This window comes from Nocardia sp. GCM10030253, from assembly GCF_042675075.1.
Taxonomy (GTDB): Bacteria; Actinomycetota; Actinomycetes; order Mycobacteriales; family Mycobacteriaceae; genus Nocardia.
Genome location: NZ_JBHTDL010000005.1, coordinates 1 through 115,343 on the forward strand (window position 1 = coordinate 1; position 115,343 = coordinate 115,343).

General features: G+C 66.5%; 67 protein-coding genes, 1 tRNA gene and 3 pseudogenes (1 of these 71 running past the window's edge). 33 read left to right on the forward strand and 38 right to left on the reverse strand.

Features of this window, described 5'->3' with window-relative positions; translation table 11 throughout:
- The 7 genes and pseudogenes from ACFQZZ_RS08505 to ACFQZZ_RS08535 form a co-directional block, all read right to left on the reverse strand.
- Window positions 1-4,099: pseudogene (locus tag ACFQZZ_RS08505) on the reverse strand (amino acid adenylation domain-containing protein); the annotation flags it as partial.
- A 252-nt stretch (window positions 4,100-4,351) separates the two neighbouring features.
- Entirely contained in the window at window positions 4,352-11,776 is a 7,425-nt protein-coding gene (locus tag ACFQZZ_RS08510; RefSeq protein WP_378676509.1) for an amino acid adenylation domain-containing protein, read from the reverse strand.
- A 252-nt stretch (window positions 11,777-12,028) separates the two neighbouring features.
- Window positions 12,029-20,977 (reverse strand): annotated as a pseudogene (locus tag ACFQZZ_RS08515) (amino acid adenylation domain-containing protein); the annotation flags it as partial.
- Between the two features lie 380 nt (window positions 20,978-21,357).
- Window positions 21,358-35,799: pseudogene (locus ACFQZZ_RS08520) on the reverse strand (amino acid adenylation domain-containing protein); the annotation flags it as partial.
- Between the two features lie 164 nt (window positions 35,800-35,963).
- Window positions 35,964-43,289: an amino acid adenylation domain-containing protein gene (locus ACFQZZ_RS08525; protein ID WP_378676512.1), complete on the reverse strand. Its 7,326-nt coding sequence runs from the start codon at window positions 43,287-43,289 to the stop codon at window positions 35,964-35,966.
- A 237-nt stretch (window positions 43,290-43,526) separates the two neighbouring features.
- Window positions 43,527-44,510, reverse strand: a complete 984-nt coding sequence (locus tag ACFQZZ_RS08530; RefSeq protein WP_378676515.1) for a DNA-binding response regulator — start codon at window positions 44,508-44,510, stop codon at window positions 43,527-43,529.
- Between the two features lie 74 nt (window positions 44,511-44,584).
- Window positions 44,585-45,403, reverse strand: a complete 819-nt coding sequence (locus ACFQZZ_RS08535) for a M23 family metallopeptidase (protein ID WP_378676518.1) — start codon at window positions 45,401-45,403, stop codon at window positions 44,585-44,587.
- Between the two features lie 231 nt (window positions 45,404-45,634).
- Here ACFQZZ_RS08535 and ACFQZZ_RS08540 point away from each other — a divergent pair, with 231 nt between their 5' ends.
- Together ACFQZZ_RS08540 and ACFQZZ_RS08545 are read left to right on the forward strand one after the other, a co-directional pair.
- Window positions 45,635-46,699: a nitronate monooxygenase gene (locus tag ACFQZZ_RS08540; RefSeq protein ID WP_378676520.1), complete on the forward strand. Its 1,065-nt coding sequence runs from the start codon at window positions 45,635-45,637 to the stop codon at window positions 46,697-46,699.
- A gap of 68 nt (window positions 46,700-46,767) precedes the next feature.
- Window positions 46,768-47,160 (forward strand): SCO5389 family protein, encoded by a 393-nt coding sequence (locus ACFQZZ_RS08545; protein ID WP_378676523.1) that lies wholly within the window; start codon window positions 46,768-46,770, stop codon window positions 47,158-47,160.
- A gap of 82 nt (window positions 47,161-47,242) precedes the next feature.
- Here the strand turns inward: ACFQZZ_RS08545 and ACFQZZ_RS08550 are convergent, their stop codons facing one another.
- The 3 genes from ACFQZZ_RS08550 to ACFQZZ_RS08560 form a co-directional block, all read right to left on the reverse strand.
- Window positions 47,243-48,880, reverse strand: a complete 1,638-nt coding sequence (locus ACFQZZ_RS08550) for a long-chain fatty acid--CoA ligase (RefSeq protein WP_378676526.1) — start codon at window positions 48,878-48,880, stop codon at window positions 47,243-47,245.
- A gap of 155 nt (window positions 48,881-49,035) precedes the next feature.
- Entirely contained in the window at window positions 49,036-50,172 is a 1,137-nt protein-coding gene (locus ACFQZZ_RS08555) for a cation diffusion facilitator family transporter (protein WP_378676528.1), read from the reverse strand.
- Entirely contained in the window at window positions 50,169-50,564 is a 396-nt protein-coding gene (locus ACFQZZ_RS08560; RefSeq protein WP_378676531.1) for an ArsR/SmtB family transcription factor, read from the reverse strand. Before ACFQZZ_RS08560 ends, ACFQZZ_RS08555 begins: the two co-directional genes overlap by 4 nt.
- Before the next feature lie 298 nt (window positions 50,565-50,862).
- Here ACFQZZ_RS08560 and ACFQZZ_RS08565 point away from each other — a divergent pair, with 298 nt between their 5' ends.
- The 4 genes from ACFQZZ_RS08565 to ACFQZZ_RS08580 all read left to right on the forward strand — a co-directional run bounded on the left by ACFQZZ_RS08565 (window position 50,863) and on the right by ACFQZZ_RS08580 (window position 54,694).
- On the forward strand, window positions 50,863-52,005 hold the full coding sequence (locus ACFQZZ_RS08565; RefSeq protein WP_378676533.1) for an acyl-CoA dehydrogenase family protein: 1,143 nt from the start codon (window positions 50,863-50,865) through the stop codon (window positions 52,003-52,005).
- A 79-nt stretch (window positions 52,006-52,084) separates the two neighbouring features.
- Entirely contained in the window at window positions 52,085-53,566 is a 1,482-nt protein-coding gene (locus ACFQZZ_RS08570) for a flavin-containing monooxygenase (protein WP_378676536.1), read from the forward strand.
- A 103-nt stretch (window positions 53,567-53,669) separates the two neighbouring features.
- Window positions 53,670-54,458, forward strand: coding sequence for a DUF1542 domain-containing protein (locus ACFQZZ_RS08575; RefSeq protein WP_378676539.1), 789 nt, complete (start codon window positions 53,670-53,672; stop codon window positions 54,456-54,458).
- Window positions 54,459-54,621: 163 nt separating this feature from the next.
- Window positions 54,622-54,694: transfer RNA gene (locus ACFQZZ_RS08580), tRNA-Arg, on the forward strand.
- A 510-nt stretch (window positions 54,695-55,204) separates the two neighbouring features.
- Here the strand turns inward: ACFQZZ_RS08580 and ACFQZZ_RS08585 are convergent.
- Both ACFQZZ_RS08585 and ACFQZZ_RS08590 read right to left on the reverse strand, forming a co-directional pair.
- Window positions 55,205-55,456, reverse strand: coding sequence for a hypothetical protein (locus ACFQZZ_RS08585; protein WP_378676542.1), 252 nt, complete (start codon window positions 55,454-55,456; stop codon window positions 55,205-55,207).
- Window positions 55,457-55,566: 110 nt separating this feature from the next.
- On the reverse strand, window positions 55,567-55,929 hold the full coding sequence (locus ACFQZZ_RS08590; RefSeq protein WP_378676545.1) for a hypothetical protein: 363 nt from the start codon (window positions 55,927-55,929) through the stop codon (window positions 55,567-55,569).
- Between the two features lie 172 nt (window positions 55,930-56,101).
- Here ACFQZZ_RS08590 and ACFQZZ_RS08595 point away from each other — a divergent pair, with 172 nt between their 5' ends.
- Window positions 56,102-57,253 (forward strand): helix-turn-helix domain-containing protein, encoded by a 1,152-nt coding sequence (locus ACFQZZ_RS08595; RefSeq protein ID WP_378676548.1) that lies wholly within the window; start codon window positions 56,102-56,104, stop codon window positions 57,251-57,253.
- 678 nt (window positions 57,254-57,931) lie between these two features.
- On the opposite strand, the gene ACFQZZ_RS08600 is transcribed toward ACFQZZ_RS08595, so the two are convergent.
- The 4 genes from ACFQZZ_RS08600 to ACFQZZ_RS08615 form a co-directional block, all read right to left on the reverse strand.
- A complete protein-coding gene (locus ACFQZZ_RS08600) occupies window positions 57,932-58,951 on the reverse strand; it encodes a C40 family peptidase (protein WP_378676551.1) in 1,020 nt (339 codons plus the stop codon).
- Window positions 58,952-59,222: 271 nt separating this feature from the next.
- On the reverse strand, window positions 59,223-60,017 hold the full coding sequence (locus ACFQZZ_RS08605) for a hypothetical protein (protein WP_378676554.1): 795 nt from the start codon (window positions 60,015-60,017) through the stop codon (window positions 59,223-59,225).
- Window positions 60,017-60,742 carry a ParA family protein gene (locus ACFQZZ_RS08610; protein WP_378676557.1) on the reverse strand — a complete coding sequence of 242 codons (726 nt, stop codon included), beginning with the start codon at window positions 60,740-60,742 and terminating at the stop codon, window positions 60,017-60,019. Before ACFQZZ_RS08610 ends, ACFQZZ_RS08605 begins: the two co-directional genes overlap by 1 nt.
- Window positions 60,743-61,005: 263 nt before the next feature.
- Window positions 61,006-61,476 carry a hypothetical protein gene (locus tag ACFQZZ_RS08615; protein ID WP_378676559.1) on the reverse strand — a complete coding sequence of 157 codons (471 nt, stop codon included), beginning with the start codon at window positions 61,474-61,476 and terminating at the stop codon, window positions 61,006-61,008.
- A 115-nt stretch (window positions 61,477-61,591) separates the two neighbouring features.
- Here ACFQZZ_RS08615 and ACFQZZ_RS08620 point away from each other — a divergent pair, with 115 nt between their 5' ends.
- From ACFQZZ_RS08620 to ACFQZZ_RS08630, 3 genes are all read left to right on the forward strand, one after another.
- Entirely contained in the window at window positions 61,592-62,212 is a 621-nt protein-coding gene (locus ACFQZZ_RS08620) for a PadR family transcriptional regulator (protein ID WP_378676562.1), read from the forward strand.
- A 149-nt stretch (window positions 62,213-62,361) separates the two neighbouring features.
- Complete coding sequence (locus tag ACFQZZ_RS08625) at window positions 62,362-63,030, forward strand: hypothetical protein (protein ID WP_378676565.1); 669 nt, start codon at window positions 62,362-62,364, stop codon at window positions 63,028-63,030.
- A gap of 166 nt (window positions 63,031-63,196) precedes the next feature.
- Window positions 63,197-64,618 (forward strand): RNA-guided endonuclease InsQ/TnpB family protein, encoded by a 1,422-nt coding sequence (locus ACFQZZ_RS08630; RefSeq protein WP_378676568.1) that lies wholly within the window; start codon window positions 63,197-63,199, stop codon window positions 64,616-64,618.
- 226 nt (window positions 64,619-64,844) lie between these two features.
- Here ACFQZZ_RS08630 and ACFQZZ_RS08635 read toward each other — a convergent pair whose 3' ends face one another.
- Window positions 64,845-66,941, reverse strand: a complete 2,097-nt coding sequence (locus tag ACFQZZ_RS08635) for a hypothetical protein (protein WP_378676570.1) — start codon at window positions 66,939-66,941, stop codon at window positions 64,845-64,847.
- Window positions 66,942-67,749: 808 nt separating this feature from the next.
- Here ACFQZZ_RS08635 and ACFQZZ_RS08640 point away from each other — a divergent pair.
- The gene (locus ACFQZZ_RS08640; RefSeq protein ID WP_378676573.1) at window positions 67,750-68,553 is read left to right on the forward strand and encodes a GNAT family N-acetyltransferase; all 804 of its coding nucleotides are present in this window, start codon (window positions 67,750-67,752) and stop codon (window positions 68,551-68,553) included.
- Window positions 68,554-68,742: 189 nt separating this feature from the next.
- Window positions 68,743-68,982, forward strand: coding sequence for a hypothetical protein (locus ACFQZZ_RS08645; RefSeq protein ID WP_378678281.1), 240 nt, complete (start codon window positions 68,743-68,745; stop codon window positions 68,980-68,982).
- 126 nt (window positions 68,983-69,108) lie between these two features.
- Here the strand turns inward: ACFQZZ_RS08645 and ACFQZZ_RS08650 are convergent, their stop codons facing one another.
- Window positions 69,109-69,573: a hypothetical protein gene (locus ACFQZZ_RS08650; RefSeq protein ID WP_378676576.1), complete on the reverse strand. Its 465-nt coding sequence runs from the start codon at window positions 69,571-69,573 to the stop codon at window positions 69,109-69,111.
- Between the two features lie 117 nt (window positions 69,574-69,690).
- Between ACFQZZ_RS08650 and ACFQZZ_RS08655 the strand changes: the two genes are divergently transcribed.
- The 4 genes from ACFQZZ_RS08655 (at window position 69,691) to ACFQZZ_RS08670 (ending at window position 74,747) form a co-directional block, all read left to right on the forward strand.
- A complete protein-coding gene (locus tag ACFQZZ_RS08655) occupies window positions 69,691-70,311 on the forward strand; it encodes a PadR family transcriptional regulator (RefSeq protein ID WP_378676579.1) in 621 nt (206 codons plus the stop codon).
- 147 nt (window positions 70,312-70,458) lie between these two features.
- Window positions 70,459-72,792 carry a galactose oxidase-like domain-containing protein gene (locus ACFQZZ_RS08660; protein WP_378676582.1) on the forward strand — a complete coding sequence of 778 codons (2,334 nt, stop codon included), beginning with the start codon at window positions 70,459-70,461 and terminating at the stop codon, window positions 72,790-72,792.
- A 155-nt stretch (window positions 72,793-72,947) separates the two neighbouring features.
- A complete protein-coding gene (locus ACFQZZ_RS08665) occupies window positions 72,948-73,955 on the forward strand; it encodes an adenylate/guanylate cyclase domain-containing protein (protein ID WP_378676585.1) in 1,008 nt (335 codons plus the stop codon).
- A 21-nt stretch (window positions 73,956-73,976) separates the two neighbouring features.
- Entirely contained in the window at window positions 73,977-74,747 is a 771-nt protein-coding gene (locus tag ACFQZZ_RS08670; protein ID WP_378676588.1) for an RluA family pseudouridine synthase, read from the forward strand.
- A gap of 28 nt (window positions 74,748-74,775) precedes the next feature.
- On the opposite strand, the gene ACFQZZ_RS08675 is transcribed toward ACFQZZ_RS08670, so the two are convergent.
- Window positions 74,776-75,420, reverse strand: coding sequence for a TIGR03086 family metal-binding protein (locus ACFQZZ_RS08675; RefSeq protein ID WP_378676591.1), 645 nt, complete (start codon window positions 75,418-75,420; stop codon window positions 74,776-74,778).
- A gap of 80 nt (window positions 75,421-75,500) precedes the next feature.
- Between ACFQZZ_RS08675 and ACFQZZ_RS08680 the strand changes: the two genes are divergently transcribed.
- A complete protein-coding gene (locus tag ACFQZZ_RS08680) occupies window positions 75,501-75,932 on the forward strand; it encodes a MarR family winged helix-turn-helix transcriptional regulator (RefSeq protein ID WP_378676594.1) in 432 nt (143 codons plus the stop codon).
- A gap of 196 nt (window positions 75,933-76,128) precedes the next feature.
- Complete coding sequence (locus ACFQZZ_RS08685; RefSeq protein WP_378676597.1) at window positions 76,129-76,908, forward strand: metallophosphoesterase; 780 nt, start codon at window positions 76,129-76,131, stop codon at window positions 76,906-76,908.
- Window positions 76,909-76,911: 3 nt separating this feature from the next.
- Here ACFQZZ_RS08685 and ACFQZZ_RS08690 read toward each other — a convergent pair whose 3' ends face one another.
- Window positions 76,912-77,970: an AraC family transcriptional regulator gene (locus ACFQZZ_RS08690; protein ID WP_378676600.1), complete on the reverse strand. Its 1,059-nt coding sequence runs from the start codon at window positions 77,968-77,970 to the stop codon at window positions 76,912-76,914.
- 83 nt (window positions 77,971-78,053) lie between these two features.
- Here ACFQZZ_RS08690 and ACFQZZ_RS08695 point away from each other — a divergent pair, with 83 nt between their 5' ends.
- The 5 genes from ACFQZZ_RS08695 (at window position 78,054) to ACFQZZ_RS08715 (ending at window position 84,107) form a co-directional block, all read left to right on the forward strand.
- Window positions 78,054-79,520, forward strand: a complete 1,467-nt coding sequence (locus ACFQZZ_RS08695) for a flavin-containing monooxygenase (RefSeq protein WP_378676603.1) — start codon at window positions 78,054-78,056, stop codon at window positions 79,518-79,520.
- 105 nt (window positions 79,521-79,625) lie between these two features.
- Window positions 79,626-81,731 carry an ATP-binding cassette domain-containing protein gene (locus tag ACFQZZ_RS08700; RefSeq protein ID WP_378676606.1) on the forward strand — a complete coding sequence of 702 codons (2,106 nt, stop codon included), beginning with the start codon at window positions 79,626-79,628 and terminating at the stop codon, window positions 81,729-81,731.
- Window positions 81,731-82,468, forward strand: a complete 738-nt coding sequence (locus ACFQZZ_RS08705; protein ID WP_378678284.1) for an energy-coupling factor transporter transmembrane component T family protein — start codon at window positions 81,731-81,733, stop codon at window positions 82,466-82,468. The genes ACFQZZ_RS08700 and ACFQZZ_RS08705 overlap by 1 nt, the downstream gene beginning before the upstream one ends.
- A 39-nt stretch (window positions 82,469-82,507) precedes the next feature.
- Window positions 82,508-83,227, forward strand: coding sequence for a hypothetical protein (locus ACFQZZ_RS08710; RefSeq protein ID WP_378676609.1), 720 nt, complete (start codon window positions 82,508-82,510; stop codon window positions 83,225-83,227).
- Window positions 83,228-83,462: 235 nt separating this feature from the next.
- On the forward strand, window positions 83,463-84,107 hold the full coding sequence (locus ACFQZZ_RS08715; RefSeq protein WP_378676612.1) for an ammonium transporter: 645 nt from the start codon (window positions 83,463-83,465) through the stop codon (window positions 84,105-84,107).
- 76 nt (window positions 84,108-84,183) lie between these two features.
- On the opposite strand, the gene ACFQZZ_RS08720 is transcribed toward ACFQZZ_RS08715, so the two are convergent.
- Window positions 84,184-85,425 (reverse strand): lipase family protein, encoded by a 1,242-nt coding sequence (locus ACFQZZ_RS08720; RefSeq protein WP_378676615.1) that lies wholly within the window; start codon window positions 85,423-85,425, stop codon window positions 84,184-84,186.
- A gap of 276 nt (window positions 85,426-85,701) precedes the next feature.
- On the opposite strand from ACFQZZ_RS08720, the gene ACFQZZ_RS08725 reads away from it, so the two are divergent.
- Window positions 85,702-86,349 carry a cysteine hydrolase family protein gene (locus ACFQZZ_RS08725; protein ID WP_378676618.1) on the forward strand — a complete coding sequence of 216 codons (648 nt, stop codon included), beginning with the start codon at window positions 85,702-85,704 and terminating at the stop codon, window positions 86,347-86,349.
- A 69-nt stretch (window positions 86,350-86,418) separates the two neighbouring features.
- Here the strand turns inward: ACFQZZ_RS08725 and ACFQZZ_RS08730 are convergent, their stop codons facing one another.
- The 3 genes from ACFQZZ_RS08730 to ACFQZZ_RS08740 form a co-directional block, all read right to left on the reverse strand.
- The gene (locus ACFQZZ_RS08730) at window positions 86,419-86,598 is read right to left on the reverse strand and encodes an antitoxin (RefSeq protein WP_378676621.1); all 180 of its coding nucleotides are present in this window, start codon (window positions 86,596-86,598) and stop codon (window positions 86,419-86,421) included.
- A gap of 173 nt (window positions 86,599-86,771) precedes the next feature.
- Complete coding sequence (locus ACFQZZ_RS08735) at window positions 86,772-87,002, reverse strand: hypothetical protein (RefSeq protein ID WP_378676624.1); 231 nt, start codon at window positions 87,000-87,002, stop codon at window positions 86,772-86,774.
- Window positions 87,003-87,063: 61 nt separating this feature from the next.
- Entirely contained in the window at window positions 87,064-88,482 is a 1,419-nt protein-coding gene (locus tag ACFQZZ_RS08740; RefSeq protein WP_378676627.1) for a LysR family transcriptional regulator, read from the reverse strand.
- 609 nt (window positions 88,483-89,091) lie between these two features.
- Here ACFQZZ_RS08740 and ACFQZZ_RS08745 point away from each other — a divergent pair.
- Both ACFQZZ_RS08745 and ACFQZZ_RS08750 read left to right on the forward strand, forming a co-directional pair.
- A complete protein-coding gene (locus ACFQZZ_RS08745) occupies window positions 89,092-89,763 on the forward strand; it encodes an RNA polymerase sigma factor (protein WP_378676630.1) in 672 nt (223 codons plus the stop codon).
- The gene (locus ACFQZZ_RS08750) at window positions 89,763-90,548 is read left to right on the forward strand and encodes a hypothetical protein (protein WP_378676633.1); all 786 of its coding nucleotides are present in this window, start codon (window positions 89,763-89,765) and stop codon (window positions 90,546-90,548) included. The genes ACFQZZ_RS08745 and ACFQZZ_RS08750 overlap by 1 nt, the downstream gene beginning before the upstream one ends.
- A 102-nt stretch (window positions 90,549-90,650) precedes the next feature.
- Here ACFQZZ_RS08750 and ACFQZZ_RS08755 read toward each other — a convergent pair whose 3' ends face one another.
- Genes ACFQZZ_RS08755 through ACFQZZ_RS08770 form a run of 4 tightly spaced genes read right to left on the reverse strand, consistent with a single transcriptional unit; the run spans window position 90,651 to window position 95,135 of the window.
- Window positions 90,651-92,966, reverse strand: coding sequence for an ATP-dependent DNA ligase (locus ACFQZZ_RS08755; protein ID WP_378676636.1), 2,316 nt, complete (start codon window positions 92,964-92,966; stop codon window positions 90,651-90,653).
- A gap of 49 nt (window positions 92,967-93,015) precedes the next feature.
- On the reverse strand, window positions 93,016-93,231 hold the full coding sequence (locus tag ACFQZZ_RS08760) for an antitoxin (protein WP_378676639.1): 216 nt from the start codon (window positions 93,229-93,231) through the stop codon (window positions 93,016-93,018).
- 34 nt (window positions 93,232-93,265) lie between these two features.
- The gene (locus tag ACFQZZ_RS08765) at window positions 93,266-94,402 is read right to left on the reverse strand and encodes an MBL fold metallo-hydrolase (protein ID WP_378676642.1); all 1,137 of its coding nucleotides are present in this window, start codon (window positions 94,400-94,402) and stop codon (window positions 93,266-93,268) included.
- 7 nt (window positions 94,403-94,409) lie between these two features.
- Window positions 94,410-95,135: an enoyl-CoA hydratase gene (locus ACFQZZ_RS08770; RefSeq protein WP_378676645.1), complete on the reverse strand. Its 726-nt coding sequence runs from the start codon at window positions 95,133-95,135 to the stop codon at window positions 94,410-94,412.
- A 283-nt stretch (window positions 95,136-95,418) separates the two neighbouring features.
- On the opposite strand from ACFQZZ_RS08770, the gene ACFQZZ_RS08775 reads away from it, so the two are divergent.
- Entirely contained in the window at window positions 95,419-96,513 is a 1,095-nt protein-coding gene (locus ACFQZZ_RS08775) for an NAD(P)-binding domain-containing protein (RefSeq protein ID WP_378676648.1), read from the forward strand.
- 102 nt (window positions 96,514-96,615) lie between these two features.
- Here ACFQZZ_RS08775 and ACFQZZ_RS08780 read toward each other — a convergent pair whose 3' ends face one another.
- From ACFQZZ_RS08780 to ACFQZZ_RS08805, 6 genes are all read right to left on the reverse strand, one after another.
- A complete protein-coding gene (locus ACFQZZ_RS08780; protein WP_378676651.1) occupies window positions 96,616-97,470 on the reverse strand; it encodes an aldo/keto reductase in 855 nt (284 codons plus the stop codon).
- A gap of 116 nt (window positions 97,471-97,586) precedes the next feature.
- Entirely contained in the window at window positions 97,587-99,137 is a 1,551-nt protein-coding gene (locus ACFQZZ_RS08785; RefSeq protein WP_378676653.1) for a carboxyl transferase domain-containing protein, read from the reverse strand.
- A gap of 51 nt (window positions 99,138-99,188) precedes the next feature.
- The gene (locus ACFQZZ_RS08790; protein ID WP_328408996.1) at window positions 99,189-99,791 is read right to left on the reverse strand and encodes an ATP/GTP-binding protein; all 603 of its coding nucleotides are present in this window, start codon (window positions 99,789-99,791) and stop codon (window positions 99,189-99,191) included.
- The gene (locus ACFQZZ_RS08795) at window positions 99,772-100,146 is read right to left on the reverse strand and encodes a DUF742 domain-containing protein (protein WP_040686485.1); all 375 of its coding nucleotides are present in this window, start codon (window positions 100,144-100,146) and stop codon (window positions 99,772-99,774) included. Before ACFQZZ_RS08795 ends, ACFQZZ_RS08790 begins: the two co-directional genes overlap by 20 nt.
- 7 nt (window positions 100,147-100,153) lie before the next feature.
- Entirely contained in the window at window positions 100,154-100,567 is a 414-nt protein-coding gene (locus ACFQZZ_RS08800) for a roadblock/LC7 domain-containing protein (RefSeq protein ID WP_011207200.1), read from the reverse strand.
- On the reverse strand, window positions 100,564-104,127 hold the full coding sequence (locus ACFQZZ_RS08805; protein WP_378676657.1) for an ATP-binding protein: 3,564 nt from the start codon (window positions 104,125-104,127) through the stop codon (window positions 100,564-100,566). The genes ACFQZZ_RS08800 and ACFQZZ_RS08805 overlap by 4 nt, the downstream gene beginning before the upstream one ends.
- 319 nt (window positions 104,128-104,446) lie before the next feature.
- On the opposite strand from ACFQZZ_RS08805, the gene ACFQZZ_RS08810 reads away from it, so the two are divergent.
- From ACFQZZ_RS08810 to ACFQZZ_RS08835, 6 genes are all read left to right on the forward strand, one after another.
- The gene (locus ACFQZZ_RS08810; RefSeq protein WP_378676660.1) at window positions 104,447-106,486 is read left to right on the forward strand and encodes an AMP-binding protein; all 2,040 of its coding nucleotides are present in this window, start codon (window positions 104,447-104,449) and stop codon (window positions 106,484-106,486) included.
- Window positions 106,487-106,621: 135 nt separating this feature from the next.
- Window positions 106,622-107,008 carry a hemophore-related protein gene (locus tag ACFQZZ_RS08815; RefSeq protein ID WP_378676662.1) on the forward strand — a complete coding sequence of 129 codons (387 nt, stop codon included), beginning with the start codon at window positions 106,622-106,624 and terminating at the stop codon, window positions 107,006-107,008.
- A 49-nt stretch (window positions 107,009-107,057) separates the two neighbouring features.
- Window positions 107,058-107,774 carry a response regulator transcription factor gene (locus ACFQZZ_RS08820; protein ID WP_378676665.1) on the forward strand — a complete coding sequence of 239 codons (717 nt, stop codon included), beginning with the start codon at window positions 107,058-107,060 and terminating at the stop codon, window positions 107,772-107,774.
- 130 nt (window positions 107,775-107,904) lie between these two features.
- Window positions 107,905-109,215, forward strand: coding sequence for a sensor histidine kinase (locus ACFQZZ_RS08825; protein WP_378676668.1), 1,311 nt, complete (start codon window positions 107,905-107,907; stop codon window positions 109,213-109,215).
- A 168-nt stretch (window positions 109,216-109,383) separates the two neighbouring features.
- Window positions 109,384-110,553, forward strand: coding sequence for a hypothetical protein (locus ACFQZZ_RS08830; RefSeq protein WP_378676670.1), 1,170 nt, complete (start codon window positions 109,384-109,386; stop codon window positions 110,551-110,553).
- A gap of 224 nt (window positions 110,554-110,777) precedes the next feature.
- On the forward strand, window positions 110,778-111,644 hold the full coding sequence (locus tag ACFQZZ_RS08835) for an alpha/beta fold hydrolase (RefSeq protein WP_378676673.1): 867 nt from the start codon (window positions 110,778-110,780) through the stop codon (window positions 111,642-111,644).
- A 714-nt stretch (window positions 111,645-112,358) separates the two neighbouring features.
- On the opposite strand, the gene ACFQZZ_RS08840 is transcribed toward ACFQZZ_RS08835, so the two are convergent.
- From ACFQZZ_RS08840 to ACFQZZ_RS08855, 4 genes are all read right to left on the reverse strand, one after another.
- Window positions 112,359-112,829: a DIP1984 family protein gene (locus ACFQZZ_RS08840; RefSeq protein WP_378676676.1), complete on the reverse strand. Its 471-nt coding sequence runs from the start codon at window positions 112,827-112,829 to the stop codon at window positions 112,359-112,361.
- A 461-nt stretch (window positions 112,830-113,290) separates the two neighbouring features.
- Window positions 113,291-113,650 (reverse strand): FKBP-type peptidyl-prolyl cis-trans isomerase, encoded by a 360-nt coding sequence (locus ACFQZZ_RS08845; RefSeq protein WP_378676679.1) that lies wholly within the window; start codon window positions 113,648-113,650, stop codon window positions 113,291-113,293.
- 52 nt (window positions 113,651-113,702) lie between these two features.
- Complete coding sequence (locus ACFQZZ_RS08850) at window positions 113,703-115,007, reverse strand: citrate synthase (protein ID WP_378676682.1); 1,305 nt, start codon at window positions 115,005-115,007, stop codon at window positions 113,703-113,705.
- A 170-nt stretch (window positions 115,008-115,177) separates the two neighbouring features.
- Window positions 115,178-115,343, reverse strand: the 3' portion of a protein-coding gene (locus ACFQZZ_RS08855; RefSeq protein ID WP_378676684.1) for an MFS transporter. It continues 1,127 nt past the right edge of the window; 166 of the gene's 1,293 nt are visible here — the last part of the coding sequence; its start codon lies off the right edge, out of view; it ends in the stop codon at window positions 115,178-115,180.

Genomic DNA, 115,343 nt, shown 5'->3' on the forward strand with positions numbered 1-115,343 from the left:
GCAACCGCTGCGCAGTCGCCGCAGGCAACGCCTCACCGATCGCCAACACCCGACGCAACGACCCGGACAGCAGCCCATCCGATTCGGTCAGCAGGGCGTCCAGCATCGACGGCACCACATGCAGCGTGGTAACGGCCGTGGTGCGCATCAGCTCGTTGAGGTAGCCGGGATCGCGATGCCCGTCGGCCGCGGCAATGACCAAGCGGCCACCGGATGCCGCCGCCGACCAGAACTCCCACACCGACAGGTCGAACGTCGCGGCCGTCTTCAACAGCACCGCGTCTTGCGCGCCGAGGCCGAATTCGTCCGTCTTCCACTGCAACTGGTTGGCGATCGCGCCGTGCGGAACTGCCACACCCTTGGGCTGACCGGTCGAACCCGAGGTGAAGATGACATACGCCGTGTTCGCGGCTGTCAGGCTGCTGCGACGCTCGTCCACCGATATAGGCGCATCGGAGTACCCCGACACGTCGACCTCGTCGATCACCACCGAATCGACCGCCGCAGCCACGAATCCATCACGACCCGTCGTCAACACACACACCGGCCCCGCAGTCGCGAGAACATACTCGACCCGCTCCACAGGCTGATCCGGATCCACCGGCACATACGCCGCACCCGACTTCGCCACCGCATACATCGCAACAACCACATCGACCGACCGGCGAATCGCCAACGCCACCCGATCCTCCGGACCCACACCACGCCCGATCAGATACCGCGCCAAACGATTCACCCGAGAATCGAGCTCGCCATAGGTCAACTCGCGACGGCCCTCCGGCCCATCGGCAACCAACGCCACCGCATCCGGCGTCGCCGCAACCGTCGCATCCAACAACGACACCAGCGTCGCGGTCGTATCGACCACGCGCGCCGTATCGTTCCAGCCCGCGAGAATCCGAGTGGACTCCTCCGGCGCCAGCAACTCGATCTCGCCCACCAACACCTCGGCATCGGCGATCACGGCATCGAGCACCCGGACGAACCGATCCGCGAAACCACGCACCGTCGCCTCGTCGAACAGGTCGACGGCGTAACCGAACTCGGCGACGATCTCGGCGGGGGTGCCGTCCTCGGCATACCGGTCGTTGAACGAAATATGCAGATCGGTCTTGGCGAGCTGCAGATCGAATTCCACACCGCTGACCGACAACCCGGGGAGCTCGAACGTGGTCTCGGCCAGGTTCTGGAACGACAGACCCACTTGGAACAGCGGATTGCGCGACATCGAACGCACCGGGTTCAGCGCCTCGACAATGCGCTCGAACGGCACATCCGCGTTCGCGAATGCCTCCAGATCCCGCTCCCGCACCTCGACGAGCAGGTCCGAGAACCGGTCGCCCGCCGCGACACCCGTACGGAATACCAACGTGTTGACGAACATGCCGATCAGGTCATCGAGTTCGCGTTCGCCGCGACCCGCGATCGGGGTGCCGACCGCGATATCGTCGCCACCCGAAAGCCGCGCGAGCAGCACCGCCAACGCCGCGTGCACGACCATGAACAGTGACGCATGGCTTGCTCGCGCCAATTCGTGCAGACGCGCGTGTCGGTCCGGCGAGATCTCGAAGCGAACCGCCTTACCGCGGAACGACTGCGCGGCCGGACGCGGCCGATCGGTAGGCAACTCCAGTTGATCCGGCAGTCCGGCCAATGCCGACTGCCAGTACGCGATCTGCCGCGCGGCCAGCGATTCCGGATCGTCCTCCGAGCCGAGCACCGCTCGTTCCCACACCGCGTAATCGGCGTACTGCACCGGCAGCGGAACCCATTGCGGCGCGTCCCCGGCCACGCGCGCGGTGTAGGCCAGCATCAGGTCGCGCGCCAGCGGCGCCATGGACGCACCGTCCGCGGCCACGTGGTGCACCACGAACGCCACCACGTGTTCGTCAGGGGCCAACCGGAACAGCGCCATCGCGAGCGGCACCTCGACCGTGACATCGAAGGTGGTCAACGCGAATTCGATCAGCTCGGGCACCAGATCGGCTTCGTCCGCGTCGAACGGAAGCAACGCGAAGGGGGTGGCGGGCACCGGATGGATCACCTGATGCGGGCGGTCGCCGGAACTCGGATAGGTCGTCCGCAGCACCTCGTGGCGGATCAGCACATCGCCGATCGCCGCGCCGAGCGCGACCACGTCCAGCGCACCCGACAGCCGAACCGCGAGTGGAATGTTGTCCACCGCCGAGGTTGCCGTGTCGAACTGGTTGAGGAACCAATACCGTTGCTGCGCCAGCGACAGCGGAATCTGCTCCGGCCGCTCGCCCGCGACCAGCCGCGGCCTGCTCTGCCCCGAACCCGCGTTGCGCTCGACCAGCACCGCCAGTGCGCCGACCGTCGACGCGTCGAACAGGTCGCGGACCGCGAGCCGAGTGTCCAGCGCGGCGTCCAGGCGCGCGGTCACCTGGGTGGCGAGCAGGGAATTGCCACCGAGCTCGAAGAAATCGTCGTCCAGGCCGACCCGGGCGACCCCGAGCACGTCACCGAATGTGCCTGCGACGATCTCCTCGACCGGTGTAGACGGTGCGCGGAACGCCTTCGCCGCGAACACCGGCGCGGGCAATGCCGCCCGATCCAGCTTGCCCGTCGGAGTCAGCGGTATCGCACGCAGGACCGTGATGGCGGCGGGCACCATGTGGGTGGGCAGGGCCTGTTCGGCCAGCGCCGTCAAGGCCACCGTGTCGACCGGCGACCCATTCACCGCGTGCACGTACGACGCGAGAACCGTGGCCCCGCTATCGAGCTGGTGACCGACCGTGACGGCGAGGTCGACGTCCGGATGCGATGCCAGCACCGCATCGATCTCGCCGAGTTCGATGCGGAACCCGCGGATCTTCACCTGGGAGTCGTTGCGACCCAGGTACTCCAGCTCCCCGGTGGGAGTACGCCGCACCAGATCGCCGGTGCGGTAAAGCCTGCCGCCGCCGGAACCGAACGGATCGGCCACGAAGCGCGCGGCAGTGAGCGCGGGCTGGTCGTGGTAGCCGCGAGCCAGTTGCGCTCCCGCGACATACAGCTCACCGATCACCCGGTCGGGCACCGGCCGCAACCGGTCGTTGAGCACATACGCGGTGATGCCACGGATCGATGTACCGAGGGTCACCGGCGCACCCGGCACCAGCGGCTCGCTGATATTGGTCGCCACGGTGGCTTCGGTGGGACCGTAGGCGTCGAAGAACTCCCGCACCGCACCGGTGCCGATCGGAACCACCCAGCGCCGCACCAGCTCCGGCGGACACACGTCGCCGCCGACGATCACCACGGCCACATCGTCGAGACCGGCCGGATCCACCGAGGCCAACGCCGCGGGCGTGACGAACGCGTGTGTCACCGCTTCCCTGCGCAGTACGGTGGCGAGTTCCGCACCGCCGTACACCGTCGGCGCCACCACCACCATGGTCGCGGCGCCGCCGAGCGCGAGCAGCAGCTCGAGCACCGACGCGTCGAACGACGGGGACGCGAAATGCAGGGTGCGTGCGGCCCGCGTGACCCGATAGCGGGCCCGCTGCTCATCGCACAGGCGCGCGAGCCCGGCGTGCGTGACGATCACACCCTTCGGCTTGCCGGTGGAGCCTGAGGTATAGATGACGTACGCGGGATGTTCGGCGTACAACGGCCGCACCCGGTCCAGATAGGTGATCCGGTCCGCCGGATACTGCTCCAGTAGCTGTGCCGTCTCCTGGGTATCGATCATCAGCCATTCGGCCAGGTCGGGCAGATCGTCACGGACCCCGGCGACGGTCAGCCCGAAGCTCACCCCGGAATCGCCGACCATGTGCGCGACCCGCTCCGCCGGATAGTTCGGGTCCACCGGGACGAATCCGGCGCCGGTCTTGGCGACCGCCCACACGGCGAGCACCGAATGCAGCGATCGCGGCATGGCCACCGCGACCAGGGCTTCGGGGCCGACGCCCCGCTCGATGAGCAACCGCGCAAGCCGGGTCGACCGTTCGTCGAGCTCGGCATAGCTCAGCGCGACGGATCTGCTGGTCGCATCGGCACAGACGATGGCGGTTCCCGCCGGATTCGCTTCCACGGCAGCCGCTATCAACTGCGGCAAGGTGGTGGCGCGCGCCCTGCTGATCCTGGCGGGACGGACCCGGGCCGTGCGTGTCATGCGTGCACCGCTTTCGATGTCTCGTGCCGACGTTGTCCGACCACGCGAAACATGAAGCAGCTCACCTTACCTATTCACCCGAACTTGCTCCCCTCCACAGCGCCTACCGAGAGCATCGCCGGGGTGCACGGCAATCGTTACCGCATCTACCTCGCCTGAGCTCGCGACGGAGACGGCAACCGCTGCCGTAGGGGACCGCTACATTATGGGGTCGCGGACGAAAATTGGGGCCGACTACCGGAGCAGATCGGGCAAAGCGACGACCTCGACGGTGTTCTCCGTGATGAGCATCGATCGGGCAGCACCATCGTCGAGCACCACAACCTGCAGCTCAGCCGGTTCGCCGAGATCGAAGGCAGCGAGTCCGGCGGCGTCGGTGAACAAGTGTGTGACCCATTCGTCGGCAAGCACCGCGGGCAATTCGAGCTCCCCCGTTTCCGGTGCGACCACCACCGTGGCGCCGACCGAGCCGGTGGCAACCACTTCGAGGACCGCGGCCATCGCATCGGGGCGACCCAGCCGGAAAGTACGGGATTCGAACGTGAGCCCGGTGCGGGCGACCAACCGCTCGGCCGCAGTCGACAGTTCGTCGTAGGTCACCGTCGCGCCGGTCTCGGCGAGCACGATCGCGGGATCGTCACCGCGCAGCGTCCTTGTCCGATTCGCGTATGTCACGGGTTTGGACGATTGCACGTCGATTTCGGCGGTTACCGCGGGATCGTCGAGCTCCAGCCAGTCGATGCCGCCGGTCGGCGCCGCACTGCCGCGCGCGACATCGCCTGCCGCGGTGATACCTATCACGAGCGCGGGCTCGCCCGGCAGCGCCGAGTCCGTCGTCCGCACCGGAACCAGGGTGGCGCCGGCCTTCAGCACTGCCCAGACGGTGGTCGCCGCGTCGGCACCACGGTCGAGTCGCACCGCGACGCCCGTGCCCGGCCCGCAGCCGTGCCCGATCAATACTCGGGCCAGTCGCGACGATCGGGCGTCGAGGTCCTGGTAGGACAGTTCGGCTTCGCCGGACACCACCGCTTGTCCGGACGGATCGGATTCCACCGCGACGGCCAGCAATTGGGTAGGCGCGATCCGCGCGGTCGACGCGGAATTCTCGGCGCCTGCCGCCACGGTCGTGGCCGATCCGGCCTGCACCCGATGACGCTCCTGTGCGTCGAGAATGTCGATGTCGCCGACGCACACCTGGGGGTCGGCCACGACGGCGGCGAGGATGCGCTCGAAGCGCCGCCCGAATGCCTGCACCGTGGCGTGGTCGAAAATATCCGTCGCATAGGCGAACACCGCGACCATCTCCTCGGGCGATCCGTCGCCGCCATGCCGCGGCTCGACGATCAGCTGGAGATCGAACTTCGCGGTCACGGTGCCCGCGTCCAGACCCGTCACCGTCAAACCCGGCAGTTCCAGCGACGGCGGCTCGGTGTCCTCGAACGACAGCGCCACCTGGAACAGCGGATGATGCCCCGCGGGGCGTGCGAGGACGGTCTCCTCCACCACCCGCTCGAACGGGATGTCCGCATTGGCGAATGCCGAAAGGTCGGTCTCCCTGACCTGGTCGACGAGTGCGGCGAAGCCGATACCGGACGGCACCGCGGTACGCAGCGTCAGTGAATTGACGAACATGCCGACCAGATCGTCGAGTGCGCGCTCGGCACGCCCCGCGAAAGGCGTGCCGACCGCGATATCGGAGCTGCCCGACAGCCGCGCGAGGAGCACGGCCAGTGCCGCGTGCACGACCATGAACAGCGTCGAATGATGTTCCCGCGCAATGCGCACGAGACCTTCGTGCACTGCGGCGGGCACCCGGATCGCGGTCGACGCGCCCCGCATGGACGGCGTGGCGGGCCGCGGCCGGTCGAGCGGGAGTTCCAAGGTGCCCGACAATCCGTCGAGCTGTTCGCGCCAGTACGCCAATTGCCTTGCCGCGATGGAGCTCTCGTCGTCATCGTCGCCGATGACCGCGCGCTGCCAGATGGCGAAGTCCGCGTAGTGCACCTCCAGCGGCAGCCAGCCTGGCGAATTGCCGTGGATGCGTGCGAGATAGGCGGTCATCAGGTCCCGCGACAGCGGCGCCACCGAGGCGCCGTCCGCGGTGATGTGGTGCAGTACCAAGACGAGCAGATGTACCTCCGCGGAACCAGCGTGGCGGACCGCCGCGGTGACGTTCAGCAGCAGCGCCCGCACCGGAACCTGCTCTGTCACATCGAATCCGGTGGACATCATGTCGGTGAGCCTGGCAACCGGGTCGGCGGTGACCTCGACCTCGAGGCCGCCGGGGAGCACCCGGTCGACCGGCAGGATCTCCTGATACGCCGACCCGCCCGGCCCGTCCGTCGGATAGCGGGTGCGCAGCGACTCGTGCCGGTCCAGCACGTCGGCGACGGCATAGCGCAGCGCGGAGACATCCAGCGCCCCGGTCAGCCGGATCGCCATCGGGATGTTGTAGGCGAGCGAGTCCGGATCGACCCGGTTCAGAACCCACATCCGCTGCTGGGCCAGCGACAGCGGGATCCGGTCGGGCCGTGTCGCGCGCACCAGTGGCGTCCTGGCTTCGGCGGCTGCCTCGGCGCCGGGCACGATGCGGGCGGCGAGCGTCCCGACGGTGCTCGCCTCGAACAACTCGCGCACCACGATGTTGGCGTGCAGCGCCCCATTGATCCTGGCGACGGCCTTGGTCGCGAGCAGCGAGTTGCCGCCGAGCAGGAAGAAGTCGTCATCCAGTCCCACCTCGGTGACGCCGAGCAGTCCGGCGAACACCTCTGCGACGGCTTGTTCGATCGGCGAGCCCGGCGCGCGGAACGCGACGGCGCTGACGAATTCCGGTGCGGGCAGCGCCTTTCGATCGAGCTTGCCGTTGGGTGTGAGCGGCAGCGTCTCGATGATCTGGAACGCATCGGGAACCATATAGCCGGTGAGGAATTCGGCAACCTGAGTGCGCAGTTCGATCGGATCGAGCCGGACGGCGCCGTCGTCGGACGACGCGGGCACGACATACCCGATGAGCCGATCGCCCGCGTGCTCGTCCGCGTGGACGAGCACCGCGGCCTGGCTCACCCCGGTACAGCGCAGCAGCGCGGACTCGATCTCGCCGAGCTCGATGCGGAACCCGCGCAACTGCACCTGCTGATCGCTGCGCCCCGCGTACTCCAGGCTCGCCTCACCGCCGAAGCCGACCCAGCGACCGACATCGCCGCTGCGGTACATCCGAGATCCCGGCGCGCCGAACGGATTCGCGACGAATCGCGTCGCCGCCAGTCCCGGTCTACCGAGATACCCACGCGACAGCTGACCGCCCGCGACATAGATTTCTCCGGCGACTCCGACCGGCGCGGGATGCAGCCGATTGTCGAGGACGTAGGCGTCCAGGCCGGGCAGGGCGCGGCCGATCACACTCGCGGCATTGTCGACGAGTTGCTCGTCGAGCGAAAGGAACGACACATGCACCGTGGTTTCGGTGATGCCGTACATGTTCACCAGCCACGGCTCGTTCATCGCATGCCGCTCGTACCAGGGCCGCAGCTGGCGCAGATCCAGTGCCTCGCCGCCGAATACCACGTACCGCAGCGCCAGCTTGCCCTCATCGGCGGAGTGCGCCGCGCGATCGGCCTCGGCCAGCTGATAGAACGCCGATGGCGTCTGATTGAGCACGGTGACTCGTTCGCGAATCAGCAACTCGCGGAACTGTTCCGGAGCCCGCGAGGTGAAGTGGTCGACCACCACCACGGAACCGCCGTTGGCCAGCGCACACCACAACTCCCACACCGAGAAGTCGAAGGCGAAGGAGTGGAACAGCGTCCACACATCCGTCTCGTCGAACTCGAAAAGCAGCTGAGTATTGGCGAACAGTTCCAAGACATTGCGGTGCGTGACACCGACGCCCTTGGGCTCGCCCGTCGATCCGGAGGTGTAGATGACGTAGGCCAGATTGTCCGGGCGCAGCCGCGCGATCCGATCGGCATCGGTGATTCTGGCATCGGAGAGTTCGGCCGCCTCGTCCAACAGCACGACAGGAATGTCACCGGGGGGCAAGGTATCCCGTTCGCTCGCGGTGCTGAGCACACATACCGGCGCCGCGTCCGCGAGCATGAATTCCAGCCGCTGCACCGGATACGCGGTGTCGATGGGCAGGTACCCCGCGCCGGTCGTGAGCACGGCAAGCAGGGCGACCGGCAGGTCCTCGGTCCGCGCAACCGCTACGGCCACCAGCGATTCCGGCCTGGCGCCGTGGGCGATCAATGCCCGCGCCACCCGGTTCGCACGGCGCTGCAACTCACCGAAGGTCAGCGTGGTGTCACCGAAACGCACCGCGACAGCGTCGGGGCGCTGCCGTACCTGCGCGGCGATGAGGTCGACCAGCGTAACCTCTGGCACCCGTACACCGGGGGTATTCCATTCGTGCAGCACCAGTTCGTGTTCACCCGGTGCGTACACGTCGATATCGCCCACCACGGCGGCGGAATCGGCGGTCACCGCGTTGAGGATCTTGCGGAAGCGATCGGCGAAGTCGTGCACAGTCGCCGCGTCGAACAGATCCGTCGCATAGGTGAACAGCGCCGAAATGCCCTGCGCGGCACCTTCGGCGGTGAGGTCTTCGACCACTTCCAGCTGCAGGTCGAACTTCGCGAGCGGTAGCGCCATCTCGATGCCCGACACCGCGAGACCGGGAAGTTCCAGCTCGGTCTGCGTCATGTTCTGGAAGGTCAGCATCACCTGGAACAGCGGGTGCCTGGCAGTAGAACGGACCGGATCGAGCAGCTCCACCAGCCGCTCGAACGGCACGTCGGCATGCCCGAAGGCATTCACATCGGTGCGACGCACTTCGCGCAACAGCTGGTCGAAGCTGCTGTCCGGGTCGACATCGGTACGCAGCACCAGGGTATTGACGAACATACCGATCAAGTCGTCGAGAGCAGCCTCACCACGACCCGCGACCGGAGTACCGATCGCGATATCCCTGGTACCGGACAACCGCGCGAGCAACACCGCGAGCGCGGCGTGCACCACCATGAACAGCGTCGAATTGTGCTGTTGCGCAATACCCCGCAACGCCTGGTGCACCTCGGCATCGATATCGAAGGCGAGAACGGCGCCGCTGTTGGTCGCGACTACCGGACGCGGTCGGTCCACCGGCAATTCCAGCTGGCCGGGCAGCGCTGCCAATTCGTGCTGCCAGTAGGCGATCTGCTGGGCCAAAAGGGAATTCGCGTCGTCCTCGTTGCCGAGAGTCGCTCGCTGCCAGATCGTGTAATCGGCGTACTGCGCGGTCAGTACCGGCCAGTCCGGCTGTCCGCCCCGCGTCCGAATCGCGTACGCGGCCATCAGGTCCCGGGCCAGCGGCTCCATCGAGAAACCGTCGCCCGCGATGTGGTGGACCACGCACACCAGCACGTGCTCGGATTCACTGCTCTGGAACAGCTGTAGCCGAACCGGCGGCGCGGTGGTCACATCGAATCCGCCGACGATGGCCGCGGTGACGAAGCGGGGCAGATCGGCCGCGGCGGCCTGCTGGACCTCGAATTCCGGAATCGCCAGCGCATCCTCGACCGGCAGCACGACCTGAAAGCCCTCGCCGTCGACATCGGGATAGATCGTGCGCAACGACTCGTGCCGCTCGACCACATCGCGCACCGCGGCGCGCAGCGCGTCGACATCGAGCCGACCCGATAGCCGGACCGCGACGGGAATGTTGTTGACCGCACCGGCCGGGTCGAAGCGGTTCAAGAACCACATCCGCTGCTGTGCGTACGACAACGGAATCCGATCAGGACGCGGCAGCGTACCCAGCGCAGGGCCGGTGGCCGCGCCGGCCAGCCGCTCCACCCGATCGGCAAGCGCCGCAACGGTAGACGCCTCGAAGAGCACCTGCACCGGCACTCGCGTCTCTAGCGCGTTGCCGATGCGGGCCACAGCCTGCGCGGCGAGCAGCGAGTTTCCGCCGAGCTCGAAGAAATCGTCATCCGCACCGACCCGGCCACCGGTATCGGTCGCACCCGCGACGAGCAGCGCCGCGAAGACGTCGGCGACGATCTGCTCCGCACGGGTGGCCGGGGCGCGGAATTGCTTGGTCGCGAACGCCGGCTCCGGCAGTGCGGCCCGGTCCAGCTTGCCGACCGGGGTGAGCGGAATTTCGTCGAGCACCACGATGGCGCTGGGAACCATATAGGCGGGCAGTGATTTTCCGGCGAATGCGGCGAGCTCGCCGGTGTCGACAAGGACGCCGGGTTGTGGCAGCACATAGCCGACAAGCGCCATCGATCCCGACGGGAGCGTGGTGCCGGTGGTAGCGGCGAAGTCGATACCGGGGTAGCTGGTCAGCACATTGTCGATCTCACCGAGTTCGACGCGCAGACCGCGGATCTTCACCTGGAAGTCGGAGCGGCCGAGATATTCGAAGGCGCCGTCGGTTTCGCGCCGCCGGACCAGATCACCGGTGCGATAGAGCCGGCCGCCCGCGCAGCCGGTATCCGCACCGAACGGGCTGGCGACGAACCGTTCCGCTGTCAGCCCGGGCCGCCCAAGATAGCCCTGCGCCAACGCCGCCCCGGAGAGGTACAGCTCGCCGATCACTCCGGCGGGCACCGGACGCAACCGAGAATCCAGGACGAACGCGCCTACTCCCGGAATGGCCGCGCCGATGGTGACGTCCGCTCGGGGCCGCATCGGCGCGGTGGTAGTGACCATGACTGTGGCCTCGGTCGGACCGTAGGCGTTGAACATTTCGCGGCCGCCGGTGGCCCAGCGGCCGACGAGTTCGGGATTGACCCGGTCGCCGCCCACCACGACAACGCGCAGTTCCCCGAGGCCGGTCGGCTCGACGGACTCCAGCGCGCCCGGTGTGATCAGCAGATGGGTGATCTGCTCACGGCGCACCAGTTCGGCCAGATCGGCGCCGCCGAACACCTTCGGCGGCACGATGACGAGCGTGGCGCCCGAGGAGAACGTGAACAGCATCTCCATCAGCGAGAAGTCGAAGCTCGGTGAGCTCAGCTGCGTGACCCGGGACGCTCCGGTCACCGTGTAGCGCTCACACTGCGCGGCAACCAGGCCGGACAGACCGGTGTGGGTGACAACGACACCCTTCGGCAGTCCCGTCGATCCCGAGGTGTAGATGACGTAGGCGGGATGCGTTTCGACGAGCGGCCGGACCCGATCGGTATAAGAGATCGGATGCTCGGGCCGGGCGGCGAACCGTTCGGCGACCACCGGATCGTCGAGTTCGATCCAGTAGACCGAGCGCCCGAGGCCCGCGCGATGCGCCTGGGTCGTGAGTCCGAACAGGACCTGCGAGTCGGACAGGATGTGCGCGATCCGGTCCGGCGGATACGCCGGATCGACCGGCACATAGGCCGCGCCGGTCTTCGCGACGGCCCACACCGCGAGCACCGATTCCACTGAACGGGTGATCGCGATCGCCACCAGGTCCCCCGGCCCGGCACCGCGATCGATCAACTCACGCGCCAGCCGTGAGGATGCCTCGTCCAGCTCACGGTAGGTGAGCTCGCGCTGATCGACAGGATCACCGGTCGGATTGAATCGGATTGCCACCGAGTCCGCCGCCGACTCGACCGCAGCCGTCAGCAGCTGCCCGAAAAGCGGCGCCCCCGACCGTCGACGGCGGTTAACACGAACAGAACGCCGAGCAGTATCCATTCGAGTGCATTCACCTCTCGCGTCAAGCCGGGCCACGCGGCCGAACTATCTCCAAAGCCCCACTTCGAGGTCGTCGTGCTGGGCGAATGCGCCCGTACAACGAGATAAGTGTAGGCGTGCGCCGGTGACCGCCTTGGTTATCCCATGCATCGAGTAGGTGGGCTCACAGTGTTACGCCCCGGTAAGTTTCATTCTTACCCGGGAGTCGATCTGACGCGAGCCGTTCGGCGAATGTTCTGACTGAGCGACAGTTCAGAATGCATTGCGACGCCAGGTCTCGGTCAGCACTTTGCCGATCCGATCGAGCGCGGTGTCGGTGGTCATCCGCCAGTGCGTGGACGGTACCGCGTGATTGTGCACCGTGCCATCCACCACATCGTCCCAGGTGGCCGCGCCGGCGCCGCCGGTCGGGTCGTCGTGGGCTGCGGTGAGGTAGACGAGGTCACCGACGAACGTCCGCGCGCGATATTCGGCGGTGAACCCGGCCGAGCGGATACCGGCCTCCAGCACCCTGGCGATCCGTTCGGCGCCGAAGGAAGCGAAAGGCTCGGGCAACCCGGCCAAGCGCTGGGCGAGGTCGGTCACATCCACGTCCGCGCCGAGTCCGAGATCGGATGCCTGGCCGCCGAGCAGACCGCCGAGCAACTCGGCAATGGGCACTGCCGCCGACTCGTCGTGCACCGGCACCAGGTGGCTGTCCATCATCGCCAGCAACGCGACCTGCGCACCTTCGCTCTGCAATTGCACCGCCATCGCATGCGCGATAACGCCGCCGAGCGACCACCCGAGCAGGTGGTACGGGCCTTCCGGCTGCACCGAGCGGATCTCGGCGACATAGCGGCGTGCCCAGTCCTCGATCGAATCCGGCAGCGGCTCGTCGGAACCGAGCACCGGTGACTGCAGACCGTAGATCGGCCGGTCCCGCTCGAGGTGCGCGGCCAGACCTGCGAACGACCAGGAGATCCCGCCGATGGGATGGACGCAGAACAGCGGCTCGGTATTACCGGACGGCCGCAACGGCAGCAGCACGTCGAAGGCGGCGCCCGCGTCGAGCTGCCCCACTCGGCGCGCCTCCAACTCGGCGACCAACTCCGCGGGCGTCGGTGCGGTGAACAGCGACATCACCGGCACCCGCATGGCGAGAACCACACTCAGTCGTGCCGCCAGCTCGGTGGCGACCAGCGAGTTGCCGCCGCGCTCGAAGAAGTTGTCATCCAATCCGATGCGCTCGGCGCCGAGCACCGCGGCGAACGCGTCGCAGACCATGGTTTCCCACACGGTGACCGGCGGCCGGTACTCGCGGGTGATCGACTCGGGCTCCGGCAGGGCGTTGCGGTCCAGCTTGCCGTTCGCATTGAGCGGCAGGGCGTCCAGCACCGAGAAGGCGTCCGGCACCATATAAGAAGGCAGCACGGCGTTCAGCGCCGATTTCACCCGCGCCACATCCACCTCACCGTGCGCGGGTACCAGGTAGGCCACCAGGCGGTCACCGGTGCGCGCGTCGGACCTGGCCAGCGCCACCGCCCGCGCGATCTGCGGCAGCGCCGACAGTGCCGCCTCGATTTCACCGAGCTCGATGCGGAAGCCACGAATTTTCACCTGGAAATCGGTGCGGCCCTGGTACTCCAGCTCACCGCTGTCGTTCCAGGCCACCAGATCGCCGGTGCGATACATCCGAGCGCCCGGCTCGAATGGATTCGCCACGAACCGATCCGCCGTCAGTTCCGGGCTGCCGAAATACCCGCGCGCCAACTGCGCACCCGCGAGACACAGCTCGCCCGCCACCCCGGGCGGCACCGGCTGCAACCGTGAATCCAGCACGTAGACAGAGCTGTTCCATTCCGGCGCGCCGATCGACACCGACACCTGGTCGACATCGGAGACGCAATGGCTGGTGATCGACACCGCGGCCTCGGTCGGGCCGTACAGGTTGAACAGCGGCGCGGCGTTGTTGGCGCGGAACCGCTGGGCGGTCGCGGCAGGAAGCGCCTCCCCGATCGCCAGCACCCGCCGCAATGACTTCGGCAGTCGGCCATCGGCATCCACCAGCAATGCGTCCAGCATCGAGGGAACCACGTGCAGCGTGGTCACGCTGGTGTCGTCGATCAGCCGGTTCAGATAGGCGGGCTCACGGTGTCCGTCCGGCGCGGCGATGACCAGCTTGCCGCCGCAGACCGCCGCGGACCAGAACTCCCACACCGAGAGATCGAACGTCGCGGCCGTCTTCAGCAGCACCGCGTCAGCGGTGCCGAGCTCGAATTCCGCTGTCTTCCACAGCAACTGGTTCACAATGGCGGCGTGCGTGACCGCAACGCCCTTCGGAAGGCCGGTCGACCCCGACGTGAAGATCACATACGCGGTATTGGCCGGACACAATGCGCCGCGGCGTTCGGCCGCGGCGATCGGATCGCCCGAGTAGACCGACAGCTCCAGCAGATCGACCTCGACGGTTTCGGCGGCCGAGGTGGCGAATCCGTCTCGAACCGTGGTCAGCACACACACCGGGGCCGAGGTCCGCAGAATATGGTCGACGCGGTCGCGCGGCTGGTCCGCATCGATCGGCACATACGCCGCACCGGCTTTCGCCACCGCATACATCGCGATCACCAGATCGACCGAACGACGGATGGCCAATGCCACTCGATCCTCCGGTCCGACGCCACGTTCGATCAAATGCCGCGCGAGCTGGTTCACTCGCGCATCCAGCTCGGCGAAGCTCAGCTCACGGCGACCGGCAGGTTCGTCGGCAATCAACGCCACCGCATCCGGGTTCGCCGACACGCTCGTATCAAGCAGCGAGACGAGCGTGTCGGGCGCACCGACCGGGTGCTCGGTGTCGTTCCAGGTGGACAGGATTCGTTCGCGTTCCGCCGATGTCAGCAGATCGATCTCGCCGACCCGCACCGCCGCGTCGGCGACAACGGCATCCAGCAGGCGGTGGAACCGCTCCGTGAAAGAACACACGGTCGACTCGTCGAACAGATCAGTGGCATAGGTGACCACGCCACCGATCCCCGCCGGATTGCCGTCCGCGTCGTAGGTGTCGCCGACGATCCAATGCAGATCGAACTGCGAGACCTCGGTATTGATATCCACGCCCGACACGGTCAGACCGGGCAACTCGAACGTGGCGCCGCCGATATTCTGGAACGAAAGGCCGACCTGGAACAGCGGGTGCCGCGCGGTCGAGCGCACCGGGTTGAGCACCTCGACGAGCCGCTCGAACGGCACATCCGCGTGCGCGAACGCCTGGATATCCGTTTCCCGTTGGCGCGCAAGCAAATCCGTGAACGATTCGCCCTGGTCGACCTGGGTCCGGAACACCAGGGTGTTGACGAACATGCCGATCAGATCGTCGAGCTCACGCTCACCACGACCCGCCATCGGCGTACCGATGGCGATGTCATCAGTGCCGGACAAGCGCGAGAGCAACGCGGCGAGTGCGGTGTGCACGACCATGAACAGCGTCGCGCCTTGCGCCCGCGCCACGTCCATCAAGGCCCGATGGGTAGCCGCGGCGATCCGCACCTCGACCTTGCCACCGGCGAACGACTGCACCGCGGGCCGCGGCCGGTCCGACGGCAGATCCAACTGATCCGGCAGCTCCGCCAACGCATTTCGCCAGTACGCGATCTGCCCGGCCGCCAACGACTCCGGATCTTCTTCGCTGCCCAGCAGCTCACGCTGCCAGACACTGAAGTCCGCGTACTGCACCGCGAGCGGCGCCCAACCGGGAGCCTCCCCCATCGAACGCGCGACATAGGCCGTCATCAGGTCCCGAGTCAACGGCCCGATCGACGAACCGTCACCGGAAATGTGATGAATCACCAGTGCAAGTACATATTCGGTACCGGACGCGCCGAGCCGGAACAAACCGGCCTGCATCGGCACCTCGGCCGTCACATCGAAGACTGTCGACAGGAACGCGCGGACAGTGGATTCGATCTGCTCCGGGTCGACCGTCGCGACAACCAACTCCGGAACCGCCTGCGCCACCGGCAGAATCACCTGCACCGGGCCGTCCTCGGTCTGCGGATACACCGTGCGCAGAATCTCGTGCCGCGCAACCAGATCCGCGACCGCCTGACGCAACGCCGCCACATCGAGCGCACCGGTCAACCGGACCGCGATCGGAATGTTGTAGGCCGTCGACGCGGCATCGAAGCGGTTGAGGAACCACATCCGCTGCTGCGCGAGCGACAACGGAATCCGCTCCGGCCGCGGGCCGGCGACCAGGGCCAGGCGACGCTCACCACCGGCACTTTCGACCCGCACCGCCAGCGCGGCCACGGTCGAGGTCTCGAACAACACGCGTACGGGCACCGTCGTGTCCAAGGCCGCGCCGATCCGCGCAACTACCTGGGTAGCCAGCAGGGAATTGCCGCCGAGGGCGAAGAAGTCGTCGTCCGCGCCGACTCGTTGCGCACCGAGCACATCCGCGAATACCTCGGCCACGATCTCCTCGATCGGCGTCGAGGGCGCACGGAATGCCTTGGCCTCGAACTCCGGCTCCGGCAACGCCTTCCGATCCAGCTTGCCGTTGACATTGAGCGGCAGCGCATCGAGCACCACGAACGCCGAGGGCACCATGTACGACGGCAGTGCCGCGCTCAGTGCCGATTTCACCTGCGCCACATCTATGTCACCGTGCGCGGGCACCAGATAGGCGACCAGGCGATCGCCGGTCCGCGCGTCGGACGTGGCCAGTACCGCGGTCTGCGCGATCCGCGGCAACGCCAGCAGTGCCGCCTCGATCTCACCCAGCTCGATACGGAAGCCACGAATCTTCACCTGGAAGTCGGTGCGGCCCCGGTAGTCGAGCTCACCTGCGGCGTTCCATGCCACCAGGTCGCCGGTGCGATACAGCCGACCACCCGACCCGAAGGGGTCGGCCACGAACCGATCCGCGGTCAGATCCGGTCGACCGAAGTAACCGCGAGCCAATTGCGCACCCGCTAAATACAACTCACCCGCGACACCGACCGGAACCGGCCGCAACCTGGCATCGAGTACGTACACCCGGCTGTTCCATTCGGGTGCACCGATCGGCACCGACACCTGGTCGGCGCTGGTGACCCGATGGCTGGTGATCGACACCGCCGCCTCGGTCGGGCCATACAGATTGAACAGTTCCTTCTGCGGATACTCCCGCAGGAAACGCTGCGCGAGCGCACCGGGCAGCGCCTCACCGATCGCCAATACCCGCCGCAACGTGAACGGCAGCGTGCCGACGAGCAATGCGTCCAGCATCGACGGAACCACATGCAATGTGGTCACCGATTCACGCGCCATCAAATCGTTCAGATACGAGGGGTCACGATGCCCGTCCGGTGCGGCGATCACCAAACGACCACCACACACAGCCGCCGACCAGAACTCCCACACCGAAAGGTCGAACGTCGCGGCCGTCTTCAACAGCACCGCGTCACCCGGACCCAACCCGAATTTCGCTGCCTTCCACAGCAACTGGTTGGCGATCGCACCGTGCGAGACAGCGACGCCCTTCGGACGACCGGTCGACCCGGACGTGAAAATCACATACGCGGTGTGCTGCGCATCCACCGGCGCGACGCGCTCCGCGTCGGCGATCGGCGCGTCCGAAATACCTGCCGGATCGAGCTCATCCATCCGCACCACGGTCGCAACCGTAGTGGCGAAGTCCGCCTCGGCGTTGGTCAGCACACACACGGGCCTGGCGGTTTCGAGAATGTAGCCGGTTCGCTCGGCAGGCTGATCCGGATCCACCGGAACGTACGCACCACCGGCCCGCGCCACCGCATACATGGCGACCACCAGGTCAACCGAGCGGCGCAAGGCGAGAGCAACCCTCGCCTCCGGTCCAACGCCCTGCGAAAGCAGGTACCTCGCAAGACGATTCACCCGAGCGTTCAGCTGACGGTAGGTCATCGAGTCGCCATCGGAACCGACGAGTGCCACCGCATCCGGTGCCGCGGCCACCGTCGTGTCCAGCAACGACACTAGGGTCGCCGCCGAGTTCACCGGGTGTTCGGTGGCATTTCGGTCGACCACCAGCGCGACCCGCTCGGCCGCATCGAGTACGTCGATGTCGCCGACCGCGCCGCGCGGCGCGGCGATGATCGCATCGAGCAGTCGTTGGAATCGCTCGACGAAGCCGCGCGCCGTCGATTCGTCGAACAAGCCGGTGGCGTAGGTGAGCGCCCCACCGATTCCAGCCGGGTTCCCCTCCGCGTCGTAGCTGTCACCGACGATCCAGTGCAGATCGAACTGCGACACCGCGGCATCGAAATCCACAGCCGACACCGTCAGGTCCGGCAACTCCAGTTCGGACTTGGCCAGGTTCTGGAACGAAAGACCCACCTGGAACAGCGGATGGCGCGCGGTCGAGCGCTCCGGGTTGAGTACCTCGACGAGTCGCTCGAACGGCACATCCGCGTGCGCAAGCGCCTGGATATCCGATTTGCGTTGGCGCGCAAGCAAATCCGTGAAGGACTCGCCGGCGTCGAGCTGGGTCCGGAACACCAGGGTGTTGACGAACATGCCGATCAGATCGTCGAGCTCACGCTCACCACGACCCGCCATCGGCGTACCGACGGCGATATCGTCGGTGCCCGACAAACGAGCCAGCAGTACCGCCAGCGCGGTATGCACGACCATGAACAACGTCGCGCCCTCGGCTCGCGCCAATTGCACCAGGCCCCGGTGCGTTTCGGCGTCGATCCGCACCTCGACCTTGCCGCCCGCGAACGATTGCACCGCGGGTCGCGGCCGATCCGATGGCAGGTCCAATTGATCGGGCAGATCCGCGAGCGCGCCCCGCCAATACGCGATCTGCTCGGCCGCCATGGACTCCGCGTCGTCCTCGCTGCCCAACAGTTCACGCTGCCAGATGCTGAAGTCCGCGTACTGCACCACGAGCGGAGTCCACTCCGGCGCCAGGTCCACCGATCGCGCCGCGTACGCAGTCATCAGATCACGCGTCAATGGACCGATCGAGGACCCGTCGCCAGCGATATGGTGCACGACCAGCGCAAGCACGTACTCGGTATCGGACTCGGCGAGCCGGAACAACCCGGCACGCAACGGCACCTCGGCCGTCACATCGAAGACTGTCGACAGGAACGCCGCTACCGCGGCCTCGATCTCCTGCGCGCCGACCACGCGGACGTCCAGCTCCGGTGTCGCCTGCTCCGCGGGCAGGATCACCTGCACCGGACCGTCCTCGGTCTCCGGGTAGATGGTCCGCAACACCTCGTGCCTGGCAACGAGATCCGCGACTGCCGCGGCGAGGGCTCGGTTGTCCAGCGCACCGCGCAGGCGGACCGCGATCGGAATGTTGTAGGCCGTCGACTCCGGATCGAACCGGTTCAGGAACCACATGCGCTGCTGCGCGAGCGACAACGGAATCCGCTCCGGCCGGGGGCGGGCGAGCAGCTCATGGCGGCCGCCCTGCCCGGCGAGCGCGGCGATCCGAGTGGCCAAATCGGCAACCACGGGGGCCTCGAAGACGACCTTTGCGGGCACCCGGGTGCCGATGAGCGCACCGATCCTGGCGGCGACCTGGGTGACGGTCAGCGAGTTGCCGCCCAGTTCGAAGAAGTCGTCGTCGGCGCCGATCGGCTCCGCGCTGCCGACCAATTCCGCGAAAACCTCGGCGACCATGACCTCGAACCGGCCCGATGGAGCCCGAAAGACCTTGGTGTGCAGCCGCGGTGCGGGCAACGCTCGCCGATCCAGCTTTCCGACCGGGGTCAGCGGAATCTCGTCGAGCACGGTAATGCTGGTCGGCACCATGTGCGCGGGCAGCCGCTGCTGTGCGAACGCGGTCAACTCCTCGGCATCGACCACGGCCGCGCCGGTCAGGTGCACATAGGCGGCCAGAATAGTCGTGCCGTTGTCGAGTTCGTGTCCGATGGTCGCGGCGAAATCGACGTAGTCGTGTGCGCCCAGCACCGCGTCGATTTCGCCGAGCTCGATACGGAAGCCGCGGATCTTCACCTGGAAGTCGTTGCGCCCCAGGTACTCCAGCTCGCCGCCCAGGGTCCAGCGCACCAAGTCACCGGTGCGGTACACGCGAGAACCACCGGCATCGAACGGATTCGGCACAAATCGCGCCGCGGTCAGCCCCGGGCGGGCGTGATATCCGCGGGCCTGCTGCGACCCGGTGATGTAGAGCTCGCCCACCACGCCATCGGGCACCGGCCGCAGTCGCTCGTCGAGGACGTACTCACCGATCGCGCGGATCGGCCCGCCGATCGTCACCGGCTCACCCGGCACCATCGGCGCGCTGATGTTCGTCATGATCGTGGTCTCGGTGGGCCCATAGCCGTTGAAGAATTCGCGCGTGCGCTCCGGCCCGATCGGCAATACCCAGCGCCGCACCAGATCCGGCGGGCAGGCCTCGCCACCGGCTACCACTACCCGCAGCTCGTCGAGTCCGGTCGGATCCACCGAGGCAAGGGCCGCCGGGGTGACGAACGCATGCGTCGCCCGCTCGCGTCGCAGCAGCGCCGCCAGTTCGTCGCCGCCGTACACCGTGGGCGAGACCACCACCATCGTGGCCGCGCCGCCCAGCGCGAGCAGCAGTTCGAGCATCGACGCGTCGAAGGCCGGCGACGCGAAATGCAGCGTGCGTGAGGTACTCGTCACCCGGTACCGAACACGCTGCTCCTCGCAGAAACCCGCCAGTCCGGCCTGGGTGACTGTCACGCCTTTCGGCGTGCCCGTCGACCCGGAGGTATAGATCACGTAGGCCGGATGCGCACCGCGCAGTGGCCGCACTCGGTCGGCGTTGGTGATCAGCAGGTCCGGATGCCCCGCGACCTCGGCCCCGAACTCCTGCGCGTCGATGACCAGCCATTCGACCTGGTCCGGCAGGTCGTCGCGGACCGATGCGACGGTGAGCCCGAGTACCGCACCGGAATCCGACACCGTGTGTGCGATCCGCTCGGCGGGATAATTCGGGTCGACCGGCACAAAACCCGCGCCCGTCTTGGCCACCGCCCATGCCGCGAGCACGGACTCCACCGACCTCGGAATCCCGACCACGACTAGATCTTCGGGACCGATCCCACGGTCGATCAGCAACCACGCAAGACGCGTCGACCGCTCGTCGAGTTCGGCGTAGGTCAGCTGGGCCGATGTCGTCGCCGCATCGGCGAAGACCACTGCGGTGCCGTGCGGATTCGCTTCCACCGCGGCCGCCATGAGCTGCGGCAGAGTGGTTACCCGAGCCCACCTGGTCCTCGCGGGGCGCGTCCGAATCGTCTGTGTCATGCGCCGACCGCCCGGTGAACTCGGGATCCGAACCGCTCCGCCGCCGCTAACCCGCAGCGATGGTCGTTACAGGCCGACAGGCTAGGAGCACGCATTCGAAAACAGACACCTCTCGAGTCGAACTCGGCGCGCGCGTGAAGCCAGTCGGTTCAGCCTTCCCCACCTGATCCGACGGCACTGCCGAGCAACATTGTCTGACAACGACGCAAGTTTAGGTCTGCGTGAACAAGAAACGAGCCATTCACTTCGAATTTGCTCATTGCCGACATGTACGACGCAAGCATGTAGTGCGCGTATTTGGGATAAGTGAAATCGATCACTTGCGGTCAGAGATCGGCGGCGGCCGCCCCGTCTCCGAGCGGTGTCAGAGCAGGGTCCGGCGATCCTGCCCACATCTCGGCCAGCACCGAACCGATGCGAGCGAGCGCCGCGTCCGTTGTCATCCGCCAATGCGTCTCCGGCACGGCGAAGTCACGCACTGCGCCATCGACCACGTCGGCCCAGGTCGCGGCGCCCGACCCGCCGGTCGGCACATCGTGGGCCGCGGTGAAGTACACGAGGTCACCACGGAATGGGCGCCCACGGTAGTCATCCATGAGAGATGCCGACCGAATGCCGGCGTCCACCACTCGGGCGATCCGCTCGGCGCCGAACGAGGCGAACGGCTCCGGCAATCCTGCCAACTGCTCGGCAAGCCTGGTCGCGTCGAACTCCGCATCGAGGCCGAGTTCGACGACCCGATCGCCGAACAATCCACCCAGCAACTCGGCAATCGGTAGCGGCGCGGGAGTGGTGTCCGCTTCGACGACCGCCACCTCCTCCCCTGCGACATTCAGGTAGCTGTCCATCATCGCCAGCAGACCGACCTGCTCGCCCTCGTCTTGCAACTGCAGAGCTATGGCATGTGCGATGACACCGCCGAGCGACCAGCCCAACAAGTGGTATGGCCCCTCCGGCTGCACCGAACGGATCTCCTTGACGTAGCGCCGCGCCCAGTCCTCGATCGAATCGGGCAGCGCCTCATCCGACCCGAGCGAGGGTGACTGCAAACCGTAGATCGGACGCTCCTGGTCGACGTGCGCGACCAAGCCCGCGAACGACCAGGACAGACCGCCGATCGGATGAATGCAGAACAACGGCTCGCGCGAACCCGACCGCCGCAGTGGCAGCAACACGTCGAACGCGGACTCTTCGGCGAGCTGGCCGCCACGGCGGCGCTCCACCTCGGTGGCAAGCGCCGCCGGGGTAGGTGCGGTGAACACCCACATGACCGGGATACGTTCGCCGAGCGCCTTGCTCAGCAAGCTCACCAGCTTCGTAGCGGCCAACGAGTTCCCGCCGCGCTCGAAGAAGTTGTCATCCAACCCGATTCGACTGTTCCCGTCGGCGATCTCGGTCAGACCGAGCACCTCGGCGAACGTACGCGCAACAATCTTCTCGACCGGCGTCGACGGCGCACGGAACTGCCGCGCCGCGAATACCGGTTCGGGCAGAGCTCGACGGTCCAGCTTGCCGTTGGAGGTCAGCGGCAGCTCATCGAGCACGACAATCGCCGATGGCACCATGTGCGAGGGCAGACTCCGCCCGGCATGCTCGGTCAACTGCGCCGGATCAGCGATCCGGCCCGGCACCGCCAGCACATACGACACCAATATCGTTGCGCCGGAGGCATTCTCACGGCCCATCGTGACCACGAACTCGACATCGGCGTGCGCGCCGAGTACCGCGTCGATCTCACCGAGTTCGATGCGGAAGCCACGCACCTTCACCTGGAAGTCGGTGCGCCCCAGGTACTCCAGTTCCCAGGCCGCGGCGCCATCGCGACCCGGTACCCAACGCACCAGGTCACCGGTCCGGTACATCCGATCGCCCGGCTGACCCCAGCGATTGGCGGTGAACCGATCCGAGGTCGTAGCCGCGCGCCCGAGGTAACCGCGCGCCAGCGCGGCACCGGCCAGATACAGCTCACCCGCTACACCCGGCGGCACCGGGTTCAACCGCCTATCCAATACGAAGGCCGACACCCCCCGCACCGGTGCACCGATCGTGATCCGTTGCCCCGCGGTCAATGTCACGAACGACGATGTGATCGTCACTTCGGTCGGACCATAGCTGTTGATGTAGCGGCGACCCGGCTGCCATTTCGCGAGCAACTCGGCAGTCGCCGCGTCACCACCGGTGGCCACCACCTCGAGCTCGTCCAACCCGTCCGGATCGACCGTCCCCAGCATCGCGGGCGTGATCATCGTGTGGGTGACTCGCTCGGCCCGCAGCAACTCGGCCAATTCGATGCCACCGACCATCGTCGGCGGTGCGATCACCAGCGTGGCGCCGGTGGCGAAGGTGTACAGCCACTCCTCCACCGACTGATCGAAGCTCGGCGAGCACACATGCAGGAACCGATGGTGCGACTCGAGTTCCAGCAACTCGACCGCGTAGGCGACCAGTCCACCGAGACCGGCGTGCGTGACCGCTACGCCCTTCGGCAGGCCCGTCGATCCCGACGTGTAGATCACGTATGCCCGCTGCCGCACGTCCAACGGCGCGATCCGCTCCGCATCGGTGACCGGATCCGCGGACTTCGCCGCGCACAGCTGCGCCATCGAGGGGTCATCCAGCACCAACCAGGCCGCGGCGTCGGGCAGCCCATCGGCGAATTCGGCGACGGTAATACCAACGGCCGCAGCCGAATCGGTCACCATGTGCCGAATCCGATCCGCCGGATACATCGGATCGACCGGCACATACGCGCCACCGGCCTTGGCCACCGCCCACACCGCGGCGATCATGTCGTAGGAACGGCGCATCGCAAGCGCGACAACCGTTTCCGGACCGACACCGCGTTCGATCAGTACCCGAGCCAACCGGGACGAGAACTCGTCGAGCTCGCCGTAGGTGACCGACCTGCCCGCATAACGCACCGCATCCCGATCGCGCCCGAAGCGCACGCCCCTGGTCAGCAGCTCCGGCAACAATGCACTGTCGACGGCGGTGCTATCGGACTGGGTCAGCAGTGCGTATTCGTCCTCGCCCAGCCACGGCAGATCGCCGACCGGCGTACTCGGCCTGGCGGCAACAGCTTCCAGCAACCGAACGAAACGCCACGCGAACGACTCGGCTGTCGCGTGGTCGAACAGATCGCGTGCGAAGGTGAATGTGCCCGACAGCCCGGCACTTTCGGCGCCATCGCCGCTCTCCCGCAGGATCAACGACAGATCGAGGCGTTGGGTGTCCATCTCGATATCGGGCGCGCCGACCTGGAGCGAGACCTGGAACAGCGGGTTGCGAGCGGCGGATTGCTCCGGGCTCAGCAATTCCACCACTTGCTCGAACGGGATATCGGCGTGCGCAAAGGCCTGCAGATCACCATCTTCGGTCCGCGCGACCAGGTCGGCAAAGCTGAGTTCACCGGGCACCCGCGTGCGCAGCACCACCGTGTCGGCCGGGCCGTGATCGGCCGCAGGCGTACCGATCGCAATATCGTCGCTGCCCGACAATCGCGCCAGCAACACCGCGAACGCGGCGTGCAGCACCGTGAACATGGTCGTGCCCTGTTGCTCCGCGATCAGCTGGAGCCAGTGCCTGACCGCCGCTTCGATAGCGAATTCCACCCGGCCCGCGGCATACGACGGCACCGCGGGCCGCGGCCGATCCACCGGAAGATTCAGCTCGTCCGGCAGACCCGCCAACGTGGTTCGCCAATACCTGGCCTGAGTAATCACGTCCCGTCGCTCGGCATCGAGCAGCAGGGTGGTTTCCGCCAGCGTGCGCTGCGGCGCCCCGACGAACTCGCCGAGCAGAATCCGCAACCGGTCGGTGACGGCCTGTGCCGCCACATCGGTGACGGTGTCGCGCCGGTACACCACCTTGACCCGCAGCCCGGTGTTCACTTCGATGTCGACCGAGAGCGGATAGTGGGTGAAATCGGCCGATTGCAGTCCGGTCACCGCCAGCCCGTCGATGTCACTGCCTGCCTGCTGCAGCCCGTCGGCATCGACCGGATAGGACTCGAACGCCATCAACGAGTCGAACAGATCCCCCACCCCGGCAAGCCGCTGTGTATCGGCCAACCCGAGATAGTGGTGATCCAGCAGCGCGGCCTGTTCGCCCTGCAGCCGGACCAGCAACTCTTGAACCGTCGCGTCCGCATCCAGCCGGACCCGCACCGGAATGGTGTTCACGAACAGGCCGACCATGTCGTCGACACCGTCGAGCTCTGGTGGCCGTCCCGAGACCGTCGCGCCGAACACGACATCATCGCGATCGGCACTGCCGCCGATCACCAGACCCCACGCCGCCTGCACCACCGTGTTCACGGTGACCTCGGTCGCGGCCGCGAACGCCGTCAACGCCGCCAGCTCCGAAGTCGACAGCTCGAACGTGTACGTCCCGAATCCGTCCAGCGGTGCCGCGGGCGGCAGCAGCGCCGGGGCGAGCAGGGTCGGCCGCACGCCGGCCAGTGCCGCACCCCACGCGCCCAGCGTGGCGTTCCGATCCCGACGCGACAACCACGCCAGATAGTCGCGATACGGGCGAACCGGGGCGAGCAGCGACGCGTCTGCGCTCGTCGCGTAGAAGATCAGGAGATCCTTCATCAACAGCGGCATCGACCAGCCGTCCAGCAGGACGTGATGCGCCGTCAGCACCAGCTGAGTACGCCCGGATTCGGTGCGGTACACCGTGAATCGCAGCAGTGGCGCCACCGCGGGATCGAAGCCGTTCACGCGGTCGCGCTCGAGCAGCGCGGGCAACTCCGCGTCGGGCACGGCATCGACTACTCGCCACGGCACCGGTACCGCATCCGTCACCAACTGCACCTGGGTGCCGTCCGCGGCGGTCACAAAGGCAGTGCGGAGGTTCGCGTGCCGGTCCAACATCGCCTGCGCACTGCGACGCAGGCGATCCACATCCACATCACCGGACAGGTCCACCGCCAGCTGGATGATGTAGGCGTCTACCGACCCGTCGAGCAGTTCCATGAGGAACAGCAGCCCGGACTGCAATGGCGACAACGGAAGCACATCGACCAGGCCAGGGCGAGCCTGCCGCCACCCGTCGAGTTCGCCCTGGGAAACCCGCACCAGCGGCACATCCGACGGCGTCAAACCACCGGCGGCGGGGTCATGCACATGCCTGGCCACCGAGGTCATCGCGGCCACCCAGTCGTCGGCCAGCTCACGCACCGCGGCTTCGTCGATGACAGCCGCGGCATACGCGAACGACACGTCCATCCGCGGGCCGTTCGGCGTGTCGACCACGATCGCGTTGATATCCACCACCGCGGTAGCGGGCATCAGCGGATCCTGCTTGGCGACAACGTCGCCGAGGTCGCCGGTCGGCAGCCAGCCCGCATCGGCGAAGCCCTCCGGCACACCGCCTGTGGATACCCGGCCGAGATAGTTGAAGCCGACCTGTCCGAGATCACCGTCGAGCGCGTCGGCAGTGTCCGGATTGAGATAGCGCAGCATGCCGAAGCCGATGCCCTTGTCGGGTACCGCGAGCTGCTGCTCCTTGACCGCCCGCAGCACAGCCGCGGTCGTCACCCCACCGGCAAGTGCCGCGTCGGTATCGATGCCGGTCAGGTCGACCGCCACCGGGTACACGCTGGTGAACCAGCCGATGGTGCGGTTCAGATCGGCGCCGGGGACCGCGTCTTCCTCACGGCCGTGGCCTTCGAGTCGCACCCGGGTAACCGGTGCATCGATTCCGCGCCGCGCCCGCCACGTGCGCACCGCCAGCGCGAGTGCGGCCAGCAGGCCATCGTTGACGCCGCCTCGATACAGCGCGGGAACCGTGGTCAGCACGGCATCGGCGACCTCGACCGGCACTTCGACGGTGATCCGCTCGACAGTCGACTGGGTATCGACAGCGGGATCCAGTGCGCGGGCCCCGAGCAGCGGATCCGGCGTGGCCAGCACACCTTGCCAGTAGCCGAGCTCGCCGACTCGCGAAGCCTCGGAGGACATCTCGACCAAGCCGTGCGCCCAACGCCGGAACGACGTACCGACGGTCGGCAATGCGACCTGCTGCCCCGCGGCGCGCTGTGCCCATGCCATCACCAGATCCGGAATCAGGATCCGCCACGACACTCCATCGATCACGTAGTGATGGGCCGCGACGGTGACAGCATCACGCGCGCCCGGCCTGCGCAGCCAGGTGAACGTGATCATCCGGCCGGCCGCGGGATCCAGCGCTGCGAGCGCGGAATCCATTGCAGCGTTGCCGATTCGGTTCAGTTCGGCCGCGTCGACACCCTCGGGCACCTCGACCTCGGTCACCAGCGTGGCCACGTCGACCGCCTCCGTGGCCAACGCCTCGAACCGCCATTGCCCATCGACCTGCCACACCCGCGAGCGCAGCATGTCGTGGTGGTCGAGCACGGCGCCGATCGTGGCAAGCAAACCCGAACGATCAATGCCGGCGGGCAGATCCAGCACCACGGTTTGCGCGAACCGGCCGAACGAACCACCGGCGAGGAACCCCGCGAGAACAGGCATCAGCGGGACCTCGCCGACGCCACCGCCGGGTAGTTCGGCCAGCACCACCGGTGCGGAATCCGCGCCGAGCACCGCGACCCTTGCCAACTGAGCCACCGTGCGCTGCTCGAACACATCCCGCGCGGTGAACACGATCCCGGCCGCCTTGGCGCGCGACACCAGCTGGATCGACATAATGCTGTCGCCACCGATCGCGAAGAACGAATCCTCGACGCCGACCTGATCCACACCCAGGACCTCGGCGAACAATTCGGCGAGCCGCGACTCCATCGGGCCGACCGGAGCACGCGACACCGTGATAGTGAACTCCGTCTCCGGCAACGCCTTTCGGTCGAGCTTGCCGTTGGAGGTCAACGGAAGTTCGTCGAGCACGACAATCGCCGAGGGCACCATGTGCGACGGCAGAATGCCCGCCGCGTAGTGCGAGAGCTGGGCCGTATCGATGCTGTGGCCCGGTACCGCGAGCACATACGACACCAGCGCCGTCGTATTCGCCGCTGTCTTTCTGCCCACCGTGACCACGAATTCGACATCGTCGTGCCCGCCGAGCACCGCGTCGATCTCACCGAGCTCGATACGGAAGCCACGCACCTTCACCTGGAAGTCGGAACGCCCCACATAGTCGAGTTCCCAATCCACCGATGGCAGTGAGACATTCCCGGCCCGCTGCTCCGCAGGCGCATACCAGCGCACCACGTCGCCCGTGCGATACATCCGTGCACCCGGCGCACCCCACGGATCTGCGACGAACCGCTCCGCGGACAGCCCGGCGCGGTTCCAATAGCCGCGCGCCAACCCACCACCGGCCAGGTACAACTCACCCGCGACACCAGGCGGCACCGGATTCAACCGCGCATCCAACACCAGCGCCGACATGCCGTGCACCGGCTTACCGATCGTGATGTGGCGCCCCGCAACCAGTTCCGCGTACGAGGAAATGATCGTGGTCTCGGTCGGGCCGTAACCGTTGTAGTACCGACGACCCGGCTGCCACTTCGCCAGCAGCTCCGGTGTCGTCACATCGCCACCGACGGAGAGCATTTCCAGCTGGTCCAGCCCGGCCGGATCCACGGTGCCGAGTACCGCCGGAGTGATGATCGCGTGCGTCACCTCTTCGAGGCGGAGCAAGTCGCCGAGTTCTTGGCCGCCGATAATGCTCGACGGCACGATCACCAGCGTCGCACCGACGGAGAAGGCGCACAGCCATTCCAGCACCGAGGGATCGAAGCTGGGCGAGCAGATATGCAGGAAACGGTGTTTCGGCTCCAGCCGGTACAGCTCGACGGCGTGATCGACCAGCCCGCCCAACCCGGCGTGTGTCACCGTCACGCCTTTCGGCATGCCTGTCGACCCGGATGTGTAGATCACATACGCCGGATGCTGCATCCGAAGCGGCGCGATCCGCTCCGCGTCGACCACCGCATCGGCGGACTTCGCCGCGCACTGCGCCGCCGTGGTCGGCGCGTCGAGCACTAACCACTCCACATCGTCCGGCAGCCCGTCGACATGCTCGGAATCGGTGATGCCGAGCACCGAGCTCGAGTCCGTCACCATGTGGCGGACCCGGTCGTCGGGATGCGCCGGGTCGACCGGCACATGCGCGCCGCCCGCCTTGGCGATCGCGAGCACCGCGAGAACCATCTCGTAGGAGCGTGGCAGTGACACCGCGACCGGCTGCTCCGGACCGACGCCGCGATCGATCAGTACCCGCGCCAACCGTGAGGAGTGCTCGTCGAGCTCGCCGTAGCTGATCGACCGTCCCTGATGCCGCACCGCGATCCGGTCCGGCCCGAGCGCGACGCCCTTGGTCAGCAGATCCGGCAGCAACCCGGTACCCATCACCTCGTCGCCGTGCACATGCGTCAACAGCTCGTACTCGTGCACCCCGAGCAAGGGCAGGTCACCGACCGGCGTTTCCGGGCCGCTCGCGATCCTCTCCAGCAGTCGCAGGAAACGCTGCGCGAACACCTCGACGGTGCTCTGGTCGAACAGATCGCGCGCGAAGGAGAACTCGGCCGCCATGCGGCCGTTGTCGTTCCTGTCACTCGATTCGAGGATGGTCAGCGACAGATCGAACTTCGCGATCTCGACGCCCGAATCGACCGCGCCGACCCGCAATCCAGGCAGCTCGAAGTCCGTGTCCGGCAGATTCTGGAATGCCAGCGACACCTGGAACAGCGGATGACGGGCCGTCGACCGCTCCGGGTTCACCAGTTCGACCAAGCGCTCGAACGGCAGCTCGGCATGCGCGAACGCCTGTAGGTCCGTGTCCTTGGTGCGAGCAAGCAACTCGCCGAAGGTCAGCTGTCCCGACACCTCGGTGCGCAGCACCAGGGTATTGACGAACATGCCGATCACGTCGTCGAGTTCGGCCTCGCCGCGGCCCGCCACCGGTGTGCCGATCGCGACGTCCTCGGTGCCGGACATACGTGCCAGGAATACCGCGAGTGCGGCGTGCACAACCATGAACAGCGTCGCGTTCTGATCCCGGGCCAGCTTCCGCAGCGCGAGGTATAGGTCACCGTCCACTGCGAACGAAACCCGGCCGCCCGCGAAGGACGCGACCGCGGGGCGCGGGCGATCCGCGGGAAGATTCAACTCGTCGGGCAGCCCTTCGAGCGCTGCGCGCCAGTACCCGATCTGTGCCGCGAGCAGGCTCTCCGGATCGGCTTCCGACCCGAGCACATCGCGCTGCCAGATGCCATAGTCCGCGTACTGCACCGGCAGCGGCGCCCAGTTCGGCTCCGCTCCATTCGAACGAGCGGCGTACGCCACCATCACATCTCGCGTAAGCGGCCCCATCGACCAGCCGTCGGCGCTGATGTGATGCGCCACGACAACCAGCACATGCTCGGCGCTCGGCTGCGCCGCCGGATCCGCGCCGACGACCTCGAAAAGCGCTGTCCGCAGCGGCAGCTCGGTGGTGACATCGAATCCGCGGGACATGACCTGCCCGATACGCTCGAGGAGCGCGTCTGCCTCGACCCGCTGCGGGGTCAGATCCGGCAAAGCCTCGTGGACCGGCAGGATTCGCTGAACCGGTCCGTCCGAGGTTTCCGGGTAGACGGTGCGCAATACCTCGTGCCGTGCCACCAGGTCCGCGATCGCCTGCTGGAGGGCCTCGACATTCAGCTCACCGGTGAGCCGGATCGCGGCGGGCAGGTTGTAGGCGGGCGACGCCGTATCGAACTGGTTGAGGAACCACATGCGTTGCTGCGCAAGCGATAGCGGGATCCGCTCCGGCCGTTGGCCCGCGACCAGCGCTGTGCGCCCACCCATGTCGGCATGCCGCTCCAGCTGGACGGCCAATGCCTCGACGGTGGCCGACTCGAAGATCAGCCGAACCGGCACCCGGGTGTCGAGCGCAGTCCCGATTCGTGCCACCACCTGGGTGGCGACCAGCGAATTGCCGCCGAGGGCAAAGAAGTCGTCGTCCGCGCCGACCCGCTCGACACCGAGCACATCCGCGAACACGCCTGCGACGATCTCCTCGATCGGGGTGGTCGGCGCCCGGAATTCGCGAGCGGTGAACACCGGCTCGGGCAGCGCCTTGCGATCGAGCTTGCCGCTCGGGTTCAACGGAAAGGCGTCCAGCGCGACGATCCTGGCCGGAACCATATAGACGGGAAGGGTTTCCGATATCGCCGCCAGCAATTGCTGCTCATCGATCGACCGGCCGGGAGCGGGCACCGCGTAAGCGACCAACTGATCACCCAGCGCCGAGGACGTGACAACGGCCACCGATTGGCTCACCGCCGGCTGCGCGAGCAACGCCGTCTCGATCTCCCCGAGCTCGATCCGCTGACCGCGGAACTTGACCTGAAAATCGGTGCGGCCGAGGTACTCCAGCCGCTGCGGTGCCGCCGGGGTGGCGCCGCGCCACACCACGAGGTCACCGGTGCGGTACATGCGCTCGCCGGACCCGAACGGGTTGGCGACGAAGCGATCCGCCGTCAAGTCCGGACGGGCCACATACCCGCGCGCCAACTGATCACCGGCGAGATACAGCTCCCCCGCCACCCCGGCGGGCACCGGACGCAACCGCGCATCGAGCACATAGACCTGGGTGTTCCACTGCGGCAGGCCGATCGGCACGGTCAGCCGGTCCTCGGCGCCGGCCTGCCAATACGTCACCGAGACCGCTGCCTCGGTCGGACCGTAGAGGTTGTGCAGTGCCGCAGCGGAAACGGCGCGCCACGCGGCCACAGTCTCCGGCGGCAGCGCCTCACCGATCACGAATACGTCCCGCAGCGTCGGGAGAGCGCCCGCCTCGGCATGCGCGGCGAACACCGTCAACATCGACGGCACGAAGTCGGTAACAGTAACGCCCTGAGCCGCAATGGCTTCCGCGATGTAGGCGGGATCCCGATGACCGTCGTGCGTGGCGACAACCAGTTTCGCTCCGGCCCGCAGCGGCATGAAATAGCCCCACAGTGACACATCGAACGTGGTCGCCGTCTTCTGCAGATACACGTCCTCGGCACCGAGCGGGTACTCGGCGAGCATCCAGGTGATCTGGTTGTGGATCGCCGCATGCGATACCGCGACGCCCTTCGGACGACCGGTCGAGCCCGAGGTGAAAATGACATAGGCCGGGTGCTGCGCCGACAACGGCCGCAGCAGTTCCGTCGGTTGAACCGGAACACCGGCGAACACGGAAACGTCCACCACGTCCAGATACAGCACCCGCGTACCGTCCTGCACCGCAACGGCATCGGCGGTAGTGGTGACCACGCAGACGGGCTGCGCGGTGTCGAGAATATGGGCGATCCGCTCGGCGGGATGATCCGGATCCAACGGCACGTATGCGCCGCCCGCGGTCACGATCGCGTACATACCGACGACCAGGTCCAGCGAACGCCGGACGGCGAGACCCACCAGTGATTCCGTGCCCACACCCTGCGAAATCAGCAGCCGGGCAAGCCGATTGACTCGCTCATCGAACTCACGATAGGTGAGCTCGGCCCCCTCGAACGCCACCGCGACCGCATCCGGATGCGACGCGACCGCCCGTCGGTACCCATCGAGCAACAGCTCGGGGGCGATATCACGGTGAGTGTTGTTCCAGTCGGCCAGGATTCGGTGGCGTTCGGCGTTCTCGAGCAGATCGATATCGCCGACAGCTTGCTCCGGATCCGCGATCACGGCGGCGAGCAACCGCTGCCAGCGCGCCGCGAACTCGGCGATCGTCGGCTCGTCGAACAGATCTGTGGCGTAGCTCAGGGCCGCGGGCAACCCGCCCGCCTCGTCGGGCTGCACGGTCAGCTGTAGATCGAACTTGGCGACTACTCCGTCGAAGTCGAGCGCGCTGGCGGTCAGCCCCGGCAGTTCGATGCTGGGTGAGCCCAGGTTCTGGAAGAACAACGCCACCTGGAACAACGGATGATGCGCCTGCGACCGAACCGGATCGAGCACCTCCACCAGGCGCTCGAAGGGCAGTTCGGCGTGCGAGAACGCCGCCAGGTCAGTCTCTTTGGCGATGGCGAGTACCTCGGCGAACGACGCACCCGGCTCGATCGGTGTCCGCAGCACCAAAGTGTTGACGAACATGCCGATCAGATCGTCGAGTTCACGTTCGCCACGGCCGGCCACCGGTGAGCCGATGGTGATGTCGTCGGATCCCGAGAGCCGGGCGAGCAGCACCGCGAATGCGCTGTGCACCACCATGAACAGTGAGACACCGCGGCGCCGCGCCAACTCGTCGAGACCAGCGCGCACCTCGGCGGGTACCTCGAACCGGTACAGCCCGCCGCGCCCGGAAGCGATCACGGGCCTCGGTCGATCGGCAGGCAACTCCAAACGACTGGGTATGCCTGCCAATGCCGTACGCCAGTAATCGATCTGGGCCGTGGCCATCGAATCCGGATCGGCGTCCGAACCAAGGATCTCGCGCTGCCACAGCGTGTAGTCCGCATATTGCACCGGCAGTGGCGCCCAGTCCGGTTCCGCGCCTGCGCGTCTGGCAAGGAAGGCGGTGGCCAGGTCTCGCACGAACGGTGAGATCGAGGCGCCGTCGGCGGCGATGTGGTGCACGACCACCGCGATCACATAGTCGTCGGGGCCGAGTTGCGCGAGCGAGATCCGCAGCGGAACCTGTTGCGCCACATCGAAACCGGCGGCGGCGAACTCGGTGAGCCAGGCGGTGAGCGCCGACTCGGCCACCGGTTGCGGGGTGAGGTCCGGTGTCGCGTCCGCGGCCGAGCGCACCACCTGATATCCGGTGCCGTCGATGTCGGGATACACCGTGCGCAGCGTCTCGTGCCGCTCGATGACATCGGCAACCGCGGCCTGCAACGCGACCGCGTCCAAGTTTCCGGTCAACCGGAGGACGAACGGAATGTTGTTCGCCACCGACGCGGTGTCGAACTGGTTCAGGAACCACATCCGCTGCTGCGCGAGCGACAACGGAATCCGCTCCGGACGCGGACGGGCGACAAGGGCCGTCCGACCACCGGAGCCCGCATGCTCGGCCAACACGGCGGCCAGCCCCGCAACGGTCGGCGTCTCGAACAGCCAGCGCGGCCGGACGCGCGTATCCAGCGCCGCACCCAAACGGGCCACCAACTGGGTGGCGATCAGTGAGTTTCCGCCGAGTGCGAAGAAATCATCGTCGGCACCGACCTGCTCGTCGGTACCGAGGACTTCGGCGAACAAGCTCGCCACCAGCGTCTCGATCGGACCCGAGGGGGCACGGAAAACCTTGGTACGCAACTGCGGTGCCGGCAACGCCCGGCGATCCAGCTTGCCGACCGGCGTCAGCGGAATCTCGTCGAGCACCATGATGACGGTCGGCACCATATGAGCGGGCAGGCTCCGCTCGGCCACTGCCGTCAACCGCACCGGATCTACGGACCTGCCGTTCGCCGGGTGCACATACGACACGAGAATCGTGCTGCCGCTGTCGAGTTCGTGCCCGACGGTGACCGCGAAGTCGGCGGTCTCGTGGGCGGCCAAGACCGCATCGATCTCACCGAGTTCGATACGGAAGCCACGGATCTTCACCTGGAAATCGTTGCGCCCCAGGTACTCCAACTCCTGGTCCGCAGTCCGGCGGACCAGGTCACCGGTGCGGTAGAGCCGCGAACCGGGCGGGCCGAAGGGATCCGCGACGAACCGGGCGGCGGTCAATCCCGGCCGGTCGTGATATCCGCGCGCCAGCTGTGCCCCGGAGATATAGAGCTCGCCTGCCACCCGGTCCGGAACCGGAGCCAGTTGATCGTCCAGCACGAACTCGGTGATCGCGCGGATCGGCCCACCGATCGTTACCGGCGCATCGGGCGTCATCGGTGCGGAGATGTTGGTCATGATGGTGGTCTCGGTGGGGCCGTATCCGTTGAAGAACTCACGAGTTCCACCGGAAATCGGTAATACCCAGCGGCGCACCAACTCCGGCGGGCACGCTTCGCCGCCGGCCACCACGACACGCAGCTCGTCGAGCCCCTCGGGCGGCAGCGACGCGAGTGCGGCCGGGGTGATGAATCCGTGCGTCACCCGCTGCCCGCGCAACAGCTCGGCGAGCTCGGCACCGCCGTATACGGTCGGCGAGACCACCACCATCGTCGCGGCGCCACCGAGTGCGAGCAGCAACTCCAGCACCGACGCGTCGAAGGACGGCGATGCGAAATGCAGGGTCCGCGACGCGGACGTCACCCCATACCGCTCGCGCTGTTCGTCACAGAAACTCGACAGGCCGGCCTGGGTGACGACCACCCCCTTCGGCAGGCCCGTCGATCCCGACGTGTAGATCACATAGGCGGGATGCTCGGCGCGCAACTGACGTACCCGATCCGCATTGATGACCGGATCCGCCGGATACTGGCTCAGCAGCTGCCCGAGCTCCGGAGTATCGATTTCCAGCCAATCGACCCGGCCGGGCAGGTCGGAGCGCACCGAAGCCACGGTCACCCCGAGCACAGCTCCGGAGTCGGAGACCATGTGCTCGATACGATCGGCCGGATAATTCGGGTCGACGGGGACGAAGCCCGCACCACACTTCGCGATCGCCCACACCGCGACCACCGACTCCACCGACCGCGGAATACCCACCGCGACAAGATCTTCTGGTCCGATCCCGTAATCGATCAGCAGCCGGGCCAGTCGGGTCGACCGGTCGTCGAGTTCGGCATAGCTCAGCTGCGCGTACGTCGTCGTGGCATCGGCGAAGACGAGTGCGACACCACCGGGGTTCGCCTCGACGGCGGTCGCCATCAGCTGCGGCAGGGTGGTGACGCGGGCTTTGCGGGTTCGGGTCGGACGTTCGCGAGTCGGGCGGCTCATGCCACCGTCACCGTTCGATGGCAGTACCCCTGGGCTCCTCGCCCATCCCCGAACACACCGAGCATTGCAGAACTCTTCCTACCGCTTGTCCAACGCAAGAACACAACTCACTGAGGCATACGCCACAGAAGCAGATACCGATCGCGAGCCTCTGTTCGTTACCGGCACCCGACCATCAGCAGTTCTTCGAGCAGGACCACCTCGTACGCCTTCCGCGATACCACCGATTCGACCGTCGAGCCGTCATCGAGCACGACAGCCTGGAGGTCCTCCAGCACAGCGGTGTCGATGGCGTCGAGGGTCGACCGATCGGCGAGCAGGTGGGTGACCCACTCATCGGCCAGCGAAGTCACCAGATCGGCTCCGGCGAGCGCGGTGCCGGGCACCACGACGAGCGAGGCGCCGCTCGCTCCCGCGGCCACTACTTCCAGCAGTGCGGCAGGCGAATCCGGTCGCCCGTGCTGGAAGGTGCGGGACTCGACGGTCAGGCCGGTACGGGTGCGCAACCGATCGGTGGCCACCGCCAACTCGTCGTAGGTCATCGTCACGCCGCTGACCGCGACCACCAGGGCCGGATCTTCGCCGCGCAGTACACCGTTGCGCGCCGCGTAGGTCACCGGGCGAGCCGATTGCTCGGTGACCTCGGCGATCACCGCCGCGTCGTCCAGCTGCAGCCAGTCGACACCATCGACATCCACCGGCCGGTGTCCCGCGGTCAGCCCGATCTTGACGACCGGTTCGGCGGGCAGTGGCATATCGGCCGTGGCGACCATGACCAGCGCGGCGCCCGCCTTGAGCACCGCCCACACCGCGACCACCGAGTCGGTGCCGCGGTCCAGCCGAACCGCCACCCCGACACCGGGACCGCATCCATGCCCGATCAGCACCCTGGCCAGGCGCGAGGAGTGGGCATCGAGGTCCTGGTAGGACATTTCGTCTTCGCCCCACACCAGCGCGGGCGCGTCGGGATCGTCGTCCACCGCGACGGCCAGCGCCTGGGTCAGCCTGGTCCCGCCGGAGGCCGGTCCGACGGCACTCGGTGCCGCGACCGGTGCGATACGCATCCGGTCGCGCTCCTCGGCGTCGAGAATGTCGATGTCGCCGACGAGCACCCGCTGATCGGCGGCCACCGCCGCCAAAATGCGAGCCAGCCTGCGACCGAGGGCCTGTGCCGTCGACTCCTCGAAAAGGTCGGCGGCATAGGTGAATATCGCGACGATCTCGCCGGGCTTCCCGTCCTCCAGCAGGCGGGGCTCGACGACGAGCTGCAGATCGAACTTGGCCGCGATCTCGCCCGAATCCAGCGCGCCGACGGTCAAGCCGGGCAGCTCCAGTGTGGGCTGTTCCAGGTTCTGGAAGGCCAGCATCACCTGGAACAACGGGTTCTGCGCCGCCGAACGACCGGGCAGCACTGCCTCGACCACCCGCTCGAAGGGAATGTCCGCGTTGGCGAAGGCGGAAAGATCCGCCTCGCGCGCCCGCAGGAGCAATTCTTCGAAGCTCGCGGTCCGCTCGACGGACGTGCGCAGCGTCAGCGTGTTGACGAACATGCCGACCAGCTCGTCCAACGCCCGCTCACCGCGACCGGCGATCGGTGTGCCGATCGTGACATCCGAACTACCGGAGAGCCTGGCGAGCAGCACGGCCAGCGCCGCGTGCACCACCATGAACAGCGAGGACCGGTGCTCGCGCGCGATGCCGATCAGGCCCTCGTGCACCTCGGCCGGAATGGTGAAGCCGACCGACGCGCCGCGGTTCGACGGCACCGTCGGCCGCGGCCGATCCAGCGGCAATTCCAGTGTTCCCGACACTCCGGCCAGCTGCTCGCGCCAGTACGCCAATTGTCGTGCCGCCACCGAGTTTTCGTCGTCATCGGTGCCGATGACGGCATGCTGCCAGAGCGCGAAATCGGCATACTGCACCGTCAACGGCGCCCAGCCGGGCGCTTCGCCGCCGACCCGCGCGATATACGCGGTCATCAGGTCACGGGCCAGCGGCGCGAGGGACGCGCCGTCGGCCGAAATATGGTGGACCACAAGGACGAGCAGGTGGTCGGCGGCGGTGCCGTCGGCCAGCAGCCGGACCCGAACGGGCACCTGCTCGGTGACGTCGAATCCAGCGGTCACCAGCTCGGTGACGCGGGCGAACACATCCGAGGGGGTCTCGACCGCCAGCCCTTCGGGCAGCACCTCTGCGGCGGTCAGGATCTCCTGACGAGCCTGTCCACCGACACCTGTCGTCGGAAAACGGGTGCGCAGTGCCTCGTGCCGGACCAGCACATCCTCGACGGCGAGACGCAGCGCGGGCACATCGAGTGTGCCTGTCAGCCGGATCACGAAAGGCAGGTTGTACGAAGCAGATTCGGGATCGAGCTGGTTGAGTACCCACATCCGCTGCTGGGCGAGCGACAGCGGAACGAGCTCCGGTCGTTCCGCCTTCGTCAGCGCGGGGCGGGCCGCGCCGTCGCGGCCGACGCCGGGCACGATCCTGGCCGCGAGCGCGGCCACGGTCGATGCCTCGAACAGATCACGCACCGCGACATTGGTTTCCAGTGCGTCGTTGATCCTGGCGACGGCACGGGTGGCCAGCAGCGAGTTACCGCCGAGGCCGAAGTAGTCGTCGTCGGCGCCGACGCGTTCGACGCCGAGTACCTCGGCGAACACGGCGGCGACGATCTCCTCGGACTGAGTCACCGGAGCCCGGAACTCGCGGGCGGTGAAGGTCGGCGCGGGCAGCGCCTTGCGATCGAGCTTGCCGCTGGTGTTCAGCGGGAACGCGTCCAGCACCACGATCGCGGCCGGAACCATATAGGCGGGCAGGACTTCCGAGATCGCGGCGAGCAACTCCTGCTGCTCGATCTGCTGACCCGGCCGCGGCACCACATAGCCGACCAGCTGATCACCGGTCGCCGTCGGCACCACAAGTACTGCTGCCTGACTCACGACGGACTGAGCGAGCAGCGCCGTCTCGATCTCGCCGAGCTCGATGCGCTGGCCGCGGAACTTCACCTGGAAGTCGGTACGGCCCAAATATTCGAGCCTGCGCGGGTTTTCCCGCCATACGACCAGGTCACCGGTGCGGTACATCCGTGCGCCCTGCTCGAACGGGTTGGCCACGAACCGGTCCGCCGTCAGGTCCGGACGGGCCACATAGCCGCGTGCCAACTGGTCACCGGCGAGGTATAGCTCGCCGACCACACCCGCCGCGGCCGGCCGCAACCGCGAATCGAGCACCAATACCTGAGTGTTCCACTGCGGCAGGCCGATCGGCACGGTGGCGAGCTCACCGACGCGAGCAGGCCAGTAGGTCACCGATACCGCAGCCTCGGTCGGCCCGTACAGGTTGTGCACCGTCGCGTCGGAGACCGCCGCCAGTGCGGCCACCGTCTCCGGCGGTAGCGCCTCACCGATCGCGAACACATCGCGCAGCGTCGGGCAGGCGCCGGGCGCGGTGTGCGTCGCGAACACCGTCAGCATCGACGGCACGAAGTCGGTGACTGTGACACGTTGCGCGGCAATCGTTTCCGCGATGTAGGCGGGGTCGCGGTGGCCGTCGTGGGTGGCGACGACCAGCTTGGCCCCGGCGCGCAGCGGCATGAAGTAGCCCCACAGCGACACGTCGAAGGTGGTCGCGGTCTTCTGCAGGTACACGTCGTCCGGACCGAGCGGGTACTCCGCGAGCATCCATTCGATCTGATTGTTGATGGCGGCGTGCGAGATCGCCACGCCCTTCGGCCGACCGGTGGACCCCGACGTGAAGATCACGTAGGCCGGGTTGTCCTGCGACACCGGACGCAGCAGTTCCGCCGCCGCGATCGGGGCGGCGGAGAACCGCTCCAGGTCCACGGCGTCCAGGTGCAACACCGGCGTACCGTCGGCGACCGCGACCGCGTCAGCGGTGGTCGTCAGTACACATACGGGCGCGGCGGTGTCGAGGATGTGTGCGATCCGCTCGGCCGGATGATCCGGATCGAGCGGCACGTACGCACCGCCTGCCGCGACGATCGCGTACATGCCGACGACCAGGTCCAGCGAGCGCCGAACCGCGAGGCCGACCAGCGATTCCGCGCCGACACCCTCGCTGATGAGCAGTCTGGCCAACTTATTGACCCGTGCATCGAACTCGCGATAGGTGAGCTCGGCGCCCTCGTACGCGACGGCCACCGCGTCCGGATGGGCCGCCGCCGCACGCCGATACCCATCGAGCAGCAGCTCCGCGGCGACCGGATGACGAGTGTCGTTCCAATCCACCAGGATTCGCTGCCGCTCCGCCGGCTCCAGCAGCTCGACGGCGCCGACGACCCGCTGCGAGTCGGCGGCCATCGCGGCGAGCACCTTCGTCAGGCGCTGTGCGAACCCGGCCACCGTCGCCTCGTCGAACAGGTCGACCGCGTAGGTGAAAGACGCCGACATACCGCCGTCGTCGTCCCTTGGGACGACGGTGAGCTCGAGATCGAACTTCGCCATCGCGACACCGAGATCGACGCCCGATACCGCGAGGCCGGGCAATTCCAGCTCGGTCTGCGTCATGTTCTGGAAGGTCAGCATCACCTGGAACAGTGGATGCCTGGCCATCGAACGGGCCGGATCGAGCAATTCGACCAGCCGCTCGAACGGCACATCGGCGTGCCCGAAGGCCGCGATATCGGCCCTGCGGAGGTCGGCGAGCAATTCGTCGAACGTCAGGTCCTGATCGACATCGGTACGCAGCACCAGGGTATTGACGAACATACCGATCAAGTCGTCGAGAGCAGCCTCACCACGACCCGCGACCGGAGTACCGATCGCGATATCCCTGGTACCGGACAACCGCGCGAGCAACACCGCGAGCGCGGCGTGCACCACCATGAACAGCGTCGAATTGCGGCTGTGCGCAAGACGGTTCAGCGCGGCATGGGTGTCGGCGTCGATATCGAAGCCGAAGATGGCGCCGCGATTGGACATCACCGCGGGTCGCGACCGATCGGCGGGTAGCTCCAATTGCTCGGGCAGCCCGGCCAATTCACCGCGCCAGAAGTCGATCTGCTTCGCGAGCAGCGACTCCGGGTCGTCCTCTGCGCCGAGCACCTCCCGCTGCCAGATCGCGTAGTCCGCGTACTGCACCGCGAGCGCCGGCAATTGCGGTGCTCCGCCGCGCGCGCGGTCGGAGTAGGCGGAGATCAGATCACGCGTGAGCGGCCCCATCGAGAAACCGTCGGCCGCGATGTGATGCACGATGCACACCAGCACGTGCTCGGATTCGCTCAGCCGCAACACCCGCAGCCGAATCGGCGGCGCGACGGACACATCGAATCCCTCGACGGCCGCGGCGATCACCAGTTCCGGAAGCTGCGCCGGGGTCGTGGTCAGCACGTCGAGCGCCGGTACCGCGCGCGCGTCGTCGACCGGCAGCACGACCTGTGTACCCGCGCCGTCGATCTCCGGGTACACCGTCCGCAGCACCTCGTGGCGGGCCACCAGGTCACGCGCGGCAGCCCGCAGCGCATCGATATCGAGCACGCCCGACAGCCGCACCGCGAGTGGAATGTTGTTGACCCCGCTGGCCGGATCGAACCGGTTGAGGAACCACATCCGCTGCTGCGCGTACGACAACGGAATCTGTTCCGGCCGCTGGCGCGCACGCAGCGCGACGCCGGTGGTGGTGCCGGTGTGCTCCTCGATCAATGCGGCGAGCGCCTCGACCGTCGACGCCTCGAACAGCAGTTGCAAAGGCACTCGGGTATCGAGGGCGAGGCCGATCCGCGCCGCGGCCTGCGCGGCGAGCAGCGAATTACCGCCGAGTTCGAAGAAGTCGTCGTCGGCGCCGACCCGACCCGGGGTATCCCCGTCATCGGGCACCAGCAGCGTCGCGAACACCTCGGCGATGGCCTGCTCGGTCGGCGTCGACGGCGCACGGAACTCCCGTGCCGCGAATACCGGCTCCGGCAGCGCCGCCCGATCGAGTTTGCCAACCGGCGTCAACGGAATCTCGTCAAGCACCATGATCACCGCGGGGACCATGTAGGCGGGCAACGATTCCGAGACATGGGCCGACAGCGCGGCGGTATCCAGCACGGCGCCCGCACGCGGCAGTACGTAGGACACCAGCGCCAGCGCGCCGGACGGCAGCGTCCTGCCGAGGGTCGCGGCGAAGTCGACGTCCGGGTGACCGGTCAGGGCGTTATCGATCTCACCGAGTTCGATGCGTAAGCCGCGGATCTTCACCTGGAAATCGGACCTACCGAGGTACTCGAGCGCACCACCGGCTTCATTGCGACGCACCAGGTCACCGGTGCGGTAGAGCCGACCACCCGGCGCACCGAGCTCCGCGCCGAACGGGCTCGCCACGAAGCGGTCCGCGGTCAGGCCCGGCCGACCGAGATACCCCTGCGCGAGCGCGGGACCGGCCAGATACAGCTCTCCGACCACCCCGGCGGGAACCGGCCGCATGCGCGAATCGAGCACGAAGGCCCCGATGCCCGCGACGATGCCGCCGATGCCGACCGCTTCGCCGGGCAGCATCTGGCCGGTGGTGACCATGACGGTGACCTCGGTGGGGCCGTAGGCGTTGAACATGGTCCTGCCGTCGCGAGCCCAGCGTTCGACGAGTTCGGCGCCGAGCCGGTCGCCGCCGGTCACCACGACCTGGAGATCGGTCAACCCGGCGGGGTCGACGGACTCCAGCGCGCCCGGCGTGATCAGCAGATGGGTCACCCGTTCCCGGCGGAGCAGGTCCGCGAGGTCGACGCCGCCGAACACCGTCGGCGGCGCGATCACCAGCGTCGCTCCGACAGAGAAGGTGAACAACATTTCCATCAGTGAGAAGTCGAAGCTCGGCGAGCTCAGATGCGATACCCGTGAATCACCGGTCACCGCGTACTGCTGGCCGATCGCAGCCAGCCCGGCCAGGCCCGCGTGCGTCACCACGACGCCCTTGGGCAGCCCGGTGGAGCCCGAGGTATAGATGACATAGGCGGGATGGCGCTCATCGATCGGACGCACCCGATCGGCGTAGGAGACAGGGCGTTCGGGGCGGGCGGCAACCTGCTGGGCAACGATCTCGTCGTCCAGCTCGATCCAGTGGACCGAACTGCCGAGCGCCGGACGATGCGCCGAGGTGGTGAGCCCGATTGCCGCCTGCGAGTCGGCAACGATATGGGCAATCCGCTCGGCCGGATACGCCGGGTCGACAGGCACGTAGGCCGCACCCGTCTTCGCGACCGCCCACACAGCGAGCACCGACTCGACCGACCGGGTGATCGCGATCGCGACGATGTCGCCGGAACCGATGCCGCGGTCGATCAGCTCCCTGGCCAGGCGCGATGAGCTCTCGTCCAACTCCAGATAGGTGAGCTCGCGCTGATCGGCGGGGTCACCGGTCGGATTGAAGCGAATCGCCACCGACTCGGCAGCGGACTCGACCGACGCGGTGAGCAGCTGCCCGAACAGGGGGGCGCCCGACCGCCGTCGACGGTTTCCGCGCACAGAACGACGAGCACCATCCATTCGAGTACTTTCACCTCTTCACGTAGAGCACAGCCGCACGACCGCACAATCCCCCACCCAGAGACCAAGGGCTTGACGTCCTGGGCCGGCGCGGCTCGAGCAATCATATAAGCAATGCAATGCACCAAGTCCGGCTCGGCTGTCCGCTGGACCTGCATCGCAACGCCCGTGGCGACCGTTCGACTATCGGCCGGAATTCGTCCTATGTTGCCACCAACATCCAATCCGTGAGCGACTTCACAGCCAACCCCGACGAGTCGCCTGAACACCGGCCTGAAAACGGGTACTGGCACCGAGTCGTTCCAGCAACCGGGCAGTGCGGCGCACCACGGTGCGCCGCGACATTCCGAGCCTGCGCGCGATGGTGTCGTCGGTGGCGCCGAGGCCCATCAGGGTCAGGATCGCCTTGTCCTTTTCATCGAGTTCGTCGGCGGCCGGGTTCACCGAGATCGGCGCGGCCAACGCCCACAGCACGTCGAATGTCTTGATCACCAGTCGCAAGGCCGCGGAGCCGGTGATGCGCAGGCCCATCGGGTCGGGTCGCCGCTCGTCGGCGTGCAACACCAGGCTGGCCCGCTCGTCATCGCTGATGATCAGCTTGAACGGTGGCTCGGGCAGCGTCCGTGCCTGCGCCCCACTGGCATTGGTCGACAGCGCGTGCCGCAGCCGTTCCGGGTCCTGATAGATGGTGTCCTGGTACAGGGTTTGGTAGCGAATGCCCTCGCCGATCCTGGCCCGCTTCAGCTGGAACAGCTGCTGCTCGCGTTCCATGTCGCTGAGATAGGGCCCGCGCTCGATCACCTTGATGCTGCCGCGCGCTGCCGTCTGCATTTCCTCGAAGTCGGCCAGCATCTCCAGCCGCTCGAATACCGGCACCACGGAGCCGTTCGCGCGGGGCGAGCGCCGTACCGACCGAAAGGTCTCGCTGAGTCGCGATGCGGCAGCGTGCATGTGGTTGATGTCCTGCTGCCTGCGTCGAGCCTCGGCCTCCGACAGCGATTCGGGAGCGTGCGCATCCCACAGCGGCTCACCATCGGAGCTGACGAGGCATTCGGCGGCATCGAGGTCGCACAGCACTTTCAGCGAAGCCTCGGCCACATCGGCGGGCACACCCAGATAGCCGGCGATATCGGACAGGCCCGATCGCGGATGATGCACCAGCACGGCATAGGTACGGCCGTGCGGTGATCCAGGCTCGAAGATATCGCCAAGCGCGGTCACCGCCAGAGCCTAACGACCGATTGGGGTTCGCGTGAGTCTCGAGATCCACCGAACATCAAGCCGGGCAACGAAAATCAGTGCGCCGACGGGCCCCACTGCAACGGAACACCCTTGGCAGCCATGTAGGGCAGCGGGTCGATCTTGCTGCCTGCCTGGTCCCAGATCTCCAGGTGCAGGTGCGGACCGGTCGAGTTGCCTCGGTTGCCGACGGTGGCGATGACATCGCCCGCGTTGACCCGCTGACCCTCGTGCACGAGCATCTCGTTCACGTGGCCGTAGACCGCGACGGTGCCGTCATCCTGCTGCACCCGGACCCAGAGGCCGAAGCCCGATGCCGGGCCCGCCTCGATGACGGTGCCGTTGCTGACGGAGTGAATAGGAGCGCCGAGCTGATCGGCGAAATCGACGCCGTAGTGGAACTCGCCCCACCGGCTGCCGTATCCGGAACTGATCGCGCCCGCGACCGGGCGAACCGCGGGGGCCGGAGCGATCTGCTGCTGCGCGCCCTTCAGGATCTGCTCGACCTGGGCCAGCGGACCCGCGATCTCCGGCGGCAGACCACCGATACCGAACGGGGTGGCGATCGGCGCGGCCACCGGCATGGCAACCTGCGGCGCGGGGACGGACTCGGCGACCGGGGTCGCGGCGGCCCTTGCCTCCGAGATCGGCTGCGCGCCGGTGCCCTTGAAACTGATGGGAGCGGCGGCTTCGTCGGCGTCGTGTGAGCCGGGCAGCAGCGGGGCCGCGATAGCCGGGGCAACCTGGGTGGCGGTGCCGAGCAGCGCACTCGCGGCGACCGCGACGCCTGCGGCGACCTTCACCCGTTCGGTAGCGGTCGACTCGGCGCGATGCCGTGTCGGCCGACCCGAAACGCCGTCGCCGATGAGGCTCATGACGGTGATGGAACTGGGGCCTACACGATGGTGCGACAAGGCTGTGTCCTAGCTTCCGACCTACATTGGTGGTCAACGAACACCGCGCCGGGTACCGACCGTTTGTAACGATCTGGCGACTCCGAACTGTGTAACGTTTCGGCATCCGTTGTGATGGGAACTCTACCCCGTCGTGACCATTCCGCAACCTTCTCTTGCGAAATCGCAGGTGGATGCGGGTCACGCGTCCAAATGAGTGACACTGGAACCGTGATCATCGACGAACTGAGCGTCCCGATCGTGCTGGCCCCGATGGCGGGCGGACCCTCCACTCCCGAGCTGACCGCGGCCGTGACCGCGGCGGGCGGACTCGGCGTGCTGGCCGCCGGTTATCTGAGCGCCACCGAGACCGCTGCCCGCCTCGCCGCGACCCGGGCGCTGACCACCGCGCCGTTCGGCATCAACCTGTTCACGCCGGGACCGCCGACACCGCCCGCCGCCTTCGCCGACTATCTGGCCGAGCTCGGCGCGAAGCATGAAGTCGGCACGCCGAAGTACGACACCGACGACTGGGACGCGAAGCTGGACCTGCTTGTCGCGACGCCCGTCGCGGTGGTCACCTTCACCTTCGGTTGCCCGACCGCCGCCGAGGTCGCCCGACTGCACGCCGTCGGGTCGGAAGTATGGGTAACGATCACCTCCGCCGCCGAGGCGCGCATCGCGGCCGAAGCGGGGGCCGACGTGCTCATCGCCCAGGGCGCGGAGGCGGGTGGCCATCGCGCCACCTTCGTCGATCGGGTCGCCGACGACAGCACCGATCCGTTGGGTCTGCTCGCGCTGCTACAGGTCCTCACCCTCGCCGTCGACCTGCCGATCGTCGCAACGGGCGGCATCAGCACCGGCGCGGGCATTGCCGCGACGCTTGCGGCGGGCGCTGCCGCCGCCCAGCTCGGTACCGCATTTCTGCGCTGCCCCGAAGCGGGCACCAACCCGGTGCACCGCGCCGCGCTCGGCGCCGCGACGCCGACCATGCTGACCCGCGCGTTCACCGGTCGCCGAGCTCGTGGCCTGCGCAACCGGTTCATGGATGAGCACAGCGCGACCGCGCCTGTCGCCTATCCGGAAATTCACTACGCCACCGCACCGTTGCGGGCTGCCGCCAGGACAGCGGGCAATCCGGAGGAAGTGAATCTGTGGGCCGGTCAGACGCACGCCCTCACATCCGAGCTACCCGCTGGCGAACTGGTCCACGTGCTGGCCGCCGATACGAAAACCGCTCTGAAAAGGGCACTTTCACGTCGAATCCAGGATTGTTGACAACCACTTTCGATTAGACTGCAGGGGCATCGCACCCGCCATCCACCCCATCCCCGGAGGAGAGCGCTATGTCCCTCGATGTCCCCACCGCACTACTCGAACGCGCCGAACGTGGCGAGGTCGACGACGCGGACTTCGTCGAATGTGTTCGCAATTCATTGCCCTACGCCTGGGAGGTAGTCAGCCGGGTGGCCGGTGAACTGCACTCCGGCACCGAGGAATACGCCGATAATGTGGTTCCCCCGCCGGACGAAGTGGCTCGCGGTCAACTGCTGCGCGCCATGGCCTCCGACGCGATCCGTGGCGGCCTGGAACGGCATTTCGGCATCAAGCTGGCCTTCCAGAACTGCCACCGAGTCGCGGCCTTCCCGCTGTCGGCGGTCGGCGGCGACACCTACAGCACGTTCATCGGAACCCGTGCTCAGCTGTTGAACCAGAGCCCAGAGCTCCGCAACTGCTGAAGATCCGTAACTGCTGATCCGCAGCACCGCATAAGCCCGGCGCGGCAACATATTTCGCCCGCGCCGGGCCCATTGCGTCAGCTCAGGACAGGGTGGTGACCGTCAGGTCGCCGTCGGCGTACTGGGCGCGCAGGCGCTTCTTGTCGAACTTGCCGACGCTGGTCTTGGGCACCTCCGCGATGAAGGTCCAGCGTTCCGGCAGTTGCCATTTGGCGAACTTGTCGGCCAGGAAGTCGCGCAGTTCCTCGGGCTTGGCTTCGGTGCCGTCCCGCAGCACGATGGCGACCATCGGGCGCTCGTCCCACTTCTCGTCCGGGACGCCGATAACCGCTGCCTCGGCCACAGCGGGATGACCCATGACCGCGTTCTCCAAGTCGACCGAGGAGATCCACTCACCGCCGGACTTGATCACGTCCTTGGACCGGTCCACCAGCGTGAGGTAGCCGTTCGGGCTGATTTTGCCGACGTCGCCGGTGCGCAGCCAGCCGTCATCGAACTTGTCCGGATCGACCGAGGACCCGTCCGGCGAGTAGTAGGAACCGGTGATCCACGGTCCGCGAATCTCCAGCTCCCCCAACGATTCTCCATCATTGGGCACCACATTGCCGTCGTCACCGACCAGCCGCGCCTGCACGTTCGCGGGGAAGCGGCCCTGGGTGAAGCGGTAGGCCCACTCGTCCTCGCCGGTCGCCGCGGCAGGCGGGTGCGCGACGCAGCCGAGCGGCGAGGTCTCGGTCATGCCCCACGCGTGCAGGATCTTCACACCGTGCTTTTCCTGGAACGCCCGCATCATCGACGGCGGCACCGCCGAGCCACCGACCACGACCGAACGCAGATGCGTAATGTCCTGCGGCTTCGCGGCCAAGCCGGCAAGCACGCCGCCCCAGATGGTCGGTACGGCGGCGGCGAAGGTGGGCTTTTGCGATTCCATCATCTCCAGCAGCGGCCCCGGCTGCAGGAAACGGTCGGGCATCAGCAGATTCGCCCCGCACATCAATGCCGCGTACGGCAGGCCCCAGGCGTTGGCGTGGAACAGCGGAACGATCGCGAGCACATAATCGGCCTCGGTGAAACCCATGCTGTTCGGCGAGCAGACCTGCATGGCGTGCAGCCAGTTGGAGCGGTGCGAATACACCACGCCCTTCGGGTCACCGGTGGTACCGGAGGTGTAACACATTGCCGCGGCGGATCGTTCGTCGATCACCGGGAAGTCATAGGAGTCCGACTGCGCGGCGAGCAGTTCGGTGTAGGAGTGCACCTGCACACCGGCGGGCGCCTCCAGCGCAGCGGCATCGCCGTTGGCCACGATCACGTGGCGGACCGTCTTCAGGCTCGGCAGATACTGGGCGAACATCGGCAGCAGCGAGCCATCGACGATGACCACCTGGTCCTCGGCGTGGTTGGCCACGTAGATCACCTGCTCCGGAAAGAGCCGGATATTGAGCGCGTGCAGTACCGCCCCCGTCGCGGGCACCGCGATATAGGCGACCATGTGCTCGTTGTTGTTCCACATGAACGTGCCGACACGATCACCGATTCCGATCCCGAACCCGCGCAGCGCATTCGCCAGCCGGGCCGACTCGGCCCCCAACTCGCGATAGGTCATGGTGCGCACATCGGTGCCCGTCCAGGTGGACACGGTGGAATCACCCGCGAACGTCGATGCGTAGCGCAGCAAAGTCGCCAGCGACAACGGCTCGTCCTGCATGGTGCTCAACATCGGAACTCCTTTTTCTTCGGTGGCTGGTCTACCGGCACACCGACCATGAGCCACATCACATCGGCGATGCTACCGAACAGTAGGCCCCGTGCGGCGTGCCGATTGGAAAACCGCGCACCACCTATTCATAGGCGATCGCCATGAGTCTTGCGCGGTCAGCCGGAATGCGCTGGGTAGGCGTGAACCAGGGCGGTATCCAGCTTGGGGACCGCGTGGGTGAGCGTGTGCTCGGCGCCGTGCGCCACGCGGTGCGCATCGGCGAGGGAGGTGGTCGGCGCGATGTCCAGCTCGACATCGGCATGCAGCCGATGGCCGATCCAGCGCATCCGGAGGCTGCGCACGCCGAGTACCCCAGGTTCGGCGACCAGCGCCTGCTCCGCGGTGGCCACCAAATCCGGTTCGACACCGTCCATCAAGCGGCGGAACACATCCCGGGCGGCCGTGCGCATAACCGCCAGAATCGCGACGGTGATCAGCAGGCCGACAATCGGATCAGCCAACGGGAACCCGAGCGCGACACCGGCGACTCCGAAAAGCACTGCCAGCGACGTGAATCCGTCGGTTCTGGCATGCAAGCCGTCGGCAACGAGCGCGGCTGAACCGATCCGCCGCCCGACCCGGATCCGATACAGCGCCACGGTCTCGTTTCCGAGGAAACCGATCACTCCCGCCGCGGCAACCCACCCGAGATGGTCGATCCGCACCGGATCGATCAGCCGCCGAACCGCCTCGTACCCGGCGATAATCGCCGACAACGCGATCATGGCGACCACGAACAGCCCCGCGAGATCCTCGGCGCGCCCGAATCCATAGGTATAACGCCGAGTAGCCGCCCGCCGCCCGAGCGCGAACGCAATCCACAACGGCACCGCGGTCAACGCGTCGGAAAAGTTGTGAATGGTGTCCGCCGCCAACGCCACCGACCCGGACACCGCCACGATCAGCACCTGCACCACCGCGGTCAACCCGAGCACGCCGAGACTGATCTTCACCGCCCGAATGCCGACCGCACTGGCCTCAAGCGCATCATCGACACTGTCGGCCGCGTCGTGACTGTGCGGCGCGAAGATCTCCCGCACGATCCCCCGCAGTCCACCGGGGTGAACGTGGTCGTGCGCGTGGTCGTGGTCGTGCGCGTGTCCATGCGCGTCTTCGTGCTCCTGCGTGTGACCGCGCCCCTCCCCGTCAGTGTGCGTGTGCCCGTGTCTATTTCGGCTCGCGAACCGGCCATGCCGTGGCACGTGCTCCAGGCCGAGCCCGTGCCAGCGGGAACCATTGCGCTGGTGACTCATTCCGACACCGCCCGATCCCGAGCAGGCAACTCGCGCACCGCACTGATGCCGCGATGGTGCGGCGGCACACCGGGACCCGCGTGTTCGGCGTTGTAGACCGCGTCCACGACCAACTGCCGGACGTGTTCGTTCTCCAGGCTGTAGAAGATCGTCGTCCCGGCCCGCCGAGGTCGGACCAGCCGCGCCATCCGCAGTTTGGACAGGTGCTGCGACACCGACGGCGCGGGCTTTCCGATATACCCGGCCAGATCGTTCACCGACAGCTCCCGATCCACCAGCGCCCACAACACCTGGACCCGAGTCGGATCGGCCAGCATCCGAAACACCTCGACAACCAGCCCCACCTGGTCCTCCGCGAGCGGCGGTGGCAATGGCTCGTTATCTGCATTCATACGCAGATAATAGATCATCCAGCCAGGTCCCGGTACTCACTCGTCCCTATCGGACCGGTGCGCCGGCGACACCCCCTGGTGGCCTCCGACAGACCGGTCCGCCCCAGTTCGAACAGCCCTGTCATAACCCGTACGGCGCAACTGCGCCAGCCGACCGGCCGACGGGTATCCGAATGAGACAAAACAATTCGCCAGACCCGGCCTCGAGCGCAAGACCCCCTAGGCGACCTGGCCGCGGATATCCGGCAGGACGGACCTGCCCTGCGCGGGGTCGGCGGGCTGACGGTAGAACAGGGGCATGGCTGTTGAACGGATGCTGCCGACGCCGGAGGCGCGGGCTCTGCTCGAGTTGACTCGCGATATCGCCGACAAGGTGCTCGAGCCTCGGGTGGTCGAGTGCGAGAAGACCGGGACGTTCCCCGACGGGGTCTTCCCCGCGCTGGGTGCGGCGGGGCTGCTGAGCCTGCCGTATCCGGAGGAATTCGGTGGTGGCGGGCAGCCGTACGAGGTGTACCTGCAGGTGCTCGAAGAGTTGGCGAGTCGATGGGCCGCGGTGGCGGTGGCCGTCAGCGTGCACAGCCTGTCCTGCCATCCGTTGTTCGTCTTCGGCACCGACGAGCAGAAGCAGCGTTGGCTGCCGCAGATGCTGTCGGGCGAAACCGTCGGCGCCTACAGCCTTTCCGAAGCGCATGCGGGCTCCGATGCGGCCGCGCTGCGGTGCCGGGCCACCGCGGTGGACGGCGGATACCGGATCAACGGCACGAAGGCCTGGATCACCAACGGCGGCCGCGCCGACTTCTACTCCCTGTTCGCCAGGACCGGCGAGGGCACCCGCGGCATCTCCTGCTTCTTGGTCCCCGGCGACACCGAGGGACTGAGCTTCGGCAAGCCAGAGGAGAAGATGGGCCTGCGCGGGATTCCGACAACCACCGCCGCCTACGACGATGCCCTGCTGCCCACCGACCGACTGATCGGCGAAGCGGGACAAGGACTTTCGATCGCATTCAGCGCATTGGACTCGGGCCGTCTCGGCATCTCCGCGGTCGCCGTCGGTCTCGCCCAGCGCGCCCTCGACGACGCGGTGGCCTATGCCAAGGAGCGAGAAGCGTTCGGCCGCCACATCATCGACCACCAAGGCCTCGGTTTCGTGCTCGCCGACATGGCCGCCGCCGTCGATTCGGCTCGCGCCACCTACCTCGACGCCGCCCGGCGCCGCGACGCCGGACTCCCCTACTCCCGCCAGGCCAGCGTCGCCAAGCTGATCGCCACCGATGCCGCCATGAAAGTCACCACCGACGCCGTCCAGGTCTTCGGTGGATATGGCTACACCCAGGACTTTCCGGTGGAGCGCTATATGCGCGAAGCCAAGGTCATGCAGATCTTCGAGGGCACCAATCAGATCCAGCGCCTCGTCATCGCCCGCCAACTCGCGGGCCGCTGACGCCTGTCGTGGCCGAAAATGTTGATTCGGCGTCCTGGAATGTCTTCGCGCCCGCTGACTGTCCGTTTAGGCTCCAGTCATGACGACGCCGTCCATCATCATTATCGGAGCCGGGTTCGCCGGGCTCGGTATGGCGCTCGAGCTGCGCCGGGCCGGGGTGGATGACTTCACTATTCTGGAGCGCGCAGCGGATCTCGGTGGAGTGTGGCGGGAGAACACCTATCCCGGCGCCGCATGCGACGTGCCCTCGCCGCTGTACTCCTGGTCGTTCGAGCCCAAATCCGATTGGCCTCGGCGGTTTTCGGAGCAGCGCGACATCCATGAATACATGCGCGGCGTCGCCGAGAAGCACGACCTGCGGCGATACATCCGATTCGGCACCGAGGTGACCGACGCCGAGTTCGACGAGCAGACCGGCCGTTGGACCGTCCGCACCGCGGACGGCGCCGACCTGACCGCGGAAATTCTCATCCCCGCCGTCGGCCAGCTGTCGCGCCCGGCCATGCCCGGCATCTCCGGCGTAGACACCTTCACCGGCGCCGCCTTCCACTCCGCCGAGTGGGACCACAGCGTCGACCTCGCCGGCAAGCGAGTGGCCTGCATCGGCACCGGAGCCAGTGCGATCCAATACATTCCGCGTATCCAGCCGACAGTCGCCCACCTGACCCTGTTCCAGCGGTCGGCGGCGTGGGTGCTGCCGAAGTTCGACGTCGAATACAGCGCCGCGCACAAGGCCGTGTTCAAGTACCTGCCGCCGACCCGGCTGGCCGAACGGTTCGCGATCTGGTCGACCTTCGAGGTGCTCGCGCTGGCTCTGACCGACATCCCGGCGATGAAGGCCCCCGTGATCGCGCTTGCCGACCGGCACCGTGCCAAGCAGGTCTCGGACGCCGAACTGCGCGAGAAGCTGACCCCCGACTATGCGGCGGGCTGCAAGCGCGGCCTGTTCTCCAACGAGTACTTCCCGGCGCTGGCGCAGTCGAACGTGGCCGTGGAGACGACCGCGATCGAGGCGATCACACCGACCGGGATCCGCACCGCGGATGGCGTCGAGCACCCCGTCGACGTCATCATCTACGGCACCGGATTCAAGGGCACCGAATTCCTCGCACCGATGAATATCTACGGCATCGGCGGACGTAAGCTCGCCGACGTCTGGGGCGACGAGGGCGCCCGCGCCTACCTCGGCCTTTCCGTCCCGCACTTCCCGAACATGTTCATGATGTACGGACCGAACACCAACGTTGGCTCCGGTTCCATCATCTACATGCTCGAATCCCAGGCTCGCTATATCCGTCAGGTCGTCGAGTACCTCGCCGACCGGCCCGGCCGTTACCTCGCGGCCAGGGACACCGCCGAGCAGGACTGGGACGGGTGGCTACGGCGGCGACTGAAGGACACACCGTGGAACTTCTGCTCCAGCTGGTATCGCAATGCCGCGGGCCGCATCACCAACAACTGGCCGGGCGCGACCGTGCTCTATCGTTGGAAGACAAAGAGTTTCGACCTCGCGGACTACCACGAGGCGCAGGCCACGCGCCTGCCTGCCACGGTGAACTGACCAGGTCTGCGCACCGCCCACCCGCCGCGAAGCTCAGCTCGGCCTCAGCAAGTCCCCAGTAAACTGGGCCGCACTTGACCCGAGGACGAAAGGGGCACGAGCGGTGTGGTGGCTACTGATCGTCGTTGTCGTGGTGCTGGCGGTCGGATTTGTCGTCTGGCGTGCGCAGCAGAGCAAGCGACGCGCGGCGACCGAACTCGCGGACGCGGCGGCCGACGCCAGACAGCTGATCGAACGGCTCGGCGGCCAGGTGTACAACCTGACCGGCAGCAACGATGCCGCGAAACAGGCGCTCGCGGACGCGTCCGAACGTCATATCGCCGCGGTCTCGCAGATCGATCAGGCTCACACGCCCGCGCAGGCGCGGTTGGCCAAACAGACCGCACTCGAAGGCATGTACTACATCCGGGCCGCGCGCTCCGCGATGGGCATGGACCCAGGACCCGCGGTGCCCGCGCTCGATGGGCAGGACTCGGCCGGTCAGGTCACCGAGAAGCGGACGGTCGAATACGAGGGCAGGGCGGTCGCGGCATCGCCGAATCCGTCTTCGGAGACCCCGAACTACTATCCGGGCGGCCGGGTCGCCGGGCGGCCGGTGCCCGCGGGCTGGTACTCCGAGCCGTGGTGGAAGCCCGCCTTGATCGGCGGTGCTTGGGGACTCGGCTCCGCACTGCTGTTCTCGTCGCTGTTCTCCGGGATGTCCGGCGTCGGCTACGGCGCGCAAGGGTTCGAAAGCGGTTACGGCGAGGGCTATCAGGATGGTCTCGCCGCAAGCGACAACGATGCGGCCGGGTACGACACTGGTGGCGGCGACCAAGGTCACGACTCCGGCGGAAACGACGCCTGGGGCGGCGACAGTGGATTCGACGGCGGCGGATTCGACGGCTTCTGACAACTCGTCCGCCACCCCCGTCCGAGCCGACTCCCCGATACGCACCTCTCAACCCCTCGGCCACCCAGAATTCCACTTGCACGACAGGCATGCCCACCCCCGACGCGCCAGCGATTCTGATCCTCCGGCCTCAACCCGGTAGACTCCCCGACGTCCACTGAAGGCCCTCGTAGCTCAGGGGATAGAGCACCGCTCTCCTAAAGCGGGTGTCGCAGGTTCGAATCCTGCCGAGGGCACAACATCGGCGCTGGCCAGCCGCGCATTTTCCGGAGGTCTACGACGTCCGTACCCGATTGGGTACGCAGTAGCGAAATGGGCCCGCGCCGAGTTGAGCCTGCTCGCTCCTTCCTCGAGGTCGTCATCGAACAGGTCGGCGTAGAAGTCCAGTGTCGTGCTTGGCTTGTCGTGCCCGAGAATCCGCTGAACACCCACCCTCCGACACAGCCAACGACGCCGCTGTGTGCCGCATCTCCTGCGGAGTCAGCCCGCGAAGATCAGCGGCGGTAGCCGCGCGGTTCCACCAGGCCCGGCCGGTTCACTGTCGAGAGCCAGCAGGGGCAGGATTGATGCATATGTGTCAAAAAATGGGACGGGCAGTTGAGGCCTATGCATCAACTGCCCGTCAGATCTAACGCAGGTGTCCAGAAAACTGGACAGCACATCGGTTCGCATCGCGCGGTGCTGCACGAGCGCGTAGAGGCGGTGCCCGCCGAACCTTGTCGCTGGAGTGTCGTCGTCCGACCAGGTCAGGACGGAAGCCCGTTGGGGTAACAGACGGGACGCCAGATCGTTCCGCAGAAGAAGTTGTTCAGATCGGCCGAACCGCTGGCAATCCCGCTGTTGCCGATCGCCTGCGTGCCGATCGCCTGCGCCTCGATCGCCTGGAGCTCGATCGCCTGGGGTGCGACTGGTGCCTGAGCCTGTGCGGGAGCGACGGACATCAGCACCGCACCGGCCAGCAGCGCACCCGCGACGAGGGAGCGATTGACTCGAATCATTTAAAACCGATCTTCTCGAGTTGGATCCGGTCACGGATATGACCTCGATGTCTGCATCGAGCACCCGACTCCGTCCGTTACAAATCCGAAATCCCTGCGTCACAATCGAACTAGTGCCGTGTCAGGCAACGTTGGGTAGGTAATCCGGCCGCCGGATTCTGGAGCCGACTGCGAAGTCGCGTATCGGACCGGCGCGCCGGTTGCGCCAGCTGATGCGCCCTTCCTCGGGGGCGAGGAAATCGAATCTCCTTGTCTCTCAACAAGATTGGCTCAATGTCGATCGGTGCGAACGTCACGGCGGTAATCGCCGCCAGGGCATCGGCGTGGAAGTCCTCCAGGCTGACCGGCCACCCATCAGGGCCGACGAACGGCCATGACCCGTCGCTGTGGTGGAGGTAGCGCACGCCGTCGTCGTCCGGGGCCAGCGCCAGTTTCCGAGCGTCTTCGTCGTCGAGTCGTGCGGGAAGGTCCATCGCCCGCCCCCTTCAGCCGTCCGGTTGGTGTGCACCCACCGCCGGGGACTACCAAGACATCGACTCGGCGGCGGGCTGAAAAATACGCTAGGCGTGTGTCTTTCACACACGGAGTAGTTCGTCGTCCACAAGCGTCAACAACCGCGACAACGCACGGGTTACCGTTGATCTCATGAGTCCCGGCGGGGAGAACGTCACAGGTGAGCGGCTGCGCGCTGCGCGGGAGGCGGCGGGGCTCAGCCTGTCCGCGCTGGCCGCGCGCACGCACTACAGCAAGGCGCTGCTCGGGATGCTGGAGAACGGGCAGCGCCAGATCAGACCGGAACATGTCCGCGCCTATGCCGACGCGCTGGGGATCGGCTCAGCGTTGTTTGCCGAACCGGCCGATGGCGAACGGGCAGCGGCCGAATGGATTCAGCGGGCGGCGGCGTCGGACATCGGAGGCGACACCCTGGAGCGGCTGGCGCTGGCGGTGGACGACTTGGCGGCGGCCTACCCGACGACTCCGCCGGGTGAATTGCTCGTACGCATCCGTCAGCATCTCGGCTACGCCGGACGCCTGATGGACAGCCGGAAGACTCTGACCCAGCACCGCCGGTTGCTCGTCACGGTCGGTTGGCTCTCGCTGCTGGCGAGCACCTGCCATATCGACCTGGGGGAGCTACCCGCCGCAGCGGCGCGCGGTCACCTGGCGTGGAAGCTCGCCGACGAAGCACAGCATTCGGAGATAGCGGCGTGGTGCCTCGAAACACGGGCGTGGCAACAGCTCACTGACGGCGCGTTCACGGCGGCGGCCGAGCTGTCGCGCGCCGCTCAGGCCATCGCTCCGGAGGACAGTTCGGTGTTCATCCAGGCGACGGCTCAGGAGGGCCGCGCACTGGCACGGCTCGGAGACAGCAAGGGCACGTACGGGGCGCTGCGCAGAGTCGCCAGGCTGGTGTCCGGGCTGAGTGTTCCTGACCGGCCAGAGCATCACTTCCGGTACGACCCCGCGAAGTCGGACGCCTACGTGGCCACCACGCTGGCCTGGCTCGGTGATCCGGCGGCCGAGTCCTATGCGCGGCATGTCCTCGCTGAGCTCGCGGGCGCTGCGTCTGTCCGGCCGCGCCGCATCGCGATGGCGAACCTTGATCTGGGTCTGGCGCTGGTCGCCGCCAACAAGCCTGATGAGGCGGCGGACGTGGCGCTGGCCGTGGTGACCTCCGGCAACTTGGTGCCCTCCCACTACTGGCGCGTCGCCGAGGTGGTCTCGGGGATCGAAGGCCGAGGCGCACCGGACGCGGCCACCGTTCGCGAAGCGTTCCGCGGCACCTACCCGGCGTAGCGGCTGCCCGCAGGGCAGAGGCACGCAAAACGTTCGTTTGCCCAGTTCAGCGCGGCATTCTTGTGCCCCGCTGTGCCCACAAACCCTATTGATCCGGGTTGAACTCGGTTGAACCCGGTCGAGGACATTTCCCAGGTAGAGGCCATGCCGATGCTGTGCCCGCAGCTCCCGAATCCGGGTGATTCGCTCTCCTGAAGCGGGTGTCGCAGGTTCGAATCCTGCCGAGGGCACTGCATTGTCGCCAGTGAGCGGCGCTCCTCTGCTTCTGGTGCAACTGACCTCGAGTTCGCTCATCGAACTGCAGCAGGCTGCGGACCAACGCAGCGCTCCTGGCAATCCAGGTCGAACAAGGACGCGTGCGACGCCCATCGAAAGCGGTTCCTGCTCCTGCACGATGCGGATCGAGGGCGTGGACCCGGAACACCGACCCGCGCCATCTTCGGAGTCGACGCAGTACAAGCACTAATCGAGGCAATGACCTTCGTGGCTGGATCGGTTGAGGCACAAGGCCGCCAGTACTGATAGCGGGCTCGAACATGCCGACGGCTACAAGCGATCCATCATCACTCGGTTCGCTCAACTCCGGGCAGCGGAGAACGTTCAGCCGGGACACGATGAGCGGCAGCAGGTACCAGGCAGGCATGCGGCGTCACTCCAATATCTCGTGAGGGGTTCGGCTCAGTAACGGCGGGCGCTGGCGTACGGCATCGACGCCATATCGGATTCGATGACACCGGTGCCGTAGGTCGAGGCGTGGATGACCTTGCCTTCGCCGGAGTACAGCGCCGAGTGGCCGCCGCCGTAGAACGACACCACGTCGCCGGGCTGCAGTTCGTCGACGGAGACCGGGGTGCCCGCGGCGAGCTGCTGGTAGCTGGTGCGCGGCGTATCGACGCCGGCCTGGCCGTAGGACCACTGCACGAGGCCCGAGCAGTCGAAGGCGTCGGGGCCGTCCGCGCCCATGATGTAGTCCGCGCCCAGCTTGCTGCGAGCGGCATCGACCGCGACAGCACCAGGGGACTTCGGGGCCGTGACAGTGGGGGCGGGGGCGGGTGCGGGGGCAAGCGGCTGAGCCCATGGCATGCCCGAGAGGAACGGGAGCTCGATGCGGATGGCGTTCGGGGGAAATCCGAGTTCGATCGCCGGAACGGTCGCGGTACCGGTTCCCGGAACGGTCGCGGCGCCGGTTCCTGGAACGATCGCGGCGCCGGTTCCTGGAACGATCGCGGCGCCGGTTCCTGGAACGATCGCGGCGTCAGTTCCCGGAACGGTTGCAGCGGTTGCTGGAACGATCGCAGCGCCAGTTCCTGGAACGGTCGCAGCGCCGGTTCCTGGAACGATCGCAGCGTCGGTTCCTGGAACGATCGCAGCGTCGGTTCCTAAGAAGGCCGCGGGTAGCGAAATCTCGGGTAGCGGGGCGATTTCTATTTCGGAGACGAGGGGCGCGGCCGGCAGAGTGCCGACTTCCCAAATATCAATTATTTGCGGGATATTTTCGACTGCCGGGGTATGCACTGCCGGAACGGGCGTGCGGCCGGGGATTTCGAAAGTGCCTACCCCGGGGATATTCAGCGGCTGCGCCGAAGCGGATCCGGCGGTCAGCAGCAGAGCTCCAAGGGCGGCGGCTGCGGCGCCTAGTAGCAGTAGCAGTGTGCGGCGCAGCCAGCGGAAATATCGGACGTCTTCGGTTGAAGCCATGATGCGGTCCTCCGATGCTCACATCGAGGCCGATGGCGGGACATTAGGTGTTCACCACGGCCTTCGAATTGGTTCGAAAAACATCACGGTGATCTGTTCAGTCCAGTGGATCCGAGCGTTCATCTTTCGGTAATTCTGGGGAATAACAAATATAGACACACCGAAAATCTATAACGAACAGATAAAGAATAGTAACAATATTCACAGCGATATTTTTATACAGAAATGCCCCGCAGCGGAGTCCGGGCCGCCACGGGGCATTGCGCGAGGCTCAGGCGGTGATCTGCTCCTCGATCTGTTCGGCCAGGTTGCGCAGCCGGGCGGCGAATTCGCGCGCGGCCACCGGGTCGTCGTTAGATCCCTTCACCACCCGGCGAGTGAGCGCGGCCAGCCGCGACTCCACCGTGGTGAACAGATCCACGGCTCGCTCACCGGTCTCGTCTCGCAGGTCACCGCGCAGCCATGCCTGCAGGAGCTGCCTCACCTCGACCTCGTCGAATTGCCGGGGCAGCAGCGCCACCGCCTCGCGCAGCTTGCCCGCGGTGATCTTCACCTCCGGCGCGTCGGCGAGCGTGGTGTACACGGCGACCGCCGCATCCTCGCCGTGCTCGGCCGCCACCGTCAGCAGCTCCCGCACTTGGCCCTCGTTGATGGCGGGCGCGACCGAGTGCAACCGCGCGGCCAGCGGCCAGGCCCGGATGAGCTTGTGCGCGTACGACCTTTGCATGTCCCACCGCTGTTCCACGTACTCGTCGAAGGTCGTGTGCTCGGCACGGTACAGACGCCCGTCCCGCACAATCTGCAGCGCTCGACCGGCCGCCCAGAATGCGATGCGGAGGCTGTCGATCGAGGATTCGCAGGCGGTCAACTGCGCCTGCTCACTGCCGCTGAGCGGGCCCTCACCCGCGTCGTCGGGCAGCGGCATGGTCAGTACATTCGCCGGTTCGACGACCTCGGGACGCCACTGCGCATCGCGCAGCGGAGAGACCGGCGGCGTATGTTCGGCATTGTCGGCCAACGGATTCCCGGCCCCACCGATCGAACCCTTCCTACGTTGCGGAGGCATCAGGCCGACACCTCCACGGCGATCCGATACGGGCGGACCAGCTCGTCGCCCACCTGCCGGTACTCCCCCAGATCTTCGATCGGATTCTCGGCGCCGTCGCCGACCTCCCCGTCCGCCGCCTCCCGATACCACTTCCAGGCGCTCAAATAGGATTCGAACACCTCGTATCCGGCGTCCTCCAGATTCCTGCGCTGCGTGCGGTATTCGGTCGAGACGTTGACACCGTGCTTCATGGTCACCGGCACCTTCGTCATCAGCACCCGCACCCGGATCTCGCGGTCGTGGCCCGCGGCCGCCTCCTGGGCGGCCCGGTAGGTGCTCGGAACACGCTTCACCTCCGACGGGCTGACGCTGGTCAGCAGAATGAGCTCGTCGCTCTGCGGGATTGCGGCCTTGAATATCTCGGCCGATTCACCGCCCGCGTCCACGATGATGACGTCGAACACCTTGGCATTGTCGGTAATACAGTCGTTGACGTGCCGGGACGGGAAGGCTATCAATTCGAACGGCACCTGGATCTCACCCTTGGTCAGTCGCCGATACCAGGAGTATCCGGTCTGGCTGAGCGGGTCGGCATCGATCACCAGCACCCGCAGTTCGTGGACCAGTGCGAAATAGGAGGCCAGAAAGAAGGCCGAGGTGGTCTTGCCGACCCCGCCCTTGAGATTTCCCAGTGTGATCACCAGGGGCTCGGGCAGATCGAGTGGCGCAACAGAATTCGTCATGAACAGTCCTCCAGGGGTATGAGGAGAGCTGGAACTGTGCGGAGCCAGTCTGGCACGGAGTTGACGAACAACCGTTGATTCGCGCGACGCCCCCGATTCACCGGCGTGCCGCGGCACACTGTGTCCAATTGGACACAGGACAATCCACCCGCGGGTCACCACCGATCGCCGCCGGGGCGGGTCAGCGCGCGACGGCACGGCGAATGCCCGGTCTCGATGAATTCGAGACCGGGCATTCGCGATGACGTCGCGGGCAGGGCAAATCAGCGGGGAGTACTGGCCGGGTCGACGAGGGTCGGGGTGCGGCCATCGCGGTGGGCGCGGCGGGCGTCCTCGAAGAACTCGCGCGAGAAGAGGGCGGACAGGACCGCGACGCCTGCGCGGTGTACGCGGAATTCGCTGGTCTTGCAGGTGCCGGTGAGGCGGATGACGCGACCTGCGGCGCCCTTCGGTCGGGCGAAGTCCTTGACGCGGCCGCGGCCGGTCCACTCCAGTCCGGTCTGGTCGATGACGGCATCGTCGGGCACCAGCAGCTTCACCATCGCGTGGTCCAGATTCGCGTGCAGTTCGATGACACCGTCGCCGGTGATCTGCGGCGAACGCAGGTCGATGACGACGGCGCCGTAGCGGGCGGTGACCTCGAAGGCATCGGAGTCGGTCCAGTCGCCGAGTCGTTTGACGGTGTCGTGGTCGACGTGGATCTGGACGGAGCCGGTGGTCAGTGAGGCGGTCATTTCAGTGGTCCTTTCGGGGTTGCGCTTTCGATGAATCTATAGTGGCACAGAGACTAGTTTTTTGGCAACTAGTTCTTGGAAATCTAGTTGTTCGGCTACCAGTAGAATGGGCAATATGACGGCATCGGCGCAGTTCAAGCGCTCTCCCCTGGCGATGGCAGTGCTCGGCATCCTGCATCTGGAGCCGATGCACCCCTACGCCATCCAGCGACGGATCAAGGAGTGGGGCAAGGACAAGGTCGTCAATGTCGCCCAGCGCGCGGCGCTGTACAAGACGATCGGCCGACTCCAGGACGCCGGACTCGTTACGGTGCGGGAGACCGGACGCGATCAGCAGTACCCGGAGCGCACCGTCTACGAGATCACCGAGGCAGGGCGGACAGCTTGTGCCGGCTGGATCGGTGACATGATCGGCGAGGCGCGCTACGAGTACCCGGAATTCCCTGCGGCACTGTCGTTTCTGATGCTGCTCGGCCCCGAGGCCGCACACAGCGAGCTGGGGAGGCGCGCAAAAGCCATGCGCGCCAGGCTCGCCGAGATGGACATCGAAGACGCACAGGCCGCGACCATGGACCTACCTCGAGTGGTGGTGCTGGAGGACGAGTACCTGCGGCTCATGACCGAAGCCGAATTGCGTTGGCTCGACGGTGTTGTCGCTGATCTGGCGGCAGGCACCCTCACCTGGTCCCGGGAGTCCTTGCTCCCCCCGCAGGACACTGGCCCCGAAACAACTTAGCGCACTGAGGAACACGGCCAGTCGCGCTCAACTTGCGTTCGCGGGACATGGATCACATGTACTCGCCGGAACCGATGCGGCATCGTTCGCGACTTCCTGTCCGCAGCGAATTCACGTTGCCGACAACGAAATCGGAAGTAGAGACAACAATGATGTTCCGCAAAGGCGCTGCGGTCGCGGCGATGGTCATTTCGGCTTTGAGCATCTCGGCTGGAACCGCAGCGGCCGACCCTGCCCAGGACACACCGGATGTCCATTTTCAGGCCGATGTGGTCGATCGCTCGGTTGTTCTCACCATGGACGCCGGTGCCTTGACCGTCAGTGACAACCATCTCCAGTTCCTGGACCGGAACGGATCCTCTGTCGCGACCCTTCCGCTCACCTACGTTCGCGGCGGTAGCGCGATGCCGATCGCAGCGCAACTGCATGGAGACACTGTCACCCTCACTCCGAGCCTCGACCCAGCCGACGCGCAGCCGGTGAGTGCATCGACAGCCACCGAGATCGACGCGCTGTCCCACCCAAACTACAACGCCGCGCTCGGCAACTTCAGCATGTCGATGATGGCAGCCGCAACCGTCGGCAGCCTGCTGGGTAGCGCGATCGGAGGCGGCATCGGCTGCGTCGCCGGGGGTGTCGTCGGCGGCGCCACCGGAGGAGTGGTATCGATCGGCCTGCTCGCGATTCCCGCAGCCATCGGCGGCTGCCTCATCACCGGTGCGGCACTGGCCGGCATAGGCGCTGTCGCCGGCACCGTCATTGTCGGCATCCCCGCACTGATCGCCGCCGGAACCCAATTCTGGAATGACACCCACTGAACACCCCGTAAGCCCGTTGCCGTGGCCGGGACATGCCGGATCCCGTCCACGACACCCACCGTCCCGAAACCGGTTCGACGTCTAGCTAGAGCGTGTCTCCCAATAGTTGTTGGTGAGGTCGACGCGGGCCAAAGATGTCGGTGGCTGGTGCGATGATGCTGTTGTGGTGCGGCACACGTCATTCCGGTTCTGCTTGGACCCGACGGTCGAGCATCAGATGGTGCTGTCGCGGCATGCTGGGGCGGCGCGGTTCGCGTTCAACCAGTGCTTGCACGCGGTGAAGACCGCGTTGACCGCCCGCGGGACCGACCCGGCGGTATCGGTCCCGTGGTCGGGGTTCGATCTGATCAACCATTTCAACTGGTGGAAGAAGACCGAGGACGCGGGACGCGTCTTCGCTGTCGATCAGGCCGGTACCGCCACGGTTTCGGTGACTGGGCTCGTCTGGCGTGATCAGGTGTGTCAGCAGGTGTTCGAGGAAGCGGCGGTCGATTGCGGGCGGGCGCTGGCGGGCTGGGCGGAGTCGCGTCGCGGTACCCGCAAGGGCCGTCGGGTCGGGTTCCCCCGGTTCAAGAAAAAGAACGCAGCCGGTCGGTCGTTCCGGTTGCGCAACAAGCACTCCAGGGGTCGCCGCCCGCCGATCCGGGTGGGTGACAACGACTGTCCACGGTCGGTGACATTGCCCGGGATCGGGACGGTCAGGGTGCATGACGACACCCGTCGGTTGCGTCGGATGCTGGCAACCGGGAGCGCGAAGATCCTGTTCGCGACCCTCGGTTGGCGGGCCGGGAGGTGGTGGGTCACGCTGAATGTGGAGGCCACCGAGCTGCATCCGGGCCTGTGTCACCCACCCCGCGAGACCACCGATCGTGGTGGCTGGGTGGGGGTGGATCGCGGGTTGTCGGCGTTCCTGGTCGCCGCGACCGGCGACGGCAGGGAGGTCACCCGAATCACCGATCCGCCGAAAGCATTGGCGGCCAGGATGCGCAAGCAACGCCGCCTCGCGCGAGCGGTGTCACGGAAACCGAAGGGCTCCAACAACAGACGACGCGCGGCCGCCCGGTTGGGTCGCCATCATGCCCATGTCCGCAATATTCGTCATCATTTCCTGCATCAGGTCTCCACCGTGTTGGTCAAAACCCACGACCGGCTCGTGCTGGAAGACCTGAACACCGCGGGGATGCTGCGCAACCGGTGTTTGGCACGAGCGATCAGCGACGCAGGCTGGGCCGAACTCGCCCGCATGGTCACCTACAAGCAAGCCTGGCGAAGCGGCACGGTCGTTGCCGCTGACCGCTGGTTCCCGTCGAGTCAGGTCTGTTCACGCTGCGGTACCCGCAACCGCGAACTGACCCTGGCCGACCGGGTTTTCCGGTGCGGGTGCGGACACGAACTCGACCGCGACCGTAATGCCGCGGTCAATCTCGCCGCCTGGGGCGAGCAACACCTTGTTTCCCAGGTTCGGGAGCCCGAAGCACGAGCCCCGGTTACCAATGTCCGCCGACGGGAAGGCCCTGGCCCACACATTCGTGTGGGTGAAACCGGCCCGAGTGACGCGGAAACCGACACACACGCTCTACCGGCGTGAGTGGAGGACGTCCGAGAAGGACGGTGTCCACCGATCTCACCGATTGGGAGACACGCTGGAGGAACCGGAACCGCTGGCCGACAGCGAGATCAGGTAGCAGCTGAGGTCGGGGGTCGGCTGGCTGCAATAGTGGCCGGCCGTCGGAGTCGCTTGCTCGACGGAGGCGGCGGGTTCGAGCGGGATAGCCGAGGACGGAGCGGTCGGCACGGCACGTGCTGCCGAGGCCCTACGGGTCCCACGGGTCGAGTCCGCCGTTGGGTTCCAAGTGGTCGAGATTGGAGACTCTCCTGACCGACGCCATCAACCGGGCGCGGTTGAGGTCGGATGGGGTGCTGTAGTAGGTCATCGCGGCGTCCCGATGCATTTTCGCCACTTTGTTTCCGATGGCCCAGCGGGTGTCACGACCGACGCTGTTCCATTGGTCGGGCGTGATCGCGGCGCGCAGACCAGTGTCGGAATCCCAATGTTGCTCGACGGTTCTGATGAAGTGGTGGTCGAGCACGGCGCCGGGCGCCGGCTCGGTGGAGTGTCTGGCGAAGCTGTCGGCTGATACGGCGGCTTGGGCGGCGTAGGCCATGTGCGCATCGTCGCCCGCGTAGTTCTCCACCGCTCGCGCCGCCGCGACGGCTTTCTGCAGGGGCGCGAATCCGTACGGGTTCTGCGACATAGTCGATTTCTGGGTGCTCGCGGCACGCATGGCGTCGCTGACGAATTTTTGACTCGCACCGGCGGACAACAAGGCAGCAGGCAGCTGCGTACTGGGAGTCCTGCTGTCCTCCAGCCGCTTCAGCGCGCTCGCCACGCCCAACTCGGTGCTGATATCCCCGAATTTGTCGGCGCGGGTGACTATCTCGCGCCAGCTATCCCGACCCAGCTGGTTCCAGGTATGCGATTGCTGACGCATGGGTGCGACATGGATATTGGTGGCGTCGACCTTTCGACGCCCGCGCGCGAGTGGGTTCAGTGGATTGCCCACCCCACCGGCGAGCCATGCGGTAATCGGCGAGCTGTTGACGGTGTTGAGCGCGGCGAGGGTAGTAACGATCCCCGAACTGCCCTTCGAGCCCGCGGAGGAGCTGGTTCCCATACCGAGCGCGGTGCCGCCACTGCTGCTGGATCTGGCTTGGCCGCCTTGTATCGCGAGGGCGAATCGGTTGGCGATCCATTCATTGCCGCTGTCGAGACTGCGGCTGAGTCGCTTCAACTGGGAGATGGCGACGATCTCGGCCGCACCCGCGATGACGATCACCGCCATGACCTGCCCCTGCGCCTGCCGGAACAGGTTGCCGAGGAACAGGACGTACACCCCGAGGAAAATGGTGAAGGCGGTCATCCGCGCCGCCGCGACGAAACTGTCGACGAGATTGCGGACCAGGAACGTCTGCGTCGGCCCATAGACGAAACCGCCTGCGGCGAAACCGAAGATCGACATGAACGCGTGGTAGAGCGTATCCAACGCCGCCTTGATGACCTTGATCGCGAGGTAGGCCGCGAACACCAACAGGACACCTGCGCAGACCAGCAGCATCAGTCCGGTGCCGACCTGCCCCATGGTCGGATTGTCCGCCTTGGCATGAGCCGCACTGTCCCCGCAGGCCCTCATACCGTTCTTGATCCGATCGTCGTCGCCGGACATGACACCGGCCGACCACGCCGACCGGCACGACGGACGCTCGTCGACAACGTGCCCGAAATTCCACACCTGCAACGGACGCCGCGCGAAGCTATCCGCGAGGTCCCCCTGCATCGTGGACACCAATTGCGTCGGGTTCGGATTGTTATTGCCATTCAAACCGGCTGCCACCGAGATACCCAGATCACGGCCCTGAGCGAGCAACCCGTGTGAGGACAGCACATCCTCGAGCGGATCAGCCAGGAACACCGGACCCAGTATCGCCACACCGACCATCGTCACGACCTGCATCGTTGCTTTGGCGGTATAGCCCCGGACGATGAACCAGGCCACGAAGAACGCACCGATCGCCGCCGCCGTCACCAACATCATCGGGGTTGCGATCTGACCGGTCAACGCGTCGGCGACGCCACGCAACGCCGATCCGAACATGTCGAGCCATCGAAAACTCAACGCATACCCGATCAGCCAGATCGCCGTTGTCACGATGGTCATGTAGCCGATGAACTCGAGGCCGAGAATGGCCCACAGGATCGTGGCACCCGCGTTCAACGGCCCACCATGGTTGGTGGCGAACTGGTAGTCGGCCAACGGAACACCGGACGAGTCACGGATTTTCATCCAGCTCAGCCCGTCGATCTCCGATACCCCTGCCGCCGCGCCCGCAGCCTCGTGCTGCGCGGTGGCCACCGCGCCCAAAACACCTGGAAATACCAACAACACAATAAAGATCAGCACCAGCCATGCAGCTCTTCGCCGCCACACTCCGGAACCGAACAGAAAAGACGAGCACCATTTTCCCGGACGTACACCGAGGAATTCGAATGAATACATATCAGCTGCGGGTAGCTTCGACGCGTGTTAGCACTCGGACAAATAATCGTGTCTGATGGATATCGTGTCGCAATGCCATCGAACCGCCACCCGGAACATTAAGTGAGCATGTCTGCTTGCTGCCTCTGGAGCGAGGCACGAGAAAACCCTAAACCCACGCCCCACAATTGCTACAGATAATGTTGCACGACATCCAAATGAACAACAGGTGATCCCCGGAAAGCAGAAGGTAAAGTCGCTGGTACGCGGCTCGCAGAGCTGCGATGTCGATGAAATCTGTTCCGCCACTGGGAGATACGTCACAACTGCGGAGATCGCAGCGGTAGCTTCAGTGCGTGGTCGGGGTTGCCTACGTCGATGATGGTGCGGCCGTGGGGGTTCGAGTGTCGCAACCGATGGATCTGGAACCGACGGTCAGTCACCGAGTCCCCGTTGCGGGACCGACAGGGCGGCGGGCGAGCTTCGAGGACGGACCGCTTGTGCACGAATCTCGTTAAGGGACTGACGATTCGGATGACATGACGGTGTCTGGCACTGCGGGCGCTACCACAGTGCGCGTTCATTCTCAGAGTTGGGGATCGTCGAGAATTGGCGAGCCGATAAGAGGCCGATGCGATGGCATCGGACCAGCCGTGGGGGCTTCGGCAGTAGGAAAGGTTCGTTCATGAGAAACAATCCATGCGATATCCTCGTCGGCGTGGCCGAAGTTGCGACCGGCGAGATGAGGCGGGCAAGCAAAGCCATCTGGCACGGCTACGAGAATATCGTTCGAAACTCCGATGAGGCAGCAATAAACACTGCGGTGTGCGACGCCAAATGTTATGGCGAAATAAACACCGACCGCGGCTTGGCGTGGCGGTCCCACCCGAGTGACGGTACGGCCGGCGCTAGGCGCGTCATGCAACAGCACGTGATTACCGATGCAACGGTGACGGACGCGGATGACATCGTCCGAGTGTTTCTCGATGGATGTCGTGAAGCGTACAAAGACCTCCCCGTTGTCAAGAAAGACGGCGGGGTTGATGTACTCATTGCGGACATGACAGAGCGTAAACCAGCAGATTTCTCGAGGCAGCTAGCCGACGACAGTATTAAATTCTTCGTCCATCGGACGCCAGAGGGAAAAGTTGACGGTTTCATCGAAGCAACCATTCGCCCGGACGGCAGGGGGCAGCTATACGCGTGGCATGTGTCGCCGGAATTGCATCGGACGGGAGTCGCGCGTGCACTGATGCGCACAGCACTCGAGTATATGGGTGACGTCGCCGTACACTCCAATACAACCAACGGCACCAAGGCTTACGGCGCACATCGGAACCTCGGCTTCACTCCTGTAGGAAAGCCGACCTCCACTCCGCCCCCGATGGCGGCAGCCGGGCTGGTGGGCTGGCAGCAGAATATGATCCTGAGCCGCGAAGCCCGAGCCGCGTTGCTGGCGCGCTGGGATCAGCAGGACGCCATGTTGTAGGTGGCACTTGCGGGAGTGACCGATCGAGGACGTCATCACCGCTTTCCACCGGCCGGGGCGTGACCGAGTGCGGCGGTCAGCAATGCCGCGGCGGCAAGCGCGGCGCCCAGCCACATCGCCTAGGTCTTCCCGGAACAATCGCAGCCCCTTGCGGTCTCCAGCGGGCATACGTTCGCGGCACGTACCAGCCTGTCGGCCGAAGAGCTCGCCGAGTGCGCGCTGATCGGTCCGCGCGGCCCCGCGCCGCAATACTGGCGCCGCGCCATGGCGCCGGAGGTCACGCCGGGCGGTCGCGCCATTCCCGCCGGACCCGCCGTCGGCACCCGGGAGGAGGGACTCGCCTTGGTGGCGGCGGGTCGCGGCGCGATGCTGCTGTGCAACGCGGCAGCCGAGGAACACGCAGCAGATCCGTCACTTTCGTGCCGGTGAGCGGGCTGGAGGGTCCCGACTCGGCCTCGTCTGGCATCGCAACCACGAGACGGCCCGGGTGCGCGCCTTCGCACAGGCCGTCGGCGCGGTGGGATAGCGGTACAGCGCAGCGAATGACTCGATGTTTCAGGCCGAAGCGTTGGCCGGGTCGGCGACAGTCGGGGTGCGGCCTTCGCGGTTGGCGCGGCGGGCGTCTTCGAAGAACTCGCGGGAGAACATCGCCGAGAGGACGGCGATGCCCGCGCGGTGGACGCGGAATTCGCTACGGGTGCTGGTGCCGGTGAGACGAATGACTCGACCTGCCGCGTCCTTCGGACGGGCGAAGTCCTTGACGCGGCCGCGGCCGGTCCACTCCAGATCGGTCTGGTCGATGACGGCGTCGTCGGGGACGAGCAGCTCGACCATCGCGTGATCGAGGTCGGCGCGCAGTTCGATGTCGCCGGTGATCTGCGGCGAACGCAGGTCGATGACGACGGCGCCGTGGCGAGCGGTGATGTCGAAGGCGATGGCGTCGGTCCAGTTACCGAGGCGCTCTGCGGTCTCGTGGTCGACGTGGATCCGGGTGGGGCCTGCTGCGAGCTCGGCGGTCATTTCGGTGGTCCTTTCGGGCGGTGGCTCCGCTGATGAATCAATAGTGGCATGAACACTAGTTTCCTTGCAACTAGTGATTGGGAAGCTAGTTGTTCGGATACCACTAGAATGGTTGCTATGACGGCATCGATGCAGTTCAAACGGTCCCCGCTGGCGATGGCGCTGCTGGGCATCCTGCACCTGGAGCCGATGCATCCCTACGCGATCCAGCGACGAATCAAGGAGTGGGGCAAGGACAAGGTCGTCAACGTCAGCCAGCGCGCCGCGCTCTACAAAACGATCGGCAGACTGCAGGAGGCCGGACTGGTCACCGTCCGCGAGACCGGACGCGACCAGCAGTATCCCGAGCGCACCGTCTACGAGATCACCGACGCGGGCCGCGCCGCCTGCGCCGGCTGGCTGGCCGACATGATCGGCGATCCACGCAACGAATATCCCGAATTCCCTGCGGCGCTGTCATTTCTGATGCTGCTCGGGCCGGGCGGCGCCCGCACCGAACTGGAGCGGCGCGCAAAGTCCGTGCGCGCCAAGCTCGCCGAGATGGATGCCGACGCCGCGCAGGCGGCAACCATGGAGCTGCCACGCGTGGTGATGCTGGAGGACGAATACCTGCGTGCCATCACCGAAGCCGAATTGCATTGGCTCGAAGGCGTCATCGCCGACCTGACCGCGGGCACCCTCACCTGGTCCTGGGAATCCCTCGCCCCGCACCACGACAGCAAGCCCGAAACCCTGTAGTACCAAGCGCTCTCGATCCACGAACTCCAACATTCGCCTCGGCCCGCAAGCCCAGCATCGCTGCCGCAACATTTCGGTCGGCCTGATCTTTCGGTGGATCGAGCGAAGATCGCACCGGATTCGACAGAACCGACCACCATGTATTCCGTGGTAGGACAATTCGTTCCGGTTCCGGACCGGGCAGCTCTAGAGAACCAGGACTGCGGGATCGCGATCGCGGATATCAGCGGCGACGGTGCGCCGAATGTCGTCGTGCTGGTGGTCGACGACCCGCAGGGGCAGAACATCGGGCTCTATCGGGTCGGGGCCGGATTCGCGACCGATGGGTCGGTGCAGGGTTGGGGGCCGTGGCTGGAGGTGCCGGACTGGTTCGGCTGGGAGAACCAGGGTGCCGGGATCGCCGTCGCGGATCTGAGCGGCAATGGCCAGGTCGATCTGGTGGTGTTCGTCGTGGACAATCCGCCGGGCCAGAACCAGGGCTACTACCGGATCGGGCGCGATCTGGCCGCCGACGGCACAGTGACCGGAGGGTGGACACCGTGGCTCGCGGTGCCGGACTGGTACGGCTGGGAAAACCAGGGCGCCGACATCTGTCTCACCGACATCGATGGGCAGCCCGCGCTCGTGGTGCTGACGGTCGACAATCCGCCTGGCCAGAATGCGGGGCAGTTCCGGCTGGCCAAGGGCCTGACCGCGGACGGTGTGGTGAGCGAATGGACACCATGGGTGGCAGTGCCCGATTGGTACGGCTGGGAAAACCAGGGTGCGGGTATCGCGGCCGCGGACCTGGACGGTGACGGCAGGCCAGAGTTGATCGTGTTCGCGGTGGACAATCCCGACGGCGTCAACGCGGGCCTCTACACCGTCGGCTGGGGCCTGGACGGGACCGGGCATGCCATCGACGGCTGGAGCGGCTGGGCAACCGTGCCACAGTGGGGACTATACGAAAACCAAGGTGCGGCAATCGCTGTGCTGAGTGCCGAGGGTGCCGCGCCGGAACTCGTGGTGTTCACCATCGATGCGCCACCGGGTGTCAATTCGGGCTTGATCAGGGTCTTCGACCTCGAAACCGATTTGATGCATGCCGCGCACCTCGGGGTGTGGCGGATCCTCGATTTCGGCACCGAGATCAACCCGGTGCACGCCGCCCTGCTGCACACCGGAGACGTGCTGTTCTTCGCCGGTTCCGGCAACGACCCGGATCGCTACGACGCGCACGAATTCCGCACGCGCGTCTGGCATTACCCCGCGCCCGGCCTGAGCGCACCAGACACCCCGATCGACCTGTTCTGCGTCGGACAGGCATTCCTCCCGGACGGCAGGCTGCTCGCGGCAGGTGGCACCGAACGCTATGACCCGTTCTATGGTCTGCCGGACGCACTCATTTTCGACCCGATCACGCTGACCTGGACCGCAGTGCCGGACATGGCCTTCGGGCGCTGGTATCCCACGCTTGCGGCACTGCCGAGTGGTGACGTGGTCGCGGTGTCGGGCCTCGGCGCCGACAATTTCCTATCGGTCGTACCCGAACTGTTCGACGCCGCGACCGAAACCTGGTCACAGCTGCCGACACCCGGCCCGATACCGATGTACGGCCACCTGCAACTGCTCGCCGACGGCAGGTTCTTCTACAGCGGTGGCCAGTACGGCGGGAACAACGGTATGCGCCCGTCGATCTGGGATCCGACGACCGGCGCCATCGTCGAAGTGCCCGGGCTCGCCGACCCCGGTTCCCGCAATCAGGCCGCCAGCGTGCTGCTGCCACCCGCACAACACCAGCAGGTGATGATCCTCGGCGGCGGTGGATTCGATATGCACAGTCCCGCACCGGCTTTGGCGGACACCCGAATTGTCGACTGCACCGCGGCGACGCCCGCTTACCAGCCAGGGCCGCCGATGGACCACGCCAGAATGCATCTCAGCGCGGTAATTCTTCCGGACCGGACGGTGCTGGCAACCGGCGGCTCCGGCATGGAGGAGATGGCACACGCCGCGCCGCCGCATGCCGAGATCTTCGATCCGGCGATGGGCGCCTGGATGCACACCGGGCCCTCACGGGTTCCTCGGCTCTATCACTCGATCGCGCTGCTCACCCCGGACGGCAAAGTCGTCACCGCGGGGTCCAACCCGGCACGCAAAAGCGAAGAGCTACGCATCGAAATCTATTGGCCGCCCTATCTTTTCCGTGGACCGCGACCAGAGCTCGAACTGGCGACCGCCGCGGCGGGTTACGGCGCGACGGTTACCGCGACGACCGCGGCCGATATCCGCGAAGCGGCCCTCATGCGCCCCAGCGCGTGCACCCATTCCACCGACAACGAACAACGTCTGGTCGACCTCGAATTCACCAGCACCGCACCGGGTTCGATCACATTGACCCTCCCCGCCAATCCGGCGCTGGCACCTCCCGGCTGGTACCTGATCATGGTCGTGGACCAGCAAGGAGTCCCGTCGCCGGGACAATGGCTGCACCTGAGCTGAACAGCCACCGCCAGTCGACCCGCACCAACCATCCGGCGATCGACTTTGTGATCCACCACGAGCATTTGTCGCTCGGACTGTGGCGTTCCAGCTGGACGGCGCTCCCTTGGCCGGTTGACGCCCTGCGCCCGCGGCTTGGCCGTAAGGTACCGGCCATGGTTCCCACCGAGAATTCCGAGCTGGTCCAGTCGGTCGTGGAGTCGTATCTGCTCGACGGACCACGCCGATACGGCCGAGGCGAGGTCGCCGCGCGGTCCGGGACATCAACCGAGCTCACCGGGCGGCTGTGGATGGCGCTCGGCTTCCCCACCGGTGTCGACGACGACGCCGTCGACTACACCGACGCCGATGTCGCCGCGGTCCGCAATTTCCGCGCGCTGAACGCACTGTCCTCGGCCGACTCTCGGCAGCAGTCCGCGACGGCGCGCACGCTCGGCCAGGGCATGGCCCGGCTCGCGGAATGGCAAGTCGATCTGGTGCTCGCGGAGATCGGCGACCGCATCGCCAAGGCCGATCCCGGCGCCGACCCGGCCGAGACGGTCCGAACCGCCACCGAGGCGGCGATTTCGACACTCGAACAGCTCAATGACTACGCCTGGCGTCGCCACCTCGCGGCAGCGCTCGCTCGTTCACTCGACCCGGGAACAACGGCGGGCGAATCCGTCCGCGAGTTGGCGGTCGGCTTCGCCGATATGGTCGGCTACACCCGGCTGACCAGGCACTTGCACCCCGATGAGCTCGCGATGCTGCTGGAAGCGTTCGAATCCACCACGACGGCCGCGATCACCGAAAACGGCGGCTGGGTCATCAAGAATGTCGGCGACGAGGTCATGTTCGCCGCCGAGGATCCGGCCGACGCCGCGCGGATCGCGCTGGCCATCCAGGAAAGCACGATGATGGTCGGCGGCACTCCCGATCTGCGCGTGGCGGTCGCCTACGGGCCGGTCTTGCAACGATTCGGCGATCTGTACGGCTCCGTGGTGAATATCGCGTCCCGCCTCACCGGCGTCGCCCGCCCGGGCACCGTGATGATCGACGACGAAGCCGCCGCCGCACTGGCGGACAATCCGGAGTTCGATATCCGCAACCTCCGCAGCGTCCGTGTCCGCGGCTTCAACCGCCTGCGCCCGCACGTCCTGCGCCGCAACGGCAAGTACAAATAGCCTCCGCCTAAGCTCGTCCGGGTGGATGTGGACTGGGCGGAGTTGCGGCGGCGGTGTGTCGTGCTGGAAGACACAGCGGTGCTGGCGTTGAACAAGCCGGCCGGAATCTCCGTCACCGGGGAGCGGCACGACAGCGACATCGTCGAGGCCGCCGCCGCGGCGGGCGAGACGCTCTACCCCGTGCACCGGATCGACAAGGTGACCTCCGGGTTGGTGCTGCTCGCCAAGGAGCTCGCCGCGCACGGGCAGCTGACCAGGCAGTTCAACAAGCAGACCGCGGAGAAGGCGTATCTTGCGATCGTCGAGTCGACAGGGCTGCCCGACCGCGGCGTCATCGACCTGCCGCTCAGTGCCGGACGTAAGAATCGGGTCCGCATCGCGGCGCAACGGGAGAGCATCCGCACCGCGGCGGACCGCTGGTTCGTCGACGCGGCAGATCTGTTGGATACCAAGAACTATCCGTCGGTCACCCGCTTCGTGACGGTCCACCGCGCCGACGCCCACACCGTGCTCGCGTTGCGCCCGATCACCGGCCGCCGCCACCAGATCCGTGTGCACCTGGCCTGGATCGGACACCCGATCGTCGGTGACCCGTTGTTCGACAAGTCCGGTCGCCACGAACGCACCTATCTGCACTCATGGCAGCTCGGCCTGGCCGCGCCATGGCGCATTCCCCCGCAGCTCGCGCTGACGGCGGCACCGGGCCAGGACTTCTGGCAGCCACTGCGCGCCGAGCAGCCCGACGTCGAATCGATCCTCGGCCGCGCCGACGAACTCCTGCACGACGCATAATTTCGCAGCACTCGTCGAGCGAGTCGATTCAATTGGGCCAGTTCGGGGAACGGCCAAGCATGGCGACGATGTCGTCGAGGGTGGAATCACCGGACCAGGTGATCTCCGGGCCGAAGGCGGCACCTGGGGCCAGGCGGGCCTTTCCGCCGGGGACGACTTCGGCGACGACGAGCGCGGCCGCCAGTAGGTCGTCGTCGAAACTCACTGTCCTGCCGAGGGTTCGGGCGATGTCCCAGGAGTGCACGACGTAGTCGATGAAGTGGAAGCCAACGGCTTGGGCGCCGGAGAATTCGAAGGCCGTGGTGAACTCCGGCAGCGGGAAACTCCGTTCCGGCACGCCGTCTTCGGCGAAGGCCGCGATGACGTGCTCCGCTGCGGCCCGGTAGCTCTCGGCCGGGTCCGCACCGAGGCGACGTAGCTTCCACAGCGCCGGGTCGCCCTCGCCTCGGGCCGCGGCGGCGAAGCCGTAGTGCTGGGCGATCATGTGCGTCAGCAGGCCGTGCAGCGTCCAGTCTGCGCACGGCGTCGGCTTGGCGAGATCGGTCGCGGTGACGTGCGATACCAGTTCGATGCTGGTGCGCACCGCCTTGGCGTCGAGCGCGACTAGGTCGACATCGGCGCCGACCGCATCGAGGGTGCGCAGCTCGGCGGGGGTGCTCGAATCGGTGGTCATGTCCTGATCCTCTCGCTAATAATAAGCTCTCGCTTATCATAAGCATCAGCACACCGATTACCAAGCAGTATTTTCTAGCTATGCCCGAACCAAAGCGCCCAGATCTGGCCGCGATGATCGTGCCGCTCGTCCGCGCGCTCACCGCGGCGGAGCTACCCGTGCTCGAGCGCCACAACCTGACCATGTGGGGCTATGTGGTGCTGCTCGGACTCGGCGACGAACCCGTGTACACCCAGTCCGCGCTCGCCAAAGCGATCCGTGCGGACAAAACCCGCATCATCGGCGTGCTCGACGACCTGCAGCAGCGTGGGCTCATTCACCGGGCACCGGATCCCGCGGACCGTCGCGCCCACCTGGTGTCGCTGACTCCGGCCGGCCGGACCACCCGCGAACGCGCACAACGCGAGATCCAAGAGCAGGAAGACCGATTGCTCGCCCACTTGAGCCCAGCGGACCGGCGAGCGTTCGTGCGCGCCTTGCAGACGTTGGCGGCATTGACCGCTGACCAATGACTCCTACCGGCCCGCGCAGGCCGGATCACCTGGAACAGGCGTGAGTGCCGACACAGACCGCCGAGCTGGTTTCGGCCGGTGGCGAGCCTCATGGCGACGCGTAATGCGCAGGTCATCTAGCCTGATGACGTGCCGTCCGAGCGACGCGGGCACACTCTGACGCAACGGAGCGATCCCCCAGAGAAAGCGAACGCCGATGATCCTGGTGGCTCAGGTCAGCGATACCCATTTCGATCTCGGCGCCCGCAACGCCGAACGCGTCGAGCGGGTGCTGGCGTTCATCGCCGACCTGCAACGCAGGCCCGATGCCATCTTGGTGACCGGCGACGTCACCGACTCCGGCAAGCCCGATCAGTACGCCGAGGCGCGGATGGCGCTGAAATCCGACATCCCGGTGTACGCCATTCCCGGCAATCACGATGATCGCGCCGCCTTCCGCACCGCGCTGCTCGGCGAACCGGCCTCGACCGCACCGATCAATCACGCGCACCGCGTCGGCGAACTGACTGTCGCCCTGCTGGATTCGAGCATCCCCGGCGAATCGAGCGGCCGCCTGAGCGACGAGACCTACGACTGGCTGCGCGGTGTGCTGGCCGCGGCGCCCGCCGACGCGCCTGTGCTGCTTGCCCTGCATCACCCGCCCGCGCACCTCTTCAGTCCCGTCATCGATGGAATCTCGCTGACCGAACCGGACCGCCTCGCCGAACTCGTCGCGGGCGACAAGCGCATCGTCGGGGTGATCACCGGCCATGCCCACTCCTCGGTGGCGACGACCTTCGGCGGGCGCCCGCTGCTGGTGGCGCCGAGCACCGCATCCGTGCTCGGCGGCGAATGGGAACTCGATCTCCCCCATCGCGTGATGGACTACGCACCGGATCCCGCCCTCGCGCTGCATGCCATCGACGAAAACCTCCGCATGACAACACATTTCCGCAGCGTCCCGATGGGCGGCTGGATAGGAGTCCAACCCCGCTGACCGCTATCGCCGGCTAGCGCGCTCGCGCCGATAGGCGGCGGGCGTCGCGCCGGTCCAGCGTTTGAAGGCGAAGATGAAGGTCGAGGATTCGGCGTAGCCGAGGCGGATGGCGACGTCGCTCACCGAAAGTGGTGTGGCGGTGAGCATTTCCTCCGCGAGAGCGCGGCGCACTTCGTCCAGTAGGGCACGATAGCTGGTGCCCGCGGCATCCAGGTGGCGACGCAGGGTGCGAGTGCTCATGTTGAGATCGCGTGCGACGGTGTCGATTCCGGCGGGCGCAGCGAATCCGTCGGCACCGCCGGGTACCAGCAGCTCGCGCACCTCTGCCGCGATGCCGGTGCGGGCGCGGCGCCGGTCCACCAGGTCCCGACATTGCGCGAGACAGATCGCCCAGGTATGCGCGTTCGCTTGCGGCAGTGGCTGTTCCAGCATCGCCGGGTCGATGGAGAACAGATTGTGCGCGCGCCCGAACTCGGGTCGCACCCCAAGGTCCTCGGCGAGCCGGTCGGCGTATGCCGGTTCCGCGAAACGGAACTCGGCGCGGGCGAGCGGCAGATTCTTACCGAGCAGGTCGCTCATCACCTGATGCATCGCGGTCACGTCGCGTTCGACCAGGAACTGCCGCACATCGGCGGGTATCGACTCGTCGTGCACCCAGGCGACGAATTCGCCGGATCGCCATTCCGCGACGGGCAGGCAGAAGGTGAAGCTCAGCTCCAGATAGCGCAGCGCGAACAGGATCGCCTCGCCGAGCGTCGGGCTGCTGACGCAGGCGAAGCCGAAGATCCCGAAGGTCGTGATCCGGTAGCGGCGGCCGACCTCGATGCCGAGCGCAGACCGATCGGCCAGCGCGCGCACCAGGTTGCGCACCACGGCGAGTTCGATATGCGCGTCGATCTGCGCGTCCGGGTCCCGCAAGGTCGCCTCGGTCAGCCCGGTGCCCGCGAGCATCCGCCCGGCGGGCACGCCTTGCTCACCCGCGTAGCCGACCATCAACACCACGCTGGCTATTCCGCGCGGAAAGTTCCAGTCGCGGATTCCCGGATCCTGCACCCGCTCCACCGGGCCATTATGGCCGAAAATCTCGATCCCTCACGCTGTGCGTCCTAGAGTGGGCTTAAAAGCACTGCTGTGAGGGGTGTCACATGGAACCTGGCGAGCGGCCGTCGGTCATCATCATCGGATCCGGCTTCGGCGGCATCGGGATGGCGATAGAACTGCGACGCAGCGGCTTCGACGACATCACCATCCTGGAGCGGGCCGCCGACATCGGCGGCGTCTGGCGGGAGAACACCTACCCCGGCGCGGCATGTGACGTGCCGTCCCCGCTGTATTCGTTCTCCTACGAGCCGAAGCCGGACTGGCCGCAGCGGTACTCCGGCCAGGCCGCCATCCAGGACTACCTGCGCGGTGTGGCCGACCGCCACCAGTTGCTGGAGCGCATCCACTTCGGCGCCGAGGTGACCGACGCCGAGTTCGACGACGTCGCGGGCCGCTGGACGGTGCGCACCGCCGATGGGACCGCCAGAACCGCCGACGTCCTGATCCCCGCGGTCGGCCAGCTGTCACGGCCCGCCATGCCCAACATCCCTGGCATCGACACCTTCACGGGCCATGCCTTCCACTCCGCCGAATGGGACCACGGCGTCGAGCTGACCGGCCAACGGGTGGCCTGTATCGGTACCGGCGCAAGCGCCATCCAATTCCTCCCGGAGATCCAGCCGTCGGTAGCCCACCTGACCCTGTTCCAGCGCACCCCGGCCTGGGTGCTGCCCAAGTTCGACACCGACTACAAGCCGATCCAGCACAAGCTGTTCGCGCATCTGCCCGGTGCGCTGCTCGTCGAGCGATTCGGGTGGTGGGCCATCGCCGAGTTCGTGGCACTCGGGCTGGTCGAGTTCCCGCGGATCGCGAAGATGGTGGGCAGCATCGCCACGCGGCACCTGGAAGAGCAGGTCACCGATCCGGACTTGCGCGCCAAGCTCACCCCGGACTACCCGATCGGATGCAAGCGCGGACTGTTCTCCAACGACTATTTTCCGGCGCTGACCCAGCCCAACGTCCGGGTGGAGACCGCGGCGATCACCGAGATCACCCCCGAAGGCCCGCGCACCGCAGATGGCACCGTGCACGAAGCGGATGTGATCATCTACGGGACCGGCTTCAAGGGCACCGAGTTCCTGTGGCCCATCAATATTTACGGCCGCGCGGGCCGCAAGCTTTCCGACGTCTGGCAGGGCGGCGCGCACGCCTACTACGGCATCACCGTGCCGGACTTCCCGAATCTGTTCCTGGTCTACGGCCCGAACACCAATCTCGGGGTCGGCTCGATCATCTACATGATCGAATCCCAGGCCCGCTACATCCGCCGCGCCATCGAACTACTCGCCACCCGCCCCGGCCACTACCTCGAGGTCCGCGCGGAGCCGGAGCAGCGGTTCAACACCGCCCTGCAACAACGCCTGGCCAGAACACCATGGAACTTCTGCTCCAGCTGGTATCGCAACGCCTCCGGCCGCATCACCAACAACTGGCCGGGGACCCAGATCAGCTACCGCCGCAAACTCCGCAAGGTAAATGTTGCCGACTACACCCTTACTCCCGCCGCCTGACCCACTACCGAGCGAACACACTCCCGACCCGCACGGCAATAGCGCGAGCGGGCCGAACGTCGGCAGGCCCGAGCGCGGCGCGGTTCGAGCAGGCAGACTTGTTGCGTGAATGATCTGCCCTCAGCCGCAGGCCCCATCGACCGCGGACCGCTGCGGCCGATCGAATTGGCCACCGGTGCGGTACTGGGCGGTGTCACGGTCGGGCTGGTCACCATCGGATCGGTGATCCCGTTCGCCGCGGGGTTGCAGCTGGTCGCCGCAGTGCCGCTCGGCCTGCTCGCCTACCGCTATCGTCTGCGTGCCCTGCTCACCGCCACCATTGCGGCCGCACTGGTCACCTTCGTCGCGGCCGGCATTGTGCCCGCCATCGGCCTGGTGAGCTCCGCCACGCTCGCGGGCATCATCGGCACGGTGAAGCGGCGCGGCGGCGGACTGGTCGCGGTGCTCGGACTCGCGGTACTCGCCGGGCTGGTGTGGGGCGCTTTCGCCGTCGGAAACCTGCTGCTGTTCTCCCGGTCACGCGATCTGCTGTTCGACAGCATCCGCAATCTCGCCCACGGCGTGCAGAATCTCGCGGCGCGGCAGCCGCAGCTCGAGCCGCTCGGACGGCTCGCCGCCGACACCACCGACGCCGTGCTCGCGTCGTGGTGGGTCTGGATCATGGCGGGCGTGACCGCTGGGGTCCTGGTGAGCGCGGTGTTCTCCTGGTTCGTCCTCGGCTCGGTATTGGACCGGCTCGCCGATCTGCCCGGCCGCGATCGGCTCGACGCGCCGCTGGACGACCGGCCCATCGCACCGCTGCCGGTGACGCTGCGCGATGTCACCTTCCGCTATCCGGGGGCGTCGGTGGATGCGTTGCACGGCATCGACCTCACCGTCGATATCGATGAGTTCGTGGCGGTCGTCGGCCACAACGGGTCCGGCAAATCGACGCTGACCAGGCTGATCGCCGGTCACCCACCGACCTCGGGCACCGTGCACCGTCCGGGGTCCGCCGGCCTCGGCCACCTCGGCGGGACCGCGTTGGTGCTGCAGCGGCCCGAAAGCCAGACCCTCGGCGTGCTCGTGGCCGACGACGTGGTGTGGGGCCTGTCCGAGGAACTCGCCGCGGCGGTCGACATCGACGCACTGCTGCGCGAGGTCGGCCTGGACGGCATGGGCGACAAGGAAACCGCGACCCTCTCCGGCGGCCAGCAGCAGCGGCTCGCGGTCGCCGCGGCGCTGGCCAGACGCCCTGCGCTGCTCATCGCCGACGAGGCCACGTCGATGATCGATCCCGATGGCCGTCGTGACCTCGTCACGCTGCTGGCCGGACTGCCGAAACGACACCATATGGCGGTGGTGCTGGTGACCCATCACGAAGCCGATGCCGCGGCCGCCGATCGGGTGGTGCATCTGGCCAGCGGGCGCACCGTCGAGCACCTGCCCGCCTGGCCGCGGCCGATGCGCGATGCGCGCCGCCGCCCCATGGGCGAGCCGATTCTGGAGCTGCGCGATGTCCGGCACACCTACAACCGCGGAACACCCTGGGAAGCACCGGCATTGCACTCCGTCGATCTCGCGGTCCGGCGTGGTGAGGCGCTGCTGATCGTCGGCGGCAACGGATCAGGCAAATCCACCCTCGCCTGGATCATGGCCGGGCTGATCGAACCGAGTTCGGGCCGTTGCGAACTCGCGGGCAAGCCGAGCGCCAAACGGACCGGCCGAGTCGCACTGGCGTTCCAGCATTCTCGGTTGCAGATGCAAAAACAGACGGTCGGCGCGGAGATCGCCGACTGGGGTGGGCGGGCCACCGGCTCCGGCGCGGTCGGGCGCGCCTTGGACGCCGTCGGCCTTGATCGGCGGTTGGCCGCGCGATCCATCGAGGAACTCAGTGGCGGACAGGCGAAGCGAGTGGTGCTCGCGGCGATCGTGGCCAGCCACCCGCAGGTCGTCGTGCTCGATGAGCCGCTGGCCGGTCTCGATCCAGAGGGTCGCGCCGATGTCGTCGAACTCCTTGCCCGCCTCCGCGATTCCGGCCTTACCCTGATCGTCATCTCACACGACGTCGAAGACCTGGCCGGGGTGTGTGACCGGACCGTGCACCTGCAGTCCGGGAGCATCCCGGGGGCCGCACCGGTGCACGATCCGACGAATGTGCCCGATGCGACTGCGCACAAACTCGATCCACGCGCCGCGACCGCCTGGCGCCTCGAGCACGGAGGTCGATGATGAGCGCAGTCCTTTTCCGCGAAGTCCCGGTGTCGAGCCCGGTGCACAGCCTCTGGGCCGGCACCAAAATGATTGCGGCGTTTCTGATCAGCCTGCTGCTGATGTTCCTGCCGTCCTGGCCCGTGCTCGGCGTGATGGTCACTTTCCTGCTGCTGATCGGCGTGGTCGCCCGGCTGCCGCTCGGCACGCTGCCGCGACTGCCCTGGTGGTTCTGGGCACTACTCGGCGTCGGTGCACTGATCAGTGTTCCGGTGGGCGGTGCGGCCGTGCTGCGCTATGCCCAGACCGCGACGTTCGCCCTGATCCTGGTGGCCGCCTCGTTCATGATCGCCTGGACCACACCGCTCGGCGATGTCGCGCCCGCCCTCGCCAAGATGGCAGGGCCACTGCGCAAACTTCGGCTGCCCGTGGATGAATGGGCCGTCGTCGTAGCCCTCACCCTGCGCGGCCTGCCGCTGCTCATGGACGAGATGCGCGTTTTGCGCGCGGCACGCAAGCTGCGTCCGAAGGACGGCATGCTGCAACGCGCCGCCGATAACCCGCTGATCGACATCCTCACCGCCGCCATGGCCGTATCCACCCGCCGCGCGGGCGAATTGGGTGAGGCGATCACGGCACGCGGTGGCACCGGCCAGCTCACCGCGCACCCCAGTTCCCCCGGTCGCCGCGATGCGATCGCGTTGGCTGTCGTCATTGCCGTCTGCGTCGGCGCGATCGGGCTCGACCTGCTGATCTGACCTCGGGCGTCAGCTGCGGCGGGTGGTGTCCATCGCCGCGTGGCAGACATCGGATTCGGCTGGGGCGGGGTGATACTGGCCGGTGTGACGGACAGCGACGACGTTCCGGCCTGGCAGCGGCGGACGGCGGGTGAGTCGCGGGTCGCCGCGACCGCGGCGGTGCTGGCGATCGTGGTGTTGCAGCTAGCGCTGCCGAATCAGTTCCTGCCGGAACCCGCCTGGCTGTTGCCCGCACTGGAGACAGTGCTGCTCGGGTTCCTGGTGGTGGCCAATCCGGTGCGGATCGACCGCGAGGAGACGTGGCTGCGGTGGGGCGGGCTGATCCTCATCGGACTGCTGGCACTGGCCACCGCATGGTCGGCGGACCGGCTGGTGGTCGGACTGATCGATGGGACGCTCAGCGGTGAGCCCGCGAAGTTGCTCGCCACCGGCGGGGCCATCTGGTTGACCAATGTGGTCGTGTTCGGGTTGGGCTACTGGGAATTCGACCGTGGCGGACCCGCCGCACGAGCGCACGCGCGGCAAACGTTGCCGGACTTCCTGTTCGTCCAGATGCAGAACCCTGAACTGGCCGAACCCGACTGGGAGCCGCAGTTCATCGACTACCTGTACTTGGCGTTCACCAACGCGACCGCGTTCAGCCCGACGGATGTGATGCCGATGTCGCGGTGGGCGAAGACGATGATGATGGCGCAGTCGGCGATTTCCCTCATTCTGGCGGCACTGGTCATCGCCAGGGCGATCAACGTATTGCAGTGACGGCAGTCGGCCACGCCTGGTTGTATAGCGAAGTGCTATACGAGAATTCGTGACTCGAAACAGAAATGATTACCCCTCAAATTGTGGCCCAAACCCTCGTCCGCGCGGTACGGTGACCTTCGCAGGAACTGTTCTCTGTATCACATCAAGCGCTGCACGCACGTTCGGGGGAAAGAATTTCGGCGTGCGTGGTGTTGGGTAGGGCTTGAAACCTGATGAAGATTGGAACACCCGAATGAATCTCCGCAAGATCACTGCGGCCGCAGTCCCGATCGTCGCCGCGGTCGCGGTCGCGGGCACCTCCCACGCGCAACCGGCGCCCGCACCCGAGATCGGATACGAGACAAAGCTGGTGGGCGGCAAGGTCGTCACCACGCTGACCGATGGGGTGTTCGAGGTGGCGGGCAACTCGGTCGACATCAAGGACACGGCGGGCAACACAGTGGTCACGCTGCCGCTGTCGTTCCGGCAGGATGGACTCGAGTTTCCGCTGCCGCATGCGGTGCAAGACGCGGGCCGGGTGCTCGAACTGACCCCGGTCAAGGACTACGCGCAGGCGCGCCCGGTGGCGCTGACCGCGGTCGCCTCGACCGCGGAGAACCAGCAGGCACAGGACACCTTCCTGTCGCAGTTCGGAATCGCCACGGCGGTGGGCGGTTTCATCGGCACGGTGATCGGCGCACTGGTCGGGCTGACCGGCATCGTCGGCGGACCGACCGTGATCGCGAGCGTTGTCGCCGGCGCCGCGATCGGTGGCATCATCGGCACCATCGTGGTGGGCGGACCCGCACTGCTGATCGCGGGCATCGACCTGGTCAGCACCCTGACCGCGCCGCCGGGAACCACGAAGTTCGCGAGCCCATCAACTCCCACTCGCTAGCTCGACAAGTCCTGACGCCGGCGCGCACCGACTCATACGAGTTCGGTGCGCGCCTTGCCATTTCCGGTGTCAGGCGTTACCTGCCGTGGCAGCCGGGGGCAACCGGCACGCCCGCGAACCTGTCGGCGAGATAACCCATCGCTCCTGCGGCCTCACCGATGGCGGCCGGGTTGTGGCCCGGCAGCTGCGAATGCACGAAGGTGATGTCGGCGCCCTGCGCGCAGTATCGGCCGAGCAATTCGGTGAAGCCAACAACGGGGATCACATCGTCGGTTGTGCTGTGGTACAGGTACGTCGGGACCGCGGGCGCGCCGGTACCGAGCTCCTGCGGATCGGTCGCCGCCTGGAAGTTCGGGTGTGAGAACAGGTTCGGTTCGATCGTGAAATCATCGACGCGGGCGTTGATGTACTTGATGACCAGATCCGAACCGCAGGCGGCCGAGTCCTCGGCAAGCATCGTGCGACCGCGCTCATTGAGCATCTCCACGATTCCGGCGTTCGGGTTGTTCTTCGCGACCGCGAGCAGGACCAGCATCGCCAGACCGGCCTGGGCGGTGCCATCCACACCCCTGGCGATGGCGGGCCAGTTCGCGGGAACACCGCCGGAGGTGATGCCCGCGAATCGCACGTCGGGCGCGTAGTCAGGTTGCATCTGCGCCGCCCACAGCGTGGCGAACGCACCACCTGAATAACCCCAAGCCCCGATGGGGCTCGCGGGCCCGACACCGCCGGGCGCGAAGGCGCGGGCGGCGCGAATGCCGTCGAGCACACCGCGTCCCGAGTTCACCCCGTCCAGGAATCGGGACTGTGGACCCTCGTAGTCACTGGCCACCACCGCCCAGCCTCGACGCAACGCCTCGGCCATGAACGGGGTGTCGATCCAGGTGTTGATGCCGCCGATGTCCCACCCGCCGCGCAGGGCGTAGGACGGCGCACAGCGGCTTCCGAGGCTGTCCTCGGCGACCTGATAGGACAGCAGCGGCCGCTCCCCCGGCCCGAACCACGGCAGGTTCGGCACCATCACGGTGGCCATCCCCGGCACCGGCCGGTCGCTGGCGTCATTGGTCCGGTACTGCACCTGCCATGCCGAAACCGGAAGGGGCAGTCCGTATAGCGCGATCTGCCGCGATCGCAGGATCGCGCCGTCCGGGTAGGCGGCCAGGTCGGCGGGCGCGGCGTAGAACGGATCGTCGTCCGGGCGCGGCACGTCCGCCCGCGCGACGGTCGCCATCGTCATGAAGGCCAGAACCAATAGCAATATGGCGGCGAGAATCGATGCCGGTCCGGTGACACCCAACCTGCCGCGAAGTATTTTCATCGGGGCCTCCAGACTTCCGACGCGGCGCGACGCAATGGCGCCGGGTACACGTCAGCGCCGACTCTGCCCGGCCTCGAGGACACCCACGGTACACCGAATACCACGCCCGGCAACGGTCATCGGAGGGCAGCCCCACCGCCGACCTCGTCCTGGTCATCCATGGTTACAGTGGGGTCGAAAGTGCCCTCCGCACAATCGAATAGCAAGCGCACCCGAATCGCTGCCGGGCCGAGTCCGGACGGCGATCGCAGTATCGAGAATGGAGTTGAGCCGACCATGCGCCATGGCAATGGACTGGACATTCCCGAAGGACTCGCCGATGTGTGTGCCCCGCACCGCATGGCCGTCATCGTCTACGACATGCAGGTCGGTGTGCTCAGCCAACTACCGGACAGCGAGGAGATCATCGAGCGCGTCGCGCGGGTGGTCGAAGCGGCCCGTCGCGGCGGCTACCCCGTGATCTTCCTGCGGCACTTCTTCCTGCCGCGCAGGCTGAGCGGAACATTCGCCCTGCGGATGGCGATGAGCTGGCAGCAGGCGGATTCGGTCGATGACCTGAAGTTCATCCTGCAGCGCGACACTCCGGCCTTCGAGCTGGTCCCCGAGCTCCGGCCGACCGCCGACGAGGTGGTGTTCGACAAGACGTCGATGTCCGCATTCGAGGGCACGCCCCTGGCCGCGGTGCTACGCGATCTCGGTATCGGCGCCTACGCGATCGTCGGCGTCGCGCTGGAGATCGGCATCGCCCCGACGGTCACCCACTCGACCGATCTGGGTTTCGTGCCGGTTGTCATCAGCGACGCCTGCGGCGGCCGCGATAAAGAGGCAATGACGCGAGCGTACGACGAATTCGAGTTCCAGGGCCATGCCATGGTCACCGATACCGCGTCCATCCTCCCGCTGCTGGCGGGCGCACAGGACTGAGCCTCGCGCCTGGTATCCGTCGACCGGGGAATCGAAATGTCCCCGGTCGACCACCGACATCCGGTGTGATCACCCCTCCTTGCGCACTGCCTTCTTGGCGGCTTCCTGAGCGCTGTCGACCTGGCCCGCGAACTTGCCGTCGGTCTTCTTGTCGACCAGATCGCCCGCCTTCTCGATGACCGTATCCACCTTGTCCGCGTTCTTCTGGGCCAGGTCCATCGCCTTGTTCGCCAGGTTCTTGAAATCCACAGGGCACTCCTCGTTCGCGAGCCAACACAGTTTCGAGCCGATACAACAGCAGACCAACCGTACCCAGCGCGACCCGCGTTTCGCCGCCATGACAAACGGCGAAGGCGGTCACACCCGGTGCAGACAATAAGAAAGCCCCGCCTCCATGCGAGGCGGGGCAATCTCCAAGGGCATCAGCGCCGCTGGCTCATGCGCCAGCCGCGGTAGAGGCCGACGGCGAAGCCGCCCGCCGCCGCCAGCACCGCGGCCGTCGCGTGGCCGACAACCACCAGGGTGACCGCGGCGCCGACGATGATCGCCAGCGCGAGCATGTCCACCCACGGGTTGTTGCGGTTTCGGTCGTCACCGCGGCGCGACTTGTTGTCTCGCGAGCGTCGGCCCGAGGCCTTGGTTTTTGTTGTCATGTGCCGTATTCGACTGAGACCCGACGGATCTCGAGCGCAGGGCCGAACGCATCCGCGCGGCTCAATGGATGTAGTGCCCGGGATCCCGTAGCGACTCGATCGTCGGGCAGGGCCACGGCTGCGCGCAGCTGGTGCATGCGCTGCCGTACTTCCTCGCTGGGACGTGTTCGTTGAACGCTCTGGTGTCGGCCTGGACGTACTCGTCGTTGTCGGCGGAGTACCGGTTCATGCCCTCGTATTTCAGCATCTGCGTCTGAATCTGCTCGCGCACACGCTGAGTTCGATCATCGAAGGGCTTGCTCGACGAGTTGCTCGTCATGGATGAAAACGTAACCTTGGTGGCCGTATCCTGTGCCGTAATCTCGAACTCCGCATCCCGGAATTCCGGGTCTTTGCGTTGGCGGTAGCGCGGCAGCGCCTCCGGTCGGTGCGACTCGATCATGGTGTCCGCCGCGAAGTTCGCCAGCAGACGAGAGAATGCCTGTACGCGCTTGGCGAAGTCCGTTGGCTTCTCGGTGGCCGCGCGGGTACTCGCCACCACGGTGTAGTGCAGGCGGTTGCCACCGGGCGTGATCAAAGGAACCCACTTGTAGCTCTCGGTCCACGTGCCGCCGAGCGGTCCGCCTTCTTCGAATTGCAAGGCGACATCGGACGGCAGCACCGGAGTGCCGAGTCCCGCTTTGGCTTTCATGATGAGGACTTTGGATTCGTACTCGCTTCCCGCGACGAGCAGTGACGCTCCCGGCCGGGTTGCGGCGGTGAACGCGGCATCTAGTGCCATACGGGATCGGGTGTCGTAGGGCGCGGTGAGGATCGGTATGCCGTGCAGGCGCTGGATGGGGTACCGGTCTTCAGGCCATTTGTCCTTGGCGACCATAACCTCCAACCACGCTGTGTAGAGCGGGCGTTCGTCCACATCCTTACGCAGCTGGGCATACTCCGGGAGGATCGGGATCTTCAGCCCGACGACGAGGTCGTGGCTCCCGGCGACGAGCGGGCGGATAGCCCGCTCCATGAAGTGGCTCATCGCGCGGTGGTGCTCACCGAGCACCCGCGCGGCGGGCGCGGGCAAACCCTCCCGCACCCACGCATCGGTGGCGTCCTTCAACGCAGGCGCGACGAACGGCGTGTGGTGGGGCAGCGACATGACGGTCAACGGCCGGTCGGAGCCGTGCACCAGATTGATCTGGCGGTTGAGGATGTCCCGCATCTCTCCCGCGACGTACTGACCGAATTCGGTAAGCACTACCTCACCCTTGCGGTAATTCTGATTGGACTGGAAGAGCCGATGATGGAATATCCGGTCCAGCGCATTTTTGTCCCTGCGCACCATAGTTGGCGTGATCCCCAGCCGATCCGCTGTTGCCGCAACAGATTTCGTCTCGGCCAGCGTCGGCAAGATTCGCATCCGACTGGGGGTGAGCGCCTTCCAATCTCCTGGAATCGCGTCCGCTGTAGGTGCGTCATCCTCTGCGGCCATGACGAGACCCTTTCCGAAACAAACAGTTTCGCTCGAACCCCAACGTTGCTCGCAACCGCCGTGTCTGCGACTTGCTCGGTACAAAAAAGATTGCGGCATCCCATTGGCCGGTGTGCCGCAACCGGAGAGCAAACCTTCGCTCGAAAGGCATTGCCGCATGTTCCCCGCTATGCCACACAAGGCTATTTCGGTCCGGGCAACAGGATCGTTTCAAGGAACCCCGCAGCTGCGAGCTGATCGAGTCGTGGGCCCGCGTCTGTGAACCTGGCCAGTCCCTCCGACCCGACCGATCGACATGAGCAGCAGGAAGGTCCCGAAAAAAGTGCCGAAAGAAAGTTCGCCGATCTGCTCGAGGTTTCGCAGGGCAGATCCGAGTACTGGGTGTGACGGTGTCCCGGGTTGCCCCCGACGAAGACCACGGAGTGGTTCGTGCCGGTTCGCCGGCTGGGGATGTCGCCGGTCACGCCCGCACACACGCATGGTCAACGAGCACGGCATCCGCACCGGCAGCTGGCCCGGTTTCGACCCACATTGTGGGCGGAACGGGCTTGTCCGGCGGATGGAGGCATACGCCGCCTTGGCGTCAATTCAAGAGAGTCGAGTGAGGATATGACCGACGCGCAGTCGATGGCCGAGTTCGAGACGATCTACCGCGACAACATCCACGCGGTCCGGAGGTACCTGCGGGTGCAGGTACGTGGCAACGAGAGCTTGGTCGACGATCTATCCCAGCAGGTCTTCCTCGACGTCTTGTCGGACATCGACGCCGTACTCATCAAGTACTTCCCGGACGGCGTCGAAGGCCTGCTGATCACGATGGCCAGGAACAAGGCGATCGACCATTTCCGCAGGACGAGCCGGATCCACTACGCCGGTGACGAGTTCGCGAACTTCGAGGGCGCCGCGGGCGCACGCATCATCCCGCTGCCGCCGCCGCATGGCGACCCGCTGGCGCAGGCACTGAGTAGCGAGTTCTCCGCGCGGTTCTGGAGCCGACTGTGCAAGGCCGGCGACCCCCGCGACAAGCAACGCCTGACCGACGCCGAGTACCGGGTGGCGTTGATGGCATGGCTCGAGTGCAAGTCGGTGGAGGAGATCGCGCTGGAACTCGAGATCACACCGGGGTCGGTCTACACCCACCGAAGCCGGGCCCGGCAAAAAATCGAAGCGATCATGAACACCGACGAGTACTTGGTCACATTCAGGCGTGACCAGACCCTCCGGAAGATCGAGAACAAAAGTGTCACGCACAGGCCGGGGCAAGTAGCGAAGGAGAAGTAATGAACATGGAAAACGAGAAGGAGACCTACGGCATCACGCCCCCGATCTCGATCAACATCCATGAGGCGTTCCAAGGGTTGGAAAGCTATATCGAAGAGCAGGACGACGATTTCGACGTCGACGCCGGTTGGGCCCGGCTCGAGCGAGTCATCGACGACGACCGGGCCGCCGGTGACGACCCCGATTCGGGCGCACCACCGCAGGCACCGGGGCAATTCGACACCGTCGTCGAGCCGTTGGCCAGCGTGCTCGCCTTCGCCGAAGCGGCTGAGAATCGGCAGGAACAGAACCTTCCGCCGATGCGGGCCGCGACCACCATCGGCTTCCGGCCGCCTCCGATGCCGTGGTTCTCCGCGGCGCTCGCTTTCACCACCGCGGCATTCTCGGGAATCGTTGCCATCATGCTGCTCGCCTCGCGGGTCGAATTCTGGTACCCGATGTTGGTGTCCGGCGTCCTCACCGTGTCGTTGATCGGATTGGCCTTGGCGGCGATGGAGGCACGCAGACGAAGGTTGATCCGCGAACGGTGGCGGCTACAACGCGCCGATGCATCGGTCTTCACTGGCCTACACAGGGTCACGACCAGCAGCTGCGCCTGCACCAATTGCGATGGAGGAGCTCATACCGTGAGAAAGACCGGCCTACGCATCGACGAGAGGGTCACACCGATCGGCGAACGGCGCGAACGGCGATGGGCGCAGTTGGCGGCGATGGCGGGACCGGGTATGGCCCCGCTCGCCGGGTTGGCGCCGCTCGGCGGGCTGGCCCACGCAGGCCGGAAATAGGAGCTGACCATCAGCCCGTCCGTCGTTGCCACGAGGCAGCGGCGGACGGGCTTTCGTGCAGGACAATCAATCCCGCTGCTCGCGCCCGCATGAGCCGGTGGATCAGCCCGACAATCCCAACCAGGCCGGGTGCCAGAGCCGACCGATTTCGGTCCAGTTCATGAAGCGCACGGTTCCGGTGAGTTTTGGAGTCACCCAGACCGCCTCCTTGCGCTCCTCGGCGGTCAGTTCGTTGTCGAACGGGCTGGTTTTGCGTTCCAGTTTCGAGAGGCGGGCTGCCAGGTTCTTCATATCGGATTCATCGAAGCCGGTGCCGACTCGGCCGACGTAGTACAACCTGCCCTCGTGTGGGATCCCGACCAGCAGCGATTTGAAATCCCTTGCCTCGCTGCGCCGCCAGCCGCCGATCACCACCTGCTGGGTGCGCCAATTACGCTCCTTCACCCAGGAGTGCCCGCGCTTGCCCGGTAGGTATACCGAGTCCTTTCGCTTGGCAACTACGCCTTCCATCCGCTGCTCTTGGCTGTAGCGCAGGGCGTCGGCACCCGCACCGTCCAGGCGCGGCGGTACCAGCATCGACGGCGCATTCGCGGCGAGCGCCTCCAGCACTCGGCGACGATCCGAATACCGTTTGCGGACAAGCGAAGTACCGTCGAGATACAGCACGTCGAAGGCGACGAAGACGGCCCGCGCGGCATCGGCCTGCAGCAGACCGAGATTGGCGACTCCGTGATCGTCGAACACCACGGCCTCGCCGTCGAGCACCACGCTGTGCCCCGACAGTTCCGCGGCCAGCGCGGTCATCCCCGGATATCGGCTCGTCACCACATTGCCGGCACGACTGCGCAATGTGAGTGTGCCGGACTCGATTTCGGCGATCAGCCGGAACCCGTCCCATTTGGTCTCGAAGCACCACTCGGCGGCATCGAGGTCGGCGACCTCGCCCTGCGTTGCCAGCATCGGCTCGAGACCGCGCGGAAAGGGCGCGGGACCGCTCGGCCGCTGCGGCGCCACGACGACAGGCCTCGCGAGTCCATTCGGCAGGTCGTGCTCGGCGACATCGTCGGCCTGCGGCGATTGCTCGCGCATCAGATGCATCAACCACTGATTGCCATTGGTCTGGATCAGCGCGTACCGCCCTTGCAGACGCGTGCCGTGGAACGCGACGATCACCTCGTCGTCGCGCCACTTCTCGGTCTCGTAGGTGCCGGAATCCCAGATCGTCATTTCCCCTGCGCCGTACTGGCCCTTCGGGATCGCACCATGGAAGTCCAGGTATTCCAGCGGATGGTCCTCGGTATGCACGGCGAGTCGATTCTGCTCCGGGGAGGTCGGTGGCCCCTTCGGCACAGCCCACGACACCAGCACCCCGTCGCGTTCGAGCCGTACATCCCAGTGCAGCCGCCGCGCATGATGTTCCTGAACGACGAACCGGTCGCCGGAACCCGAGCTCGCCACTGCGGCGGGCACCGGCTCGGGTGTACGGGCCGGATCGCGCATCGACCGGTACTTCGTCAGGGCGTCGGTGCTCGATATCGGCGGGTCGAGCCCGGCAAGCAGGTCGCCGTTGTCCCGCCAGCGCGCGAGCACCTCGTCGAAACGCAAGTGCCGCAGCTTTTTTCGATTCTCGATCTCGGCCCAACTACGCGGCGCCGCCGCATTGGGCTTGGTCCGGCCGCGCAATGAGTACGGCGCGATCGTGGTCTTCGCCGGATTGTTCTGGCTCCAGTCCAGGAAGACCTTGCCGGTACGCACCGCCTTCGCCATCGTCGCGGTCACCAGATCCGGGTGCAGCTGTTCGAGATTCGTGGCCACCTGCTTGGCCACCGTCGACGCGCCACCCGGGCTCAACTCACGGTCGAGCGGTACATAAATGTGAATTCCCTTGCTGCCGCTGGTGACCGGGAAAGCGTGCAGCCCGATGCCTTCGACCATGTCGCGCACCGCCAGCGCGACTGTGGCACATTCGGCGAGCCCGGCGCCGGGTCCAGGATCGAGGTCGAATACCAGTCGGGTCGCGGGGCCGACCTCGTCGCCGTCGAAACGCCATTGCGGCACATGGACTTCCAGCGCGGCCTGCTGCCCGAGCCAAGCCAGGCCCGCCTCCGAATCGATCACCGGATACACGACGGGACGGTCGGAATGCTCGATGGTGTGCCGCCGCAGCCACGACGGAGCGTGTGCGGCAAGGTTTTTCTCGAAGAACGAGGGCTCCTCGACCCCATTGGGCCAACGTTTCCTGGTAACCGGGCGGCCCGCGATGTGCGGCAACATGGCCGGGGCGATCGCCGCGTAATAGGCGATGACCTCGCCTTTTGTTGTTCCGGTTGCCGGATACAGCACTTTGTCGAGGTTGCTCAATTCAACCTCGATGCTCGGCAGGCCCGAGCTGCCACCGAATTTCCGGCGGGTCACCATAGTCGAATTTTAATGGCGGGGACCGACAATGACAGGCCCCCGCCGCACATCAGGCCTGCGAGCCGGGCTGTCCGGGCCGCTCGGGCGGGACCACCTTCTTGGCGGCCTCCTTGCCCTTCTCGATCTTGTCCGAGTACTTGCCCTTGGTCTTGTCGTCGATGAAGTTACCGGCCTTGTCGACCGCTTCGTTGATCTTGTCGGCGTTCTTGGACGCCGCTTCCTTGCCCTTGCCGACCAGGCCCTTCAGAGTATCCACGAGACTCATGCCATCGTTCCTTCCTGTTGCCTAACCGAGGTGTTCAACCCACATCTTCCCACCACGAATCCCGTGCTGGGAGGCCATTGGGATCCACGCGCTGTCCTGGCATCGGCACCGCGATCGCGGTGCCCGCCGCCCGAGCCGCCTCGACCATCCTGCGCACCGGCTCCGACCACCCGTGGAACGCCAGATTGAAGGTCGCCCAGTGAATGGGCACGAGCACGCCATGGCCAGGGTCGCCGACACACAGATCGGCGTGCGCGCGCACCGCTTCCTCCGGGTTCATGTGCACATCCGGCCACCGCTCGTCATAGGCGCCGATCGGGAGCAGGGTCAGATCGAACGGGCCGAGCGCCGTACCGGCTTCGGCAAATGCCTTGGTGTAGCCGGTATCTCCGCCGAAGTACACCCGGCGGGTCGGGCCGACGATGGACCAGGAGGCCCACAGCGTGGTGTTGCGCACCAGGCCGCGGCCGGAGAAATGCCGCGCCTCGGTGCACGTGATCACCAGGTCGGTACCGTCCCGCTCACGACCGAGCGCGGCAAGGGAAATCGAACCGCCCCAATCCAATTCGATGATCCGATGCTCCGGGACACCCCAGTGGCGCAGGTGCGCGCCGATGCCGATCGGCACCAGGAAGGGCGCCGCCTGGCCGAGCACGAGTTCCCGGATGGTGGCCTTGTCGAGATGGTCGTAATGGTCGTGGGAGATGATCACCGCGTCTACCGGCGGCAGCTCCGACAGCGGCGTCGGGACCGGATGCATCCGCGTCGGGCCGACCATCAGCGACGGCGAAACCCGTTCGCTCCATACGGGATCGGTGAGAATCCGGTAACCGTCCACCTCGACGAGCGCGGAAGCGTGCCCGTACCAGGTAACGGCGAGATCGGCCGCCTCCTGCGGCACCACGGGGGTCTCCAGCGGAATCACCCCGCGAGGACGGCCGGCGTTGCGCCGGGTCAGCGCCGAGTACAGCAGTGACAGCCCCGAACCCGCGATGATCTGACTACTCGCCTCGGTGTTGTGGAACTGGCGATTGCGGTAGCTGGCCGCACCGGACGCGTATGGCTGAATAGCCGACATCGAGGCGCCGATCGCGGAGGGGATATCCCACACCGCGCGCACCACCCACGTGACACCGAGTACGCCCGCAGCCACGCCGATGATCTTCTTCATGGTCATATCATCGCCCCACGAACTTCGCGGCGCGCTTCTCTTGCCTGGCGAGGCGCCCCTCCTGGGCGTCCGCGCTGCTCCACGCGGCCTCCAGCGCCGTACGCTGCAGGTGGTTCTCCGGTTCGCGGGTGCCGTCGTCGTTCAAGACCAGCTTCATGTGGCGCAGCGACAGCGGCGCGAGCGCGGCAATCGACTTCGCCCACGCCTGCGCGTCGGCGAGCGTCCCGAGTTTGTTGGCGAAGCCGAAGGAGTAGGCGTCGGCGGCCCATACCGGTTCCGCGCCGAGCAGGATGGTGCGGGCCGGACCACCGCCGATCAGCGACGCCAGTCGCCGGACGGTCCAGCGGTCGACCGAGATACCCAGCTTGGCCGCCGGAATCGCGATGTAGGCATCCGGCTCCAGCACGCGAAGATCGGAGGCCAATGCGATCTGGACGCCTGCGCCGAGCGCGGCGCCGTTGATGGCGGAGATCACCGGCACCGGAACGGACTCGATGGTGTGCAGCATGTCCATCAGACCGCCGAGGAAATCGTCGGAGTAGACGCCGGACAGATCCGCGCCCGCGCTGAAGATCGGGCCCTGCCCGGTGAGCACGATCACCCGCGCATCCTGGGCCGCCGTCCGTACCGCGTCGCGAAGCTGCGTCACAAGTTCGCTGTTGAGCGCGTTTCGGCGCTCCTCGCGCTGCAATTCGATGGTGACCACGTCGCCATCGCGGCTGACTCCGAGCATGCATTCTCCCCAACTGACCGGTTCGAGTGGTTACAGTCAACTCTGCCACAGTCGCCGGCACAGACCAGGCAGGCACTAGCGACTGCTCGGAGGTCGCTCGAAACGGCACCGCTAGCGACTGCTTGCAGGTCGCTCGAAACAGCACCGCTAGCGACTGCTTGCAGGTCGCTCGAAACAGCACCGCTAGCGACTGCTTGCAGGTCGCTCGAAACAGCACCGCTAGCGACTGCTTGCAGGTCGCTCGAAACAGCACCACTAGCGGGGCGCTATACGATTTGCGGCTGTGCCGACTGATTTCGACATCCTGGTGATCGGTGCCGGTCAGGCAGGGCTGTCGGCCGGTTATCACCTACAGCGCCTCGGATTGCGTCCGGAACGCGACTTTCTGATCGTGGATCACGCGCCGGGACCCGGCGGTGCCTGGCAGTTTCGCTGGCCGTCGCTCACGCTGACCACGGTGAACCGGGTGCACGACCTGCCGGGTATGTCGTTCGCCGAGACCTTACCGGAGGGCTCCGAGTCCGCACCGGCGGCTACTGCCGTTCCGCGCTACTACGAGCTCTACGAGAAGCGTTTCGACCTGCGGGTTCGAAGACAGGTCTCGGTCAAGGTGGTGTGCGATCGCCGCGCGGACGACGATCCGGCGGGGGCACGAATTCTGACCGCCGAGACCGACGCCGCCGGGACGATCCGGGTGCGTGGCCTGATCAACGGCACCGGAACCTGGGAGCATCCGTTCATCCCGCGATACCCGGGCGCGGAGACCTTCGCGGGGCGGCAACTGCACACCCACGACTACCGCATTGCCGACGAATTCGCGGGCAAGCATGTCGTGGTGGTCGGCGGTGGCGTCTCGGCCGTGCAGCTGCTCGATGAGATATCCCAGGTCACCACGACCACCTGGGTCACGAGGTCGGAACCGGTCTTCCGGGAAGAGCCATTCGCCGAGGAAGCCGGGCGCACAGCCGTCGCTATGGTCGAGGACCGCGTGCGGCATGGCCTGCCACCGGGTTCGGTGGTCTCGGTGACCGGGCTACGGCTCGACGACCGCCTGCGTGCCGCACAGGCCAGGGGCGTGCTGGACCGGCACCCGATGTTCCGGAGCATCGAACCGGACGGTGTGCGCTGGGCCGACGGATCGTTCCGGCAAGCGGAGGTCATCCTGTGGGCCACCGGATTCCGCAGCGCGCTCGACCATCTCGCGCCGCTACGCCTGCGCGGCCCCGGCGGCGGCATCACCATGACCGGCCGCCTTGCCACCCAGGTCGCGAACGACCCTCGGGTCCACCTCATCGGCTACGGTCCCTCGGCAAGCACCATCGGCGCGAACCGCGCAGGTCGCGCCGCCGCTGCCGAGCTGACCAAGTATCTGGGATAGTGCCTCACCGCGCCTCCGGCCGGACGTCAGGTGCCCCGAGACTGCGATGCCGGGCCGTTGGTCAGGTGAGCCCCAAGTTTTGGGCGTACCCGCCGAGCGACGCTAGTACAAGCCAGCGGTGAATTTCGCGGGGTCTGGGCCGATGCGTGCGTGCTTGTCCAGGGCGTTGATCGCGTCCATTTGCTCGCGCGTGAGTTCGAAGTTGAATACGTCGAAGTTGGCCGCGATACGCGCTGGGGTGACGGACTTCGGGATGACGATGATGCCGAGCTGCAAGTGCCAGCGAATGATCACCTGCGCCGCGCTGCGGCCGACCTCGTTGGCGATGGAAACGATGGTGTGGTCGTCGAGCAGGGTGCCCTGGCCGAGCGGGCTCCATGCCTCGGTGGCGATGGCGTTGTTGTCGTGGAAGGCGCGTAGCTCGCGCTGGGCCAGCCGCGGGTGCAGTTCGATCTGGTTGACCACCGGGATCTCGCCGGTCTCGCCGATCAGCCGCTCGAGATCGGGAATGTTGAAGTTCGAGACGCCGATCGACCGGACCCGGCCCTGCGCCTTCAATGCCTGGAACGCGCGAAAGGTGTCGATATAGCGATCGGCCTTGGCGACCGGCCAATGGATCAGGTAGAGATCGAGGTAATCCAGGCCGAGGCGCTCCATGCTCGCGTCGAAGGCGCGCAGCGTGGAGTCGTAGCCCTGCTCGGAGTTCCACAGTTTTGTGGTCACGTAGACCTCGTCACGCGGCAGCCCGAACTCGCGGATGGCGCGGCCGGTGCCCTCCTCGTTGCCGTAGATGGCGGCGGTGTCGATGCTGCGGTAGCCGACCTCCAGTGCGGTGGTGACCACCGGGAAGACATCGTCGGGTGGAACTTGGAAGACACCGAAGCCGAGTTGCGGGATCACGTTCCCGTCGCTCAGCACGATCGAGGGGATGGTGCAGGTCTCGCTTCTGAAGGTCACCTTTCGACGGTAGAAGTGCTGCGGCGAGTCGTCAACGACACTACTTGGCGTGTTGGCCCACAATTCGCTGGTCGGGGCGGGCTTTACGGTCGACAATTCGATCTTCGATCGTTGCTTCAATGCTCGGGAAGACCGAGCCTGCGGTAGCGGATGTGCCGCGCCACGCGCAGCTGCGCCAGCGGTCGGGCATGCAGTTGCGTGAGCTCCTCGGCGATGGCGGCGACCATCCGGCGGGCGAACTCGACCGGTTCGTCGGCCGCGTCGGGAAGTTCCGGCACTATGCGGTCGACAATGCCGTCCGCGCGCAGATCGACAGCGCGGATTCGCTGCGCACGAGCCAGTTCCGGCGCGTGGTCGGTATCGCGATAGACGATCGCGCTCGCGCCCTCCGGTGGCAACGGCGCCAGCCAGCCGTGCGTCGCGGCGAGTACCCGGTCCGCGGGCAGCAGCGCCAGCGCGCCGCCGCCGGTGCCCTGACCGAGCAGCACCGAGATGGTCGGAGTGTCCAATGTCACTAAATCGGCGATGCAGCGGGCGATCTCGGGAGCGAGTCCGCGCTCCTCCGCCTCCTTCGACAGTGCCGCGCCGACGGTGTCGATCACCAGGACCAGCGGCAGCCGCAACTCCTGAGCAAGCGCCATACTGCGCCTGGCCTCTCGCAGCGCGGCGGGACCCATGGTGTGCTCGCCCTGCTGACCCGAGCGGTCGTGCCCGAACACCACGCACGGCCTGCCACGGAACCTGGCCAGCGCGTGCACGATGGTGCGATCGGATTCGCCCTGGCCGGTGCCGCTGAGCGGAACCCGTTGTGTCACATGACGTAACAGGTCGCGCAGGCCGGGGCGGCCCGGGCGGCGCGAGATCGTCACCGACTCCCACGCCGACACTTCGGGCGATTGCCCCGACGCGACTGTTCCATCGCCTGTGGGTCCGCCGGTGAGCTGCCCGGTGTCCCGGATCGGCGCGGCCCAACCCGGCTCCGCCGCAACGGAATCCGGCACACCGCTCAGCACGCTCATGGCACGGTGCGCGATCCGACGGAACACCGGGACCGGGACCACACCGTCGATGACACCGCTGCGATAGAGGTTCTCCGCGGTTTGCACACCCTCGGGAAAGTCCTTGCCGTACAACGCTTTGTAGACCCGGGGACCGAGAAATCCGATCAACGCGCCGGGTTCGGCAAAAGTCATGTGCCCCAGCGAACCCCACGAGGCGAAGACTCCGCCCATGGTCGGGTCGCGCAGATACACCAGATAGGGATAGCCCGCGGCCTTGTGCACAGCGACGGCGCCGGCGATCTTCACCATCTGCACGAAGGCGACGGTGCCCTCCTGCATCCGGGTACCGCCGGAGGTCGGCGAGGCCACCAGCGGCAGGCCCGCCTCGGTGGCACGCTCAACCGCCGAGACAATCCGTTCGGCCGCGGCGACACCGATCGAGCCCGCCAAAAACCCGAACTCGCAAGCGATCACCGCCACCCTGCGGCCACGCAGCAACCCCTCGCCGGTGAGCACCGACTCGTCGGTGCCCGCCGCCAGCACGGCCTTGCGCAGATCCTCGTGATACTGCTGGGCGACGGCCACCGCGACGGGTGGCCGATCCCAACTGACAAACGAGTGCGGGTCGAGCAATTGCCCGAGCAGTTCGCGCGCCGAAATCCTCACCGGGGGAGAATAACTACCCGGTCATGATTCGACGCGCGCCGCGCGAGCAACTCAGTAGCCCTGCATCACCTTCCGCAGGGCGTACTCGGTCAGTGACACCAGCGCGTGCTTGGCTGGCTCACGTCGCCGCGCGTCGATCGATAGAATCGGCACATCCGCAGGCACCGCGAGCGCCTGACGGATGTCCTCGATCGGGTAGCGCGGTGCGTCGTCGAACTCGTTGAGCGCAACCAGGAACGGTAGGTTGCGCGCTTCGAAGTAGTCGACTGCCGCGAAGCTGTCCTCGAGCCTGCGGGTATCGACGAGCACCACGGCGCCGATGGCGCCGCGGATCAGGTCGTCCCACATGAACCAGAACCGATACTGGCCAGGCGTACCGAACAGGTACAGCACCAGATCATCGGCAAGGCTGATCCGACCGAAGTCCATAGCCACCGTGGTGGTGGACTTCATCGGAACGCCCGTCAGGTTGTCGATTCCGGTGCTGGCATTGGTCACCAATGCCTCGGTGCGCAGCGGAACGATCTCCGAAACAGCACCGACCAACGTGGTCTTACCCACACCGAAGCCGCCTGCGACAACGATCTTCGCCGAGGTTGGCTTGCTGGTACGGGTATCGACCTGCGCCGTCGAATCAAATACGCCGGAGTCCACTGAGAACCCTTTCGATCAGCTCGCGACGTTCATCGTCGCTGGAATCGTCTTTCAAAGTCGCCGAAACGCGTACATGCCCGGCCTCGATCAGGTCGGCCACCAACACCCTGGCCACCCCGATCGGGATGCCCAAACGCGCTGCTACCTCGGCAACGGACGGCGATTCTCTGCACAACTCCACGATTGATGTCTCGATGTTGGTCAGTTCGAACTGCCGCTCCAGGGCGACCGGATGCGATGCGACGAGGGCTTCCAACGCCAACTCGACCGCGGGCCTGGTGCGACCAGCAGTCAGCGAGTACGGACGTACGAGGCTCGGCTCGGCGCTCCCCATGCGGTGATCGTCTATGTCCATCCCACCATCAGGAACCCATCGTGACGCGTGGCGTGGCCTGAACTGTCTGGCCAACACGCTCGACCAACAAGGCCATTTCGTATCCGACCTGGCCGATATCGCAGGACGTGTTGGTCAGCACCGCGAGGTAGGAGCCGTCGCCGACTGCCATGAGTAGCAGGTAGCCGTGCTCCATCTCGACCACCGACTGCAACACGGTGCCGCCCTCGAACAGGTTCGAGACGCCGACCGAGAGGCTGGCAAGTCCGGCCGTGACGGCCGAGAGCTGCTCGGCACGGTCGACGGGCAGCTGGGCGCTCGCGGCCATGAGTAGGCCGTCAGCCGAGACCAGGACAGCATGAGCTACGCCAGGAACCTCGTTGGCGAAGTTCGAAACCAGCCAATCCAGCTGACGATTCGTACCACCTAGATCGGGGTTCATCGGTCTCCTTTATCTCCGGTTAGGTTCGTTGCCTTCAATGCGCGGCCATCCCGGACGCCCTGCTGGTGACGACTCAAGCTGGACCTGATCGTTTCTGGATCGCGACGCGCCGCCCGATCCGCGGCACCGTTGACGGCACCGGGGACCAGCCTTCCGCCCGGATTGCGTTGGGGCAACCCGGCGGCAGTCTTTGTTTCAGCTTGCGCTTCGCTCGCTCGTTGAGCGGCCTGCCAACCCTCGTCGCCTGGCGACTCGAATGAGGCAGCCACTTGGGACCGATCCGGATTGGGATCGGTGAGCCACGCCGACATCATTTCGGCGAAGATCGGGCTGTCCATGGGCGAGCTGGTTTCGGCCGCGGGCTGCAACCTGGTCTGGAAGAACGACGCAGCCTTGCCCGGATCGGCCTTGAAGCTGTGGCGACCGGGATCACGGCCCGACAACGGCGCACCGGGATCGGAGACCGCGGGCTGTTCGCCGCTCGGCGCGTGCTGTGGGGTACTCCGCTCCCGCTGCGGCAGACCGAGCCCGGACGCCGATTCACGCTGCGGCAGACCACCGAGGCCCGCATCACGCTGCGGCAGGCCGGGCGGCACCTGCGAGCCCGGCTGACGCTGCGGCAGGCCGGTCGGCGCGTCCCGCTGCGGCAGATTCGTCGCCGCGGGCTGACGCTGAGGCAGACCACCCACACTCGGATCGCGCTGCGGCAGACTGCCCGAGTCACGCTGCGGCAGGCCACTGGGCGCGGAATCCCGTTGCGGTAGATCGGTGGAACCGGGTTCACGCTGCGGCAGGCCGGTCAGGCCCGACGAACGCTGCGGCAAACCACCGATACCGGGCTCGCGCGCCGGCCCGCCGGTCGAACCCGAGTCACGCTGCGGCAAGCCGCCCGCACCAGGTTCACGCGGCGGCACGCCATTCAGACCCGACTGACGCTGTGGCAGACCACCCGAACCCGGCTCACGCTGCGGCAAACCGCCAGTGTTCGACTCGCGCTGCGGCAAACCACCGGAACCCGAGTCACGCTGTGGCAAACCACCGGAACCCGAGTCACGCTGCGGCAGACCACCCGCACCAGGTTCACGCGGCGGCACGCCATTCAGACCCGACGGACGCTGCGGCAGACCACCGGCGCCCGGCTCATGCGGCGGCATACCGTTCGTGCCGGGCTGACGCTGTGGCAAACCATTGATACCGAGCTGACGTTGCGGTAGCTCACCGGAGTTCGCATCACGCGGCGGCAGACCTGTCACGGTCGGCTCGGAGCCGCCCGGCTGACGCGGCGGCGGACCACCGGGAGCCAGGTTGCGCTTGGGTAGGTTCGCCGCGGCGAGCTTGCCACGCTGCGGACCGCTCGGCGCCGGTCCTTGCTGACCCGACGCCGGCCGCAGGCTCGGACTGGCCTGAGCCGAATTCGAGCTGAGCCCACCCGCAATCGCCGATCCTGGCGACCGCTGCGGTAGACCGCCGCCGCCCGCCGGTGTCGGACTGCCGGATGTGGGGGCCGGACTGCTCACCGGAATCGGGCCGCTCACCCCGGGATCGACGGTGACCATCACATTGCCCCCAGGAGTCCTGGTAATCCCCCGCATCTGCATCGATGACGGGCTTGCCTGCCGTTGTGGACCGGCAGACACCTGGGGCGCGGCTTGCGTCGGCGCGGCGGACTTCTGTCCCGGTCCGATGATGATGAGGCCGACCGGAACATGCACGGTCACGGTGACGCCCGGGTCACGCGCGGTGTCGAAGGTCGGGCGCAATCGCACGGTGAGTCCGTGCCGCTCGGCCAACCTGCCGACCACGAAAAGACCCATGTGCCTGGCGGTATCGGGGCCCGGCTCGGCGGTCTGCTCCAGCCTGCGGTTGATATCGGCCATCTCCGACGGCGGCATACCGATACCGCGGTCGGCCACCTCGATCAGCATGCCCTGGTCGTGGGCCTGCGCGAAGGTGAACTTCACGTCGGTCTCCGGTGGCGAAGCACGCAGCGCATTGTCGAGCAGCTCGGCGAACAGATGCGCCATATCGGAGGCAGCGGGCTCGATAAGCGAACCGCGTGGCGTCGCGCCGAGCTTGACGCGTTCATAGTCCTCGACCTCGGAGATCGCGGCACGCAGCACATCGGCGATCTCGACCGGAGCGGACTTGGCGCGGCGCTGCTTGGTACCGGCCAGAATCAGCAGGTTGTCGCCGTTACGGCGCATACGTGCGGCGAGATGGTCCAGCCGGAACAGGTTCTCCAGCAGGCGCGGATCCTTCTCGTCGTACTCCATCGCCTCGATCAGGGTGAGCTGATGGTCGACGAGCGACTTGGACCGGCGAGCCAGCGTCTCGAACATGTCGTTGACCTGAGAACGCATCTGCGCCTGATCGCTGGCCAGACGCAGTGCCTGCCCGTGAATGTCGTCGACGGCGCGGGCCAGCTGGCCGATCTCCTCGGCGCTGCGCACCGGCATCGGTTCCAGCGGCACGTCCTCTGGGGAAGCGCCATTTCGCAGCTGGGCCACTTCGTGCGGCAGATCGCTCTCGGCCACCCGCAGCGCCGCCAGGCGCAGCCGGTGCAGCGGCACGATCATCGAGCGCGCGACGAACACGGCGAGCATCAGCGCGGCGAGGATGGTGGCGATCACGACCGCGGTGTAGGTCCACGCGTCGGTGTTGGCCTTGGACACCAGCGCGCTCATCGCGGAGTCGATGTCCTTGGTCGCCTTGCCGACGACGCGCTCATACACATCCAGGCTGGCGGTGAGCGAGTTCTTCAGGTCGCCGACCGGTATCTGACCGGCCTGTGCCTGCGGGCTGCTCAGCAACCCGACCCGGGTATCGATGCCCGCCCGAAGGTCGGCGATCGAGGTATCACCGTCGGCGAACCGGTGTGCGAGCACGTTGAGCAGCGCGCGCTCGGTGCTCGCGGCGGTGAGGAAGTTCGCCACACCTGCCTGCGCATTGCGCAGGACTTCGGGGAACGCGGCGACCTCACCGACGAGCGTCGCGCGGGTGTTGAGCGAGTCGACCAGACGCAGCTTCGCCACATCGATGGCAGGGTCGCTGACCTGGCCGACCGTTGTTTCGACGATGCGCACGCTGTCGTTGCGGACCCGGTCGATCAACGCGATGATCTCGGCGCCCGACTGATTCGAGACGACCTTGCCCTGTGCACGTACGGCTTTTGCCTGGGTCAGCATGTTGTCCAGTGACGCGCGGGCACCCGGCACACCGTTCAGCTTGCCGCCCACTGCTTCCGCGTTGCCGATGGCGGCATCGAGGTCGGCGAGGTTCTTGTCCGACACGATCGACGGTGCTCCGGGGAACAGCGCAACCATCTGCGAGGCGGCGGTCGTCGCCGTCTGCGCACTGAGCGCGGTTACTGCCGGGATGGCAGCGATGTTCTCGGCGGCACCGGCGAGCCGGTTCGCCTCGGCGAACTCGGAAGCAATCCTGGACACGCCGAGGCCGACCGCGACTGCCAGCGGTACGGCCAAAACCGCCGTAACCTTCCAGCGCAGGTCCCAGTTGCCGAGCGCCCAGCGTTTGCTGCCGGACCTAGCGGCGTCACGCATCTCCCACTCACTTTCCAAACTGGCCCCAACCATGCGCCATTAGCGAACCTCCACACTCGCATGCTGGCTCGACAGGCAGAGCTGGCCGAGGAACTGCGGCTGGCCGAGAAATTGCGTCTACGACTGCCCAAATAAGTGACATCAGATTCTAACGGATCAATAACTTCTTGGTTGACTCCGAGTAGGGCTACGGGCCTTGACCAGCCCGTTCCAGGCATAACCAGAGGTCGCGGCACCCACCCGGGCGTCGCGTGAAGTCTGCCACAATCGTCCTGATCTATCGAGGCGGGCATCGAGGCGAGGCTAGGGAGTCACCGGGTTGAACGCGAAGCACGACTACCGACCGGTCTATCAGACCAGCTTGGTCGATCCGGCCGAGTTCTGGAGCAGCGCGGCGGAGGCGATCGATTGGGAGGTCGCGCCAACCCAGATCGTCGACACCATGGCCCGCCCAGTGACCAGGTGGTTCCCTGATGCTCGCCTGAATACCTCCTTCAATGCGCTTGATCGACATGTGCACGGAGACACCGCGATCGAGGAAGGCCGGGCGAACCAGCCCGCCCTAATATACGACTCCGCTATGACGGGCACCAGAGGCGTTTTCACGTATGCCGAACTCCTCGAAGAGGTTTCCCGCTTCGCCGGTGCGATGGTTCGACTCGGTGTCACCAAGGGCGACCGCGTCATCATCTACCTGCCGATGATCCCCGAAGCAGTGATCGCGATGCTCGCCTGCGCACGCATCGGCGCGGTGCATTCCGTGGTCTTCGGCGGCTTCGCCGCGCCCGAGCTCGCCGCGCGCATCGATGACGCCGAGCCTGTGCTGATCATCACTGCTTCCGGCGGTCTCGAACCGGGCCGTCGGATCGACTATCCGCCGATCGTGTTGCACGCCTTGGATCTTGCCGAGTCCAGTGCGCCGCGCAATGTCATCGTGAAGCAGCGGGCGCAGTTCCCGACGATCCACTTCCCCGCGCCGCAGGCCGCGACCGAATCGCTACCCAGTTCCGCGCACACCGTCGCGGCACAGTGGCTGGATTGGGAAGACGCCGTGCGCGATGCGCCGCTCGCCGATCCGGTACCGGTGGACGCCACCGATCCGCTCTACATCCTGTACACCTCGGGCACCACCGGGAAGCCGAAGGGCGTGGTCAGGGACAACGGCGGACATGCGGTTGCCCTGGCCTGGTCCATGCGCAATATCTACGACGTCGGCCCCGGACAAGTGATGTGGGCCGCCTCCGACGTCGGCTGGGTCGTCGGACACTCCTACATCGTCTACGCGCCATTGCTCGTCGGCGCGACAACCCTCCTATACGAGGGCAAACCAGTCGGCACCCCGGATGCGGGTGCATATTGGCGAGTGGTGGCCGAGCACCAGGTCCGCGTGCTGTTCACCGCGCCGACCGCATTGCGCGCGATTCGCAAGGCCGATGCCGACGCCACGCTGGCGCGCGGCTACGACCTTTCCTCGCTGCGCGCGCTGTTCTGCGCCGGCGAGCGGCTGGATCCGGCGACCTACGAATGGGCCACCGAAACCCTGCTCGCCGATCGACCGGAGTGCCCCGTCGTCGACCACTGGTGGCAGACCGAGACGGGCTGGCCGATCTGCGCGAACCCGCTCGGCCTGCAGCAACTGCCGATCAAGGCTGGCTCGGCGTCGGTGCCGGTGCCCGGGTTCCGGCTGCGGGTCCTCGACGCGGAGGGCAATCCGGTCGCGGCTGGCACCGAGGGCAATATCGTCATCGGGCTACCGATGCCACCAGGCACCCTCACCGGACTATGGCGCGCCGAGGACCGATTCGTCAGGTCCTATATGTCGGCATTCCCCGGGCACTATCTGACCGGCGACTCCGGATATTTCGACGACGACGGCTACCTCTTCGTCCTCGGCCGCAGCGACGATGTGATCAATATGGCAGGGCACCGGCTGTCGGCGGGCAGCATCGAGGCCGCCATCGCGGGCCATGCCGCGATCGCCGAATGCGCGGTGATCGGGCTGCCGGACGAACTCAAGGGGCAGCGGCCGATCGCGTACGTGGTGCTCAAGTCCGGCGTCGAGATCAATCCCACGCAACTGCGCGACGAACTGATCGAGCGGGTGCGCGAGCAGATCGGGGCCATCGCCACCTTGCACGATGCCGTGGTGGTTTCCGCGCTACCCAAGACCAGATCGGGCAAGATCCTGCGCAAGACGATCCGGCAGATCACCGCGGGCGACACCTACGAGATCCCCTCGACCATCGAGGACCCATCGGTGCTCGCCGCCCTCGAGCAGCAGATCGCCGAGGCAGACCCGCAATCGGCCGATACCGACACACCCCTCACGCCGAACGCGGATCCGGTTGCGCCGTCATAGATTTGCATTCACCCAGCGTTAACATCCCTCAGAGGTTTCTCAGGAATAGCTCACCGGTGTGCCAGCCCACGGCAATAGCCTCGAGACAGCGTCGGAAACCACTACGCACCCCTCGAAGATCTGGAGCCACACACTATGAAGGCTTTGCGCAGACCCGCCTACGCCGCCCTCACCGCAGGCGGACTCGCCACCGTCGCCATGTTCCTCGCGCCGACCATTGCCTCGGCCGACCCCATGACCGATCTGGCCGCGCCGCTGCTGACCTCCGACTGTTCCTTCGCCCAGGTCGACGCAGCCCTGCATGCCAAGGCCCCGCAGCTGGCCTCGATCCTCGACTCGAATCCGAGCCAGAAGGCCGAGCTGCAGCGCAAGTTCGACCAGCCGGTCGAACAGCGCCGCGCGGAATTCCAGCGCCTCATCGACGAGAACCCTGACGCGGCACAGGACGCACAGAACGACCCGCGCGCCGCCGGTCTGAGCGAGACCATCCGCGCGGTCGCCGACTCTTGCCACAGCTATTAATCGGCACACCAGCTGTTGCTGATCTACCCCGGCGCCATATGACGGCACAATGAACGACGTGACGAGCGAGCGTACGACCCCGACCGTCCTTGTTGTCGACGATGACGAGGATGTGCTCGCCTCGGTCGAGCGCGGGCTGCGGTTGTCCGGATTCCAGGTGCTTGTCGCCAGGGACGGCGCCGCAGCGCTGCGCAGCGTGACCGAGCACGCGCCGGACGCGATCGTGCTCGACATGAACATGCCGGTGCTGGACGGCGCCGGTGTGGTGACCGCGCTGCGCGCCCTCGGCAACGAGGTGCCCATCTGTGTGCTGAGTGCGCGCGCCTCGGTCGACGACCGGATCTCGGGGCTGGAATCCGGAGCCGACGACTATCTGGTCAAACCGTTCGTGCTCGCGGAACTGGTTGCGCGGATCCGGGCGCTGCTGCGCCGCCGCGCGGACGCGCCCGCACCCGCCACCCCGGGCGCGGTCACCGTCGGGCCACTGGAGGTCGACGTCGCCGGTTATCGCGCGCTACTGCACGGGCGCGAAATCGAGCTCACCAAGCGGGAATTCGAACTACTGTCCACGCTGGCCAGAAACGCGGGCGTGGTGCTGAGCCGCGAGCGGCTGCTGGAACTGGTGTGGGGCTACGACTTCGCGGCCGACACCAATGTGGTCGATGTCTTCGTCGGCTATCTGCGACGCAAGCTCGAGGTAGACGACACACCCCGGTTGCTGCACACGATCCGTGGCGTCGGGTTCGTCATGCGAGCGCCGAAATGAGTTCGAGCACCGAAATGGATTCGAGCACAAGGTGACTCGACCCTCCCCCGTAACACCGGAGGGACCCGCGGCACCGAGCACAGTGGCAGCTCCGGCGAAAAGGCGTCGGTCGTTTTCACTGCGCACCCGGGTGGCCGGAGCCGCGGCGGCGGGCGCGATCATCATCGTGTCCATACTGAGCGTGATCAGCGTGCGCGCGATCGAACGCAACAATGTGCAGCAGATGGATCAGCAGCTCACCATCGTCTCGCGCATCGTCCTGCTCCAGCCGGAGCTTGCCGCCGGGTTTGTCACGGTATCCGGGCTGAACGCCAACTTGGCGGTCACAGTCCGTGACAACGGCGTCGTCACAGCCAGCGGCCCGACCCAATTGCCCGATCTGCCAACGGGTTCCCGCACCGTCACGGCGGGCAACGTCCGCTATCGGGTGCTCACCACGATCGAGAATCAACCGGCGGGCCGGACTGTCTCGCTAGGCATTCCCGCCGCCGAAGCGGCACGCGCAACCGCCGAGCAACAGCGCTGGGTCCTGGCAGGCGCATTGCTTGCCATTGCCGCAGCGGCCGCGCTCGGCTGGTTGCTGGCCGGGCGCGCGGTGCGGCCGATCACCGACCTCACCCGGCAGGTCGGTGCCCGCAGCGGTCGGCCCGATCCCGACAATCCGCAGTCACCGGTCGATGGCTCGGGCGTGCGGGAAGCCGAGAAGCTCGCCGAAGCGGTGAACACCATGCTGTACCGCGTGGACCACGCGCAGGCCGAGACCGCCGCCGCGCTGGAGACCGCGCGTGATTTCGCCGCTGTCTCCGCCCACGAGCTGCGCACCCCCCTCACCGCGATGCGCACCGATCTCGAGGTGCTGCGCACCCTCGACCTGGACGAGGCCCAGCGCACCGAAATCCTCACCGACCTGGCACGCAGCCAGGGCCGGGTAGAGACCACCCTTGCCGCGCTGGAGCGCCTGGCGACCGGCGATCTCACCAACGAGCGCGACCATGTCGCCACCGATGTCGGCGACCTGTGCGACCAAGCCGCGCACGACGCCATGCGGCATTTCCCCGGCCTGACCGTGCGCATCGACACCGACGCCGAGCTGGTGACCCGCGGTCTGCCCGCCGGTCTACGCCTTGCCGTCGACAATGCGCTCAAGAACTCGGTGACCCACGGCGGCGCGACCGAGGCGTTGGTATCCGCGCACCGCGCACCGGACGGGCACATCGTGATCTCCGTCGATGACAACGGCCGCGGCATTCCGCTGGACGAACGCGCCGCCGTATTCGACCGCTTCTTCCGCGGCAGCCAAGCCAGCAAAGGTGGCTCCGGCCTCGGCCTCGCCCTCGTCGCCCAGCAAGCCCAACTACACGGCGGCCAAGCCTATTTCGACAACGGCACACTCGGCGGCATCCGCCTCGTCCTCCACCTCCCCAACCGCACCCCCCACTAACCCGCCCAGCCGCACACCCTTTGTGCCAGCCGCACACCCGCTACACGGGGTGTGCGGCTGCGACGAGGGGTGTTCGGATTACAGGAAAGGTGGGGGTGGTGGGTCCTTAGTGAAGTCTTAGGGAAAGGGTGGGGGGTGGGCCATTTTGGGGAATTAGGGTCTGCCGGTGTGATCGGAAAACGCGCCCGCTGGGCAGTTCTCGTTGTCGGGATTGTCGCCGCGGGGGCGATCGGGGGTGGGATCACGGCTTGCTCGGGGTCTGCCGATGCGCCGACCGGTATCGCCCTGGTCAATGCCGATACCGGGCCGACCGGTGCGCGTGTCGTCCAGGCGTTGGAGCAGGCGGGCGGTTACGAGTGGACTGCGGCCAAGCCGGGCGAAGCGAACCTCGACCACTATGCCGCGATTATCACGCTGCCCGCCGATCTCACCGCATCCATGGGCACGCTGGCGAGCGAACAACCGCAGCGTGCCAAGGTCACCGTTGCCACGCACAAGGGTGCGGACTCTCAGCTGGTGAACGGTGCGGTGAACGAGGTGACGCATCGTATCGGCGCCGCGGGTGTCGATGCCGCGCTGTCCGCCGTCGCGCAGGCGCGCACCCAGCTCTCCTCGGTGCAATTCACCACCCAGCTGCTCAATGCCGGGGTGAACGCCGCGGCCTCGGGCGCCGACCAGTTCAGCTCCGGGGCCGACCAGTTGCTTGGATTCCTGAGCTTCGCCAAAGAAGGCTCCGCACAACTGACTTCGGCCATCGCAATGCTGAATTCGACGGTCGACGGCGCGGCGGCACAGGCGGATCAGCTTGCCTCGGCATTGGATTCGACCGGAGTCACCATCGCCCAGGTCGAGCAGACCGCGAATACCGTGAGCGGCGGTCTCGACCAGATCCTCCCGCTGCTGCGTGCACTGCCCTTCGCCGGCGATCCCCGGTTGGCGGACATCATCGGGAAACTCGAAGCCCTGCGCGGAATTTCCGGTCAGGCCGGTACCCAGCTGACCGGCATCGGCTCGCTGGTCGGTGGCGCGGTGGATCCGAACACCGATCTCGGCACCCTGCTTCGCACCGTGGTCGACCGCTTGAAAAGCGCAAGCGCTCAATTGAACGAGGGCGCGAAACTCGCCGAAGGCCTACCCCAACTAGCCGAACAGGGCGGCGCCCAATTGACCAGCGCCATCAGCCAAATGACCGCAGGAGTCACCGGACTCCAGCAGATCGTCACCAACCTCGGCACCCAAACCGACAAGGCCATGGCCGCGCTCCCCCAGCGCAGCACCAGCCAGCAGGCGGCGCTTGCCCTGGCACTCACCGATCCCGTCGAAGTCGTCCACGAGTGACCTGGGGTCCTCCTCAGTGCCTGTGAACAAACTGCTCACGGAGCAAGGGGGCTTGCTGGATGGGGCCGATAAGCGCAGGCCCGATCATCAAATAGTCATGGGTCGGGGCAGTCGCGCCGGTGCGACGGCCGCTCGGTGTCTCGTGCGGGCCGCTGCGGACGGACCGATGAATTTCGCCGCCCCCGTTCGTCTGCACGAATAGCCAACAATAAGGAGCGACCACCATGACCGAGCTGAAGACCTACACCCTCGAAACCCCCGGCGCCGAAATCGCCTACGACGTACGCCAGGCAGAGCAGGCCGGCGACGAGCCGATCCTGATGATGATCGGCTCGCCCATGGACGCCAGTGGATTCGTCAGCCTGGCCGCCCGCTTCCCCGACCGCACGGTCGTCACCTACGACCCGCGCGGCACCGGCCGCAGCGAAAAGACCGACCCCACCAGCGAATCCAACCCCGACCTGCACGCCGACGACCTGCACCGCGTCATCGACGCCCTTGGCGGCGGCCCGATCGACCTCTTCGCCAGCAGCGGCGGCGCGGTCAATGCCCTCGCCCTGGTCGCCAAACATCCCGAACAGGTCCGCACCCTCGTAGCGCACGAGCCCCCCGCCGTCCGGTACCTCCCCGACAGCGAGCAGGCATTGGCCGCGACCGCTCATATCCACGAGACCTACCGCAGCGACGGCTTCGGCCTCGCCATGGCCAAATTCCTCATCCTGATCCAGCTCAAAGGCGAAGTCCCCGCCGAGTTTCCCACCCTCCCGGTCGACCCCGCCGCATTCGGCCTCCCGACCGAGGACGACGGCACCCGCAACGACCCGCTCGTCGGCCAGAACATCCTCCCGACCACTCACTACAACCACGACTTCGAGACGCTCCGTACCGTCTCCACCCGCATCGTGGTCGCCATAGGCGTGGAATCGGAAGGGGAACTGGCGTATCGGACCGGCGTAGCCGTCGCCGAGCAGCTGGGCTCGACGCCGGTGGATTTCCCCAGCCACCACGGCGGCTTCCTCGGCGGCGAGTACGGCCAGCAGGGTGACCCGGACGGCTTCGCCACCAAGTTGCGTGAGGTGCTGGCGGGGTAGGGAATCAACCGGATCCGGTGGCCGTGGTGTTCTGCACAGAAGATCAGTGGCACCCACGGCCAACCGGTCATCCCGGCGGCGAGGCAATAACCGCTGGGCATCAGGCTGAATCCACCGCCAGACTGCTCCGATGGACGCCGGACCGCCGCTGCCTACCCAGGTTGCGGAAGAGCTAGCCGGGTACCCCACCTAACGCGCCCAGCACTGCCCCGGTGAATCACTGGAAGGCAGAACCTCACCGGGACAGCCAAAACTAGAGACTTCTGTCCACGCACACCTACCAGGGGTTTCCCGGTCAGTGCTGGGCACGTAGTGTGCCGTATCCGACTTGGTCTTCCGCAACCTGGATAGGCAGGCACACAACTTCCAGCGCGGGGACTGGCTGTGGTTGCGTCGCAGGCATTTCAGGTATCGAGCGTAGTGAAATGTTCTGAGGTTGTGTTTGTCACGGGCGAATGCGGGACTCCGTGGTCGCCACGCTTGTCGTATGTCTCGAGGTGGAGTGCCCCTTACCCGCCCTCGTTGTCGCGGATCTGCACATGGTGGTGTGCTGTGTGCCGTGCCCTATCACCTGTGCACCATGCTGGGCTGCAATGTGAGGAAGGGAGTCGAACCCTCGCACTGCCCACCGTGCGCCAGGAGGTGGGCCGAATACCCGTCGGCCCAGCGGGTTGTGCACGCCTCCGCGACAACTACCTGCTCCACCTCGCTGCGTCAGTCCAGCAGGTCGACCTCCCAGTTGGCGCGCTGGATTCGCACGTCGAGTTCGCGAAGCTCCTTGGCGAGCTCATCGGCCTGCCCACGCAGTTCCGCAACAGGCAAGGCGGACAACATCTTCAGCTCGGACCGCAACTGACGCGCATAGCCCGGCTGTCCCTTGCCCGAAGCCGCATCCGCCGCAGCGGTGACCACGGAATGCCGCAGCCGCAACGTATCCCGCCGCGCCAGCGCATCGGTCAGCGTGCCGTCCGCATCGATCCGCGCGGCGGCATTGGTGCGGTTGATGCGCCGAATCAGCGTTTCGTACTCCCCGAGGACCTCGCCGACCTCGGCAAGCAGGCCCGCCGCATCCTCGGCAGGCTCCTCGCCCTCCTGATAGCGGGCGCTGCTCACGATGCGAGCGCGCAGCTGCTCGATCCGCCGCGCCGAATCCGCCCGCAACGACAATGCCTCTGCCAGCTTCACGACCCCTCCCTTCGATGTCGACCGCAAAGTGTGAAATATAGATCCCACTCCAGAACGAGTCACGCTAATTTCTTTGCTTGCGAAACAGGCCCACCTCGAAGGGATCTCGAGCTGAGCCTGTTGCTGGTCGCACTCACCAGAGCGTGCCGAGCAAAGGTGGCTATGGGCGGTCGAACTCACCGTCCTGCACACCGGCGGCGAAGGCAGTCCACTCGCTGGGAGTGAAAACCCCCGCCGCGTCAGCACTCCCGAATCAGGAGCTTGGTGAGTGGCACATGACTGCGGCAAACGTCGAGTACCGCTCTCGCTGGTGTGCCACTCGTCGCTGTCCGCGGGCCTAGCGGCGGGGCGGGCGGTACGGACGGCTCCGGTCCGCGTTCGGTGCGCTGCGGATTCGGTGCGGGACGCACTGCGGCCCGTGTCCACCGAGGTGGGACACGGGCCGCAGTAAGGGGTTTCGCTCAGTTGGCGTTCAGCAGGTCGATCACGAAGACCAGTGTCTTGCCCGAGAGCTTGTGGCCCGCGCCGGCGGGGCCGTAGGCCAGCTCCGGCGGGATGGTGAGCTGGCGTCGGCCGCCGACCTTCATGCCGGGGATGCCGTCCTGCCAGCCCTGGATCAGGCCGCGCAGCGGGAAGGTGATGGACTCGCCACGGTTCCAGGACGAGTCGAACTCCTCGCCGGATTCGAATTCGACGCCGACGTAGTGCACCTCGACGTTGCCGCCGGGCACAGCTTCGGTGCCCTCGCCCTCGATGATGTCCTTGATAACCAGCTCGGTGGGCGCGGGGCCCGCCTGGAACTCGATCTCCGGCTTGGTCATTCGGCTATCCCCTTCGATAGGTGATGGTGGGTAACGGACACTGCAAGCAGTCCTAGCGGTTGGTGATCTCGTGGTAGTCACGGGCACCGTAGCCGGTGTAGATCTGGCGCGGGCGCCCGATCTTCAGTGGCTCGCTGTGCATTTCGCGCCAGTGTGCGATCCAGCCGGGCAGTCGACCCATGGCGAACAGCACGGTGAACATCCGGGTCGGGAAGCCCATGGCCTTGTAGATGACGCCGGTGTAGAAGTCGACGTTCGGGTACAGCTGACGCGAGATGAAGTACTCGTCGGTCAGCGCGGCCTCTTCGAGCGCCTTCGCGATATCGAACAGTTCGTCGTCGCCGCCGAGCTTGCTCAGGATCGAGTCGGCGTGCTTCTTGGCGATCGAGGCGCGCGGGTCATAGTTGCGGTAGACGCGGTGCCCGAAGCCCATGAGCTTCACGCCGTCTTCCTTGTTCTTGACCTTGCGGATGAACTCCTTGACGTCGCCGCCCTGCTCCTTGATGCCGTCGAGCATCTCGAGCACGGCCTGGTTGGCGCCGCCGTGCAGCGGGCCCCACAGCGCGTTGATGCCACCGGACACCGAGGTGAACAGGTTGGCGTCCGACGAGCCGACCAGGCGCACCGTCGAGGTGGAGCAGTTCTGCTCATGGTCGGCGTGCAGGATCAGCAGCATGTCCAGTGCGGCGGCGACCTCGGGGTCGACCTCGTAGGGCTCGGCCGGGAAGCCGAAAGTCATCCGCAGGAAGTTCTCGACCAGGCTCAGCGAGTTGTCCGGGTAGAGGAACGGCTGGCCGACCGACTTCTTGTACGAGTAGGCCGCGATGGTCGGCAGCTTCGCCAGTAGTCGGATGGTGGATAGCTCGACCTGTTCGGGATCGCGCGGGTCCAGCGAATCCTGGTAGTAGGCCGACAGCGCGTTCACCGCGGAGGAGAGCACCGGCATCGGGTGCGCGTTGCGCGGGAAGCCGTCGAAGAACCGCTTGAGGTCCTCGTGCAGCAGGGTGTGGCGGCGGATGCGATCGGTGAAATCGTCCAGCTGCGCCTGCGACGGCAGTTCACCGTAGATGAGCAGGTAGCTGACCTCGATGAAGGTCGAGGAGCCCGCGAGCTGGTCGATCGGGTAGCCGCGGTAGCGCAGGATGCCCGCTTCGCCGTCGATGTAGGTGATCGCCGACTTGGTCGGCGCGGTGTTCATGAAACCGGGGTCGTAGGTGACGTATCCAGTGCTCGCCAGCATTTTGCCGAGGTCGATGCCGTCATTGCCTTCTTTGGCTTCGGCAACCGTCATGGCATATTCGCCACCGGGGTAGCTCAGCACCGGTTTGGCGTCGTTGATGTGGTCTTTTTCGGGCACGGAAGGATCCCTCTCAGGCTAGGACCGTCGGCATCGGGGTGCGGTCGGCACGGCGGTGCACTCACCTAGACGCTAGTCGTTGCTCACACGGCCCGAGAACGAGGGTGCCCACCGGACGAGCTCACAAACGTGTCCCCGTCACGTGAGGTTTCGTATGCTGCGCCGATCGTTCATTCGCTCGCCGCGGGAACCGGCTGGGAGCGCGACCTGCCCACTCGATAGCGGACGAACGCCGGGAAAACGAGCGCGGCGAGCACCACTCCGACAACCACCAGCACACCACCGCCCGCCGCCGCGACGGCGGTACCCAGGCTCGCGGCAGCAAAACCGTGGGCA

Excerpts from the sequence above, each read along its gene's own strand:
- ACFQZZ_RS08750 (WP_378676633.1), top strand. The coding sequence starts at position 89,763 with ATGAACATGGAAAACGAGAAGGAGACCTACGGCATCACGCCCCCGATC.
- ACFQZZ_RS08845 (WP_378676679.1), bottom strand. The coding sequence starts at position 113,650 with ATGACCAAGCCGGAGATCGAGTTCCAGGCGGGCCCCGCGCCCACCGAG.
- ACFQZZ_RS08820 (WP_378676665.1), top strand. The coding sequence starts at position 107,058 with ATGAACGACGTGACGAGCGAGCGTACGACCCCGACCGTCCTTGTTGTC.
- ACFQZZ_RS08665 (WP_378676585.1), top strand. The coding sequence starts at position 72,948 with ATGGTTCCCACCGAGAATTCCGAGCTGGTCCAGTCGGTCGTGGAGTCG.
- ACFQZZ_RS08640 (WP_378676573.1), top strand. The coding sequence starts at position 67,750 with ATGAGAAACAATCCATGCGATATCCTCGTCGGCGTGGCCGAAGTTGCG.
- ACFQZZ_RS08740 (WP_378676627.1), bottom strand. The coding sequence starts at position 88,482 with ATGGCCGCAGAGGATGACGCACCTACAGCGGACGCGATTCCAGGAGAT.
- ACFQZZ_RS08555 (WP_378676528.1), bottom strand. The coding sequence starts at position 50,172 with ATGAGTCACCAGCGCAATGGTTCCCGCTGGCACGGGCTCGGCCTGGAG.
- ACFQZZ_RS08770 (WP_378676645.1), bottom strand. The coding sequence starts at position 95,135 with ATGCTCGGAGTCAGCCGCGATGGCGACGTGGTCACCATCGAATTGCAG.
- ACFQZZ_RS08685 (WP_378676597.1), top strand. The coding sequence starts at position 76,129 with ATGATCCTGGTGGCTCAGGTCAGCGATACCCATTTCGATCTCGGCGCC.
- ACFQZZ_RS08800 (WP_011207200.1), bottom strand. The coding sequence starts at position 100,567 with ATGAACCCCGATCTAGGTGGTACGAATCGTCAGCTGGATTGGCTGGTT.
- ACFQZZ_RS08715 (WP_378676612.1), top strand. The coding sequence starts at position 83,463 with ATGAATCTCCGCAAGATCACTGCGGCCGCAGTCCCGATCGTCGCCGCG.
- ACFQZZ_RS08625 (WP_378676565.1), top strand. The coding sequence starts at position 62,362 with ATGATGTTCCGCAAAGGCGCTGCGGTCGCGGCGATGGTCATTTCGGCT.
- ACFQZZ_RS08650 (WP_378676576.1), bottom strand. The coding sequence starts at position 69,573 with ATGACCGCCGAGCTCGCAGCAGGCCCCACCCGGATCCACGTCGACCAC.
- ACFQZZ_RS08585 (WP_378676542.1), bottom strand. The coding sequence starts at position 55,456 with ATGATTCGAGTCAATCGCTCCCTCGTCGCGGGTGCGCTGCTGGCCGGT.
- ACFQZZ_RS08695 (WP_378676603.1), top strand. The coding sequence starts at position 78,054 with ATGGAACCTGGCGAGCGGCCGTCGGTCATCATCATCGGATCCGGCTTC.
- ACFQZZ_RS08760 (WP_378676639.1), bottom strand. The coding sequence starts at position 93,231 with ATGAGTCTCGTGGATACTCTGAAGGGCCTGGTCGGCAAGGGCAAGGAA.
- ACFQZZ_RS08720 (WP_378676615.1), bottom strand. The coding sequence starts at position 85,425 with ATGAAAATACTTCGCGGCAGGTTGGGTGTCACCGGACCGGCATCGATT.
- ACFQZZ_RS08835 (WP_378676673.1), top strand. The coding sequence starts at position 110,778 with ATGACCGAGCTGAAGACCTACACCCTCGAAACCCCCGGCGCCGAAATC.
- ACFQZZ_RS08565 (WP_378676533.1), top strand. The coding sequence starts at position 50,863 with ATGGCTGTTGAACGGATGCTGCCGACGCCGGAGGCGCGGGCTCTGCTC.
- ACFQZZ_RS08805 (WP_378676657.1), bottom strand. The coding sequence starts at position 104,127 with ATGCGTGACGCCGCTAGGTCCGGCAGCAAACGCTGGGCGCTCGGCAAC.
- ACFQZZ_RS08605 (WP_378676554.1), bottom strand. The coding sequence starts at position 60,017 with ATGCCTCCGCAACGTAGGAAGGGTTCGATCGGTGGGGCCGGGAATCCG.
- ACFQZZ_RS08615 (WP_378676559.1), bottom strand. The coding sequence starts at position 61,476 with ATGACCGCCTCACTGACCACCGGCTCCGTCCAGATCCACGTCGACCAC.
- ACFQZZ_RS08560 (WP_378676531.1), bottom strand. The coding sequence starts at position 50,564 with ATGAATGCAGATAACGAGCCATTGCCACCGCCGCTCGCGGAGGACCAG.
- ACFQZZ_RS08570 (WP_378676536.1), top strand. The coding sequence starts at position 52,085 with ATGACGACGCCGTCCATCATCATTATCGGAGCCGGGTTCGCCGGGCTC.
- ACFQZZ_RS08590 (WP_378676545.1), bottom strand. The coding sequence starts at position 55,929 with ATGGACCTTCCCGCACGACTCGACGACGAAGACGCTCGGAAACTGGCG.
- ACFQZZ_RS08705 (WP_378678284.1), top strand. The coding sequence starts at position 81,731 with ATGAGCGCAGTCCTTTTCCGCGAAGTCCCGGTGTCGAGCCCGGTGCAC.
- ACFQZZ_RS08680 (WP_378676594.1), top strand. The coding sequence starts at position 75,501 with ATGCCCGAACCAAAGCGCCCAGATCTGGCCGCGATGATCGTGCCGCTC.
- ACFQZZ_RS08525 (WP_378676512.1), bottom strand. The coding sequence starts at position 43,289 with ATGGATGGTGCTCGTCGTTCTGTGCGCGGAAACCGTCGACGGCGGTCG.
- ACFQZZ_RS08745 (WP_378676630.1), top strand. The coding sequence starts at position 89,092 with ATGACCGACGCGCAGTCGATGGCCGAGTTCGAGACGATCTACCGCGAC.
- ACFQZZ_RS08675 (WP_378676591.1), bottom strand. The coding sequence starts at position 75,420 with ATGACCACCGATTCGAGCACCCCCGCCGAGCTGCGCACCCTCGATGCG.
- ACFQZZ_RS08620 (WP_378676562.1), top strand. The coding sequence starts at position 61,592 with ATGACGGCATCGGCGCAGTTCAAGCGCTCTCCCCTGGCGATGGCAGTG.
- ACFQZZ_RS08725 (WP_378676618.1), top strand. The coding sequence starts at position 85,702 with ATGCGCCATGGCAATGGACTGGACATTCCCGAAGGACTCGCCGATGTG.
- ACFQZZ_RS08595 (WP_378676548.1), top strand. The coding sequence starts at position 56,102 with ATGAGTCCCGGCGGGGAGAACGTCACAGGTGAGCGGCTGCGCGCTGCG.
- ACFQZZ_RS08545 (WP_378676523.1), top strand. The coding sequence starts at position 46,768 with ATGTCCCTCGATGTCCCCACCGCACTACTCGAACGCGCCGAACGTGGC.
- ACFQZZ_RS08540 (WP_378676520.1), top strand. The coding sequence starts at position 45,635 with ATGAGTGACACTGGAACCGTGATCATCGACGAACTGAGCGTCCCGATC.
- ACFQZZ_RS08550 (WP_378676526.1), bottom strand. The coding sequence starts at position 48,880 with ATGTTGAGCACCATGCAGGACGAGCCGTTGTCGCTGGCGACTTTGCTG.
- ACFQZZ_RS08755 (WP_378676636.1), bottom strand. The coding sequence starts at position 92,966 with ATGGTGACCCGCCGGAAATTCGGTGGCAGCTCGGGCCTGCCGAGCATC.
- ACFQZZ_RS08535 (WP_378676518.1), bottom strand. The coding sequence starts at position 45,403 with ATGAGCCTCATCGGCGACGGCGTTTCGGGTCGGCCGACACGGCATCGC.
- ACFQZZ_RS08735 (WP_378676624.1), bottom strand. The coding sequence starts at position 87,002 with ATGACAACAAAAACCAAGGCCTCGGGCCGACGCTCGCGAGACAACAAG.
- ACFQZZ_RS08795 (WP_040686485.1), bottom strand. The coding sequence starts at position 100,146 with ATGGACATAGACGATCACCGCATGGGGAGCGCCGAGCCGAGCCTCGTA.
- ACFQZZ_RS08600 (WP_378676551.1), bottom strand. The coding sequence starts at position 58,951 with ATGGCTTCAACCGAAGACGTCCGATATTTCCGCTGGCTGCGCCGCACA.
- ACFQZZ_RS08815 (WP_378676662.1), top strand. The coding sequence starts at position 106,622 with ATGAAGGCTTTGCGCAGACCCGCCTACGCCGCCCTCACCGCAGGCGGA.
- ACFQZZ_RS08510 (WP_378676509.1), bottom strand. The coding sequence starts at position 11,776 with ATGGATACTGCTCGGCGTTCTGTTCGTGTTAACCGCCGTCGACGGTCG.
- ACFQZZ_RS08765 (WP_378676642.1), bottom strand. The coding sequence starts at position 94,402 with ATGAAGAAGATCATCGGCGTGGCTGCGGGCGTACTCGGTGTCACGTGG.
- ACFQZZ_RS08655 (WP_378676579.1), top strand. The coding sequence starts at position 69,691 with ATGACGGCATCGATGCAGTTCAAACGGTCCCCGCTGGCGATGGCGCTG.
- ACFQZZ_RS08610 (WP_378676557.1), bottom strand. The coding sequence starts at position 60,742 with ATGACGAATTCTGTTGCGCCACTCGATCTGCCCGAGCCCCTGGTGATC.